At 45.9% G+C, this 115,343-nt stretch carries 110 protein-coding genes, 1 riboswitch and 1 other annotated feature (1 of these 112 running past the window's edge); of the genes, 76 read left to right on the forward strand and 34 right to left on the reverse strand.

Annotation, left to right across the window (positions count from 1 at the left end; all coding sequences use genetic code 11):
• Window positions 1-94 precede the first annotated feature (94 nt).
• The 5 genes from CXF70_RS06725 to CXF70_RS06745 all read right to left on the reverse strand — a co-directional run bounded on the left by CXF70_RS06725 (window position 95) and on the right by CXF70_RS06745 (window position 5,475).
• Window positions 95-490, reverse strand: coding sequence for a DUF2512 family protein (locus tag CXF70_RS06725; RefSeq protein ID WP_101802018.1), 396 nt, complete (start codon window positions 488-490; stop codon window positions 95-97).
• Between the two features lie 107 nt (window positions 491-597).
• Window positions 598-1,473 carry an SDR family oxidoreductase gene (locus CXF70_RS06730; RefSeq protein ID WP_084243979.1) on the reverse strand — a complete coding sequence of 292 codons (876 nt, stop codon included), beginning with the start codon at window positions 1,471-1,473 and terminating at the stop codon, window positions 598-600.
• Window positions 1,474-1,544: 71 nt separating this feature from the next.
• Window positions 1,545-4,133 (reverse strand): YfhO family protein, encoded by a 2,589-nt coding sequence (locus tag CXF70_RS06735; RefSeq protein WP_101802019.1) that lies wholly within the window; start codon window positions 4,131-4,133, stop codon window positions 1,545-1,547.
• 18 nt (window positions 4,134-4,151) lie between these two features.
• Window positions 4,152-4,547 carry a GtrA family protein gene (locus tag CXF70_RS06740; protein ID WP_101802107.1) on the reverse strand — a complete coding sequence of 132 codons (396 nt, stop codon included), beginning with the start codon at window positions 4,545-4,547 and terminating at the stop codon, window positions 4,152-4,154.
• Window positions 4,537-5,475, reverse strand: a complete 939-nt coding sequence (locus CXF70_RS06745; RefSeq protein ID WP_084243981.1) for a glycosyltransferase family 2 protein — start codon at window positions 5,473-5,475, stop codon at window positions 4,537-4,539. The genes CXF70_RS06740 and CXF70_RS06745 overlap by 11 nt, the downstream gene beginning before the upstream one ends.
• Window positions 5,476-5,837: 362 nt before the next feature.
• Here CXF70_RS06745 and CXF70_RS06750 point away from each other — a divergent pair, with 362 nt between their 5' ends.
• From CXF70_RS06750 to serA, 11 genes are all read left to right on the forward strand, one after another.
• Entirely contained in the window at window positions 5,838-6,452 is a 615-nt protein-coding gene (locus CXF70_RS06750; RefSeq protein WP_084243982.1) for a TerD family protein, read from the forward strand.
• A 13-nt stretch (window positions 6,453-6,465) separates the two neighbouring features.
• Window positions 6,466-7,044: a TerD family protein gene (locus CXF70_RS06755; protein ID WP_084243983.1), complete on the forward strand. Its 579-nt coding sequence runs from the start codon at window positions 6,466-6,468 to the stop codon at window positions 7,042-7,044.
• 273 nt (window positions 7,045-7,317) lie between these two features.
• Window positions 7,318-8,463 (forward strand): HpcH/HpaI aldolase/citrate lyase family protein, encoded by a 1,146-nt coding sequence (locus tag CXF70_RS06760; protein ID WP_101802020.1) that lies wholly within the window; start codon window positions 7,318-7,320, stop codon window positions 8,461-8,463.
• On the forward strand, window positions 8,396-9,745 hold the full coding sequence (locus CXF70_RS06765; protein WP_101802021.1) for a phosphoribosyltransferase family protein: 1,350 nt from the start codon (window positions 8,396-8,398) through the stop codon (window positions 9,743-9,745). Before CXF70_RS06760 ends, CXF70_RS06765 begins: the two co-directional genes overlap by 68 nt.
• A 13-nt stretch (window positions 9,746-9,758) precedes the next feature.
• Window positions 9,759-10,868 carry a cysteine protease StiP family protein gene (locus CXF70_RS06770; protein WP_101802022.1) on the forward strand — a complete coding sequence of 370 codons (1,110 nt, stop codon included), beginning with the start codon at window positions 9,759-9,761 and terminating at the stop codon, window positions 10,866-10,868.
• Window positions 10,865-11,680: a hypothetical protein gene (locus CXF70_RS06775; RefSeq protein ID WP_101802023.1), complete on the forward strand. Its 816-nt coding sequence runs from the start codon at window positions 10,865-10,867 to the stop codon at window positions 11,678-11,680. The genes CXF70_RS06770 and CXF70_RS06775 overlap by 4 nt, the downstream gene beginning before the upstream one ends.
• Before the next feature lie 15 nt (window positions 11,681-11,695).
• Window positions 11,696-13,309: a YceG family protein gene (locus tag CXF70_RS06780; RefSeq protein WP_101802024.1), complete on the forward strand. Its 1,614-nt coding sequence runs from the start codon at window positions 11,696-11,698 to the stop codon at window positions 13,307-13,309.
• Between the two features lie 19 nt (window positions 13,310-13,328).
• Window positions 13,329-14,405, forward strand: coding sequence for a toxic anion resistance protein (locus CXF70_RS06785; protein ID WP_101802025.1), 1,077 nt, complete (start codon window positions 13,329-13,331; stop codon window positions 14,403-14,405).
• Between the two features lie 199 nt (window positions 14,406-14,604).
• Window positions 14,605-15,183 (forward strand): TerD family protein, encoded by a 579-nt coding sequence (locus CXF70_RS06790; protein WP_084243990.1) that lies wholly within the window; start codon window positions 14,605-14,607, stop codon window positions 15,181-15,183.
• 168 nt (window positions 15,184-15,351) lie between these two features.
• Window positions 15,352-15,571 (forward strand) — a binding site (T-box leader).
• 84 nt (window positions 15,572-15,655) lie between these two features.
• Window positions 15,656-16,813 carry a pyridoxal-phosphate-dependent aminotransferase family protein gene (locus CXF70_RS06795; protein ID WP_101802026.1) on the forward strand — a complete coding sequence of 386 codons (1,158 nt, stop codon included), beginning with the start codon at window positions 15,656-15,658 and terminating at the stop codon, window positions 16,811-16,813.
• Entirely contained in the window at window positions 16,810-18,402 is a 1,593-nt protein-coding gene (serA, locus tag CXF70_RS06800) for a phosphoglycerate dehydrogenase (RefSeq protein WP_199172800.1), read from the forward strand. Before CXF70_RS06795 ends, serA begins: the two co-directional genes overlap by 4 nt.
• 19 nt (window positions 18,403-18,421) lie before the next feature.
• On the opposite strand, the gene CXF70_RS06805 is transcribed toward serA, so the two are convergent.
• Window positions 18,422-19,207 carry an HAD family hydrolase gene (locus CXF70_RS06805; RefSeq protein ID WP_101802027.1) on the reverse strand — a complete coding sequence of 262 codons (786 nt, stop codon included), beginning with the start codon at window positions 19,205-19,207 and terminating at the stop codon, window positions 18,422-18,424.
• A 126-nt stretch (window positions 19,208-19,333) separates the two neighbouring features.
• On the opposite strand from CXF70_RS06805, the gene CXF70_RS06810 reads away from it, so the two are divergent.
• From CXF70_RS06810 to CXF70_RS06885, 16 genes are all read left to right on the forward strand, one after another.
• Complete coding sequence (locus CXF70_RS06810) at window positions 19,334-20,437, forward strand: nitric oxide synthase oxygenase (protein WP_101802028.1); 1,104 nt, start codon at window positions 19,334-19,336, stop codon at window positions 20,435-20,437.
• Between the two features lie 14 nt (window positions 20,438-20,451).
• A complete protein-coding gene (locus CXF70_RS06815) occupies window positions 20,452-20,673 on the forward strand; it encodes a hypothetical protein (protein ID WP_101802029.1) in 222 nt (73 codons plus the stop codon).
• Between the two features lie 139 nt (window positions 20,674-20,812).
• Window positions 20,813-21,532, forward strand: coding sequence for a YebC/PmpR family DNA-binding transcriptional regulator (locus CXF70_RS06820; protein ID WP_084243995.1), 720 nt, complete (start codon window positions 20,813-20,815; stop codon window positions 21,530-21,532).
• Between the two features lie 373 nt (window positions 21,533-21,905).
• Entirely contained in the window at window positions 21,906-22,997 is a 1,092-nt protein-coding gene (locus CXF70_RS06825) for a CdaR family transcriptional regulator (protein WP_101802109.1), read from the forward strand.
• A 144-nt stretch (window positions 22,998-23,141) separates the two neighbouring features.
• On the forward strand, window positions 23,142-24,557 hold the full coding sequence (locus CXF70_RS06830) for an FAD-linked oxidase C-terminal domain-containing protein (RefSeq protein ID WP_084243997.1): 1,416 nt from the start codon (window positions 23,142-23,144) through the stop codon (window positions 24,555-24,557).
• Window positions 24,547-25,872 (forward strand): (Fe-S)-binding protein, encoded by a 1,326-nt coding sequence (locus CXF70_RS06835; protein WP_101802030.1) that lies wholly within the window; start codon window positions 24,547-24,549, stop codon window positions 25,870-25,872. Before CXF70_RS06830 ends, CXF70_RS06835 begins: the two co-directional genes overlap by 11 nt.
• A gap of 5 nt (window positions 25,873-25,877) precedes the next feature.
• Window positions 25,878-26,900 (forward strand): DctP family TRAP transporter solute-binding subunit, encoded by a 1,023-nt coding sequence (locus CXF70_RS06840; RefSeq protein ID WP_101802031.1) that lies wholly within the window; start codon window positions 25,878-25,880, stop codon window positions 26,898-26,900.
• Window positions 26,901-26,912: 12 nt separating this feature from the next.
• Window positions 26,913-27,401, forward strand: coding sequence for a TRAP transporter small permease (locus CXF70_RS06845; protein ID WP_101802032.1), 489 nt, complete (start codon window positions 26,913-26,915; stop codon window positions 27,399-27,401).
• Window positions 27,401-28,726: a TRAP transporter large permease gene (locus CXF70_RS06850; RefSeq protein WP_101802033.1), complete on the forward strand. Its 1,326-nt coding sequence runs from the start codon at window positions 27,401-27,403 to the stop codon at window positions 28,724-28,726. The genes CXF70_RS06845 and CXF70_RS06850 overlap by 1 nt, the downstream gene beginning before the upstream one ends.
• 12 nt (window positions 28,727-28,738) lie before the next feature.
• A complete protein-coding gene (locus CXF70_RS06855; protein WP_101802034.1) occupies window positions 28,739-29,488 on the forward strand; it encodes an SDR family NAD(P)-dependent oxidoreductase in 750 nt (249 codons plus the stop codon).
• Complete coding sequence (locus CXF70_RS06860; protein ID WP_101802035.1) at window positions 29,481-29,960, forward strand: PCC domain-containing protein; 480 nt, start codon at window positions 29,481-29,483, stop codon at window positions 29,958-29,960. The genes CXF70_RS06855 and CXF70_RS06860 overlap by 8 nt, the downstream gene beginning before the upstream one ends.
• Window positions 29,961-29,968: 8 nt before the next feature.
• Window positions 29,969-31,450, forward strand: a complete 1,482-nt coding sequence (locus CXF70_RS06865; protein ID WP_101802036.1) for a class I adenylate-forming enzyme family protein — start codon at window positions 29,969-29,971, stop codon at window positions 31,448-31,450.
• On the forward strand, window positions 31,447-32,580 hold the full coding sequence (locus CXF70_RS06870) for a thiolase C-terminal domain-containing protein (RefSeq protein ID WP_101802037.1): 1,134 nt from the start codon (window positions 31,447-31,449) through the stop codon (window positions 32,578-32,580). The genes CXF70_RS06865 and CXF70_RS06870 overlap by 4 nt, the downstream gene beginning before the upstream one ends.
• A gap of 3 nt (window positions 32,581-32,583) precedes the next feature.
• Window positions 32,584-32,886, forward strand: coding sequence for a Zn-ribbon domain-containing OB-fold protein (locus tag CXF70_RS06875; protein ID WP_084244006.1), 303 nt, complete (start codon window positions 32,584-32,586; stop codon window positions 32,884-32,886).
• A gap of 112 nt (window positions 32,887-32,998) precedes the next feature.
• Complete coding sequence (locus CXF70_RS06880; RefSeq protein ID WP_101802038.1) at window positions 32,999-33,268, forward strand: hypothetical protein; 270 nt, start codon at window positions 32,999-33,001, stop codon at window positions 33,266-33,268.
• A 30-nt stretch (window positions 33,269-33,298) separates the two neighbouring features.
• Complete coding sequence (locus CXF70_RS06885) at window positions 33,299-34,249, forward strand: dipeptidase (RefSeq protein ID WP_101802039.1); 951 nt, start codon at window positions 33,299-33,301, stop codon at window positions 34,247-34,249.
• A 75-nt stretch (window positions 34,250-34,324) separates the two neighbouring features.
• Here CXF70_RS06885 and CXF70_RS06890 read toward each other — a convergent pair whose 3' ends face one another.
• The 3 genes from CXF70_RS06890 to CXF70_RS06900 all read right to left on the reverse strand — a co-directional run bounded on the left by CXF70_RS06890 (window position 34,325) and on the right by CXF70_RS06900 (window position 37,412).
• Complete coding sequence (locus tag CXF70_RS06890) at window positions 34,325-35,167, reverse strand: YihY/virulence factor BrkB family protein (protein WP_101802040.1); 843 nt, start codon at window positions 35,165-35,167, stop codon at window positions 34,325-34,327.
• Window positions 35,168-35,391: 224 nt separating this feature from the next.
• Window positions 35,392-36,693: a hemolysin family protein gene (locus CXF70_RS06895; RefSeq protein ID WP_233208564.1), complete on the reverse strand. Its 1,302-nt coding sequence runs from the start codon at window positions 36,691-36,693 to the stop codon at window positions 35,392-35,394.
• Window positions 36,694-36,761: 68 nt separating this feature from the next.
• Window positions 36,762-37,412: a YfbR-like 5'-deoxynucleotidase gene (locus CXF70_RS06900; RefSeq protein WP_084244009.1), complete on the reverse strand. Its 651-nt coding sequence runs from the start codon at window positions 37,410-37,412 to the stop codon at window positions 36,762-36,764.
• 89 nt (window positions 37,413-37,501) lie between these two features.
• Here CXF70_RS06900 and CXF70_RS06905 point away from each other — a divergent pair, with 89 nt between their 5' ends.
• Complete coding sequence (locus tag CXF70_RS06905) at window positions 37,502-37,981, forward strand: metal-dependent hydrolase (protein WP_101802041.1); 480 nt, start codon at window positions 37,502-37,504, stop codon at window positions 37,979-37,981.
• A gap of 117 nt (window positions 37,982-38,098) precedes the next feature.
• Complete coding sequence (locus tag CXF70_RS06910; protein WP_084244011.1) at window positions 38,099-38,290, forward strand: hypothetical protein; 192 nt, start codon at window positions 38,099-38,101, stop codon at window positions 38,288-38,290.
• Window positions 38,291-38,330: 40 nt separating this feature from the next.
• On the opposite strand, the gene CXF70_RS06915 is transcribed toward CXF70_RS06910, so the two are convergent.
• Window positions 38,331-38,762: a hypothetical protein gene (locus CXF70_RS06915; protein WP_084244012.1), complete on the reverse strand. Its 432-nt coding sequence runs from the start codon at window positions 38,760-38,762 to the stop codon at window positions 38,331-38,333.
• Window positions 38,763-39,079: 317 nt separating this feature from the next.
• Between CXF70_RS06915 and CXF70_RS06920 the strand changes: the two genes are divergently transcribed.
• The 14 genes from CXF70_RS06920 to CXF70_RS06985 all read left to right on the forward strand — a co-directional run bounded on the left by CXF70_RS06920 (window position 39,080) and on the right by CXF70_RS06985 (window position 52,646).
• Window positions 39,080-39,757, forward strand: a complete 678-nt coding sequence (locus CXF70_RS06920) for an SOS response-associated peptidase (RefSeq protein WP_101802042.1) — start codon at window positions 39,080-39,082, stop codon at window positions 39,755-39,757.
• 86 nt (window positions 39,758-39,843) lie between these two features.
• A complete protein-coding gene (locus CXF70_RS06925) occupies window positions 39,844-40,299 on the forward strand; it encodes a GNAT family N-acetyltransferase (RefSeq protein WP_101802043.1) in 456 nt (151 codons plus the stop codon).
• Window positions 40,300-40,315: 16 nt separating this feature from the next.
• Entirely contained in the window at window positions 40,316-41,920 is a 1,605-nt protein-coding gene (locus CXF70_RS06930) for a gamma-glutamyltransferase family protein (RefSeq protein ID WP_101802044.1), read from the forward strand.
• 30 nt (window positions 41,921-41,950) lie between these two features.
• On the forward strand, window positions 41,951-42,502 hold the full coding sequence (locus CXF70_RS06935) for a chromate transporter (protein WP_255400068.1): 552 nt from the start codon (window positions 41,951-41,953) through the stop codon (window positions 42,500-42,502).
• Entirely contained in the window at window positions 42,499-43,032 is a 534-nt protein-coding gene (locus CXF70_RS06940) for a chromate transporter (protein ID WP_101802045.1), read from the forward strand. The genes CXF70_RS06935 and CXF70_RS06940 overlap by 4 nt, the downstream gene beginning before the upstream one ends.
• 311 nt (window positions 43,033-43,343) lie before the next feature.
• The gene (hslO, locus tag CXF70_RS06945; RefSeq protein WP_101802046.1) at window positions 43,344-44,222 is read left to right on the forward strand and encodes an Hsp33 family molecular chaperone HslO; all 879 of its coding nucleotides are present in this window, start codon (window positions 43,344-43,346) and stop codon (window positions 44,220-44,222) included.
• Between the two features lie 128 nt (window positions 44,223-44,350).
• The gene (locus CXF70_RS06950) at window positions 44,351-44,953 is read left to right on the forward strand and encodes an alpha/beta hydrolase (protein ID WP_101802047.1); all 603 of its coding nucleotides are present in this window, start codon (window positions 44,351-44,353) and stop codon (window positions 44,951-44,953) included.
• A 331-nt stretch (window positions 44,954-45,284) separates the two neighbouring features.
• Window positions 45,285-46,250, forward strand: coding sequence for a glutaminase A (gene glsA, locus CXF70_RS06955; protein WP_101802048.1), 966 nt, complete (start codon window positions 45,285-45,287; stop codon window positions 46,248-46,250).
• 208 nt (window positions 46,251-46,458) lie between these two features.
• Window positions 46,459-47,580, forward strand: coding sequence for a YsnF/AvaK domain-containing protein (locus tag CXF70_RS06960; RefSeq protein ID WP_101802049.1), 1,122 nt, complete (start codon window positions 46,459-46,461; stop codon window positions 47,578-47,580).
• 80 nt (window positions 47,581-47,660) lie between these two features.
• On the forward strand, window positions 47,661-48,152 hold the full coding sequence (locus CXF70_RS06965) for a hypothetical protein (RefSeq protein WP_101802050.1): 492 nt from the start codon (window positions 47,661-47,663) through the stop codon (window positions 48,150-48,152).
• Window positions 48,153-48,235: 83 nt separating this feature from the next.
• Window positions 48,236-48,436, forward strand: a complete 201-nt coding sequence (locus CXF70_RS06970; protein ID WP_084244022.1) for a YwbE family protein — start codon at window positions 48,236-48,238, stop codon at window positions 48,434-48,436.
• Between the two features lie 65 nt (window positions 48,437-48,501).
• Window positions 48,502-49,026 carry a YflT domain-containing protein gene (locus tag CXF70_RS06975; RefSeq protein ID WP_101802051.1) on the forward strand — a complete coding sequence of 175 codons (525 nt, stop codon included), beginning with the start codon at window positions 48,502-48,504 and terminating at the stop codon, window positions 49,024-49,026.
• A 174-nt stretch (window positions 49,027-49,200) separates the two neighbouring features.
• Window positions 49,201-51,330 (forward strand): ATP-dependent helicase, encoded by a 2,130-nt coding sequence (locus CXF70_RS06980; protein ID WP_101802052.1) that lies wholly within the window; start codon window positions 49,201-49,203, stop codon window positions 51,328-51,330.
• 47 nt (window positions 51,331-51,377) lie between these two features.
• Window positions 51,378-52,646 (forward strand): MDR family MFS transporter, encoded by a 1,269-nt coding sequence (locus tag CXF70_RS06985; RefSeq protein WP_199172802.1) that lies wholly within the window; start codon window positions 51,378-51,380, stop codon window positions 52,644-52,646.
• Window positions 52,647-52,730: 84 nt separating this feature from the next.
• Here CXF70_RS06985 and CXF70_RS06990 read toward each other — a convergent pair whose 3' ends face one another.
• Window positions 52,731-53,042, reverse strand: a complete 312-nt coding sequence (locus tag CXF70_RS06990; protein WP_084244025.1) for a DUF3243 domain-containing protein — start codon at window positions 53,040-53,042, stop codon at window positions 52,731-52,733.
• 162 nt (window positions 53,043-53,204) lie between these two features.
• On the opposite strand from CXF70_RS06990, the gene CXF70_RS06995 reads away from it, so the two are divergent.
• On the forward strand, window positions 53,205-54,077 hold the full coding sequence (locus CXF70_RS06995; protein ID WP_084244026.1) for a VLRF1 family aeRF1-type release factor: 873 nt from the start codon (window positions 53,205-53,207) through the stop codon (window positions 54,075-54,077).
• A 147-nt stretch (window positions 54,078-54,224) separates the two neighbouring features.
• Here the strand turns inward: CXF70_RS06995 and CXF70_RS07000 are convergent, their stop codons facing one another.
• The gene (locus tag CXF70_RS07000; protein ID WP_101802053.1) at window positions 54,225-54,905 is read right to left on the reverse strand and encodes a hypothetical protein; all 681 of its coding nucleotides are present in this window, start codon (window positions 54,903-54,905) and stop codon (window positions 54,225-54,227) included.
• 146 nt (window positions 54,906-55,051) lie between these two features.
• Between CXF70_RS07000 and CXF70_RS07005 the strand changes: the two genes are divergently transcribed.
• The gene (locus CXF70_RS07005; protein WP_101802054.1) at window positions 55,052-55,414 is read left to right on the forward strand and encodes a VOC family protein; all 363 of its coding nucleotides are present in this window, start codon (window positions 55,052-55,054) and stop codon (window positions 55,412-55,414) included.
• A 94-nt stretch (window positions 55,415-55,508) separates the two neighbouring features.
• Here CXF70_RS07005 and CXF70_RS07010 read toward each other — a convergent pair whose 3' ends face one another.
• Complete coding sequence (locus tag CXF70_RS07010) at window positions 55,509-56,153, reverse strand: hypothetical protein (protein WP_101802055.1); 645 nt, start codon at window positions 56,151-56,153, stop codon at window positions 55,509-55,511.
• A 1-nt stretch (window position 56,154) separates the two neighbouring features.
• On the reverse strand, window positions 56,155-56,979 hold the full coding sequence (locus CXF70_RS07015) for an ABC transporter ATP-binding protein (RefSeq protein WP_101802056.1): 825 nt from the start codon (window positions 56,977-56,979) through the stop codon (window positions 56,155-56,157).
• 194 nt (window positions 56,980-57,173) lie between these two features.
• On the opposite strand from CXF70_RS07015, the gene CXF70_RS07020 reads away from it, so the two are divergent.
• Together CXF70_RS07020 and CXF70_RS07025 are read left to right on the forward strand one after the other, a co-directional pair.
• Complete coding sequence (locus CXF70_RS07020) at window positions 57,174-58,157, forward strand: ABC transporter substrate-binding protein (RefSeq protein WP_101802057.1); 984 nt, start codon at window positions 57,174-57,176, stop codon at window positions 58,155-58,157.
• The gene (locus tag CXF70_RS07025; protein ID WP_101802058.1) at window positions 58,157-60,118 is read left to right on the forward strand and encodes an iron ABC transporter permease; all 1,962 of its coding nucleotides are present in this window, start codon (window positions 58,157-58,159) and stop codon (window positions 60,116-60,118) included. The genes CXF70_RS07020 and CXF70_RS07025 overlap by 1 nt, the downstream gene beginning before the upstream one ends.
• Before the next feature lie 211 nt (window positions 60,119-60,329).
• Here the strand turns inward: CXF70_RS07025 and hmpA are convergent, their stop codons facing one another.
• Window positions 60,330-61,505 carry an NO-inducible flavohemoprotein gene (gene hmpA / locus CXF70_RS07030; RefSeq protein ID WP_101802059.1) on the reverse strand — a complete coding sequence of 392 codons (1,176 nt, stop codon included), beginning with the start codon at window positions 61,503-61,505 and terminating at the stop codon, window positions 60,330-60,332.
• Window positions 61,506-61,744: 239 nt separating this feature from the next.
• On the opposite strand from hmpA, the gene CXF70_RS07035 reads away from it, so the two are divergent.
• Complete coding sequence (locus CXF70_RS07035; protein WP_084246755.1) at window positions 61,745-62,182, forward strand: RrF2 family transcriptional regulator; 438 nt, start codon at window positions 61,745-61,747, stop codon at window positions 62,180-62,182.
• A 35-nt stretch (window positions 62,183-62,217) separates the two neighbouring features.
• On the opposite strand, the gene CXF70_RS07040 is transcribed toward CXF70_RS07035, so the two are convergent.
• Window positions 62,218-62,640 carry a pyridoxamine 5'-phosphate oxidase family protein gene (locus CXF70_RS07040; protein WP_101802060.1) on the reverse strand — a complete coding sequence of 141 codons (423 nt, stop codon included), beginning with the start codon at window positions 62,638-62,640 and terminating at the stop codon, window positions 62,218-62,220.
• 119 nt (window positions 62,641-62,759) lie between these two features.
• Window positions 62,760-62,993: a hypothetical protein gene (locus CXF70_RS07045; protein WP_084244035.1), complete on the reverse strand. Its 234-nt coding sequence runs from the start codon at window positions 62,991-62,993 to the stop codon at window positions 62,760-62,762.
• 175 nt (window positions 62,994-63,168) lie between these two features.
• On the opposite strand from CXF70_RS07045, the gene CXF70_RS07050 reads away from it, so the two are divergent.
• Window positions 63,169-64,188, forward strand: a complete 1,020-nt coding sequence (locus tag CXF70_RS07050) for an STAS domain-containing protein (RefSeq protein WP_101802061.1) — start codon at window positions 63,169-63,171, stop codon at window positions 64,186-64,188.
• 216 nt (window positions 64,189-64,404) lie between these two features.
• On the opposite strand, the gene pepT is transcribed toward CXF70_RS07050, so the two are convergent.
• Both pepT and CXF70_RS07060 read right to left on the reverse strand, forming a co-directional pair.
• Window positions 64,405-65,622: a peptidase T gene (gene pepT, locus CXF70_RS07055; protein WP_101802062.1), complete on the reverse strand. Its 1,218-nt coding sequence runs from the start codon at window positions 65,620-65,622 to the stop codon at window positions 64,405-64,407.
• Between the two features lie 129 nt (window positions 65,623-65,751).
• Complete coding sequence (locus CXF70_RS07060; RefSeq protein ID WP_084244038.1) at window positions 65,752-66,393, reverse strand: glycerol-3-phosphate acyltransferase; 642 nt, start codon at window positions 66,391-66,393, stop codon at window positions 65,752-65,754.
• A 134-nt stretch (window positions 66,394-66,527) separates the two neighbouring features.
• Window positions 66,528-66,643, forward strand: a riboswitch (SAM riboswitch).
• A 106-nt stretch (window positions 66,644-66,749) separates the two neighbouring features.
• On the opposite strand from CXF70_RS07060, the gene CXF70_RS07065 reads away from it, so the two are divergent.
• A complete protein-coding gene (locus CXF70_RS07065; RefSeq protein WP_101802063.1) occupies window positions 66,750-68,039 on the forward strand; it encodes an O-acetylhomoserine aminocarboxypropyltransferase/cysteine synthase family protein in 1,290 nt (429 codons plus the stop codon).
• 11 nt (window positions 68,040-68,050) lie between these two features.
• Entirely contained in the window at window positions 68,051-69,064 is a 1,014-nt protein-coding gene (gene metX / locus CXF70_RS07070) for a homoserine O-acetyltransferase MetX (RefSeq protein ID WP_101802064.1), read from the forward strand.
• Window positions 69,065-69,481: 417 nt separating this feature from the next.
• On the opposite strand, the gene CXF70_RS07075 is transcribed toward metX, so the two are convergent.
• A complete protein-coding gene (locus CXF70_RS07075) occupies window positions 69,482-69,712 on the reverse strand; it encodes a helix-turn-helix domain-containing protein (RefSeq protein ID WP_084244041.1) in 231 nt (76 codons plus the stop codon).
• A 108-nt stretch (window positions 69,713-69,820) separates the two neighbouring features.
• On the opposite strand from CXF70_RS07075, the gene CXF70_RS07080 reads away from it, so the two are divergent.
• From CXF70_RS07080 to CXF70_RS07095, 4 genes are all read left to right on the forward strand, one after another.
• Window positions 69,821-70,705 (forward strand): EamA family transporter, encoded by an 885-nt coding sequence (locus CXF70_RS07080; protein ID WP_101802065.1) that lies wholly within the window; start codon window positions 69,821-69,823, stop codon window positions 70,703-70,705.
• A gap of 396 nt (window positions 70,706-71,101) precedes the next feature.
• Window positions 71,102-71,794, forward strand: coding sequence for a response regulator transcription factor (locus tag CXF70_RS07085; protein ID WP_101802066.1), 693 nt, complete (start codon window positions 71,102-71,104; stop codon window positions 71,792-71,794).
• 141 nt (window positions 71,795-71,935) lie between these two features.
• On the forward strand, window positions 71,936-74,089 hold the full coding sequence (locus CXF70_RS07090) for a HAMP domain-containing sensor histidine kinase (RefSeq protein ID WP_101802067.1): 2,154 nt from the start codon (window positions 71,936-71,938) through the stop codon (window positions 74,087-74,089).
• A gap of 135 nt (window positions 74,090-74,224) precedes the next feature.
• On the forward strand, window positions 74,225-75,964 hold the full coding sequence (locus CXF70_RS07095) for a mechanosensitive ion channel (protein ID WP_101802068.1): 1,740 nt from the start codon (window positions 74,225-74,227) through the stop codon (window positions 75,962-75,964).
• Window positions 75,965-76,014: 50 nt separating this feature from the next.
• Here CXF70_RS07095 and CXF70_RS07100 read toward each other — a convergent pair whose 3' ends face one another.
• From CXF70_RS07100 to CXF70_RS07120, 5 genes are all read right to left on the reverse strand, one after another.
• The gene (locus CXF70_RS07100; protein ID WP_084244046.1) at window positions 76,015-76,650 is read right to left on the reverse strand and encodes a response regulator transcription factor; all 636 of its coding nucleotides are present in this window, start codon (window positions 76,648-76,650) and stop codon (window positions 76,015-76,017) included.
• Window positions 76,628-77,671, reverse strand: a complete 1,044-nt coding sequence (locus CXF70_RS07105) for a sensor histidine kinase (protein WP_101802069.1) — start codon at window positions 77,669-77,671, stop codon at window positions 76,628-76,630. Before CXF70_RS07105 ends, CXF70_RS07100 begins: the two co-directional genes overlap by 23 nt.
• Window positions 77,668-78,366: a cell wall-active antibiotics response protein LiaF gene (gene liaF, locus CXF70_RS07110; protein WP_101802070.1), complete on the reverse strand. Its 699-nt coding sequence runs from the start codon at window positions 78,364-78,366 to the stop codon at window positions 77,668-77,670. Before liaF ends, CXF70_RS07105 begins: the two co-directional genes overlap by 4 nt.
• Before the next feature lie 64 nt (window positions 78,367-78,430).
• Window positions 78,431-79,069: a PspA/IM30 family protein gene (locus CXF70_RS07115; RefSeq protein ID WP_084244049.1), complete on the reverse strand. Its 639-nt coding sequence runs from the start codon at window positions 79,067-79,069 to the stop codon at window positions 78,431-78,433.
• Between the two features lie 12 nt (window positions 79,070-79,081).
• Entirely contained in the window at window positions 79,082-79,423 is a 342-nt protein-coding gene (locus tag CXF70_RS07120) for a lmo0954 family membrane protein (protein WP_101802071.1), read from the reverse strand.
• A gap of 168 nt (window positions 79,424-79,591) precedes the next feature.
• Here CXF70_RS07120 and CXF70_RS07125 point away from each other — a divergent pair, with 168 nt between their 5' ends.
• The 5 genes from CXF70_RS07125 to CXF70_RS07145 all read left to right on the forward strand — a co-directional run bounded on the left by CXF70_RS07125 (window position 79,592) and on the right by CXF70_RS07145 (window position 84,263).
• Window positions 79,592-80,671 (forward strand): metallophosphoesterase, encoded by a 1,080-nt coding sequence (locus CXF70_RS07125; protein WP_101802072.1) that lies wholly within the window; start codon window positions 79,592-79,594, stop codon window positions 80,669-80,671.
• A 17-nt stretch (window positions 80,672-80,688) separates the two neighbouring features.
• Entirely contained in the window at window positions 80,689-81,297 is a 609-nt protein-coding gene (locus CXF70_RS07130; RefSeq protein WP_101802073.1) for a DedA family protein, read from the forward strand.
• A gap of 74 nt (window positions 81,298-81,371) precedes the next feature.
• Complete coding sequence (locus tag CXF70_RS07135) at window positions 81,372-82,322, forward strand: 2-hydroxyacid dehydrogenase (RefSeq protein ID WP_101802074.1); 951 nt, start codon at window positions 81,372-81,374, stop codon at window positions 82,320-82,322.
• A 447-nt stretch (window positions 82,323-82,769) separates the two neighbouring features.
• The gene (gene trhO / locus CXF70_RS07140; protein WP_101802075.1) at window positions 82,770-83,732 is read left to right on the forward strand and encodes an oxygen-dependent tRNA uridine(34) hydroxylase TrhO; all 963 of its coding nucleotides are present in this window, start codon (window positions 82,770-82,772) and stop codon (window positions 83,730-83,732) included.
• Between the two features lie 297 nt (window positions 83,733-84,029).
• Window positions 84,030-84,263 (forward strand): general stress protein, encoded by a 234-nt coding sequence (locus tag CXF70_RS07145; RefSeq protein WP_158241161.1) that lies wholly within the window; start codon window positions 84,030-84,032, stop codon window positions 84,261-84,263.
• A 161-nt stretch (window positions 84,264-84,424) separates the two neighbouring features.
• On the opposite strand, the gene CXF70_RS07150 is transcribed toward CXF70_RS07145, so the two are convergent.
• Complete coding sequence (locus CXF70_RS07150) at window positions 84,425-85,318, reverse strand: MerR family transcriptional regulator (RefSeq protein WP_101802077.1); 894 nt, start codon at window positions 85,316-85,318, stop codon at window positions 84,425-84,427.
• Window positions 85,319-85,569: 251 nt separating this feature from the next.
• On the opposite strand from CXF70_RS07150, the gene CXF70_RS07155 reads away from it, so the two are divergent.
• Genes CXF70_RS07155 through CXF70_RS07165 form a run of 3 tightly spaced genes read left to right on the forward strand, consistent with a single transcriptional unit; the run spans window position 85,570 to window position 89,459 of the window.
• The gene (locus tag CXF70_RS07155) at window positions 85,570-87,051 is read left to right on the forward strand and encodes an aldehyde dehydrogenase family protein (protein WP_101802078.1); all 1,482 of its coding nucleotides are present in this window, start codon (window positions 85,570-85,572) and stop codon (window positions 87,049-87,051) included.
• A gap of 22 nt (window positions 87,052-87,073) precedes the next feature.
• Window positions 87,074-88,240 (forward strand): saccharopine dehydrogenase family protein, encoded by a 1,167-nt coding sequence (locus tag CXF70_RS07160; protein WP_101802079.1) that lies wholly within the window; start codon window positions 87,074-87,076, stop codon window positions 88,238-88,240.
• A gap of 25 nt (window positions 88,241-88,265) precedes the next feature.
• Complete coding sequence (locus CXF70_RS07165; protein WP_101802080.1) at window positions 88,266-89,459, forward strand: acyl-CoA dehydrogenase family protein; 1,194 nt, start codon at window positions 88,266-88,268, stop codon at window positions 89,457-89,459.
• Window positions 89,460-89,532: 73 nt separating this feature from the next.
• Here the strand turns inward: CXF70_RS07165 and CXF70_RS07170 are convergent, their stop codons facing one another.
• Window positions 89,533-90,444 carry a diacylglycerol/lipid kinase family protein gene (locus tag CXF70_RS07170; RefSeq protein ID WP_101802081.1) on the reverse strand — a complete coding sequence of 304 codons (912 nt, stop codon included), beginning with the start codon at window positions 90,442-90,444 and terminating at the stop codon, window positions 89,533-89,535.
• Window positions 90,445-90,550: 106 nt separating this feature from the next.
• Between CXF70_RS07170 and CXF70_RS07175 the strand changes: the two genes are divergently transcribed.
• The 5 genes from CXF70_RS07175 (at window position 90,551) to CXF70_RS07195 (ending at window position 96,533) form a co-directional block, all read left to right on the forward strand.
• Complete coding sequence (locus CXF70_RS07175) at window positions 90,551-91,732, forward strand: alanyl-tRNA editing protein (protein ID WP_101802082.1); 1,182 nt, start codon at window positions 90,551-90,553, stop codon at window positions 91,730-91,732.
• A 69-nt stretch (window positions 91,733-91,801) separates the two neighbouring features.
• A complete protein-coding gene (locus tag CXF70_RS07180) occupies window positions 91,802-93,949 on the forward strand; it encodes a beta-propeller domain-containing protein (protein WP_101802083.1) in 2,148 nt (715 codons plus the stop codon).
• A gap of 101 nt (window positions 93,950-94,050) precedes the next feature.
• On the forward strand, window positions 94,051-95,190 hold the full coding sequence (locus CXF70_RS07185) for a zinc-dependent alcohol dehydrogenase (RefSeq protein WP_084244064.1): 1,140 nt from the start codon (window positions 94,051-94,053) through the stop codon (window positions 95,188-95,190).
• Window positions 95,191-95,297: 107 nt separating this feature from the next.
• On the forward strand, window positions 95,298-96,053 hold the full coding sequence (locus CXF70_RS07190; RefSeq protein WP_084244066.1) for a threonine/serine exporter family protein: 756 nt from the start codon (window positions 95,298-95,300) through the stop codon (window positions 96,051-96,053).
• A gap of 12 nt (window positions 96,054-96,065) precedes the next feature.
• Window positions 96,066-96,533 carry a threonine/serine exporter family protein gene (locus tag CXF70_RS07195; protein ID WP_101802084.1) on the forward strand — a complete coding sequence of 156 codons (468 nt, stop codon included), beginning with the start codon at window positions 96,066-96,068 and terminating at the stop codon, window positions 96,531-96,533.
• A 30-nt stretch (window positions 96,534-96,563) separates the two neighbouring features.
• Here CXF70_RS07195 and CXF70_RS07200 read toward each other — a convergent pair whose 3' ends face one another.
• Both CXF70_RS07200 and CXF70_RS07205 read right to left on the reverse strand, forming a co-directional pair.
• Window positions 96,564-98,576, reverse strand: a complete 2,013-nt coding sequence (locus tag CXF70_RS07200) for a sensor domain-containing protein (protein ID WP_101802085.1) — start codon at window positions 98,574-98,576, stop codon at window positions 96,564-96,566.
• 190 nt (window positions 98,577-98,766) lie between these two features.
• Entirely contained in the window at window positions 98,767-101,106 is a 2,340-nt protein-coding gene (locus CXF70_RS07205) for an S-layer homology domain-containing protein (protein WP_158241162.1), read from the reverse strand.
• Between the two features lie 395 nt (window positions 101,107-101,501).
• Here CXF70_RS07205 and CXF70_RS07210 point away from each other — a divergent pair, with 395 nt between their 5' ends.
• From CXF70_RS07210 to CXF70_RS07220, 3 genes are all read left to right on the forward strand, one after another.
• Window positions 101,502-103,229 (forward strand): ABC transporter ATP-binding protein, encoded by a 1,728-nt coding sequence (locus CXF70_RS07210; RefSeq protein WP_084244074.1) that lies wholly within the window; start codon window positions 101,502-101,504, stop codon window positions 103,227-103,229.
• The gene (locus CXF70_RS07215) at window positions 103,222-105,048 is read left to right on the forward strand and encodes an ABC transporter ATP-binding protein (RefSeq protein WP_101802087.1); all 1,827 of its coding nucleotides are present in this window, start codon (window positions 103,222-103,224) and stop codon (window positions 105,046-105,048) included. Before CXF70_RS07210 ends, CXF70_RS07215 begins: the two co-directional genes overlap by 8 nt.
• A 104-nt stretch (window positions 105,049-105,152) precedes the next feature.
• Window positions 105,153-105,992: a GNAT family N-acetyltransferase gene (locus CXF70_RS07220; protein WP_101802088.1), complete on the forward strand. Its 840-nt coding sequence runs from the start codon at window positions 105,153-105,155 to the stop codon at window positions 105,990-105,992.
• A 34-nt stretch (window positions 105,993-106,026) separates the two neighbouring features.
• Here CXF70_RS07220 and CXF70_RS07225 read toward each other — a convergent pair whose 3' ends face one another.
• Window positions 106,027-106,533, reverse strand: coding sequence for a YusW family protein (locus CXF70_RS07225; RefSeq protein WP_233208565.1), 507 nt, complete (start codon window positions 106,531-106,533; stop codon window positions 106,027-106,029).
• Between the two features lie 148 nt (window positions 106,534-106,681).
• On the opposite strand from CXF70_RS07225, the gene kynA reads away from it, so the two are divergent.
• Together kynA and CXF70_RS07235 are read left to right on the forward strand one after the other, a co-directional pair.
• Window positions 106,682-107,536, forward strand: a complete 855-nt coding sequence (gene kynA / locus CXF70_RS07230) for a tryptophan 2,3-dioxygenase (RefSeq protein ID WP_084244080.1) — start codon at window positions 106,682-106,684, stop codon at window positions 107,534-107,536.
• Between the two features lie 10 nt (window positions 107,537-107,546).
• The gene (locus CXF70_RS07235; protein WP_101802089.1) at window positions 107,547-108,275 is read left to right on the forward strand and encodes a glycerophosphodiester phosphodiesterase; all 729 of its coding nucleotides are present in this window, start codon (window positions 107,547-107,549) and stop codon (window positions 108,273-108,275) included.
• Between the two features lie 214 nt (window positions 108,276-108,489).
• On the opposite strand, the gene CXF70_RS07240 is transcribed toward CXF70_RS07235, so the two are convergent.
• From CXF70_RS07240 to CXF70_RS07255, 4 genes are all read right to left on the reverse strand, one after another.
• Window positions 108,490-109,509 carry a DUF2804 domain-containing protein gene (locus CXF70_RS07240; RefSeq protein WP_101802090.1) on the reverse strand — a complete coding sequence of 340 codons (1,020 nt, stop codon included), beginning with the start codon at window positions 109,507-109,509 and terminating at the stop codon, window positions 108,490-108,492.
• Window positions 109,510-109,592: 83 nt separating this feature from the next.
• A complete protein-coding gene (locus CXF70_RS07245; RefSeq protein WP_101802091.1) occupies window positions 109,593-110,447 on the reverse strand; it encodes a DegV family protein in 855 nt (284 codons plus the stop codon).
• A 109-nt stretch (window positions 110,448-110,556) separates the two neighbouring features.
• Complete coding sequence (locus tag CXF70_RS07250) at window positions 110,557-111,123, reverse strand: glycerol-3-phosphate acyltransferase (protein ID WP_084244088.1); 567 nt, start codon at window positions 111,121-111,123, stop codon at window positions 110,557-110,559.
• A gap of 119 nt (window positions 111,124-111,242) precedes the next feature.
• A complete protein-coding gene (locus CXF70_RS07255; RefSeq protein WP_101802092.1) occupies window positions 111,243-112,619 on the reverse strand; it encodes a dipeptidase in 1,377 nt (458 codons plus the stop codon).
• A gap of 153 nt (window positions 112,620-112,772) precedes the next feature.
• Between CXF70_RS07255 and CXF70_RS07260 the strand changes: the two genes are divergently transcribed.
• The 3 genes from CXF70_RS07260 to CXF70_RS07270 all read left to right on the forward strand — a co-directional run.
• Window positions 112,773-114,014: a CNNM domain-containing protein gene (locus CXF70_RS07260; RefSeq protein WP_084244092.1), complete on the forward strand. Its 1,242-nt coding sequence runs from the start codon at window positions 112,773-112,775 to the stop codon at window positions 114,012-114,014.
• Between the two features lie 452 nt (window positions 114,015-114,466).
• Window positions 114,467-115,003, forward strand: coding sequence for an RNA polymerase sigma factor (locus CXF70_RS07265; protein WP_101802093.1), 537 nt, complete (start codon window positions 114,467-114,469; stop codon window positions 115,001-115,003).
• A 188-nt stretch (window positions 115,004-115,191) separates the two neighbouring features.
• Window positions 115,192-115,343, forward strand: the 5' end (the start) of a protein-coding gene (locus CXF70_RS07270; protein ID WP_233208566.1) for a phospholipase D family protein. The gene runs 1,300 nt beyond the window's last position; 152 of the gene's 1,452 nt are visible here — the first part of the coding sequence; its start codon is at window positions 115,192-115,194; the stop codon falls past the right edge of the window.

Here is a 115,343-nt window from a genome sequence, read left to right on the forward strand (position 1 = left end):
TCATAAGCCAACTCAGCTGCCGTGGCAAAGAACGCCACTCTGCTGATCCGTCTTATGCCTTTCAGAGCTTAACGGGCGCTGTCGCTTTTATTAGTCATGACTGTCTCGGCTCGTCATGCTCAGTAGTATGGGAAGTTTCCTTGTGCTCCCAAACACGTTTCGTCAAATAAATGTGGAAGAACCATTCGCCGGCTGCAATAAGCAAAGCAGAGAAAAGGGCGGCCATGATCAATGAAAAATCAGGATTCGCAATCAGCCATAATCCCAGCAGCCAAACTGCCAGAAAGACGATGACGAAATCTCCGCCAGTCGCGATCTTATTCGATGTTTTCGGGTAGATGATCAAGTCCCCTACAAATCCAACTGCTGTAATGATAAGGCTTATAATGAATATTTCATAAAGTTCAACGCCAAAAGCCAGGCCCAGAATAATAAAGAGAGCCGAGAAAATCATAGCGAACTTGATAAGCAGAGCCTCAATATACTTCATCTGATATACCTCCTGGAATATTTTTATAGTTATGCGCTGTATACCCAGTTTTTTTACAATAGAATCGCGAATAGACAAAAAAAGACCCTCAAAAGAGGGTTTTTTGGTTAGGAACTGATGAAGTCTCCACCGTTTACGTGGATGGTCTCTCCAGTTACGTAGGTGGAATCTTTAGATGCCAGATATACGTAAGCCGGTGCTAATTCTGCAGGCTGGCCGCGGCGCTCCATTGGTGTATCGCCTCCGTGTTCGCCGACTTTTTCGGCATCGAAAGTAGCCGGGATCAACGGTGTCCAAATCGGTCCTGGAGCGACAGAATTTACGCGGATGCCGTCATCGATAAGATTAGCGGAAAGGGATCTGGTAAACGCTGTAATGGCTCCTTTGGTCGCTGAGTAATCGATTAATGTCGGAGATCCGCGGTAAGCTGTCACTGATGAGGTGTTGATGATCGAATCTCCTTTTTGCATGTGCGGAATAGCCGCTTGCGTCAAAAAGAACATCGAAAAGATATTCGTCTCGAAAGTTTCGCGGAGCTGATCCTCTGAAATGTTCAGGAAATCATCTTGCGGAAACTGCTTCCCGGCATTGTTCACAAGAACATTCAATTGGCCGAACTCTCCGATGACATCAACGACCAGCTGATTGCAATTTTCGACTTTGCTGATGTCCGTCGCAAACTTCATGCATTTGACATCATAGGACTCAACAGCTTTAACCGTTTCATCAGCGTCATCGTGTTCATCAAGATATGCAATCGCAATGTTGGCGCCTTCTTTGGCGAATGCGACGGCAACTGCCCGTCCGATGCCGCTGTCGCCGCCAGTGATCAAAGCAGTCTTGCCTTTCAGCTTATCGGCGCCTTTATAATCCTTATCATCATAGATGGGCTCCGGGTCCATCTGTTTTTCAACTCCCGGCTGCTTGCCTTGTTCCTGCGGGTCAATTGCTTCATCAATTTTTTCGTATTTATCTTTAGCCATATTATCTCCTCCTGAAAGTGGATTCCATGACTTTCCTATTCCCGCTGCTCATTCAGCTAAACGCTCTGACGCTATTCAGAATCAGCATGTTTTTTTCTGAATAGCCAAAACATCGCAAAGAAGAGCGACAGAACACTCAGTATCAGTGAAGGGACGAAAAACGGCGGGCGATAAGTAAAGACGATGTGATTTTCGCCCGCTTCAATCGGAACACCGACAAATGCATAATTGGCTTTCAGTACCTCAACGTCAACTCCGTTCACCGTCGCACTCCATCCCTTTTCATAAGGGATCACGGCAGACAGATAATCGTCGTCTGCAATATTGTCGTAAAGGATTTCAACCCGGCTGCCGTCTATTTCAAGCTCCTTCAGCCCCGCAGTTTCATCTACTTCTCTTTCCAGAGTGTCATAATCTTCTTCGAATAATTGGATTTCCGTCAAAAAGTATCGCCCTTCCGGTACGCGGATCTCTACGCGCTCCTGATAAGGCACCCGGATGGTCAGATCATCCACATAAGTCTTGTATACCGATTGATTTGATTTGCGGGAAGTGACGTAGTCGTTGACTGTCAGATTGAAACCTTCATCTTCAGCAGTATTAACAAGGTTGAATGATACGTAGAGGTCTCCTTGACCTTCAGCAGGATCTTCCCAAACGAGATCGATGCCGCCGGTTTCACCTGTAACCTCCAGAATGCCGTCGTCATAGCTTGCCTCTTTTTCTTCGATGGTGAATTTTGATGTTATATCGCCTGTTACCTGGATCGGACTGCCTTCTTCTTCCGTATTCAGAACAATGCCGTTAAGCATAGCGTGTTCGCGTACCAAAGGCGGATGCATCGACAGTTTGTCTTCCGAATAGAATTCGGTTGCGCCCCGTGCAAAGGGCAGGACATTTCCGTTTTCGTATACCTTATAATTTTCGGATTCAAGCAGCTCTTTGAAACCATATGGAATATTGCTGTCATCAGCCGGTCGGATGATGTATTTCCCGCGCACAAGGCTGAAGAGGTTGGCGCGATTGCCAAGCGTCGCATAGCGGCTGACGCTCTCGCGCTGCATATCTATTTCCATGTCATACAAATAAAAATACAGCAGGTTTTTGTTCAATATACTCGAATAGGCACTCAAGCCTTGAAAATCCTGGACAATCGGCGTGTTATTCCGAACGCCCTGCATCCATTCGATGCGGTACATTTCATCATTCTCACGCTCATGGATCTGTTCGAGCAGGCCGCGAATTTCCGGATCGTCATAATCTTCACCGGTAATCAGTTCCTTACTCACCTGGTCGACGTTGCCCATCTCCATTATTTTTTCGGATTGGTAGAAATTCGCATAGGCGATCAGCCATGCTAATAAAACAGGTCCAACAATAATCAGCGTCCCGGATTTATTGAAACGGAACGCTGTCCAGACAGCGGCGATTGACAGCAGCAGACCGCCAAGAACAAGTCCCGTTTCCATCCATTCAAATTCCAGTGCAGGATCCAGTAACGCATAGATGAGATAGATAAAGCCGGCAAGCCCCGCTGCCAAATAGAAATTACGGCGTGAAATATCATTCAGCATTGTAAGTCCACTGGCAATCGCTCCGCCGGCTACGAACGAAATGAAGTATTCCCAGCGGTACTGCGGGGCGGAAAATCCGTTGAACACGCTGCTGACAAAAGGGCTTAAATGCATCACTATCCCTGCGATTCCCAGCAGCGCAAACAGGCGGAAGGTTTTATTGCCATAAAAACGGAACATGAATAAGAACAGCACAAAAAGCGCCGGCAAAATAATATAGCGGCTTGTATAAAGGATATTGTCGAAAGGGTCGAAAATCGGAATCTCCTGTTGGAAGGGCGGACGGTGATTATTCAAGTATGCATAAACCGCAGGAATGAATGCCACCGCGCCGATGCCGAACCCGATGATGCCGGCACCCATGAATGTCAGCAATTTCTTTTTCTTATTATTCTCAGCTGAACTTAATGGAATGAACAGCCGGAAAAGGATATAGATGGCGGACAGCAGGAAATTGATATAGGCAAAATAGAAATTATCAAAGAACGATATGGAAACCGCCATAAGAAACCAGCCCGGTTTTTGTTCCCTGAAGATTTTCTCGATTCCCAGTATAAGAAGGGGAAGCCACAAAAATGAATCAGCGAAAAATTCCCAGTATACGGTGTGCCGGAAAAACATCCCTGATATGCCGTAAACGGAAGCGCCGATCCACGCCGGCCAATACGGGATCTTCATGTACATGAAAACGCGTGATGTGATGAACAGCACAAATGTCATGCGGATTACACTGATGAAAACCGCCGCGTTTGCCCAGAATAACACGTCAGTTTCCTGGACGAGGCCTGCAATATCCAGCAGCCAGACAAAAGGAATGGTGATCAGAAAGACAATGGATGTGGAAAAATAATAGGCCAATTCGCTGAATGTGCCTGCGCCTAATCCAAAATCAAAGGAATAGAAAAATTCACCCTTTGTATATTGTTCATATAGAAGATGTTTGAATGGCATCATCTGTGACAGGCCATCGTTGATGCCGGTCATGTACTGCCCCTGAGTCCATTGATAAAGGAAGGCACCGTGGGCCAGGACGGCAAGCGCAAAGCTGATTGCCAGGAGAGACCAGTAAGGATGTTTTTTGAACATGGATTCACCGACTTTAATTTATTTCTGCCGCACCGGATCTTTCATGATTTTGCTGGAAACGATGAAAGTGATGGGCACTGTAAAAATCACCGCTGCAAAAGGGGCGATGTTGCTGTTCAACTTCAGGTACTCAACAAATATGAAAATAAGAACGGTTGATACTGTCATATTGACTACTTGCGTCAAGGGGAAAAACAAGTATTTCTTTAAAGTGGGCTTTACTCTATACGTTACGTAAGTGTTCAGAAAAAAAGAGATGTTCAGGCTGATTAGAAAACCGACTATATGTGCGAGCATGTATGGCAGTGAAAAAAGATTATGGAGAATCAGGTAGATGGAATAATAACTCAGCGTATTGATGACACCGACAAACAGGAAACGGGTGAATTCAGTATTCAGCGATTTAAGACTCATCGTATTCATCCACATTGCTGATATCCACCAGGAAGTTCGGTCGTCGTTTTGTTTCATTATAGATGCGTCCGATATATTCTCCGATTACGCCAAGGCTGATCAATTGGATGCCACCGAGCACCAGGATGGCGGTGATGGTAGTGAAATAGCCGGGAGCAATGATTCCTCTTTGAGAAATGCCATACAAAGTATATGCAATATAAACGAGGGAAAGAAAAAGGACGATGAAGCCTGTATAAAAGCAAATACGCAACGGCTTGGTGTTGAAAGAGATGATTCCGTCTATCCCGTAATTGAGCAGGCTGCCGAATGACCATTTGGAATCGCCGCCTTCGCGAAGAACGTTCTCATAGCAGATGGTCTTTTTGCTGAGCCCTATCCAGGAAAATAAACCTTTTGAAAAGCGGTTGTTTTCACTTAGCAGTAGAAGGGAATCAATCGCTTTTCTGCTCATTAAACGGAAATCCCCTTCGCCGTCCGCCAGATCGACATCGGTAATTGAATTGATCACTTTGTAATAGAGACTGGACAAAAATGTACGAACCTTCGGATCACCTGTCCTTGTCCGTTTCGCAACCACCTGATGGAACCCTTCCTCAAATCCCAGGAGCAATTCCGAGATAAGAGTCGGTGGGTGCTGCATGTCGCTGTCCATTAAAATAGCGGCGTCTCCTTTGACTCTTTTCAATCCGGCAAGGATCGCGGCTTCTTTACCGAAATTTCGGGTGAAAGAAATATATTTTACATTGTTCTGCTGTTCGGCAAGCTTGAGTATTTCTTTCAGGGTGCCGTCCCGGCTGCCGTCATTAACGAATAGAATTTCATATCTATATGGAACAGCTGTAAGTTCCTGGACTAGTTTTTCGTAGATGGGAGAGATGTTTTCTTCTTCGTTGTAGGCTGGAACTATAATAGAGATCAGCTTCATATCTGGACTCTCCTCCTAAATTTTATATGATAGTAGCTCCTTGCGATGTATACCCGATTTAGAGGTAAAGTATGTGCAAAAGAGCAGGGGATTTTATATTTATCCTGTCTTTTGAACTATAAAAGATGAAACTTTCCTTGAAGTGGGACGTATAACTATAATGATCGCGGAAATTGAAAACAGCACTTAATAATTCTGAAAATTCCGCTTAAACCGATTGACACGCAAAATGGAAGATGCTAGGTTTAAGCTTGGAGGCAGTTTGCCGCAAATGGGCGCTTCAACCCTTAGAATTGAAATTTTCCGCATATATCAATAGTATTAACAATAGAATACATAAAGATGAATGGAGAGTGTTAACAGTGGCTATTAATTTAGTAAAAGGTCAAAAGATCGATTTAACAAAAGGACGTTCATCTCTTTCAAGCATCATGGTCGGACTTGGATGGGATCCTGTAGAAACGAAAAAAAGCGGCGGGTTCTTGAGTTCTCTGCTTGGCGGTGGAGGCGGCGGTTCGGATATCGACTGTGACGCTTCAGTCATCATGCTTGATGAAAATGGAAAACTCAAAGGCAAGGAAAACCTTATTTATTTCGGAAACAAGCAAAGCCGCGACGGCAGTGTTGTGCATTCAGGCGATAATCTTACCGGTGAAGGCGAAGGCGATGATGAAACGATCAATATTGATCTTAAAAAAATCTCCCCGTCAATCCATCGCTTGATTTTCGTTGTGAACATTTATAATGCGAAACAGAAAAAACAGGATTTCGGCATGATTGAAAATGCTTTTATCCGTCTGGTCGATAACCAGACCAGAGAAGAATTGATCCATTATAATCTGACAGAAAATTATTCCGGCAAAACCTCACTGATTCCTGGTGAATTATATCGTCAGGGCAGCGAATGGAAATTCTCTGCTGTAGGCGAAGGAACGACCGATTCTGATATTGGCGCAATTGCCAATAAATATGCATAAGGAGTGATTTGGAATGGCAATTAACTTATCAAAAGGACAAAAAGTAGATTTGACTAAAAGCAATCCAGGCTTGTCGAAAGTAGTGGTAGGACTAGGCTGGGATACGAATAAATATGACGGCGGCAAAGATTTTGACCTCGATTCTTCGGTTTTCCTGTTGAATGCGGAAGGCAAAGCCTCATCAGAAGCTGATTTTATTTTCTATAATAATACAAAAGGTGCCGCTGGTGCAGTTGAGCACACAGGCGATAACCGCACAGGCGAAGGCGAAGGCGACGATGAACAAGTCAAAGTGGATCTTTCTGCTGTTCCTTCTGCCATCGAAAAAGTCACTTTTGCCATCACCATCCATGATGGTGAAGCAAGAGCCCAGAATTTTGGACAGGTAAGCAATTCCTATGTACGCATTCTCAATGAAGATACAAATGAGGAACTGATCCGTTATGATTTGGGAGAGGATTTCTCCATCGAAACTGCTATCGTCGTAGGTGAATTATACCGTCACGGCGGGGAGTGGAAGTTCAATGCAATCGGAAGCGGCTATCAAGGCGGCCTTGGGTCGCTGGTTAAGGACTTTGGACTCGACAGCTGATCTGGCAAGTTGAAAAAGCAAGGGGCTGGGCTCCTTGCTTTTTTTCTCAATTCTGATGGAAGTATGCAGTTGATTATAAGTAAGAACTTGTTTTCTGAGAGGTCTTGATAAGCAGAGATGCGGTGTCTAGACTCCAGCGCCCAGATTCTCGAGATCATAAGCCACTCTGGCTGTGCGGCTGAAAACACGCCGCTTCGCCAGAGCGTCTTATGCCTTTCGAATCTAAACGGGCGCTTACGCTTTTCTTTATAATTGTGCCGGGAGGATTTCATAATGAGACATTTTAATGCATTAGATGATTCTGAGTTACAGACGTTTTTTAAATACCCCCCGGCAGAATTTAATCGAGATACGGATCGGGAAAAACTTGGGCTGGCGTTGGGGGCAGCGCTCTACACACCAGGCTCAAGACCTGATTTCGCAGCTAAGATTATAGCCGGAAGTTATCGGCGGGACACATTTTCAGGATTGGCGACATTGATGATCTGCCTGGAAGACGCGGTGGCTGATACCGAATTGGAATCAGCGGAAGCGAATGTTGTTTCACAACTGAAAGAGCTTGAGCAAGCGTCCCAATCACATATTGAAGGCAGCCCGTTGCTGTTTTTGCGTATTCGAAATTCTGGCCAATTGGATAAATTAACAAAATTGGCGGGCAGTTCACTTGGCATGCTTACTGGCATTGTGCTTCCTAAAGTGCAGGCTGCGGATCTGGAACCTTTTTTCTCAGCTCTGGACCGCGCCAGCGAAAGTGCAGGCAGAAAATTGTATGCATTGCCTCTTCTTGAAACGGAAGAAGTGCTGTTCGCTGAAACGCGTGAACAGGCATTAATGGATATTTACAGCAAATTACGGCATGAAAAAGACCGTATTTTGACAATCAGGGTTGGAGCCACTGATTTCTCAAGCCTTTATGGTCTTCGGCGTCCGGTGGAACGCACAATTTACGATGTTCACTTGATCAGGGATTGCCTGATTTCAATACTCAATAAATTTACGAAAGCTGAAGACGGCTTTATTGTTTCGGGACCAGTTTATGAATATTTCACGGCAGAAACGGATGCATGGCTTTCTTCGAAACCGGAGAAAGTTCTTTGGGAAGAAGTGCAATTGGATGTTCTGAACGGATTTAAAGGGAAAACTTGCATTCATCCTTCTCAGATTGCGATTGTGAATGCGGGGCATATCATCTCACATGAAACATACGAAGACGCAATGCTCATTTTGGCGAAAAGCGATACTTTTAATGGAATCCTGCAAAGCCCGCAGCGCAATAAAATGAACGAAGTAAAACCGCACCTGAGCTGGGCGAAAAAAGTGGCTGCTCAAGCGGAAATATATGGGGTGCTGAATGAATACTACAAACCAATCGACGTCCTCAATCACATACGAGCAAAACAACTTGCAAACCAGGTATAAGTACTGGGATAAAATGGACATAGAAGTGTCCGCAACGGAAAGTTATGGGGATTTGCCAATGGAATCCCTATTTTCCGTGGCATTGCGGGTCAATAAAAAAAGGCAATTTCTATTTGTCAGCAAATTAATTGCAAAACATTTGGCGGTTCATCCATCAATAGCGCTGGGAACCGGCAGTCTTCTTGCTTCATTATTAATGGAGAAAGCAGGTTTGCAGCCAATTCCGCAGCACAAAAAAATCGTGGAAATGATTGAGTCAGGAAAAGCCTGTCTCGAAGCAAGCCATGAAACACTTGCATACCGAACGGCTTTGCCGGATAAAACTGTTTTCATTGGAATGGCGGAAACAGCCACTGGTCTGGGACATTCTGTTTTTCATCACTTTGATGAAGCCGCTTATATCCATACGACCAGGGAGGAAATTATCGGGGCATCTCCCGCTTTTGTGTTTGAAGAAGAACATTCACACGCCACTTCACACAAAGTTTATGCACCGGCGGGAATGCTGGAAGAAGCGGATACCATTATTCTGATCGATGATGAGATTTCGACAGGCAACACTTTAGTGAATTTAATCACCGCATTGGATTCCCAATTTCCAGGCAAGAAATACATATCCCTCTCTATTCTTGATTGGCGGAGCGAGGGCCAAAAGCGAAAGCTTGAGGACATGGCGGCAGCACGTAATCTGACTGTCGACGTCTTGTCGTTGCTTAAAGGGGAATTTGACCTGAAATATAGTGAATCACCTGGTGAAAAGGAGATTGCCGAACTGAAAGGTTCGGGTCAAAAGACTCCTGGCCGCTCGATGCAAGTTCAGGCGATTGAGCTGCAATCAGCTACAGGCCAGCGATATCTGCCATTTACCGGCCGCTTCGGATTATCGAGCAGCAGCCATTCAGAAATCGGAAGATGGGCTGAACAATTGGCAAAAACAGTACCTGCCAGCAAGAAACCGCTGGTGATTGGAATAGGGGAGAATATGTATTTGCCTCTTCGGTTCGCTTTAGCGCTTGGTGGAGATGCATCGGTTCAGACAACCACAAGAAGCCCTATTTTTGCTGCTGAAGAAGACGGTTACCCGATTAAAGAGAAAGTTCGCTTTAAGTTGCCGGATACCGACGATGTCAATCAATTCCTTTATAATATAAGCAGAATCGACGCTGATAGAATTTATCTGTTGGCTGAATCTGTTGCGGACGAAGCAAGCTGGCAGCCGCTGATTTCATATCTTGAAAAAAAAGCGCCAGTCGAGTGGCTCGTTCTGACAGACAAAAAATGAAAGAGGTGGCCTGATGATTACTGCTGGTTTAGTGAAAACAAGCTATCCCGAGAACGATATTACATTTTTACTGAAAGATGTCACGGATGATTTTGAGGAAAGCTCATTGGAAGAGCGCGAAAATGCAGTGCAGACAGGCGGCCATTATGCTGAGCGGCTTCCAGTCGAATACCGGCCATCCGAAGAGTATACAAAACTTTATCATCAATCTGTGCAGCAGACAAAAAAACAATTGAGCCATCTTGTCGGAGTTGTGGCAAGAAGGATCCAATTGAATGCCGGAACAGACGATATTGTGCTGGTTTCACTGGCGCGTGCTGGAAGTCCTATCGGCATCTTGATCAAACGATACGCGGAACATATGATGGGTATGAAATGGCCGCATTACAGCGTCTCGATTTTACGCGATAAGGGAATAGATGAAAAAGCCATCGGAACGATTCTGGAAAAGCATCCCGGCAGCCGTATTCAATTTATTGACGGGTGGACAGGGAAAGGCGCTATCCAGAAGGAATTGACGAAATCGCTCTCTTCGCTGAACCGCGAATACGGCACTGATCTGCAAGATGACATGGCTGTGCTCGCCGATCCTGGCGCCTGTGCCGTATTGTTCGGTACGAGAGAAGATTTTCTGATTCCAAGCGCATGCTTGAATTCTACAGTTTCAGGTCTGGTGAGCCGAACAATCCTGAACGACCGGTATATCGGTCCCGAGGATTATCACGGCGCGAAATTTTATGGCGAATTATTAAGTGAAGACCTTTCGAATGATTTTGTTGATCAGGTGACAAGCTGTTTTGCCGAAACCAGCAAAGCATCCGAAGAGGAAGCATACAGCACTCCTGTAACTGCGGAACGTACGTGGGAAGGCATGAAAGAAGTCGAAGAAATCGGTCGCAGCATGTACAGTGAAACGGATTACCATCTGGTAAAGCCTGGTGTTGGTGAAACTACGCGTGTTTTGCTCCGGAGAAATCCATGGAAAGTATTGGTCAGAGATATCGAGCATCCGGATGTAAAGCATATCCTGATTCTTGCCGAAGAAAAGGATGTTCCAGTGGAAGAAGTGCCTGATTTATTTTACCGTTCAATTGGCCTGATCAAATCGGGGAAAGAAATATGACATTATTATTCGCAAGCGATCTCGACCAGACACTGATTTACTCACGGAGATCCATGGGCAATGAAGTAAAGCCTGAAGAATTGATCGAAGTCGAACGCTTTGAAGGAAAGCCGCAATCTTTCATGACCGAACAAAGCCAGGCTGCTTTATGGGAGTTGGAAGAAAACACCATATTCGTTCCGGTTACGACCCGGACACGCGAACAATATGAACGGGTGACCGGAATTTATGAAGGCGATGAACCGCCGCAATTCGCGATCATCTCAAATGGCGCTGTCATTCTGGAAAACGGTGAACCCATCAAGGAATGGTCGACCGATATCCGGAAGCAATGTGTCAGCAAAAAGACGGTCATCGAAGAATTGATGCCGGTGATCCAGCAGCATTTTGATGAAGATTGGGTGCTGCGCGTGAGACGGGCAGAAGACTGGTTTGTCTACCTGATTGTGGACAGAGCACGTTTTCCGGAAGACAAACTATCCTATTATACAGAAATTTTTCATGAAATCGGATGGGGGATTTCGCTGCAGGGAAGAAAGCTCTATTTGATGCCTGAAAGTATAACGAAAGCTGCAGCGATGGAATATGTCAGAGATCGCATCAAAGCCGATTATGTGGTGGCTGCCGGAGATTCGCTGCTGGATCTGGATCTTCTGGAAAGCGCGGACACCGGTTTGCTCGCTGCTCACGGTGAGGCAGTGAAATCGGATGCCGACGTTTCCGGGCACATTATTGTAACTGAAGAGCAGGGAATAAAAGCAGGCGAGGAAATATTGGCGAAAGTCGCGGATATATCCATGCAGAGCAAATAGCAAGGGGGGAAACCCATGGTTCAATTGCATCCGGTCCGTGTAAGAACATGGGATCCGGAGAAGGTTGGCGAATGGCTGAATAAGCCTGTCGCCAATCATACAGAAACGAAAGTGGAAGATGAAGATATCACCTATCCGCAGCTTCTCGGTGAATTTATCGGTTTGCCGCTGGATGAAGATGATTATTTCGCGTCAATTTATGAAACGATGGAATCAGCCGGCGGGCGGCTGATTCGGCTGTCCGGTAAAATGAACAAACATATTGAGCAGGACCGATTGAAAGCGCTTCAGGATCTTTTTGAAATGAACCGGAAAGAAAATGGGTTATCCGCCAGCAGGATCGTGGCATTCCTGGACGGCAAGGGGTTGCTGCCCCGGCTGAAAGATGCTGGTTTAAACCGCCGCCTCCGAGTGGTCATGATCGATGTGCTGAAATCATTTCAGGAACAATCAGGCGGCAGCACTGTCCAGTCGTCATTCAGAAGAGTCGCGACCGATTTGGTGAAATGGACATTCAATCATATTGAGCCAGAGCTTATAAAACTGAATCTCGAAAAAGGGCTCCCTGGTTTTCTGTGGTACGGCGATGCAACAGAAAGTGAAAAGTGGTTTCTGAAACTGGCATCCGCGTTTGGCTTCCATGTCATAGTTTATGATCCGACAGGCGAGAAATGGTTCGGCAAAATGGCTGGTGAAGAAAATCTCCATAGCCACAGCTTTCAGGTCAACGCTGAATCTCCACCGCCTTTTCCGGAAGAAAAACCTAAGCGGGTCGGCACTGTGGCTTACCGGGCGACGCAGGAAGTGGATCGGCTGCTGCATCACGATGACTCAGGTCTTTACAAGCCATTTCAGTTTAAATCCTATGTAACACATTCTATCCGGCTGAAAACGACGATTGATGAGGCTTTCATGCTTGCGAAAGAACGCGCGATGGTCCGTCCTTCTTTTTCGGTGGAACGCGGCGTCGTCCATATTCCGGTTGTATTCGCTAAAGTCATGGGGATTGAGAAAGATCGAAAACGCTTCTGGGACAATATCCACAAATTGACGGAACGGGAAGACACGAAATTAGTGAGAAGCTTCCCGTTCATCGAAGAGCGCAAAGGGAATCAGCAGTTTCATTATCGCGCTGCGCTGGACAAAAACGGCAGATTGGATCCCGAAAAAATGAAAAAATCCAATTGGTGGCGCTACAGCAAGCTGCCGGATGGAGTCCAGACGGCGATTGGCGAAGCCATCGCAAGGCATGTAGAGAAACCGATATTACTGCCGCAGAATGGTGAATCGTTTGAAGATCTGCAATTGTATGCTTTTTCACAGTCCATGACACTTCCGGATCCCGTCATCCAATTGATCCAATTATTTGATTATCCGCAGTTTGTCCCGACACTTTTGTTTTATAATGAAGAGAAGGATGGCGAACTGAGCCGGGCTGATGCGAATGCCATAGCGCTGATCCACAGCTTCGGCCTTGATAATATCATCATCAATCCGCAGGGGCATCAGGATATCGAACGTTGGGTTGATACAGAATCATTTGATGTGCATTGGCTTGATGAGCGCAGTTTTAATGAGCCGTTCCAGGAACCTTCAGCAGTCAGGAAATTCCTCGGAAGGTTCTTATAATAACAAAGGAGGGTTAATGATGAATACGATGCCAGACCAGATTGAACAGCAGGAACTCGTCATGAAAGACGAAAACCAATTGAAAGTGCAATTGAAAAAAGATCCTCAAGTACTGCAATTGGCTTCAAAGATCGATCCGAAAAACCAGATTGAGCTATTGGAATTCGGACGCGAACCGGCAAATGAAATTTCAGCGTTTACAGGGAAAGTCCTGAATTCTGTCCAGGCGAACAGCATGGAGGAATCCAGTGAGCTGTTGAAGCAGCTGGGCAGAATCATGGATAAATTCGATAAAAAGGATTTTGTTGAGAAGAAAGGCTTCTTAAACAAAATCTTCAATAAAGGAAATAAGATGATCGAACAGCTCTTCAATAAATACCAGACGATGGGTACGGAAATCGATAAAGTTTATGTGGAAATCACCAAATACGAGTCGGAGATGAAAAAATCGACGACGACCTTGGAAAACCTGTACGATCAGAATTTCCAATATTTCATGGAATTGGAAAAATACATCGCAGCCGGAGATATTAAAGTCGAAGAACTGAAAGCGCAAGAACCGGAAGTCCGCAAGAAAGCGGAAACTGGGGACCAGATGGCATTGATGGAATTGAATTCATTGCAGAATGCCATCGAACTTCTGGAACAGCGCGTATATGATCTGGAAATGGCGAAGCAGGTTTCCTATCAGGCGGCTCCGCAAATCCGTATGCTGCAGCGTGGCAACACGAAATTGATCGGGAAAATCAATTCAGCTTTCGTTACCACGATTCCGATTTTCAAAACCGGTCTGATCAACGCAATCGCGGCAAAACGCCAGAATTTGGTCGCTGAATCGATGAGCGAACTGGACCGACGCACAAACGAGATGCTATTGAACAATGCAAATGATATTTCCCGGCAGTCGGTTGATATCGCTCGCATGTCCGGCCAGCCGAGCATCAAGATTGAAACCATCGAGCAGACATGGGAGACTATTATGCAAGGCATGAACGATACGCGGGCCATTGAAGACGAAAACCGCAAGATGCGGGAAGAAGGGCGCCTGCGCATCGAAGAATTGCAGAAGAAATATGAGGATACACAACGAAAGTAAGAAAAGCGGAAGCGCCCGTTCAGCTCCGACAGGTATAAGACGGAACAGCGGAGCGGTGTTCTTTGCCGCATAGCTGGTCTGGCTTATGTCCCGAGGGGCTGGGCGCTGGAGTCTGGACAAGGAAACGCTTCTTTCGAAGCCATCTCAAGCTAAAAAGTTGTGCTTTCTTATAAAATAAAGTTATCGGAGGAGATTATTAATGTCATCAATCAACCTGTCAAAAGGCCAAAAAATCGACTTAACAAAAACAAATCCGGGACTCACAAAAGTGACAGTAGGCCTCGGCTGGGATACGAACAAGTATAGCGGCGGCGGTGATTTCGACCTTGACGCGTCCATTTTCCTTGTAGGCGAAAACGGCAAATCCCGCGGACCGGAAGATTTCGTTTTCTATAACAACCTGGTTGGCGGAAACGGTTCTGTTACCCATACAGGCGACAACCTGACTGGTGAAGGTGAAGGGGACGATGAGCAAGTGATCGTCGACTTGCCGAATGTGCCTGCTGAAATCCATAAAGTTGTTTTCACGGTTACAATCCATGAAGCGGATAGCCGCGGCCAGAATTTTGGCCAGGTATCCAATGCTTTCATCCGTGTCATGAACGAAAGCAATAACGAAGAAATTCTGCGTTATGACCTTGGCGAAGATTTTTCCATCGAAACAGCGCTTGTGGTCGGTGAATTATACCGCCACGGAGGCGAATGGAAATTCAACGCAATCGGCAGCGGCTATCAGGGCGGACTTGCTGCACTCGTCAGCGATTTCGGTTTGGCATAAACAGAATCAGGACCGTTCCTCTTTTGAGGAGCGGTCTTTTTTAAATTTTTTATTTCAATGGAGGACCAGTCCCTAAAAGGATGAAAACGCTTCCTTAGATTTCTGAATAGTAAGATTTCGTTGACAATCATTTTCTATGTGTATATGATGGATGAAATTCCAATACAGAAAATTATTTAGATGGAGACAAGGTCTGGGTATGGAAATCTGCAGAGAGCTGATGGATGGTGAAAATCAGCGTTTTCCTCCCGGATCAGCACTCCTGAATAGATGGGCCGAATCACAGTAGGCCTTTCCGTTTCGTGCGCGTTAAGCATTTGGACCAATGAGGCTGTGCATCAGCAGCGAATTAGGGTGGTACCGCGAATAAAGGCTTTTCGCCCCTTGCATCTTTATGTGAGGAGTGAAGGGCCTTTTTTTCGTTCATTCCCGAAATTGAAATTCAAAAATGAAAAGGGAAGAGGGAGATTTTATGTTGACTGATCAGCAGATTTTGCGGATACCGGGTCCGAGCCCGATACCGCCAAGTGTCAGCCGTGCAATGGCGCAGCCGATGATTGGCCACAGAGGACAGAGTACGTCCGATATGCTGTCTGTCATCCGTCCGAAACTGAAGCGTGTTTTTGGCACAGAGCAGGAGGTTCTGATTTTAACTGCCAGCGGAACGGCAGGACTGGAGGCAGCCGTGGTCAATGCAGTCGCACCGCATGATGAAGTGCTGGTCATTGTGAGCGGTGCTTTCGGGGAGCGCTTCGCGGATATCTGTAAGACCTATAATATTCAAACACATCTTATTGAAACAGAATGGGGCAAAGCGGCGACTGTTTCCGATATCACCGAAGCATTTGAGGCACATCCGAATATCAGGGCTGTATTCATGACTTATTGTGAAACTTCTACAGGTGTCCTGAATCCGGTAAAGGAGTTGGCTGCTGAAATTCGGAGCAGATCTGAAGCGTTGATCATTGTGGACGGCGTTTCCTGCATTGGAGGTGTGGAAACCAGAATGGATGAGTGGGGACTTGATATTGTCGTTAGCGGTTCCCAAAAGGCTTTCATGCTGCCGGCGGGTCTTGCGTTTATTGCAGTAAGTGACCGTGCATGGAATAAAATCGAAAGGAATCCTCAGCCACGGTTTTACCTGGATTTGAAAAAGCACCAGGATAATCTGATAAAAGATACAACCCCATTTACGCCGGCGCTGTCACTTCTCTTTGGTCTGCAAAAAGCGCTGGAGCTGATGGAAGAGGAGGGGCTCGTAAATGTTTATGCAAGACATGACCGGCTGATGAAGATGACGAGGTCCGCTTTCAAAGCCCTCGGCGTTCCGCTTTTGACAGAGGACAAAGATGCTTCTCCCACTGTAACGGCCGTTAAGCCGGCAGACTTTGACGCTGAAGTGCTGCGGAAAGTGTTAAAAGGAGAGTTTGCCATGGAAGTGGCAGGCGGTCAGAAGATACTTGCAAATAAAATATTCCGCATCGGACATATGGGCTATTGTTCACCGGCAGATATGCTGCAGGCGATAGCCGCGATTGAAATCGCCATTGCCAAAGCAGGAGGAGAAATTCAGCTTGGGAGCGGTGTCAGGGCAGCGCAGCAGGAATATCTGAAAGGGGCGAATGGATGATGAAGGAATACAGAATTTTGGTAAGTGATCTATTGAGTGAAGAAGGGATTTTTCCTCTCCGCGATGCAGAAGGGTTAAGCGTGGTTTTCGATACTGAGCTAACGCCGCAGGAACTTGCAGAAAAAATTGGCGGTTTTGATGCCTTGCTTGTGCGCAGTAAAACGCAAGTGACACGGGAACTGATTGAAAAAGCTGAGCGGCTGAAAATTATCGGACGCGCAGGAGTCGGTGTAGACAATATCGATTTGGAAGCGGCCACTGAAAAAGGGATCATCGTGGTGAACGCACCGGATGGCAATACGAATTCCGCTGCGGAACATACCATTGCGATGCTGATGTCGATGGCGCGTAAGATTCCACAAGCTTTTACAGCGCTGCGCAACCGGGAATGGGATCGGAAATCGTTTGTGGGGGTGGAGCTGAAAGGGAAGACTTTGGGTGTCGTAGGATTGGGCCGGATTGGAATGGAGGTTGCGGTGCGGGCAAAAGGCCAAAGGATGAACATCATCGCTTATGATCCTTTTTTGACGCAAGAGCGGGCTGAAGAACTGGGCATCGGTTTCGGGACAGTGGAAGAAGTCCTGAAGGCATCGGATTTTATAACGGTGCATACACCGTTGTTGAAGGAAACACGCCATCTGATAAATGCGGAAGCTTTCAAGTTGATGAAACCCGGCGTGCAGATCATCAATTGCGCGCGAGGCGGCATCATCGATGAAATTGCCTTGTACGATGCGATCAAGTCCGGCAAAGTAGCAGGAGCGGCGCTCGATGTATTTGAACAGGAACCGATGGTCGATTTCCGGCTGCTTGACTTGCCGGAGGTCGTTGCGACTCCGCATCTTGGCGCCAGCACTTTTGAAGCGCAGGAAAACGTGGCAATTGATGTCAGCCATGATGTAGTCAGTTATTTCAGCACGGGGACGGTAAGGAATTCAGTTAACCTGCCGTCGGTGCCAAGGGAAATCATGAAGAAAATTGAACCTTATTTTGATCTTTCTGAGCGGTTAGGCGCTTTTTTGACAGATCTTTCGGACAGCACGGCTACAGAGGTGAATATCAGTTATTCGGGTGAATTGGCCGATTTCGAAGTCGGTCCCTTGACACGCAACGTCCTGAAAGGACTGCTCAAGCGCCATTTGGGTAATCGGGTGAACGATGTCAACGCCATGTTTCTTGCCCATCAAAAAGGCATTACCGTAAATGAAAACAAGTCTGCCTCATCCAAAGGTTTCACCAATCTTATTTCTGTAGAAGTTTTGACGGCAACAGGCAGACGGAAAACGGCCGGGGCTTTATTGAATGGCCAAGGCCCACGTATCGTCAAAGTTGATGATTATATTGTAGATGTCGTTCCTGATGGGCATCTGCTATTTATCCGCCATCACGACCGGCCGGGCGTCATCGGCCGCGTAGGAACGCTTCTTGGGCAGGAAGGTGTCAATATTGCGACGATGCAGGTGGGACGTTCAGCGGAAGGCGGAGCCGCCATTATGATGCTGTCGATAGATAAGCCGGCTGAAGAAAAAAGTCTCCGCCAATTGGAGGAATTGGCAGAGATCGACAAGGTGAAAGCGGTGGACTTATAGTAGTTGCTTCTTCGCTGATTTAAAGTTTTTCCAGTAACGGCATCAATTCCTGCAAATTCCGTATCTCAAAATCAGGGGAAATGGAATTATGCGCTGTTTTTTGCTCGCGGTTTACCCAAACTGACTTGATGCCGGCTCGATTAGCGCCGAGAATATCGGTCAGCAAGTTGTCACCGACCATCAAAGTTTCTGCTTTATGAGAGCCGGTTTTGGTTAAGGCATATTCAAAAATAGATACATCCGGCTTGCCGACACCGAAGGCACCGGAAACGATGATCGTATTGAAATAAGGGGCGATTTCCGGAGATATGTCCAGTTTAGTCTGCTGGAGACTTGGTGAACCGTTTGTCAGGAGCACGAGTTGATAGCGGCCTTTCAAATGATTGAGGATTTGGAATGTCTCCTCATAAATAAAAGGATTTCTGCGCCGCATCGCAGGAAAATATTCACTCAGTTGTTCTGCCAGTAGATCATTCTCGATACCCGACTTTTTGAGCGCGTTTGTCCAGGCTGTTCGCCGATATGCCGGCATAAGTCTTTTCATGTTTTGGAACTGTTCACCTGCATCGTCGAATTCACCCCATAATCCTTCGAAAGGATTGATGCCAATCGACTTGGTGAATTCATAAACTTCTGTTTCAGCGTATGCAGCAGCAGCTTCAGAGCGGATAGCCTTTTCAAGTTCGCCGGCTTTTACTCCGCATTCTTTTTCAGCGTACAAACAAGTCATCTGCAATGCAGTTTCCACACTTTTCTTGTCCCATAATAATGTATCATCCAAATCGAATATGATGGTTTTAATCAAACATCTCAACTCCTGAAAGGCTTTTTTCAAGTGTACTGCACCTTCAGGGGAAATCATAGAGTCGACACAATTGCTCCGGCTGAAGTATTTGGAAGATGCTATCATGTTGGAAGAGGAGTGAAGATCATGAAAATTGCCATGGCCATTCGACCTTTAATCGAAGAAGCGGGTTATTTTATTCAAACTTGCTACAATGAATTGGGAAAAAATGAATCAGAAATTCACAAGCGGATGAACAGTATCATAGAAGAAGTGGATGAAACAGGCACCTATACACATACATTTGAGGAACTGGAACACGGAGCACGGATGGCGTGGCGCAATAATAACCGGTGCATCGGCCGCCTGTTCTGGAATACGTTGACCGTTTTTGACGCGAGGCATCTTGAGACAGCGGAAGATGCATTCAATGCTTTAGTTGACCATATTGAGTACGCAACCAACGATGGAAAAATCCGCCCGGCTTTAACCGTATTCCCTGCGCAGCAAAATAACACAGACAAACTGCGACTCTGGAATCACCAGCTTCTGCGCTATGCGGGCTATGAAAAAGATGGAACCATAGTCGGTGACTCGTCCTCTGTGGAGTTTACGAAGCAATGTATGGAATTGGGCTGGAAAGGGCAAGAGACGGCTTTTGACATTCTGCCTATCGTCATTGAAGAAATAGAGGGAAGTGTAAAATACTTCAAAATCCCGGAGCACGCAGTGATGGAAGTGGAAATAAAGCACCCGGAAATTAATGGTTTTGCCGAACTTGAAGCCAAATGGTATGGCGTGCCGATCATATCGGATATGAAGATGGAGATAGGTGGCGTCCATTATACGATGGCTCCATTCAACGGATGGTATATGGGCACTGAAATCGGCGCACGCAATCTGGCTGATGAAGATCGTTATGATCTCTTGCCGGCAATCGCTGAGAAGATGGAGTTGGATACCAAATTAAACCGCTCACTTTGGAAGGATAAAGCTCTTGTCGAATTGAATATAGCAGTATTGGAATCATTTGCGGAGGCTGGCGTTACCATCGTCGACCACCATACAGCAGCCAAGCAGTTCAAGAATTTCGAGAAGAAGGAAGAAACAGCCGGACGCAAGGTCACCGGAAATTGGGCATGGCTCATTTCGCCGATGTCGCCGGCTACAACGCACATCTTCCATAAGCCTTATAAAAATGACATCATCAAACCCAACTTCTTTTATCAAAAAGCACCTTATCATTCCTGAAAGGGGCAACACTAATGAAAGAATTCAAAATCACTTATTTTTTCGATGAAGAACATTATATTCGCCGGTTTATTTTTGTGGAGTCCCAGGAAAAGGCGGAAGCGCTTGTGCAAAGTGAGCGGGACCAATATATTTCATTCACCGACAGTAGAGGAATTTATCATGAACTGGATACGGGGAAAGTGCGGGTCACGCAAGTCTCGGAATATCATCGTATAGACAAGGCGAAATCCTGAGAAGCTCCGTGATCATTGGCGGCGCTTTTTCTTTTTGCGGCTTTCCTGCTGTATAGCTCGAATAAATGGCGGGTTTTATTATATAATAGAAGGAGTGAACGTTCTTCACATTCAAAGCTGAAAGAAAGTGGGAAACAGTATGGGACGCAAGTGGAATAATATCAAAGAGAAAAAAGCATCAAAAGACGCAAACACAAGCCGCATCTATGCGAAATTCGGACGGGAGATTTATGTGGCCGCCAAACAGGGCGAGCCGGATCCGGAATCGAACCAGGCGCTGAAAGTCGTATTGGAGCGGGCAAAAACATACAGTGTGCCAAAAGCGATCATTGACCGGGCGATTGAAAAAGCCAAAGGCGGATCGGAAGAAAGTTATGACGAACTTCGCTACGAGGGATTCGGGCCGAATGGTTCCATGGTAATTGTGGACACATTGACGAATAACGTGAACCGTACAGCTTCTGATGTACGCGCAGCGTTCGGTAAAAACGGCGGCAATATGGGTGTCAGCGGTTCTGTCGCTTATATGTTCGATCCGACGGCGGTTATCGGAATCGAAGACCAGAAGACGGCGGATGAAGTGCTTGAAATGATGATGGAAGCGGATATTGATGTCCGCGATGTCATTGAAGAAGAAGATGCGGTGATTGTGTATGCCGAGCCGGATCAATTCCATTTGGTGCAGGAAGCTTTCAAAGAAGCGGGCATCACTGATTTCACTGTTGCTGAGCTTACGATGATGGCGCAGAATGATGTGGAGCTGCCGGAAGACGCGCAGGCGCAGTTTGAAAAAATGATTGATGCCATCGAGGATTTGGAAGATGTCCAACAGGTTTACCATAATGTCGATTTAGGATAACGAGTGTAAGAAAAGCGACGGCACCCGTTCAGCTCTGACAAGCATAAGACGGATCAGCGAAGTGGCTTTGGCCGCGCAGCTGATTTGGCTTATGACTCGAAGAGCTGGGTCGCCGGAGTCTGGACAAGAGAAAAGCGACGGCACCCGTTCAGCTCTGACAAGCATAAGACGGATCAGCGAAGTGGCTTTGGCCGCGCAGCTGATTTGGCTTATGACTCGAAGAGCTGGGTCGCCGGAGTCTGGACAGGAAAAACAGCCCTTTTTTACTGGAGGGCTGTTTTTTTTTATCCGCAATGCAAGTTCTTCGTGTAATATGGATTCAAGATTTATTTATACAGAAAGCCAAGGGGAATTTCAAAAAGGGGATGGAAAGATGTTCGATTTTCAGGTATTGGGTGCCAAGATTGTCGATGAATTATCAAACCTCATCGACAAAAAAGTATTGGTTACCGACAAAAACGGGTTTGTGATCGCCAGTACGGACCCGGTGCGCCTCAATACGTTCCATGAAGGGGCGACGCTTGCGATGAAAAATCAGCAGCCGCTCCATATGACCAAAGAAATGTGTGAGAACTTAGCCGGTGTTCGGCCCGGGATTGTCATGCCCATCATCATTTCAGATTTGCCGATAGGTGTATTGGGCGTTACGGGAAAGCCTTCTGAAGTTGAAAAGTACGCAAAATTGGTTAAAAAAGTCGCTGAGCTGTTTATCACAGACTTGATCTCCAGACAGGAAAAAGAGCGGGGAATCCGGGAAATCGAGTTTTTCTTTTTTGATCTGGTCACTTCGGACAGCTCTTTTGAGAGTCTTCAGGGCCGGGCGAAGATGTTGAACATCGATACTTCGCTGTATCAGCGAATAGCTATGATGCAGACCAATCGGCAATACGAAATCGAAGATGTGGAAAATCTGTTGCGAATCCAGACGATCCACCCGGAGTTGAAGATCATTCGATGGGGACTGGAGCGTTTAATATTCCTTCTGCCGAATATTTCAAAGCGGGAATTGATCAACGGCTTAGAGAAACTGGCAAAAAAAATCGCAGGTCCAGCAAATTCAACTTTGCCTGTAGGCATTGGAAAAGCCGGTGATTTTAATCAGCTCAAAGAATCTTTCAGGCAATCGGAAATGGCTCATGCGGTGTCCGCAAGGCAAGGGCAGATTGTGTTCGAAGAAGATCTTAAACTGGAGCTTCTTTATTATTCGATTCCGAAAGAGGTGCAGGAAGAATTCATCAGCCGTACAATCGCTCCTTTGCTGGATGAACCGGAGCTTCTTCACAATCTGGAAATATTCCTCCAGAAAAAATCCTCAGTCCAGGCAGTAGCGGATGAACTGCATATACATAAGAACACATTGCTTTACAGGCTCAATAAAATAGAAAAAATCCTGTCCATCAGCTTTGCTGATAATAACGATTTGGCGACGATCTACACAGCGCTTCGCCTCTACCGGAAAATCTGACCTTTGAGAAATCAGGGGTCTTTGTTTATTTGTCCAAAATTATTGTCCGAATTTTATATAAATTTGTATAGATACTACATAGATTGATAACTTGTAAGAATATTATAATAACATGTAAGCGTTATCAATTAGGTGGTGATCAAAATGACAGTACACAGCAAAGACCTTTTTGTTTCGATAGTTGGAAAAGAAAATGTTAAAGATACGCAGGCTCAGCTGCTTGCTTATTCATACGATGCAACAGCCAATTTCCAGGCAAAGCCGGATTTGGTTGTTTCACCAAGAAGCACAGAAGAAATTGCAGAAATTGTTAAAATTTGTGCAAGAGAACAAATCCCCATCGTTTCGAGGGGATCAGGAACCAATTTGGCAGCTGGCACAGTGCCAAGCAAAGGCGGTCTGATCGTCCTGTTCAATAATATGGATAAGATTCTCGAAGTGGATAAGGAGAATCTGACGATTACAGTGCAGCCGGGTGTCATCACTCAGGATATCTGTAATTTTGTAGAAAGCAACGGCTTGTTTTATCCTCCAGATCCAAGTTCGATGAAAATTTCGACAATCGGAGGCAATGTCAGTGAAAATTCCGGCGGTCTTCGAGGACTGAAATATGGAGTGACGAAAGATTACGTAAAAGCGATGACAGTCGTTTTGCCGGACGGCGAAACGCTGAAACTTGGCGGCAAGCTCGCGAAGGATGTCGCCGGATATGATCTGATGTCCTTGTTTGTCGGAGCAGAAGGGACACTTGGCATCATAACTGAAATTACGCTGAAACTGATTCCTTTGCCTATCTCCAAAAAAACAGGGATTGCCTATTTTAATTCACTTGAGGCGGCAGCAGAGACCGTATCGGCAATCATTGCCGATAAAATCATCCCTGTAACACTCGAGTTTATGGATAAAGGCACGATCGGGGCTGTAGAGGATTTTATGAAAATCGGATTGCCGCTTGATGCAGAAGCGATGCTGTTGATGGAACAGGACGGCAACGAGGAACAGGTTGAGCGGGATATTCAGCAGATGATCCGGATTGCGGAACTCAACGGCGCAACTTCAACGGCGCTTGCTTCCTCGAACGAAGAAGCAGAAGTTTTGAAAACCGGGAGACGCGCTGCATTGTCGGCACTAGCGCGGAAACGCCCCACTACCATTTTGGAAGATGCGACGGTACCGCGATCGGAAATTGCAAATATGGTTAAAGCGATACAGCAGATATCTGAAAAATACGATGTCCAGATCAGCACATTCGGCCATGCCGGAGACGGCAATCTTCACCCGACTTGTCTGACGGATGTCAGGGATGAGGACGAAATGCTCCGGGTGGAACAAGCGCTTGCTGAAATTTTCCATATTGCCATCGAACTCGGGGGAACAATTACAGGAGAACATGGTGTAGGAGAAATGAAAGCCCCTTACCTCGAATGGAAATTGGGCGAAAGCGGCATCCGGGTCATGAAAGCGATCAAGCAGTCGATGGATCCGCAGAACATCATGAATCCGGGCAAAATGTTTGCGAAGGAAACCAAGATGAGGCTGGTGATCAACAATGGTCAGTGAATTGCAGCAACGCATGCAGGACTCATTCGTTGAACACGTAGACGAAGAACTTTTGATGGATTGCATGCGCTGCGGCTTTTGCCTTCCAGCCTGTCCTACTTATCTGGCTACCAATCAGGACGAATCGCACTCCCCGCGTGGCCGGATTGCGTTGATGAAAGCAATTCGCGACGGAGATGTCGTCTGGGATGGTTCAGTCGAAGAATCATTCGATATGTGCCTCGGCTGCAGGGCATGCGAACCAGCCTGTCCTGCAGGTGTCCAATACGGTGTCCTGATTGAAGAAACGAGAGTGGCTGTCCAGCAGGCGAAGCCGATCAGCGTAACAGAAAAAGCAATCCGCAAAACAACTTTCGATGGGGTATTCGCCGATCAGAAGAAAATGGCTGCAGGAGTAAAGCTGGTCCAGTTTTATCAAAAATCCGGGCTGCAGAAAGCTACAAGAAAAATCGGGTTCCTGAATCTGTTTCCGCCCTTTATGAAGCAAATGGAAGCTGCGCTGCCAACTATCGAAACCAAGAAAAAGCGGGAACCGGTGTTGAAACCAAGCAGCTTGAAAGTTGCATTTTTCTCAGGATGTCTCATGGATACGCTGTTTCAGGAAACTAACCGCAAAACAATCGAAATGCTCGAATGGCTTGGTGCGGATATCGTACTTCCGAAAGAGCAGCAATGCTGCGGTGCTTTGCATGGCCATAGCGGTGAAATGGAAAAAGGGATGCGGAACGCTAAAGCGAACCTTAAAGCATTCGATTCCGATGACTTTGATTATATCGTCAATAATGCCGGCGGCTGTGGTGCTTTTCTTTCAGAATACGGAAAGCATCTGGAGAAGGATCCGCAATTTGCTGAGAAAGCAGCGGAATTTTCCCGCAAGACGATTGATATTTCTTCTTTATTTGTGAAATTGGGTTTGAATGCCAAATTGAAGCAAATGGGCGGGGCAGAAGAATCGCTTGTAACCTATCAGGATTCCTGCCACCTCCGCAATGTCAATGGTGTGTTTTTAGAGCCAAGGTCGCTCCTTCAGGATGCGCCGGGCTTTGAATATAAAGAGTTGATCGATGCTGGATGTTGCTGCGGGTCAGCAGGCATCTATAACATTCTCCAACCAGAAATGGCCAAACGGATTCTTGATGCCAAGATGAGAGGGGTGAAGGAAATGCAGCCGGCAATCGTGGTTACGTCCAACCCGGGCTGCCTGATGCAAATGCAGATGGGGATTCAGAATGAGGGACTTGAAAAAGAAATGAAAGCAGTTCATATCGTGGATTTCCTCTACGATGCGATCCACCAAAATCAAACACAGGGGTGAAGAAAATGTTGAAGAAAAAATTCGGTTTTGCAGCAATTGGCATGTCGGCAGCATTAGTCTTGGGAGCTTGTAGTTCAGATACGGGATCGGAAGCGAACGCTGATGAAGCGAAAGAATATGATCTGAAAATGTCCGTAACGGTTTCAGATTCTTCGACTTGGTACGAAGCTGCTGAAAAATTGCGTGACGATCTGGCAGAAGAAAGTGACGGCCGCATCAATATTGAACTTTATGCGAATGAGCAATTATCCGGCGGCGATTCCGGGAAAGCGGTTGAAGGATTGGCGAAAGGTTCGATCGACCTGACGTTCAACTCGACTATTATTTACTCGATCCTTGATGACCGCTTTGGTGTGGCAAGTGCACCATTCCTGTTTGCAGGTACCGATGAAGTGGATCCTGTGTTTACTGGCGAAGGCGGAGATATGCTGAAAGATATCCTGGCTGAAAAAGGCGTCCATGCTCTTGGCTACGGACAAAATGGTTTCCGCCAGCTGACGAACAGTGTCCGTGAAGTAAAAACGCCTGAAGATTTGAAAGGTATGAAAATCCGTATTCCAGGAATCACAATGTACACAGATCTTTACCGTGAACTGGGGACAGACCCGCAGACGATGACATTCTCTGAAGTGTTTACAGCACTGCAGCAAGGTACAATCGACGGTCAGGAAAATCCGATCGATGTTATCTATTCTTCAAAATTGGCTGAAGTTCAGGATTACATCACAATGTGGAACTATTCATATGATCCGCTTGTGCTGGGAATGAATAAAAAATTATACGATTCAATGAGCGATGCGGACAAAGAGCTGTTTGACCGTCTGGGCAAAGAGGCAGCTGAGTATCAAGTGGAAATCGCGCGTGAGAAAGAAGCTTCACAAATTGAAGAGCTGGAAGCTGCCGGAATGCAATTCTACTACCCGACAGAAGAAGAACTGGCTCTATTTGCAGAAGCAGTACAGCCGGTATACGCAAAATATGAAGATATCTGGGGTGCTGATCTGTTAAAAGCTTTCAAGGGTGAGTAAGGAGGGGCAACGATGAAAGTATTGAATCATTTGGAGGAAATCATACTGTTTATCACGTTTCTTGTCATGACTATCATCGCTTTCGCGAATGTAGTGACACGGAACGTGGCGAATGCGTCCCTTTCCTTTACAGAGGAAATCACTATTAACCTGTTCGTATTGTTAACATTTGTCGGTACAGCTGTAGGTGTGCGCCGTTACGCGCACCTCGGCTTTACTTTATTATTCGATAAAATGAACCTGCTGTTCAAGCGGATTCTGATCGTTTTTTCAACTTTGATGGGACTGTTTTTATTTGGGATCCTATTCTGGTACGGCATTCAGATGGTGATGTTCCAGATGGATATGGGGCAGAAAACTCCAGCTCTTGGATGGCCGCAATGGGTCATGTCGTCGGCGTTGCCGATTGGTGCGTTCCTGTGCGTTGTCCGGACTGTGCAAGTATTTATAGAAGAAATGAAAATGATCGGCAAAGCCACTGTGGAAGGAGATGAAGCCTGATGATGGCATTAATGTTATTTGGATTATTTTTCCTCCTGGTGTTTCTGCGGGTGCCGATCGCTATTTCCCTCGGTGTATCTTCAATAGCTGTCCTGGTTTACAGCAGTGGGATATTCGGCCTTGAAATGGTAACCGATATCATGTATACAAGTGTCGCGAAATTCACCCTTCTGGCGATTCCTTTCTTCATCCTGGCTGGGGTCATTATGGAGCATGTCGGGATTTCCAAAAGGCTTATCGATTTTGCCCAGACATTAGTAGGGCACAGGAAAAGCGGAATCATTTTTGTCACAGTCATCGTAGCTATATTTTTTGCGGCAATTTCAGGATCAGGCCCAGCCACTGTAGCGGCAATCGGAGGGATCCTGATACCGGCGATGGTCAAGAACGGTTATAAAAAAGAGACAGCTGGAGCGCTTGTGGCAAGTTCCGGTGCTATAGGCATCGTTATACCGCCTAGTATCGCGTTCATCGTGTTTGCTGTAGTGGCAGGCGATCAGATTCCGGTGACGATCAACCGGCTTTTCATGGCTGGTGTGGTTCCAGGAATTCTCATGGGTCTTGCATTTGTCGTAGCAGCGATGATTGTTCGATATACACAGGAGAAAAAAGGCGCTTTTATCATTCCAGGAGGTTTGGATACGAGAAAAGCGACCGGCAAAGAACGGTGGCATGCTTTCCTGAGAGCGCTGCCGGGCTTGATGATTCCGGTCATAATTCTGGGCGGTATCTACGGAGGATTCTTTACACCGACTGAAGCCGCAGTGGTAGCCGTGGTTTACGGTTTGCTGGTGGGCATGTTCATGAACCGTGACAATACATTTAAAAAAATCTACAGGATTTTTATCGAAGCAGCTCTGCAGACAGCAGTGGTTATGATCATTGTCAGCGCTGCATCGGTATTCGCTTACATAATTACAACCGAGCAGATTGCCCGTGACATTTCAGACGGCATTATGGGTATGACAACCAATCCAATCATTATCCTTTTACTCGTGAATGTTCTGCTGCTGATTGCTGGAGCTTTTATCGATGCAATCTCAGCCTATTATATATTTGTTCCGATTCTGCTCCCAATCATGCTGTTCCTCGAAGTCGATCCAACCGTCTTCGGTGTCTTCATGACTGTCAACTTGGCAATTGGGTTATTTACACCGCCTGTCGGACTGAATCTTTATGTAGCAGCAGGCATTTCGAAAACGAATATAGTTGAAATTTCCAAAGGCGTACTGCCGTTTGTGGTTGCTGCAATCATCGTATTGATGATGGTGACATACATTCCGGCATTATCGACATTCCTGCCGGATCTATTAAATATCAAATAAGGGGCTGAAAATATGAGATTGAAAAACGAAGTAGCAATCATTACAGGAGCAGCAAGCGGAATTGGACAGGCAGTGGCTGTCCAGTTTGCCGAAGAAGGCGCTAAAGTCGTACTGGTCGATTTGAATTCCTGTGAAAAGACGATTGGTCTTTTGAATGGAGCAAAATACCTTGAATGTCTCGGTGACATCCGCGACCCGGAATTTGTCAAAGCGACTGTCAACAGAACTGTCGAAAAATATGGAGAAGTCCACATTCTTGTGAATAATGCAGGAACCTGCAGCCGTTTGGATTTGGAAGACATGACTTTGGAAATGTGGGATCGGGACTTGGATACGAATCTGAAAGCGACGTTCCTGTTTTCACAAGCTGTTGTTTATCCTCATATGAAAGAAGCAGGTTATGGTCGGATTGTTAATATCAGTTCGGTGTCAGGCATCAACGGCGGAGTAACTTCCGGTGGAAATGAAAAGAACGGTCGCTCCGGTCCTGCATATGCGGCTTCTAAAGGGGGCGTCATAGCATTGACAAGGTGGGTGGCGAAAGAGTTGGGCCAATACGGCATCACCTGTAATTCAGTAGCACCTGGTGCAACGCTTACTGCAATTACGGCAGGCGTCGAATACGATACCAGCAACCAGGTCATCGGCCGAATGGGCGAAGCGAATGATATCGCGAACGCTGTGCTTTATTTTTCTACAAAAGAAGCAGGCTATACAACTTCCCAAGTATTAAAAGTTGATGGAGGCGTCAGCATTGGATAAGAATCGGATTCAGGCGGTATACGATGAAACTTCGCACCGGATTGTGGGACGCTTAATGAAAGATGTGGACTTGTTTGAAGGCATAAAAGAAGTTTGTGCACATTTTGATGTTGCTGCCGCCAACTTCCAATGTCTGGGTTCACTGAAATATGCGACATATGTACAGATTGAACGCGGCGATACAGAAGGCGCGGTCAGGTATTCAGATAAGAAGGTTTCAGATTCGGCGGTTGAATTGCTGTCAGGCACCGGGTTCGTCGGTTATGATGAATCCGGCGAGTTGGATATCCATTTTCATGGAATGCTCATCGATTGCGATCAGCAAATAGACGGAGGTCATTTCATCTCTGGTGAAAATCCTGTGGCTGTAACGATTGAATTTATTTTATTCCCGTTAAAAGGGGTGCATTTAAAGCGTGGCATCGATCCTCATTGGTCATTGCCGGCTTTCCAGTTTACAGAAAAGGAGTGAAGCATTGAATGGAGACTTTAGGACAATTAGCGGTCAAATCAGCCAACGCTTATCCCGAAAAAACTGCCGTTAAAGATGGGGACAGGTATTTTGACTATAAAGAATTCATCGCCCGGGCAAGAGCTTTGACAGCTTATTTTCATGATTTGAATTTCAAAAAAGGCGATCGGATTGGTATCCTTATGTCCAACCGTCTGGAACACATTGAACTGGATGTGGCGGTCGCATTGGCGGGACTGATTAAAGTGCCGTTGAACTACCGGCTGCATCCGAAAGAACATCAGTACATGATAGAAGATGCTGGGCTCCGTCTTATTATTGGCGAACAGGGCCTGATTGATGCCGTGAATCCGGATTTGCAGATTTTGTACATCGGTGAAGATTATGAAGCTGTGATAGAAAAACATCATGGCCAGTCCTTCAGCGAAAATGTTGAGGAAGATGATCTTTTCGCCATCATGTATACGTCGGGAACAACCGGCAATCCGAAAGGCGTAATGCTGTCCCACCGAAATATCATCGCAGGTGCATTGTCGCTGGCGCAGGTATGTGAAGTGGATTATGAAGATATCATCGGCCATGCTGCCCCTTTGACGCATGGATCGAACTTCCTGAGCCATGTTGCCTGGCTGTATGGGCTGACGCAGGTCGTCTACAGCAAATTTGAACCGGAGGAATTTCTCGATCACCTTGAGAAAGACAAAGTGTCGGTGATGTTCCTGGTGCCGACTATGGTGAATTTGATGATTCAGCATCCGAACTTTGATGCATCCAAACTTGCCACCGTCAAATCGATCAACATGGCAGGATCAGCGATTGCTGCTTCAAAATTGCAGCAGGCACTCGATAAAGCGGGCGATATTTTCATCCAGACTTACGGTCAAGTAGAAGCTCCGATGTGCATCACGATGATGCCAAGAAATGAAATCCGGAATCGCCTAGATTCATGCGGACGCATTGGCACATTCGTTGACGTGAAAATCGTTGATGGAGACGGCCAGCAGGTTGCAGACGGTGAAGTAGGAGAGATCATTGCCAAAGGTTCGCTCGTCATGAAAGGTTACTGGAATAATGAAAAAGCGACTGCCGATACGCTGAAAGATGGCTGGCTTTACACAGGAGATCTTGGGTGGCGCGATGCCAAAGGGTTTGTCCATATTGTCGATCGGAAGAAAGACGTTATTATTTCTGGCGGTGTCAATATCTATCCGCGTGAAGTGGAAGAAGTGCTAAATCTTCATAAAGGTGTCAAAGAAACATGTGTCATTGGTGTCCCTGATGATAAATGGGGAGAATGCGTAGTGGCGTATGTGGTGCCGAATGGTACAGAAGAAGTCACAGTGGAGCAATTGATCGGCCTTTGCAAAGATAATCTGGCGAGCTTCAAAAAACCGAAAGAAGTTTTCATCGTGGACGAATTGCCTAAAAGTTCGTATGGTAAAATATTGAAACGTGAAATGAAACAAAAGCATGTGGAGGTGATCAAATGACCGGTGCATATGTGCACGGAATTGGTATGACGAAATTCGGGAAATTGGAATCTTCTTTAAAGGAATTATTGCTGGAGGCTTGTACAGAAGCGTTAAATGATGCAGGGCGTCCAAAAATTGATGCTGTCTATGTCGGGAATTTTATGGGTGGCAGTATTTCCAATCAGGAAATTCTTGGTGCCATTGTTGCAAACGATCTCGGTCTCGGCTACATCCCATCGACAAAAGTCGAAGGCGCTTGTGCTTCGGGTGGAATCGCTTTGCGCCAAGGGCTGCTTGGCATCATGAGCGGTGAATATGACACAGTGCTGGTGGCTGGTGCCGAAAAGATGAAACATGCGGAAACGGCCGACGTTACGCAAGCGATCAACGCTGCGATGGATACGACCACGACCGAAAAGCATGCCGGTTTGACATTCCCAGGTTTCTTCGGAGTGCTGTCCAATCGCTATTTCCATGAAACGGATGCGACAAAAGAGCATCTTGCCCGGGTTGCGCTAAAGAATCGGCAAAACGGCGTCAACAATCCGTTGGCGCAATTTCCGAAGCCGACGACGCTGGAAGAAATTATGGCGGCACGTATGATTACGGATCCGCTTGGCCTGTTTGACTGTTCACCGATGACGGACGGAGCGGCGGCTATTGTAATCTCCAGAAAGAAATCCCCGATTCATGTGCGTGCGAGTTCACAAGTATCCGGACCGACAAAAATGCAGGATGCTGTCAATCTGCTGTCCATTCCTGCAATCGGTGAATCTGGCAGGCTTGCTTACGAAAAAGCGGGTTTGGGTCCGGAAGACATTGACGTCGTGGAAATCCATGACTGCTTCTCGATGACTGAAATCATTGCAATCGAGGAATTGGGCTTCTATAAACCATTGGAAGGCTGGAAAGCTGTTGAAGAAGGCAGAACCCAAGTCAATGGGGAAAAGCCCGTGAATACAAGCGGCGGGTTATTGTCACGCGGCCATCCGATCGGTGCTACCGGAATCGCGCAAGTTTACCAATTGGTGCGACAGCTTCGCGGCAACGCGGCCAACCAGGTGGACGGCATGCCACGCATCGCGCTGGCCCAAAATTTAGGGGGCACCGGTTCTTACTCGACTGTCCATATATTAGAAAGGGTGTAAGCGATGAAAATCTACTCATGCTGCGGCAACGATTCAATTGCAAAAAAGTACAATTGCGCGGTTTGCGGCAAATCGGAATTTGAAGAAAAAGAAGTCAGCGATGACGGAACCGTATACAGCTTCACCAAAATTCACATTGCCCCAGCTGAATTTGCCCATATCGCTCCTTATAACGTCGTACTTGTCGATTTGGATGAAGCGAACGCCAAAGTGACATCCCGTATGGAAGAAGATGTGGCTATCGGCGATAAAGTTACGCTTGACCGGATTGAAGACGGCGCATATATCTATAAAAAAGCTTCATGAATTCACTGACCGACAGCCGGCCCGTCATTTAGACGAGGCCGGCTGTTCCAATCAAGAAACGATTCCGATAATTTGCTATACTGTCCCTAACAGATGAAACGGAGGCGTGACGATGAGAGATACATGGGAAATCAAACATTCTTCACATCGTATTCGGATTGAAAGTACTTGGGACCAAAAGAAATTATGGGTGGATGGTGTTCTCCAGGATGATCAGCCAGGATTTGCGCTCAGCTCCCGCTTGTTCGGTAAACTGCGTGATGACAACGGGGAATTTCAGGAAATAAAGGTTTCATTGGGGTTGAGCTGCTTTTATACGAAATGCCGGATCTTTATAGGGGACAGCCTCGTCTATTCAACGGAAATTGCATGGGAAGGATGAGTTTTTCTAAAAAAGAGAGGAGATGGTGAAGTGACAATCATAGATATGCACTGCGATGCTTTGTTTAAAATGCAAGTGGCGAAGAGAGATTCACTTTACCGCAAGCCGCTTTTGAATTTCACGAATGCTGAAGAGCTGGATACCAATTTTCACCGGCTGCAGTCAGGTGGCGTTAAAGTCCAGTTTTTCGCGATTTTTCTTCATCCTGAATTGCCTTCGGATGAAAAATGGCAGCATGCCCTTGAGCAGGTTGACCTTTTCCATTCCGAAATAATCGGCATGAACCCCCAGATGCGCCATATTGCCAGGTGGCAGGACATCAACGAGCTTAAAGAGGATGAAATCGGTGCAGTGCTGACGCTTGAAGGAGCGGAGCCAATCGGAAATGATCTTGTAAAACTGCGACATCTTTACCGCTTGGGTGTGCTGTCTGTCGGGCTGACTTGGAACACCGCAAATCTTTGTGCAGATGGTGCAGGTGAACCAAGAGGAGCGGGCTTGACCCTGTTTGGAAAAAATGTGGTGCGCGCAAACAACGAACAGCGGATTCTGACAGATGTGTCGCACCTGTCGGAAAAAGCTTTCTGGGATGTAATGGAGCTTGCCGAGTTCCCGATAGCCAGTCATTCGAACGCAAGAGCTTTATGCAATCATGCAAGGAATTTGACTGATGAACAGGCGATGGAGATGTTCAAAAGAAAGGCGATGGTAAATGTCGTTTTTTATCCTCCTTTCATTAATGAAAACCAGGAGCGGGCGACAATTCCCGATTTAATCCGCCATATCGATCATTTTTGCTCATTGGGGGGCTTGGAACACATTGGATTCGGCTCTGATTTCGACGGCATCAAACTCTTTACGGACGGTTTGAAAAACGCCGGCGATTATCCGGTGCTGATCAATGAATTGCAAAAGCATTACTCGGAAACAGAAGTGGAAGGTTTTGCTTATCGGAACTTCATAGCGCATTTGCCGGATTAATTCGGGAGTAAATATGCAAAAAAAAAAACGCTCTGCTGTAAGCACATGCTTACGGCGGAGCGTTTAAGCTTGGTATCAATGAACTTTGGCAGGTTCATTCTTTACGTTTTTATGGCGATGGATGATGGCGTTGATTTCAGCGCCGATCACCAGGATCAGACCAGTCAGGAAGAACCACAGGATCAAGACGATCAAACCGCCGAGACTGCCATATGTGGCGCTGTAACTGCCGAAATTAGCTACATAGAATGAAAATGCGAGAGATACAAGCTGCCATAGAATGGTAGCTATCAAAGCACCGATGATTACTTCTTTGAATGGGAAGTGTTTATTAGGTGCTATTTTATACATAATCGCCAAAACGATACTCATTACCGCAATGGAAATCACCCAACGGAGTACCTGGAATATGATTTCCGTCTGTGATGGCAAGTTCATGAATGAACTGATCATGTCAATGATTGCTCCGCCAAAAATCGGAAGTACCAGCGCTATGATTACGGCAACCAGCATGAACAGCGTCAAAAGGATGGCAATGCCTTTCTGTGCAAAAAATGATCTTGTTTCTTCAACGTCGTATGCTTCATTGGTTGCTTTGATGAAAGCACTGACTGCATTTGACGCAGACCATAACGTACCCAGGATACCGAATGTTAACAGACCACCGGATGGTGTCGTGACGACACTTACAATCTGTTCTTCAAATGTCGAAGCCACTTCGCCCGGAAGGATCGTACCCATGAAGTCCATGACGCGTTGCGGTTCGATTTGCAGATACGGCAGAATTGCCAGCAGCAGGATCAATAAGGGCACGATAGCCAGTAAATAATAATAAGCCTGTGCTGCTGCAAGAATCGTGGCATTGTCTTCTTTAAATTTTGCCCCGAATTCTTTGCCGTAGGATTTAGCTTTTCCCATATCTTCAACCTCCATTTTTTTGGTTTCTTACCTTTTGTATGCCCGCTGGAACTGCAGCTTAATCCTAAAGAAGCATAATTAAGGGAATTGAGGAAGAAAAACGATGCTCTGTTTCATCATTTTAGAGTTTGCTGACCAAGCGAAATCGGAAGAATAATTTCCTTCATACAAAAAAGCAGTGAACGGAAATACGATATTTCCGTTCACTGCTTTATTCATTTTTATTAATTTTCCAGAATATCCAATGAGACCTTCAATATATGATGATTTTCCATATTTACAATAGACCAGCGGAAGCCATTCGTTTCAAATGTACTGCCTGTCTCAGCTTCAATCAATTGATGCTGTACCCAGCCTGCAATCGTATCAATATCCTCACTGTCATCGAACTCGATGCCGAAGCGTTCCTCAAGGTCTTTCAACAGTACCCTGCCGTTCAATAAATAGCGGTTTTCGTTTTCTTTAATGATATCCGCTTCCTCGTCCTCATCGAACTCGTCCCGGATCTCCCCGACGATTTCTTCCAAAATATCCTCCATTGTGATCAACCCGGAAGTTCCGCCATATTCGTCGATGACAAGAGCGATATGGGTGCGGTCTTTCTGCATTTTCACTAAGGCTGTCTGAAGAGGAGTCGTTTCATGGAAATACGGTAAGCTATGGATAAGCTCCGCCATTTCAACGGATCCATTAACTGCGTAATTTGTCAGAACTTCCTTGGCGTTGATGAAACCGATCAAGTCATCTTTATCCCCATCACGTGCAATCGGATACCGCGTAAAACGATGTTCACGTATTTCCGCCAGTAATTCTTCCGAACTCAGAGAATCGGAAAAAGCGATCATTTGGGTGCGCGGCACCATCACATCTTTTGCGCTGCGTTCGTCAAAAGCAAAGATATTCTGCATATAAGAAAGCTCTGTCTGGTTGATTTCGCCGCTCTGAAAACTTTGAGCCATGATGATCTTTAATTCTTCTTCGGAATGCCCTTGCTCTGCCTGGGCTGGCTGTATACCGAAAATACGCAGCAGCAGCCGTGAAGCCCCTGTCATCACGAAAATGAATGGAGCCATTATTTTTCCGAACACATAAAGGATAGGTGCAAGTGCAAGGGTCATTCGCTCAGCTGAATGCAATGCAAGAGACTTCGGCGTCATTTCACCGATGACGACATGAAGAAATGTCACCAAAGAGAAAGCCAGGATAAATGAAATGACCAAAGCGGATGAAGAAGCCAAACCTATATCCCTGAATAAGGGGAGGATCAGCTGTTCGACAGCCGGTTTGCCCAGCCAGCCGAGTCCAAGCGCAGTCATCGTAATTCCGAGCTGGCACGCAGACAGGTAGTAGTCGAGATCATCCAGAATTTTTTTGGCGATTCCCGCTCTCTTATTGCCTTCATCGATCAATTGGTCGATGCGCGACATGCGGACTTTTACGATCGCAAACTCTGCTCCAACAAATACGGCGGTAAATAAAATTAATAAAACGAATAACGCTGAATTCACTAAAAGTATGGGGTCCAATAAATTCCCTTAACTAAGGGATTCACCTCCGGGTTAATTTGTACTGTATACAATTTACCATAAGGCGATTATGAAATATATGGTGAATGCTTGTGGCGCTCAAGTACCTGCAGTGTTATCGATTTGACATCCATCACGCTGTCTTCGTTGATCACATCTTCAAGGAGGATGTTTTTGAAATAGCTGACGCTGGCTTCCAGTGGAATATTAAGCAGTTTCGTCAATGCAATGCGGTACATTTTAGCGAATTCGGGGTCGGCATTGCCGCGCTTCATTTCGTTGAAGGATTCATAGAATTGATCCAGCTTGTCTGCGAGTTCAAGCAGCCGGCCTTCAATTGTTCCGTCTTTGCCTTCTTTCATTCGGTCAAAAAATACCTGCTGAAATTCTTCCGGAATTTCGCGGGTGATGAATTTTTCCATCATCCCTTCTTCGACCTGTGCAATCATTTCCTTCAATTCGGGTGATGAATGTTTCACTGGCGTTTTGATGTCGCCGATAAAGACTTCAGCGAAATCGTGGTTGATGGTTTTTTCATATAGAGATTTCCAATCGATTTCGCGTCCTGCGCGTTCTTCGATCGTGGCGAAAAACATGGCGTACTGACTGACCTTCCAAGAATGCGCCGCGACATTATGTTCTTCGAATTTAAATCTGCCGGGAGCCCGGATGATACGTTCCAAATCGTTTAATGAGTTAAAAAATGTGTGGATTCCCATAACTAAAACTCCTTTTTCTATAATTCTATATCTTCACCATACCCTATTTTCAGTATAATAAAAGAGTATAGAAGAGAAGGGGAATCAGCATGACAGGGAAAACACACATCATGGGCGGCATCGCAGCAAGTCTTGCATTTGCACAAATCACAAATTATGAACCGGTGCTCCTTCTTGGCGCTGGAGCGGTAGGGGCCGTTATACCGGATATCTGTCATGGAGGCAGTAAAATTGGCCGTGCTTTTCCGGCTGTTTCTAAAATCATCAACATATGTTTCGGTCACCGGACATTCACTCACAGCCTTATTTTTCTAATACTGGCGGCGTTATTGTTTAATGCCTTTTTGCCGAATGAAGCAATCTCAGCCGGTCTCTTGGCGGGAATGGCGAGCCATCTTTTATTGGATATGGCCACCAAAAAAGGCATCAAGTTATTTTTCCCTTTTAAAATCACGGTTCGGCTTCCATTGACCACCAAAACCGGAAGCACAGTGGAATATGTGGTTTTTGCAGCTTTGTCCCTGCTGTCGGTCTATTTTGGAATGGCAGCTTTTGGCTTCTACTATTGAAAAATCACCACTATTTTTTCGATCGGACCAATTCTTGATTCTCGGGTGAATATCGTGTTTTCTTAGAAGTAAATAGGGAAAGAAATAAGTAAGACAATCTTCTAAGGAGGAATCAGCATGAGCAAGCAGGAATTTTCCGATCGTGAACAGGAGAACAGGAGCACGCGAAGAGGCGGACAGAACCACGGCAGTTTTGGCGGCAAAGATGCTGAAAAGCGTGACGGCGAAGAACTGCGGAGAGAAGGGGCCCACAGCAATACCGGCATAGGTGATGAAAGAGAGCCCATCCGTGAAAATGAAGAAGAATAAAAATAAAGACAGTCCCCGGTTAAAATCGGAGACTGTCTTTTTACATTTTATTGAAGTAGGAAACAATCTGTTTCTTGGAAGGTTCCTGCAAACGGTAACGTAATTCTTTGTTTTGCGTATTGACAATATGGTAAGCCGGATTTTCGGCTACAGTGAATTTCCAATGCGGTTTAGTATTTTTCTTGGTGATTTTCAGCTCAGGAGGCATCATTTTATCAATGAAGCTTTCAAGCTTGGCCATGAGAAAGGTATCCATATAACGGACAATCAAAAATCCTTGTTGTTTTTCCGGATCATATTTCGCCAACGTAAAATCGCTGACATCAAATCCTTTTTCGTATCGTTGGACCGACGGTGATAATACAAATGTATCCTCATTTGTAAATACAGCCGAATTGCCCTGTTGCTTCAGCCCGAGTTCTTCTACCAAAAAATCTTTATTGACCAGACTCATTTCTCGTGCAGTAGCCATGTTATTCCTCCTTACAGAAATCAATGTATACTTATTATAACACTCTTTCCTTAGGAAAGGGTTTAGAACCCCCTATATTGGATCATTCAAGAAAAAATCCGCATAACTTTAACAGTTTATGTAAAATAGTCGAAATTTTCTTAATGTATATGTGATTACATGATAAAATTATGCTGATATCTTTCCTGTTGGGTAAGGAAGTATTGCTGCATTCCAGTAGCATAACTATTTGTTGATGAAGGCTGAAGTTTTTTAAAAAGCGACATCTGTCAATTTGTCAGAAAGCAAGATACAATGATGGCGAAAGGGTGAGAACCATGTGCGGAAGATTTGCGCTATACGCAGACTATAAGGTCATACTGGAACGTTTTGGTATCGAACAGGCTTCCTTTGACGAAAATGAATATGAGCCGAGCTATAACATTGCACCTTCCCAACTGATTGCCGCTGTTGTCAGCGACGGAAATAAAAACCGCTTGGGCAAACTGAAATGGGGGCTTATTCCACCATGGGCAAAAGATGCAAAAATAGGATATAAGATGATTAATGCGCGAGCGGAAACTGCAGCGGAAAAGCCGAGTTTCCGCAATGCTTTCAAAAAGAAACGATGCCTTATCATTGCCGACTCCTTCTATGAATGGAGAAAAGATGAAGAAGGCAAGACGCCGATGCTGATCAAGATGAAATCAGAGGAACCTTTTGCATTCGCCGGCCTTTGGGAATCCTGGGAATCTCCGGAAGGGGAGCCGATCCACAGCTGCTCCATTTTAACCACCAAACCGAATGGAGTGATGGCATCAATCCATGATCGCATGCCGGTCATATTATCCAAGGAAGCGGAAAAAATCTGGCTGGATCCGAATGTGCAGGATATTGAAATGTTGGAGAGCGTGCTGAAACCTTATGAAGATGGGGAAATGGAAGCTTACCAGGTGTCGGAAGAAGTGAATTCACCTAAGAATAATAAAGCGGATCTCATCCGTAAAATAAGCTGAATCCTTTGAACTGAAAGAGAGAGGCATAGAAATGTGCCATCTCTCAATTTTTTTGAATTATGCTACTATTTAAGAGGTGACATTAAATGATTCGTAAAGTAAATCACCACAATGAATACACAGCCAAGGCAATACAGAGGATCCAGCGTCCCGCTTACCTGGTGGAAGCGGAATTGATGGGTTTCGAAGGCATCCCGCAATTGAAGGAATCTACAATTGAAATTCAAAATAGCGGCGAAACCTTTTTGGGGTATATGGAACAGGAAGTTCTACTAGGGTTCATTTCTTATAAAAAAGAAAACAATATAGTAGATATACACCGGTTGGTAGTCAACCCTGAGCATTTTCGAAAAGGGATTGGAAGAAAGCTTTTAGCGTATTTAATGGAAGAGTTTGAAGGAATGGAATTCATCGTCAGCACCGGGAAAATGAATAAGCCGGCCAAAAATCTTTATACCAGTTTCGGCTTTGTTGAAACAGAGGATTTTGAAGTTGCACCTGGCATTTTCTGTACAACTCTAAAAAAAGAAATTCAAACGTAGAACTGGAGGAATAATTGTGGATTATTTGAATCATCCGTTTGCATCCAAAAGACATACAGTATTTTCGAAAAAAGGGATGGTGGCAACTTCACAGCCACTTGCAGCCCAAGCCGGTTTGGAAATCATGCAAAAAGGCGGCAACGCGATTGACGCGGCTATTGCAGCGGCAGCGGCATTGACGGTTGTAGAGCCGACTTCGAATGGTATCGGGGGGGACGCTTTTGCGCTGGTATGGGTGAAGGATAAGCTTCACGGGCTGAATAGTTCTGGTCCTGCGCCTGAAAGCATTTCAGCACAAGCGGTAAAAGCACTTGGACATGATAAAATGCCAGTGCATGGTGTTGTGCCGATTACAGTTCCGGGAGTCCCGGCAGCTTGGGCGGAATTAGCACGGAAATTCGGCAAACTGCCGCTTGCGGAAACATTGAAACCGGCCATCCGTTACGCAGAAGATGGTTATCCGCTGACACCGATTCTCGGGAAGTATTGGAAAGCTGCTTATACGAGTTTCAAGAAAAACTTCACTTCGGAAGAATATCAGGCATGGTTCGATACGTTTGCGCCTGGCGGTAAGATTCCTGCTGCCGGTGAGATGTGGTCGTCGCCGGGCCATGCGTCTACGTTAAAAGATATAGGCGAAACTGATGCGCGTTCTTTTTATGAAGGAGCGATTGCTGAAAAAATCGATACATATATGAAACAGCATGGCGGCTTTTTGACGAAAGAGGATCTCGCAGCCTATCAGCCTGAATGGGTTGAACCGATTTCCGCACATTACAAAGGCTACGATGTTTGGGAGATTCCACCGAATGGACAAGGCATGGTGGCATTGATGGCTTTGAATATCTTTAAAAAAATGAAGGAGCCAAAATGGCAATCAGCCCAGACGATGCATGAACAAATAGAATCAATGAAATTGGCGTTTACTGATGGCAAAGCATTCATCACTGAACCTGAAGCTATGCCGGTCAGCGCAGAACATCTTTTATCCGAAGAATATGCGGAAACACGAAGTGCATCAATTGGTGAAACGGCATCAGATCCTGAACCATACGAATTGCCGAAAGGCGGCACGGTATATCTGGCTGCGGCGGATGAAGAAGGCAATATGATTTCGTATATCCAAAGTAATTATATGGGCTTCGGTTCCGGCATCGTGATCCCGGGGACAGGCATCGGCATGCAAAATCGAGGCGCAGATTTTTCATTGGATGAAAGCCATCCGAATGTTTTGAAGGGCGGCAAAAAGACGTTCCACACAATTATTCCCGGTTTCCTGACAAAAGACGGCAAAGCGGTCGGACCTTTCGGTGTCATGGGCGGATATATGCAGCCACAGGGCCATTTCCAGGTCGTGACGAACACCATCGATTACTTGTTGAATCCGCAGGCTGCACTCGATGCGCCGCGCTGGCAATGGATGGAAGGCAGAATTGTTTTGGTTGAACCGGAATTTCCGAATTATTTGGCTCAGGCTCTAGCCAGAAAAGGGCATACGATTCAAGTGGCGACAGATGGCGGCAGTTTCGGACGCGGCCAGATTATCTGGCGCAATCCGGAAACGGGTGTTTTAGCTGGAGGAACGGAATCACGGACAGACGGTGCCATTGCAGTTTGGTAGAAGTAATATAAAGAAAGGAGGGTCTTGTTTGTGAGTAAGAATGCCGATCTGTTCGCTGCTTTTTTTCGTGTAGGTATGTTGGGTTTCGGCGGGGGCCCTTCGGCGATTCCACTATTCGAACAGGAAGCTGTAAAAAAATATAAATGGATGACGAGTGACGAATTCGGAGATACGCTCGCTTTGGCAAATACGATGCCTGGGCCGCTGGCTACAAAAATGGCGGGATACATCGGCTACCGTGTAAACGGAATTTGGGGCTGTCTGGTATCTTTGTTTGCTTCTGTTGTGCCGACAGTGATCCTCATGATTGTCCTTTTGGGCGTATTACAGCAATACAAAGACGTAGCATGGGTTGATGGTATGTCAGAAGCTGTTGTGCCGGTGGTGGGTGTAATGCTTGCTATACTGACACTGGATTTTCTGAAGAAATCAAAAGATTCCCTCGGCTGGCTGCGAGCCGTTATCTATACGGCCGCTTCGATTATTCTGATGGAAGTGCTCGGAATCCATCCGGCCATTCTGATTATCATAATCCTCGTACTCGTTTTTCTTCCATTGAATAAGGCAGGTGAGCCGAAATGATTTATTGGCAAATCTTTCTGGCCTTCTTTATTCCTGGGATTTTAGGATACGGGGGCGGCCCTGCTTCGATTCCATTGGTGGAGAAAGAAGTGGTGGACCGCTATGGCTGGATGACTACCCAGGAATTTGGTGAAGTATTGGCACTGGGCAATGCGCTTCCGGGACCGGTGGCTACGAAAATGGCCGGTTACATCGGATACACGGAAGGCGGCATTCTTGGGTCGGCAGTCGCGCTTTTCGCTTCGGTCGCGCCTTCATTGATTTTGATGATTGCTTTGATGGTGAGCCTTTTGAAATACAAGGATTCACCAAAAGTTAAGAACATCACCAAGATGATAAGGCCTGTTCTAGCAGTGCTGCTTGGCGCAATGGCACTTCAATTCTTCAAGACTTCCTATGATACCTCCGGGAGCATCCAAACAATTGTGCTGGTGATCATCAGCTATTGGCTGCTGGAGGTGCGGAAAATGCATCCGGCTTATGTAATTCTGATGGCGCTGGCATACGGCGCCCTGACAGGTTTGTTTTAAACTATGGCCATCCGCGATCTGCGGATGGTTTTTTGCATGCGCTTTTTTATTGGCCAGACTCCGGCGACCCAGCTCTTCGGGTCATAAGCCAGCCCAGCTGCCGTGGCAAAGAGCGCCACTCTGCTGGTCAGTCTTATGCCTTTCAGAGCTTAACGGGTGCCGTCGCTTTTCTTCTAAGCAGATTTATTTACTTTTATTTGCAGAGGTTTTAATCTATATGAAGCAAAACTTTATGGATGTATTGGTTCATGAATCAATATAGTGTCCTGTGCAGTTAGTCAGCAGGATACTTTAGATGAGAGGGAGAAAAAATGGGAGATTATCTTATTAAAGCTCTGGCCTTTGATGGCCAGGTTCGCGCATATGCAGCAAAAACAACAGATACGGTAGGCGAGGCGCAGCGTCGCCATTATACTTGGCCAACCGCTTCAGCCGCACTTGGCCGTTCGATGACAGCGAGTGTCATGATGGGCGCCATGATGAAAGGCGAAGAAAAATTGACGATCAGCATCAACGGCGGCGGTCCTATCGGAAATATTCTGGTGGATGCCAACGCCAAAGGCGAAGTAAGAGGCTACGTATCGAAGCCTCAAACGCATTTCGATTTAAATGAAATCGGTAAACTCGATGTAAGACGGGCAGTTGGCACAGATGGAACTTTAACCGTTTCCAAAGATATTGGCCTGCTACAGCCTTTTAACGGACAGGTGCCAATCGTATCAGGTGAAATCGGTGAAGACTTTACGCATTACATTGTCACATCCGAACAGATTCCTTCATCGGTTGGTGTCGGGGTTATCGTCAATCCGGACAATACCATCCTGGCTTCAGGGGGGTTCATTATCCAATTGATGCCGGGAACTCCGGAAGAAATTATCGTGAAGATAGAAGAACGGCTTTCTGCGATTCCGACGATTTCTAAAATGATCAGTGAAGGCATGACGCCGGAAGACATCCTTCATGAAGTTCTTGGCAAAGAAAACGTAAAAATTCTCGATGAAATGCCGGTCACCTTTACGTGTCAGTGTTCACGTGAACGCATAACGAATGCCATCACTAGCCTTGGTTCTGAAGAAATTACCGATATGATCGAGACAGACGGCGAGGCAGAAGCTGAATGCCATTTCTGCAATGAAAAATATCATTTCTCCAAAGAAAATCTGGAGAATCTTTTGGAACAAGCTAAATAATGATTAGGACCGCTTGCTGAAACAGCAAGCGGTTTTATTTAAGTTTAATATCTTGAATTCGAGATAAGTTTCATTTACCCTTAAGGTGGGAACTTATTAAAAGACGAAATCGTACGGGAGGTTATTTTATGAAACACATTTTTAAAGCTGGGAAAGATCCAAAGAGACCGGTATTACTATTGCTGCACGGAACAGGAGGCACGGAAAACGACCTGTTGCCGCTTGCTGCACATATTGACCCGGAAGCATCTGTCTTAAGTGTCCGGGGAAATGTCTCGGAAAATGGCATGCCAAGATTTTTCAAACGCCTGTCTGAAGGCGTATTCGACATGGAGGATCTGAAGCTCCGCACAGAAGAACTGTATCAATTTATCGCGGATTTAGCTGAACAATACGGTTTTGACCGCACGAACGTTACTGCAGTGGGCTACTCGAACGGAGCGAACATCGCTGCGAATCTACTGTTCACTTATGATGATGCATTAAGAGCAGCCATTCTCCATCATCCGATGGTGCCCAATAGAGAGACGGAATTGCCTGAATTGAACAGAACGCCGGTCTTCATCGCGGCTGGCACAAACGATCCGATCTGTCCGGCGCAGGAATCGGAAGATCTTGAGAAACTGTTGCAGGATGCAGGCGCAAATGTAGAGCTTCACTGGGAAAACCAGGGCCATCAGCTGACGATGCCTGAAGTCGAAGCAGCCAAAGTTTGGTACAGCAAAATTTAGGGAAACTATCCCCCTGCAGGGTGCAGGGGGATTTTATTGTCCAGACTTCAGCGGCCCAGCTCTTCGGGTCATAAGCCAGTCCAATGTCTAGTCTCCAGTGCCTAGCTCTTCGGGATATAAGTCAAACCAGCTGCGTGGTAAAGAGCGCCACTTCGCTGGTTCGCCTTACTCCTGTCAGAGCTGAACAGGCACTTACGCTTTTCGAGACTGCGCGCGGCCAAGGCCACTTCGTTGGACTGTCTTATGCCTTTCAGAGCTTAACGGGCGCTTACGCTTTTCTTTAGCATTCCAGCCCATTTTCAGGCACAATAGAAAATAGAGGAGGGATCGTGTGCAAACTAATCCAAGAATACAGCAGCAGCTCCAAAAGTGGGTTGAAGAAAACAGAGGGCACGTGATACTTGGTACGACTGCCCAGTATATTCCGGAACTCGGCAAAGCCGATCCAAGCAAACTGGGTATTTGCATGCTCGATGAAGAAGGAAACTATTATTGCGCAGGGGACACTGACATAGAGTTTACGCTGCAAAGTATTTCAAAGGCTTTGACGTTTATCGCTTTAAGCTGCTATTACGGTCTGGACTTTGTATTGGAACGGGTCGACGTTGAACCGACAGGGGAAGCATTCAACTCAATCATCCCTTTTGAAATCCATCGTCCGAATAAACCTTTCAACCCCTTCATCAATGCAGGAGCCATCACCATCTCCGCTTTGCTGCCAGGCCAGAACAGTCAGAAGAAATATGAATATCTGCTGCACTTTCTTGAAGAGCTGGTCGGCCATCCACTTGATATGGATCGGGAAGTTTACGATTCCGAATGGAAAGCTTCTCACCGCAACCGCGCGTTGGCCTATTATCTGAAAGAAGCGAAGTTCCTGGAAATCGAAGTGGAAGAGGCGCTGGATATATATATCCGCCAATGCTCCATCAAAGTCTCCACGAAAGACCTCGCCTTGATCGGGCTGATCATTGCTTATGACGGCTACAATCCAATCACCAAAGTTAAGCATTTCTCCGATGAAATTGCACAAGTGGCCAAAGTTCTAATGGTGACTTGCGGGATGTACAATTCTTCAGGCAATTTTGCCGCGCATGTCGGCATACCGGCTAAAAGTGGTGTATCCGGTGGCATCATGGCTGCTGTTCCGCCTAAATTGCATTCCCAGACCTATGAATTTCGCGCTGGTGCCGGAATCGGCGTATATGGGCCGGCAATCGATGTTCAAGGAAACAGTGCAGCGGGCACAATGATGCTGCGACAAATCTCGAAAGAATGGGACTTGAGTATATTTTAGATGAAATCCACGTGTTTGTAAGAGACACGTGGATTTTTTATTTGCACAAAAAAAGAATGGATTAACGATTTTCAGGTTAATTTTCAATTATTACAAATAAGTCAAAAGTATTATTGAAGTCTGGAGAGGTTTCAGGATGAGAATGGCGGGTAAATTTACAAGTAGATACATCTTATCTGCAGAAACATAAAAATTGGAGGAATAGAAAATGACCAACAATAAATTTATGGGTACTTTCGACACAGAATCAGAAGTTCTTCAGAAAATTGAAGAGCTGAAAGCAACAGGATCGAGAGAAGAAGATATGTATGTAATGGCACGTGACAAAGACCAGATTTCAATGGTCCGAGGCCGCACCGACGTCGACTACAAATCGTCTGAAGGAAACTGGATGGACAAATTCATGGGATTCCTGTCTGGAGACGATTCCACCCGCGAAGCATTTTCAGGAATGGGTCTGGACAAAGACGAGTCAGACCGTTACTACAACGAAGTGCAAAACGGTAAAATACTCTTGTTCGTAGACCGTGAATTCGGTGCCAACTATGAAGGCAAAGCGCCTTACGATAATCAAGCATACGGCAGAACAGGAACTGGTACAGAATCAGATATAACAGATTCAAGATCACCAGGATATGTTGAATCCGGCACAGTAGCCCGTGACGGATTGACAGTGGATACAAATGATGAAAATGATGTTTATTATAATAGTAAAAGAGAAAATGCTCTTGGCGAAGGCGAGTCGATGGACCGTTCAATCAGAGACGACGAAACTGCTGGAGTAGGACACGACAGTGGTACAGGTTTTGGCCTCGGTTCCCCTACAACAGGCACGAATTATTCAGATACTGGCCGTGATCGTGATTATGACCGCGACCGCTTGGATAATGATTCAACTTTAGGCCGTGACCATACGGAAGAAGAAAAACTCCGTTTGCACGAAGAGCGCCTGCATGTTGATAAAGAACAGGTGAAAACCGGCGAAGTGAATGTCGGTAAACATGTTGTTGAAGAAGAGCGTTCAGTGGATGTGCCGGTTGAACGCGAAGAAGTCTATGTGGAGCGCCGCCCGGTTGACGAAAAATCAACAGATGCGCATGACAAAGGCTTTAATGACAATGAAAGCATCAATATCCCAGTATCAGAGGAACGCGTCAATGTGTCGAAAAACGATGTAGTCAGCGAAGAAATCGTTGTCGGCAAGCGTAAAGTCGAAGATACTGAAACTGTCCGCGACACGGTTCGCCGTGAAGAGGCGGACATTGATGAAGATGTTAATCTGACGGATGAAGAAAGAAGACGCGACCGCGATAACCGTGACCGCTTCTAATATTCAGCACCCACAAAAAAAGACGGAGATTCTCCGTCTTTTTCTTTTAGTTTTGAAACGGCGGAATGGAGGAATTAGAAATGGCTGAAAAAAACAATAATGATGCGCAGGAAAAAGGGTTTAATTCGACAGCTGCCTACGGAGATCCAAAAGAAAATACGCAACATAAGCCGAATGGACCGGGCGGAAGAACAGAAAAAGACAGTCCTTTCCATATGGATGCGGATGGCAACTTGAGTACAGGCGACGGAGAAACTGACAACAGAATTGTTAACGAGCAAAGACCCGAAGAGCTGGGTGCAGCCAACCGGAATGCAACTGATGCAGATGAGGCCGGACGGAAAACAGTGAATGTGCGGAAATCGGAATCAGTCATGGACGACCTTTCAAGCATTGATGTTTCTGATGAAGGCCTTCCGGCAAACGATCAGGCGGAATCGGATGTCCCGCCAGCAGACCCGGCAATAAACGATGTGCCGGATGCTGACCGGAGCATGTCCGACTCTACCGAACATCTGTCTCAAAACGCTGCAGACCGTACGCGCCGCAGTGATGACAATGGACGGAAATAAAAATTCAGAAGGCGGGAAATTCCCGCCTTTTTTAATTTTCCCCATTTAAGAGTATGATAGAGATAAGAAAGGCGTGATTATTTATGGATGGTAAGAAAAGAAGCGATATCAAACCTGGGATGACGGTAAATGTAATCCTTAAACAAGACCAGCGGAGCGGCAAGAAAACCAGCGGAGTTGTCAAAGATCTTTTGACCAATTCAGCGACACATCCCCATGGCATCAAAGTCCGACTTGAAGATGGCCAGGTCGGTCGTGTCTGTGAAATATTGGAGACAAATTAACAGAGTGTTTGCCGGTTTTCGGCTCTGGGTAAAAAAGAGTAGCCCTATAGAGTGGAGTGGAAAAGATGGATCATCATTTCATCGAGAGCTACGAAGATGAGCGGGAAGTTCTCCGCAAAATCGATGAGCTGAAACAGCAGGGATGCAGCGAATCTGATATGTATGTGGTGGCGCGGTCAAATGAACAGTTAACGATGATCCGCCTGCGTACCAATGTCGAATACCATGCAGCAGAAACAAAGGGCATGGGACGTCTTGGTATATTTATCAGAGGAGGCGCTGTGCCGCCAGTATTCACTGAGATGTCTGATGAAGTAAAACAATCAGTTTTTTTTTATCAGGAACTTCTTGATGGAAAACTCTTGCTTTATTATAAAAAAATTAACGAAATGTCCTCTGATGAAGATCAAGAAATTCCAGCTTCATATAACAAGCTTGGAGGAATGGAAATGTCCTCTTTGCAGCGGGAGATATATGGTGATGAGGAACAGATCACACTCGACAGCACGCAGTATGAATATTTTGACCCCGGTACGGCAGAACCGTTACAAAAACCACAGGAGCCAAAAGGCAAAAAGAAAACGAAGTGAGCGGCAAAATGCCATTTCTTAAAGTGTTGCTGGACGCCGGATAAAAAATCCTTCTTTATAAGTAACAGGCGAAGAAAAGCTTTATTTTCTTCGCCTGTTTTTGTGCTTCAGCAAAGAGGACAGCATGTTTTTATGATAGAATAGCAGTATTGAAAAAATTCGGAGGCACACAACATGACTGATTTCTTTGAACGGAAAAAGCAGCAGCTTGGCGTAGAATTGAATAAGATTCAACGGAAAGCGGTGGAGCGGACAGAGGGTCCGCTCCTTCTCCTTGCCTGTCCGGGATCAGGAAAGACGACAACGATGATCATGCGCACAGGCTATCTGATTGAAGAGAAAAATATCGCGCCTCATCGGATCAAAGCGATTACATTCAGTAAAGCATCCGCAGATGATATGCGGGAGAGGTTCAAGCGCTTTTTTCCGGAACTTGCACCAGTGGATTTTTCAACCATCCATAGCCTGGCTTTTCGGATAACCAGGGAATATCTGGCGGATTCCAGCTATATGATGATTGAAGGCAATGAAACAAATGGCCTCCATAAGAAACGCTTGCTGAAGGAAATGTATCAAACGGAAAATGATGAACCAGCGACAGAAGATCAATTGGAAGAGCTTATGTCTTTCATCAGTTTTGTTAAGAACAAGATGCTTCCAAGAGAACGGTGGTCGGCTTTAAAGGAACCTTTTACCGGTGCAGTGGAAATTCTGAAAACCTACGAAGCGTTCAAGGAAAACCATGATACGCGCCTTGTTGACTTTGACGATATGCTGACATTGGCCAACGAAGCGCTGGAAAAAGACGCAGCGATTTTGTCTAAATACCAAAAAAAATGGGATTACGTCATGACTGATGAAAGCCAGGATACTTCGCTGGTCCAGCATTCGATTGTTGAAAAGCTGGTCGCGCGGCATCAGAATCTCTGTGTCGTCGCAGATGACGACCAGTCAATTTACACATGGCGCGCCGCGGAACCGACGTACCTATTGAAATTCAAGGATGTATACCCAGATGCCTATATCATGAAAATGGAGCGGAATTATCGCTCATCCGGCACTATAGTCAATGCATCAAACCAATTCATCAAAGCCAATAAAAAGCGCCATGACAAAAACATGTTCACCAAACAGGAGGAAGGGCCGCCAATTCTGGTGAAACGGCTGTCTTCTGAGGAAGATCAGCTGAAATATCTGATGAAGCAGCTCACTCAACTGGACCAATACGGCGATGTGGCGATTCTTTACCGCAATAATTCATCTTCTACTCTCTTGATGAGTGAACTTGACCGTCTGGGCATCCCTTTTTATATGAAAGATGCGGACAATCGCTTTTTCTCCCACTGGATTGTGGAAGATATGCTCAATTTCATGCGTTTCAGCCTGAAACCGGAACGCGTCGATATCTATTCAAAGATCGCTTCGAAGACTAACGCCTACTGGTCCGGCAGCCAATTGCGCTTTTTAAGCCGAATGAAACCGGGAAGCACGCATGCACTGGATGAAATTCCAAGAAGCGTCACGATGAAAGATTATCAGCTGAAAATAGTAGCTGAACAAAAAAAGTGGTTTGAAGCCATGCGTACGATGAAACCGCTGAAAGTCATTCGCACGATACGGGCAGATCTCGGCTATGACCAGATGCTTTCGAGCCGGGCCGAAAAATTCGGTATGCGGCTGAATTACCTTTCCCAGATCCTTGTCACACTCGAACAGATTGCCGAGCCGCTTACATCGATGGTGGAATTCGCGAAGCGATTGAAGGAATTGGAGGCGGTCACCCAGCAGGCAAAAGTTGAGAAAACCGATGAAATGCTGACGTTATCGACATTCCACAGTGCCAAAGGCCTCGAGTTTGAACGGGTCTATATGATTGATCTGGTGGAAGGGGTCATCCCGACAGAAGAAGATGCGGAAAAGCCGGATACACTGGAAGAAGCCCGCCGTCTTTTTTACGTCGGCATGACACGCGCTAAAAAACAGCTGGAATTAATCAGCTATGGCAGCGAATCTCGTTTTATTGATGAAGTGAATGACATTATTCTGCCCGAAAAAACGGTCCGGGCGCCTAAACGGGCAATCGCGGCCACTCCGGTGAAAGTGAAAGTTCCCGATAATCCGAATGCTGTCGGCGACCAGGAAACCCTGATCGAGGGGGCGACAGTGCGCCATCGTGTGTTTGGCGTCGGTGAAATAGTGGAGCGTGACCACGAACGCATATCAATCCAATTTGCAAAAGAAAGAAAGGACCTGATGATCGATATTTGTCTCAGCTATAAACTGTTGGAGTTGATAAACGGATAATACTGGCACATCGGGGCGTTCAAAATACAGGACGCAGGGAAATGAAGATGAAAATCAAAGATTGGAACAGAAGTTTAAAAGTGCGCCTGGTAGGCGAGTTTTTCATGAATACAAGTTATTGGATGGTTTTTCCATTCCTTGCAATCTATTTTGCGGAGGAGTTCGGAAAAGGGATGGCAGGTTTGCTGCTTGTGGTTTCCCAGGTTTTTTCGGTAGCGGCGAATCTGGTCGGGGGTTATCTTGCCGACCGTTACGGCAGAAGACGCATGTTGATCATCGCATCAATTGGGCAGGGCTTTGCATTCCTGCTTTTTGCTCTCGCAAATTCACCTTGGCTGGAATCACCGGAAATCGGTTTTATCGCTTTCACAATTGCTGGAATGGGCGGATCCTTGTACTGGCCGGCCAGCCAGGCGATGATTGCTGACGTCATTCCGGAAAAATACCGGAGCGATGTCTTTGCGATTTTCTATACCACATTGAATATTGCTGTCGTTGTCGGACCGTTGATCGGTGCAGTGCTGTTCTTTTCCTACCGTTTTGAATTATTGCTGGTCGTTGCGGTTATCTCATTGCTGCTCGGGTTGGTTCTCCGTTTGTTTACAGACGAGACCTTATCACAAAAGATGCTGGATAAATGGGCGACAGAAGAAGCGACCGGCTGGGTTGGAGCAGTGTCCAAACAATTCAAAGAATACGGCATTATTTTCAAAGACCGTGTATTTCTGCTGTTTGTCATCGCTGGGGTATTGGGGGCACAGACCTTCATGCAGCTTGATTTGCTGATTCCGGTCTACCTTAAGGAAACAATCGACAGCCAGACCATTGCGTCATTTTTCAGTATGGATTGGAAAGTAACGGGAGAAACATCCTTTGGTATCCTGTTGGCTGAAAACGGATTACTGGTTGCTTTGCTTACAGTTTTCATCACGCGATGGATGACCCGGTATCCGGAGAAATGGGTGTTTTTCACCTCCGCAATATTATATGGTGTGGCGATGTTCTTATTCCCGGTCACTTCAATTTTCTGGGTTTTTGTCATTGCCATGGGGATTTTCACTCTTGCGGAGTTGATGGTTGTCGGCATCCAGCAAAGCTTCATCTCGAAACTGGCGCCGGAAGATATGCGCGGCCAGTATTTTGCCGCGGCCAGTATGCGCTATACAATAGGACGGATGATCGCACCTGTCGCGATTCCAATGACAGCCTGGTTCGGCTTCAGCTGGACTTTCGGAATCTTAGGCATCGTTGCGATGCTGAGCGGCGGCGTATATCTGCTGATGTTCCGGGCATTTGAAAAACGGGTTGCTGTATAGTTGTAATAATAAAATCAAAAAGTTGATTTCAATATAAAAAGGGCATCGGATAAATTTCCGATGCCCTTTTTCATGAGAAGGGGATTACCCTTCTTTTTGCACCATGCGCAATAGCATATGAGCTAACATGTGCTGCTCTTCTTTATTGCCGACTTTCCAAAGTTCCTGAAGAAGATGCTCTTCACGGTTTTTAGGTTCTTCATTCTTCGCAAGATAACCTGCAACTTTCTCAGTGATCTGAGCAAGACGTTCTTCGCTCAAGCCCATTTTTTCACCGATTTCAACTTTATCGTTTAGATATTGTTTGAATTGGTTGAAATTCGCCAGGATGTCTTCTTTCTTTTCATCATCAAAATTCTTCAGTTTTTCATCAACTTTTTTGTTTACGTTTTCCATTCTATAACACTCTCCTTTTAATTTTTGGTGCTAGTAAGTGTTTACCACGTGGATAAAAAGATAAACTTTCGGATAATTTTAAATTTAAAAAAAGGTCAGTTTAAAACAGAAGTGTTCGGGTATTCAGGTAAGAAGTAAGGAAATAGGGAGGATGATGAATGCATGACATTATACGATGAAATCCAGGAGTTGAAAAACTTCAAATGTGAAGACCGCTGTGTTTTAAGTGTTTACTTGAATACGAACCCTGCAGATTTGAACGCGCAAAATGGAGCATGGCGAATTCATCTGAAAAATGGCCTTAAACGAATCGAAGAATATCTGGAAGCCTCAAACAACGAAAACGAAATTAAAAACTACAAGTCGTTGAAGAAGAAAGTGGAAAGAGAAATAAATGATAACCAGGATGACCTCCAAAAGGGTGTCGTTATTTTTGCATCTCCGCATAAAGACCTCTGGTCGGTCCATTATGTGCAGGTCCCGGTGAAAACGAATTTCCATTGGGAGACGGAACCTGTGTTGGATCAGCTCAGATATATGTATAAAGCATATCCTTATGCCGGCGTTGTGTTGCCAAGCCTCAAAGGCATCCGGATTTTGGATACGTCCATGGGAATCATCAATGAGGAAATTTTTTATGAATTTGATTCCGGGTTGGAAGTATGGACGGAGCAGAAAGGCGTCCGGAGCTCAAGCCGTGTCCAAGGACGTGCTGCAGGTCAAGGGGCAGGTTCAGTCGGAGGCGGAGCTGCCGGCGGCAATAGTCCTGTAATTGGCGGTAGCGGCGGAGGAAGCCCGGTAGATGAACTGGATCATCGCCTGAAAGAGAATCTCGAACGTTTCTATAAAGATATGGGAAGTAAAATCGAGAAGCTGAAAAAAGAACGCAATTGGGAAGGCGTCCATGTCGTCGGCGACCCTGAACATGCCAAGTCGTTCGCGAAATCATTATCAAAAAAACCGGAGAGCTGTGTCTACAAAAATCTGATAAACAGCTCCCCAGGCAATATCCTGCACGAAGTATTCGAAAAATAAACGAAAAGCCTCAGCGGATGCTGAGGCTTTTTTGTAGATTCCAGAAGAATCGCTGATAAAACAACAAAAATCGCTGATAAACAGAAAAAAATCGCCGATAAACCATCAAAAATCGCCGATAAATCCTCAAAACAAAAAATGCATCTGCTAATTTGATTGAGGACAGAACGTACACGTGTCAAAATGCGAGAGTTCCTTGTAAAGGCAGCATGTTTTCCTTAATGGCCGCGACACCGCTTGTCCAAGTGAAGTATCTCCGAGCAGCCGGTCCCAATGGGATTTTCTCATAGGCGACCAGTTTGCTGCGTCCATCAGCCAATCCAAATCCGCTGCCGTCCGTCTCGGATCGCGCTGCTCCAAATTGGCGTAAAACCAGATGAGCGAGCCCAAGATATTGTCCCACAAGATAAGGGGGGATATTTTTATATGGCTGCGGAATTCGTCGATCACCTGTGCTGTTTGTTCATGCAATATGTAGTGGAAGGCGGAAAATCTTTCATTCGCGTCAATTGTTTTAAAATGTACAGAAGAGACATGGGTTTCAAGTAAATTAAAGCCATAATTATGTACACGATTAAAAACCAGATCCTTACCGGCACATTTGAAATAGCCGTTCTGGTAAGTCAGCAAGTGGAATTGTGCAGACACGAATAGAGCGTATTGCCTGAAAAAGTAGGAAACAGCGACACCACTGTTATCCGAACCGCTCCAGCGCTTCAACTCTTCAATGCTGGTTTCGGTATTGCGCGAAAGAGGATTCGCCGGAGGCCTATCAACCGCAACCGACTGGGATGCCAGCGTTATTTTTAACTGATCGGGAAATTGCATGCAGCCGCACTCCTTTTTTCTTTTCATGCTACTGAAAAATGCGAGTAAATGCAAAGTGATAAGGGGAAGTTATAAAGGTCGACAGTAAACAGCTCATTTCTTTTCAGATGCTAATTAGGTAATCTAATGAAGAAAGGGGTGGGGGAATGGAATTTTCTATTGGAAAAATCGATCATATTCAAGTAGCGGCGCCAAAAGGGGGCGAAGCGGAAGCAATCGCTTTTTACAGCGGGGTACTGGGCATGAAGGAAATTGAAAAGCCGGAACCGCTGAAAGAAAGAGGGGGAGTCTGGTTTGGATTCGATGAATTTCAATTGCACGTCGGCATCGAAGAACCGTTTAATCCAGCCAAAAAAGCACATCCTGCTTTTAAGGTTTCCGGTTACGATAGTTTTCGGAGCCATTTGGAAGAGAAGAATATCACTGTCACCGTTGATGACAGCATCCCGGGCGTCGAGCGATTTTTTGCGGCAGACCCATTTGGCAACCGGCTTGAATTCCTGAAATAATTTCTATGGGTGTTCAAAGCTTTACTGTGATTATTCGACAGACTGCAAGCAGCAAGCCAACCAAAAACGCTCCGCGGCAAGCGCCGCGAAGCGTTTATTTTTGCAGGGGGCAATATGGGCATTTATCGGTTTCCGGCAACTCTTTATACAAGCAGCAAGTGATTCGCTTATACTCCGATTTCGCTTCTTCAAAGCTGCGGCCGCCTAAAAACTGCCGGAAAAAAGATCTCTTCATTTCCGGCTGCCACAACTCATCTGTCATCAAAGCGGCAACGTCATCTTCCGCTTGTTTGCTGTCGAGCATTCCATACATCCAGATTATATAACCCCATAAATTTTCCCAAAGGATTATTTTGGAAACATGGCCAGCTTTGCTGAATGAACCGACCACCGGAAATGCAAATGTCTTCAATACGGCTTCCAGATCGTCTTCACGTCGTTCACGGATAAAGTGTTCATCGACTGTAAAACTGATATTGCCTTCCGTATTTTCCAGATGGATTTCATCAAGGGGACCATCCCAGATTTTACCGTGTGCCAATAAATAGAACTGCGCTGTAATGAAAAAACCGAAGCGCCTCATGAAGATAGACGCAGCTACTGCTTCACTTGGTGCTCCGGTTGTGTGAACGATTTCTTTCATAAGCTCTGGATGACGGTCTGTCGATGCTTCACTCATATTCATAAAGCCATGGGCGCCGTTTCGGACTTTTACCTGAAAAAGCTCCAGTTCTTCCATATTAAGATCCCAGCGCTTCACGAATTTCAGGGACGATGCAGCGGCCTCTGCCGAATGGCACGCAATGTGGTGTTCCGAAAAGCGGGTCTTTTGAAACCTGGCATTCCATTCCGAAAACGGAGCGGACAAGATCACAGCTGATGACATTTTCAGGCGTTCCTTGACCAAACACTTCGCCGTCTTTGATGGCAATGATGTTGTGGGCATAGCGGGACGCAAGATTCAAATCATGCAGCACCATGATGATTGTGCGGCCATGAATTTCATTTAATTCGAATAGAAGATCCAAAATCTCAATTTGATGGGTCATATCCAAAAATGTGGTTGGCTCATCAAGGAGTATGACGTCAGTGTCCTGTGCAAGAGTCATTGCAATCCATGCGCGCTGGCGCTGGCCACCGGATAGTTCATCCACCGGTTTGTCGCGGAATTCGTCGACACGGGTAGCTTTCATCGCAGCTTCCACTTTCTCTGTGTCTTCTTCCGTCCAGCGTTTCAACCATGATTGGTGTGGATAACGGCCTTGCTTGACCAAATCGTGTACTGTCAATCCTTCCGGTGAAACCGGCGATTGGGGAAGGATTCCCATTTTCTTCGCGACTTCCCGGGATGACATCTTATGAACTTCCTTGCCTTCGAGCAGAATTGAACCTTCCTGCGGTTTCAGCAAACGGGCGATCGAGCGCAAAAGCGTCGATTTCCCACAGCCATTGCTTCCCACAAAAACAGAAATTTCACCGCGGGGTATAGAGAGGTTCAAGTTCTCAAATAGAAGTTTATCGTTGTATCCGATTGATAGGTCATTGGTTTTGACAGCCATAGTCATCTTTCAATTCCTCCACATCTTTAGCCATAAATCTAACTGATAGGTTTTCTCAATATCCTAACTATATCATAAATTAATGATAAGTGAGAATGATTTTCATTATTTATGTGAACTTTTCCTTTACAAATGTGACAAGAAGTCCTAAAATAAGGACGTATTGAGAATCGTTATCAAATAACCATGGAGGTTACAACATGAAAAAATGGACATTATTTTTACTTGCAGCACTTATGCTTGTCTTGGCGGCTTGTTCGTCAGGGGAAGAAGATACATCAACTGAAACTGAAACAGAAGACGGGGGAGACCCGGTTACGATACAAGGCACTAATGGAGAAGTGACGCTGGACGAACCTGCTAAGAAAGTTGTGGTTCTGGAATGGACCTACGCTGAAGATTTATTGGCGGTAGGTGTACAGCCTGCAGGAATGGCTGACATTGAGTCATATGGTGATTATGTAAATATCGAACCTCAATTGGATGATACAGTCATCGATGTAGGCGGCCGCCAGGAACCGAACCTGGAAGCTATTGCAGAAATTGATCCTGATTTGATCATCGGAGTCGACTTCCGCCATACTGCGATGCTTGAAGAATTGGAACGCATTGCACCTACTGTCATCTTCAATCCGTATCCGGAAGATGAAAGCATCGATCTGTATCAGGAAATGGAAACTACGTTCCTTGAAATTGCCAAAGCTGTAGACAAAACAGAAGAGGCTGACCAGGTCCTTGCGGATCTTGAAGAAAAATATGAAGAAAGCGCAGCTGAAATCGAAGCAGCCGATCTTGAAACAAAGGATGTCATTTTGACACTTGCTTATTCAGGTCCGCAGGCGCCGGAGATTCGTGTATTCACACCAAACTCCATGGCTTCAATCATTCTTGAGCGCATCGGTTTGAATAATGTCCATGAACCCGAACAGTTCGAAGTTTTCGGTTCGAGCACTTTTAATGTGGAAGGATTGGTTCAGTATGAAGATGCCAATTACCTTTACACTGTTCCGGATGAAGATAATATCTACGAAAACCAGCTTGCCGGCAACGCAGTTTGGGAAAACCTGAATTTCGTCCAGGAAGGCCGCACATATGATTTAGGGCCGGACACTTGGTTATACGGCGGTCCATTATCCGCTGAAACATTGATGAACCAAATTACAGATGTGATGGTGAATAATTAATGCAAGGCAAACTGAAAGCGAAGTCCTTTGTCTCTTTGACAGGGGGCTTTTTCCTGCTTTTCGCGTTATCTGTCATCCATTTGACTCAGGGGCAGGCGGATTATTCCATAACGGATTTGCTGTCAGGTGTCTGGACTGAAGGACGGATCCAGGATATTGTCGTCAGTCTCCGATTGCCGAGGCTGGCAATCGGCATTTTGGCGGGCGGGGCGCTGGCTGTGTCCGGAGCAGTGCTGCAGACGCTGACGAATAATCCGCTTGCATCTCCCGGAACTCTCGGCATCAACGCCGGAGCATTCTTTTTCGTTGTGCTCAGCACGATTTTCTTTCCGGGCTTCATCGGCGGTTTTCCATTTGCTACAGCTTTAGTGGGTGCCGTCGTATCTTCGTTACTGGTCATCGGGCTTGCCGGCAAGCAGATGGATCCAGTGCGAGTGGCATTGACCGGTATGATCATTTCATTGCTCTTCGCGTCCATGACCGGCACGATGCAATTGCTTTTTGAAAATGAAACCAATGGACTCTTCTTATGGGGTTCCGGCACCTTGGTGCAATTGAACTGGGGAGGCGTGCAATTTGCAGCGCCTGTCATACTGGTTACATTTGCTGCTGTTCTGCTGCTCGCCAAGCCGATGGATATTTTGTCACTGGGTGAAGATATTGCTTCCTCACTCGGCCAAAATGTCCGCCTGGTAAAATTGGCAGCATGGGGAACAGCCATCGTTTTAGCGGCCACAACTGTAAGTGTTGTCGGACCCATCGGATTTATCGGGTTGATGGCTCCGCATATTGTCCGTATGATGGGCATCCGCGGGCATCTTCAGATATTGATCCACTCATTTTTGTGGGGCAGTGTCATGCTTATCGGAGCGGATGTTCTTGGACGCCTGATCCAGCCGGGGCAGGAAGTGCCCGCCGGTGCCATGACGGCACTGATCGGCGGACCGTGGTTATTGTATCTGGCATGGAAAACGGCCAGGTCCATGAAACGCGGTGAACGCCAGATGGGCGGCACCACCAAACCGGTCCGTTTGAAAATGCTGGTCCCGATTCTTTTGGCGGCGATCATCATCGTCACCACTTTAGCATTAAGCTTCAACGGCAGTGCCTGGAACTTCGACTGGCTTTCACCGGTCGTCTGGGAATTCCGGGTGCCGCGTGTATTGACAGCCTTTATCGTCGGCGTCATGCTGGCAATCACGGGTGTGATTCTGCAAGGGGTGCTCAGAAACCCGCTGGCTGATGCAAGCGTACTCGGCGTAACATCAATGGGTGGAGCAGGTGCGATGCTCCTGTTGGTCGTATTTCCGGCAATTCCACCGGCGTTCCTGCCGCTCGGTGCGACACTCGGTGCTTCGCTTGCGCTTGGCATCATATTGCTGACAGCCTGGAAAAATAATTTCCAGCCGATGCTGGTCGCTTTGATGGGAATCGCCATTTCGGCATTCGGTTCCGCAGCAACTCAAATTCTTGTTGTCAAAGCGAAGCTTGCGGTTGCAAGCGCGTTAGTCTGGCTGTCCGGCAGCACATACGCCAAGGGCTGGGATGATGTTCAATTTGCGCTGATCCTGTTTGCATTGTTCATCTGGCCGGCTGTCTACATCACGCGCAGCCTTGATACATTGACCTTCGGGGATGATGTAGCGGCAGGCCTCGGCTTGAATATCCGTTCAACCCGCGTCTGGGCACTTGTTGTGGGTGTAGCAATATCCACCGCCGCAGTTTCGATTGTCGGAACGATCGGCTTTATCGGACTGGTGGCACCGCATATTGCGCGGCGGCTTGTCGGTTTCCGCCATTTGCCGCTCATGCTGTCTTCCGGTCTGATTGGCGGCTTGCTGCTTGTGACAGCCGATTTTATCGGCCGCACCTTGATTGCGCCAAATGACATTCCGAGTGGATTGATTGTCGCTTTGATCGGGACGCCTTATCTCTTGTATTTATTGAAAAAAATGAAATAGCAAAAAGGCCTGCCGGTTTGGCAGGCCTTTTATTATGGAATCGAAAGTATAACTTTTGAGATTCAAATGATTCTTAAAAAGAGTGTTGCACTGTCCAGACTCCAGCGCCCAGATTCTCGGGTCATAAGCCGCTTTGGCTGTGCGGCAAAGAACGCCGCTTCGCCAAATCGTCTTATGCCTTTCAAATCTAAACGGGCGCTTGCGCTTTTCTCTATTGCAGAGCCACTGCAGGTCCAAAGAATTCGAAGTGGATCTGTTCATCGGTCATGCCAAGGGAGCGCAATTCGTTGATCATGCTTTCCATGAACGGAACAGGTCCGCAGACATACACTTCTCCTGTCACATCGACCATTTCTTCGAGAACTTCACGAGTGATGAATCCTTGCGGCTGATCAGAGTACAATGTTTTGTATTTTGCGTTGTCCATTGTATCCACATATTTTTGGATATCTTTATCGAACGCATGGAAACTTTCATTGCGGGCCGCGTGCAGGAAGGCTGTCGGCCGGTCAGGTGTCACTGTTGCGACCGTTTCAAACATACTCATCATCGGTGTGATGCCGACTCCGCCGCTGACAAATGCCACTGGCGATTTTTTCGATGCATCCAGAACGAATTCCCCTGCCGGCGCGCTGACTTCGATGACATCTCCGACATTCACTTCGTCGTGCAGGTAAACGGATACCCGTCCGTTCGGATCGTTGTCACTTTCGCGTTTAACGGAAATGCGGAATTCATCGGATTTTGCTGCCTGAGAAAGGCTGTATTGGCGGTTGAATAAATGTTGTTCACCCGGAATAGTCAAACGGACTGAAATGTATTGCCCTGGTTCATAAGTTGGAACGTTCGAACCGTCAGCAGGTTTCAAGTAGAAAGAAGTGATATTGTCGCTTTCTTTTTCTTTTCTCGCTACAGTGAAGTTTTTAAAGAACTTCCAGCCATTTTCCTGGTTTTCCATTTTTTCATACATGCCTTGTTCTACACCGATGAACGCATCGGCGATTACACCGTATGCTTCAGCCCACGCATTGATGATTTCATCTGTTGCAGCGTCTCCCAAAACTTCTTTGATCGCTTTCAGCAGGTATTCACCGACAATCGGATAATGTTCTGGTTTGATGCCCAGGCTGACGTGTTTATGTGCAATTTGAACGACTGCCGGAAGAATCGCTTCCAAGTTATCGATATGCACCGCAGCCGCATAGACGGTATTTGCCAAAGCGGCTTGCTGGCGGCCTTGTTTCTGGTTGGCGTGGTTGAATATATTCAGCAGTTCCGGATGTGCTTCAAACATATTTTTGTAGAATACAGTTGTAATGGCGGTTCCGTGTTCTTCCAATACAGGGACAGTGGATTTGATGATTGCTTTTGTTTCTGTTGATAACATTTCAATCTCTCCTTTTGTTTTCTATAGTTTGACTATAAACCCATTCCACCTTTAAAGATATATTAAAAATACTTCTTTAATATTTTGGACACATTTGCTTTCACAGAAAAGACACATGAATAAAGCTGCTTTATTCTGCAGGCAGCTTCCTGTGTGAGTTTATTGCTTTTTGTCAGAATCAATTTCTTTCTTGTGACCTTTCCAATCGTTATAATAGATGTGCAGGGAAGGTGAAGATGATGAGGTTAACAATGTATACCGATTTCTCATTGCGTGTATTGATTTACCTTGGTGCCAAAGATCAGGATAAATTGACAACGATACAGGAAATTTCGGACGCTTATAATATATCGAAGAACCATTTGATGAAAGTGACTTTTGAACTTGGAAAAGCCGGCTTCATTCAAACCGTGAGAGGACGGGGCGGAGGCATACGTTTGGCGGATCTTCCTGAAAACATCAATGTAGGAACAGTCGTAAGGAAAATGGAAGACGACTTCCACCTTGTTGAATGTTTTGACAGAGAGCATAACCGTTGTCCGATTGCTCCAGTTTGTGGTCTGCGCGGTGTCTTGGGCAAAGCGCTTCATGCATATTTGGCCGTACTCGACGAATATACACTGGAAGATCTTCTTTTCAACAGGGAAGGCCTGCGGGAAATTTTGCAGCCCATATAAAAAAGCGGCTCATGAATTTGAGCCGCTTTTACTTATTAGAGTTCAATATTTTGTGGTTCTTGCCCTTTTTTATTCATGAGACGCATGCGCGTCGGTTTAATGGCGATGAATAATAAATTCGGGTCATCGGGACCGCTGAACCAGCCGGACAGATGCTCATTCCATAATTCTTCCAAAAGCTGTTGGTCATCATGTTCAGACATCTCGCCCTCAATTTCAAGGAACGTGTCGCCTACACCATCACCTTCATATCCGAGTAAAACATGGGCGTGTGGATTTTTTTCGAGTTCATCGACCTTCTGCGTTTTTTTGCTGGTTACCGTATACAAAGTGAATTCCTCATTAAAGAAAGTCATGTAACGGGAATGGGGCTTGTTTTCGTTGATGGTTGCAAGCACCCCTACGTAATTTTCATCTAAAATCTTTAAAGCGGCTTCTTTCAACTCTTGCTGATTCATGAAATCACTCCTTTTAAATTTCTTATTCCTTTTTAAACTTCGGGTAAACATAGAGAAGATCCGTTAGTGCAACGGATCTTCTGCTTTTTGCTGTATTTGGCTTTTCAGGGAATGAAGGATTAAGATCCTGAAAATTTATCTTCGCTGGAAGAATCGCTTTTCGTTTCACGCGGATTTTTTTCTTCCTGCTGTTCCTGTTTAAGATCTTCCAAAGGAATGGTGTCAACATTCATTTCTTCTTCATGCATTTCGGATAGTGATTCTTTATCAGTTTTCGATTGTTCCGGATTGTCCATCGGAGCGCCCGTTCTTTCTTTGCGGTCATCTTCAGTAAAATGTTTTTTATCTGACATAATGGAACACCTCTTTCAGTTGGTCTTAACAATGTATTCCTGTTATTAAAACATTTAAAACATTGAGCAACTGTTTCAGAAAGTTTATAATCATTGGTCCCGGCACTAAGTGCTTTGGACTAAAGATGTTTAATTATATGGTAAAATAGAATCATTGGACGAGAGGAGTTTTTATATGGATACACAAGCTTCCATCAATGTGGGGGGACTGAGTTTTGAATGGGATCTCGAAAAAGGCAAATTCTTATTCGAAGGTCAGGATTCTGTCCTTTTTTGGACTTCCACAGCGATGAAAATGTTTTTTGATACGATAGAAGAAATAGCGGGGGAAGATGCAGCGGAAGTCGTAATGGAAACGACCGGATATCGTCAGGGAATAGTAGTGGGCGATTATTTTTCCGAAATGCAGAATGTGGAAATCGCAGAAGCGGCAGCATTGATTACCAATACATATGCCTCAGCGGGTTGGGGAGTAGCGGAGACGCGAAAGCTGAAAATCGAACAGAAGACAGTGGAGGTCCACTTGAAAGACAGCTGGGAGCATGCCATTAATATCGCCCAGCATAAAAAGGTCGGCGGAAGATTCCTTCCAGCCCATTACGCCGGAATTTTCACCAAGCTTTTTGGTGAAAATATATGGTATGACGTAGAGCATTTTCAATTGGAAGGTTTCAATGAAACGGTCATCCGCTATTTTCCTTCCGATGAAACCATAGAAGAAAACATTCACAGATTGGCACGTTCTAAAGAAGCGAAGCAAATCCGGCATCTGCAAAATCTGGTGGATGAAAAGACAGCTGAATTGACCATGCTGGTCAAAGAATTATCTTCACCGATCATTCCGGTGCTGGATGGCATTGTAGTGGTGCCGCTGCTTGGAACATATGATGAGGAACGGGCAGAGGAGCTGTTGATCAAAACATTGCAGAACCTGCCGACGCATAAAGCGAAGTATCTGGTTCTTGATCTGACCGGCCTGAACAATAATTTTACGCAGCAAGCTGCCGCGCTGATCGAAAAGCTCGGAGCCACAGCCGGACTCATCGGAACAGAAACGATCCTGGTGGGGATTTCACCCAAAATGAGCATGGTGATTTCTGAAAGTGGAATTGAAATTTCTAAATTCGATTGCTTCCAGACCCTGCAGCACGGCATTCATTTCGCATTGGCACAGAACGGAAGAAGCATAATATAGGAAAAGCGGAAACGGCCGTTCAGCTCGGACAAGCGTAAGACGATCTGGCGAAGCGGCATGTTCACAGCCGCATAGCCAGAGTGGCTTACGACTCGAGGAGCTGGCCGTTGAAGTCTGGACAGAAATTAGCTCCTTTTGAAGCCTGCTCAGATATTGGAAGTATAATTTCTTAACCCATAAGAAAAGCGCCCTAAAGTTCAGGGCGCTTTTTCTTGTTTATTTTTGTGTTTTAATGATTTCAACGATTAATTTAGTGGCCTTTTCCATATTCTCAGCGGATATGAATTCGTATTTGCCATGATAATTTTCTCCGCCAGTAAAAATATTCGGCGTCGGCATTCCCATATAGGAAAGCTGGGAGCCATCAGTGCCGCCGCGGACAGGTACGATGTTTGGCTCAATACCAAGTGTTTTCATGGCATTTTCAGCAGCGTCTACAATATGCATGACCGGCTCGATTTTTTCTCTCATATTGTAATACTGGTCTTCCAATTCCAGTGTCAGTGCTTCTGCGCCATATTGTTCCTGCAATTTTTCGGCTGTCTGCTGCATGTGCGATTTTTTCGCTTCGAATTTTCCTTTATCGAAGTCTCGGATGATATAACTCAATACCGCTTGTTCCACGTCACCTTTAAAGCTGTTCAAATGAATGAATCCTTCGTAGCTTTCCGTCTTTTCAGGAACTTCATTTTCAGGCATGGCATTCTGGAATTGGATGGCGATGGTGGAAGCATTGACCATCTTGTCCTTTGCAGACCCTGGGTGGACACTTTTTCCTTGGACAGTCAGTTTTCCTGCTGCGGCATTAAAGCTTTCGTATTGAAGTTCACCCAGCGGACCGCCGTCCATCGTATAGGCGTATTTGGCGCCGAAGCGTTCAACATCAAACTTATGGGGGCCGCGTCCGATTTCCTCATCCGGTGTAAAAGCGACGCGGATTTTGCCGTGTTCGATTTCAGGATGCTGGACGAGATACTCCATCGCTGTCATTATTTCAGCGACACCGGCTTTATTGTCAGCGCCGAGAAGAGTCGTGCCGTCTGTCGTAATCAGTGTATGGCCGACATAATTCTGCAGATCCGGAAAATCTTTGACTGTCATCGCAACTGAATCACTGAGTGGAATATCTTTTCCATCATAATTATCGATGCGCTGCGGATTGACGTTTTTGCCTGTAAAGTCAGTAGCCGTATCGACGTGGGCAAGAAAGCCGATTACCGGAAGCTCTTTATCTGAAGTGGCTGGAAGCGTGCCGAAAAGATAGCCGTGATCGTCCATTGAGACTTCTTCCAGGCCGATTTCATTCATTTCCTTTTCCAATTCATGCAGCAGATCCCACTGCCCGGGAGTGGATGGTGTTTCATGGTTTTCAAAATTGGATTGCGTATCTATTTTTGCATAGCGGATCAATCGTTCGATCAAGGTTTCAATCATGTATAAAGACCTCCTGGAGTATGTACTGGCTCTATTTTACCACGAATGAAAAGAATAGAGGAAATCTGAAAAAGCTGCCGGCCCCAATTCGGGATCGGCAGCAATTTTCTTTTGTCCAATCTCCAGAGCTTAACGGGCGCTTGCGCTTTTCTTCCGCAATACAGCTGAGACCTTGTTTTCGGTGCCGTCTTTTATGCGGCGGATATTTTCGAGATGCTTCAAAAACGCCATCGCAATCAAGGCAAGTGCTATAACATATGGCCAAAAGCCGTCTGCCGGCCAGAAGGCGATCAGAAGAAAAACGGCATATAAAGCAAGTACGCCAATGACCAGGTAATTGGTCGCTAGGGCGATCACTATAAGCAGAGCGAGACCGAGCAGTCCAAGTTGCCAGTCGAGTGCGATCATGACCCCGATAACAGCGGCGGTGCCTTTGCCGCCATTGAACTTCATATAGAAGGGGAAGTTATGGCCAAGCACTACCCCGGCCGCGATAAAGAATAAAATCGCCCATACTGTCTCAGCAGGCAGACTGCTGTTTCCCAAAAACAACCGCATCGCGAGAACTGCCGCAAATCCTTTGAAAATATCAAGAAATGCGACCAGTGCCCCGTACTTCCAGCCAAGAACGATTGCCGCATTGGATGCGCCGGAGTTTTTGACGCCTGCTGACTTGATGTTGGTGCCGGATAATAATTGCGCGACAAGGGAGCCGTGAAGGCAACCGATCAAATAACCTGCTATAAGTGCGGAAAAAATCCAGAGAGTCATAATTTACCCCTGCCTTTCTTAAATAGTAAACGTATGAACGGAGATAAAGTTTCAAAATTATCCGACAAGCTCCTTGACAAAATATCGTATCATTATTTATACTTCTCAACAAGATGGAAAACTGAATCTGAATACTCTTATCAAGAGTGGCGGAGGGACTAGGCCCTGCGATGCCCGGCAACCACCAAGCAACCCAGCTTGGAAAGGTGCTAATTCCTACAGACTGGAACGACAGTCTGGCAGATGAGAGGAGGAAACTCCGTGTATAACGGCCCTCTTCTAATTAGAAGGGGGCCTTTTTCTATTCCCTCATCTACATTAAGATCCATCTACTAAAATTAATGGAGGAATGAAAAATGACAAAATTCAAAGCAGAAACAAACTTACTTCACGGAGGCCAGCAGCCGGATCCGGTGACAGGCTCAAGGGCGGTTCCCATCCATAAAACGACATCATATGTATTCCGTGACACTGAACATGCGCAGAATCTGTTCGGATTGAAAGAGGCAGGAAATATTTACTCACGCATCATGAATCCGACGGTGGATGTATTTGAACAGCGTGTTGCGCTTCTTGAAGGCGGGACAGCGGCAGTTGCCCTGTCTTCGGGAATGGCGGCTATCGCGTTTTCAATCCTGAATATCGCGGAAGCGGGGGATGAAGTTGTTGCCGACAGCAATCTTTATGGGGGCACGTATAACTTATTCGCCAACACGCTGCCGCGTTACGGCATCACTGTCAAATTCATCGACGGCGCTGACCCTGAAAATTTCCGTTCGGCTGTAACCGACCGGACGAAAGCTTTCTTCGGCGAAACAATCGGCAATCCGAGCCTGAATGTATTCGATGTGGAGAAGGTTGCAGCAATTGCGCATGAATTCAATATTCCTTTATTGATTGATAATACATTCGCGTCTCCATACGGCAGCAATCCGATCGCGTTTGGAGCGGATGTTGTCATCCATTCAGCAACCAAATGGATTGGCGGCCACGGCACAACGATCGGCGGTATCGCGGTGGATGGCGGCAAGTTCAATTGGAATCATGAAAGATTTCCGAATTACACAGAGCCTGACGACAGCTACCACGGCATCCGCTATGGAATAGACTCGGAAGGCGCGTCATTTGCAACCAAATTGCGCGTTCAATTATTGCGTGATTTTGGCCCATCGCTCAGCCCGGACAGTGCCCACGCATTTTTACAGGGGCTGGAAACATTGCATTTGCGTCTGCCGAAACACAGCAGCAACGCGGGAATCATCGCTGACTACCTTAAAAATCACCCGCAGGTCGAATGGGTGAATTATATCGGCTTCGAAGATCATCCGTCTCACGGCTTAGCGAAAAAATATTTGAAAGATACATTCGGTTCCATCGTGAACTTCGGCATCAAGGGCGGCAGGGAAGCAGGCCGGAAAGTGATCGATGGTGTCGGTTTATGGTCTCATGTGGCGAATGTCGGGGATGCCAAATCACTGATCATCCATCCAGCTTCCACAACGCATCAGCAATTAAGCGCGGAAGGATTGGAGCAGTCGGGCGTCACTGAGGAACTGATCCGCTTGTCGGTCGGCCTGGAAAATCCTGAAGATTTGATTGCTGATCTGGAACAGGCTATTAAAGCGGCGGCAGTCCAGGAAGTATAGGAGGAGAAACAATGGGGAAAGTATCCATCGGAAGCTTGGTTTTGGAATCCGGTCAAGTGCTGGAAAGAGTTGAATTGGCATATGAGCGATGCGGAAATCCTTCCGGCCCGGTCATCCTGGTTTGCCATGCATTGACCGGAGACCAGCATGCGGTCGGCAGTGAAGAAAATCCCGGGTGGTGGAGTGGCTTGGCCGGTCCTGGCAAAGCTTTGGATAGCGCCGAATTCCAGATAATCACTTTCAATGTGCTGGGTGGCTGCAATGGATCCACAGGTCCACTCTCCTTGAATCCGGTTACCGGCAAAACGTATCGATCAGATTTCCCGTTGCTGACCATAAAGGATATGGTGCATGCCGAATATCTGGCATTAAAAAAATTGGGCATCGCCAAACTGAAAGCTGTAATCGGTGGTTCGCTCGGCGGCATGAAAGCACTCCAATGGGGTGCGCTTTATCCGTACTTCACGGAATCCATCATTCCGCTCGCTGTGACCCCGTCTTTCAGCGGGTATGCATTAGCGTTCAACCACTTGGCAATCCAGGCTATCGAGAATGACCCCGTATTCCGAAACGGCTATTACGAAGGTTCCTCTGATTTTAAAGGATTTCATTTGGCAAGAACTGTCGGCATGATCAGTTACAGGAGCGGGAAACTGTTCAATGACCGTTTCGGACGCTCCGCAAATGAAAAAAAATTTGAAGTCGAAGCTTATTTGGATTATCAGGGACAGAAGCTGGCGCGGCGGTTCGACGCCAATAGCTACCTGATTTTGCTGAAAGCCATGAATAGCCATGATGTGGAGCAACAAAGAATAAGCGTACCGATATTTTCTGTTTCGTATACTAATGATTTGCTTTATCCCGCAGATCTTATGATTCCTTGGCTGGAAGAGCAGGAAGAGGCCAAGTGGAAAATTGTTGATACTGATTTCGGGCATGATGGATTTTTAACGGAGTTCGGGAAGTGGAGCGGAGCTGTACGGGAATTTTTACACGAAGATCAGCGGGTAAGAGCCGCACGATAATAAATGGAACAAGAAAAGCATCCCGTTTTTGGGATGCTTTTCTTCAGGCTGTCAAGAAACATCATCTGCTTCAATTATTTTGTTGCATATCTTTTAATATCTCGAAGCTAGTGCAGGAGCACCTCTTTGCCGTTCGCTGCTTGCTGCTGCATATTATATTTGTAAAAGCATGTGAATATTTTTTCTGGAAAACCAAACTGATAAGATTACTCTTTGTAGAAAGCTCCTCTGAGATATGGAGCAAAACAGCGAGACTCCCAAGGGAAAAGAAACGGAGTTGGTTTCCAACTCCGTTTCGAGCGAAGTGCTGAGATCCACTCGGGCGAAGGGGACCGAGACCGAGTTAGCTCAGCGCAAGCCCCTAGGAAAGCGAAGCTGTTTTGAGCAATATCGGTTACTTATCTTTATCTTGTCTGCTCAATCTTCATCCTTAATATCCACATCATCCGGAATTGGTGTCGCTTTCCATTCCTCAAGCTGCTGCTTGGCGAGTTCCAGCTGTTGAAAATGTGTTTCGAACTGAGAGGTGTTGACCATGTATTGTTCTCCATCGTGCACTGCTTTGATACGTCCTTCGAGTATATAGCGGTTAATTTGCTCTTGCGGCATGGACAAATAAGCAGCAGTTTCCGGGACTGTCATATACATTCGATCGCCTCCTCTTTTTCTTTTATTATAATCCCTGAAGAGCAGTATCTCAAACGATTGAAATAATGGTATGGTATTTGATATAACTGGGAATTCGAGGTGCAAAACATGAATGCAACACCATACATAATGGTGCTGCTTGCTGCGATGCTCTGGGGCACGACCGGCACAGCACAAAATTTTATAGCAGGGGAAGCGCATCCGCTGACAATCGGTGCATTCCGGTTGATGATTGGCGGTTTTTCACTGCTTCTTTTTACATTAATAACGAAAAGTTTCATTGTTCGCAACGTTTCATGGCCGGCTGTCCTTGTTTCAGCAGCCAGTATGGCTTTATTTCAACCGTTATTCTTTTCGTCTGTTCAATTGACCGGCATCGCAATCGGTACTGTCGTGGCAATCGGAAGTGCGCCGGTGCTGGCAGGATTGATTGAATGGCTTTTTTTGAAAAGGCGTCCTGATCGCGTTTGGACTACGGCGACGATGCTGTCGATCATCGGCTGTATTTTGCTGTTCGCCAATAAAGGCGCTGCGGAAGTTGATGCGCTGGGTGTAGCAATGGCTCTTGGTGCTGGACTTGCGTTTGCGTTGTATGCCATTGCCAGCAAGAACGTCCTGGAATCGATGGAGGCGGTGCCGGCAGTGGCGCTCATTTTTTCAGTTGCCGCTGTATTCCTGATTCCTTCATTATTCTTTTTTGACATTTCCTATATATTGATTCCAGGAGATGCTGGAATCATCTGTTATCTTGGTTTTGCCACTACAAGTCTTGCCTATATATTATTTTCAAAAGGATTGAAGAAAATACCATCATCATCAGCCGTCACCCTATCTTTGGCAGAACCGCTTACTGCTTCGATACTCGGTGTGCTGGTGGTGGGTGAAGTCCTGAGCTGGCTTTCGTGGACAGGTGTTGTTCTGCTGCTTGGAGGTATTTTGGTTCTGACGATGGGAAAGAAAAGAAAAGCTGAAGACAATTATGAGTTTTCTTAATGAATGACAAATTATCACTGATTAGTTTTAAGGGGCTTAAAAGGAGTTTTTCTGTGTCTAGACTCCAACTGCCCAGCTCTTCGGGTCATAAGCCAGCCCAGCTGCCGTGGCAAGGAACGCCACTCTGCTGTTCTGTCTTATGCCTTTCAGAGCTTAACGGGCGTTGTCGCTTTTCTACTGTCCAGACTCGAGCGGCCCGGCATAGAGCGCTAAATAATTTATCGGTCTTCAATGCTGCTCCTGCATCGCTGCGCTGCTTCGTCGCAAAGAGGTGGTCCAAAAAGGTTTTGGCCACCTCTTGCTTGCGCTTTTCTTAAGAATTTCTTCACTTTTATCCTAATATACGCTTAAGATTTTACCTTTATGATGAATATAGTGAGAAAAGAGGGAGATTGTATGAGTCAATTTACTGTATTAGTGACTGATGATGATCAGGATATTCGGGACGGCATTGAAATTTACTTAAAAAACGAGGGATACCGGGTGCTGAAAGCCGAAAATGGGCAACAGGCGATCGAGCTATTGGAATCCAATGAAGTGCATGTCATTATTCTCGATATTATGATGCCGCGGCTGGATGGGATTTCGGCTACATTTAAAATAAGGGAACAGCGTAATATCCCGATCATCATGCTCAGCGCTAAAGCGGAGGATTCGGATAAGATACATGGCTTATCAGTGGGAGCGGACGATTATGTAACCAAACCTTTTCATCCGATGGAATTGGTGGCAAGGGTCAAATCTCAACTCAGACGTTACGTGAGCCTCGGTACTTACCAGGATAAGTCACAGCGTATTGAAATCGATGGCCTTGTCTTGGATTCGGATGCGAAAGAAGTATTGCTCCACGGAGATACGGTGAAATTGACGCCGATTGAATTCAAAATCACTGAACTGTTGATGGTGAATGCGGGCCGTGTGTTTTCAATCCGCGATATTTATGAAAGAGTATGGAATGAACCGGCTTACAACGCGGAAAACATTGTTGCTGTCCACATACGGAAAATCCGCGAAAAAATTGAGACTGATCCAAAAAATCCAAGATATCTGAAGGTGGTGTGGGGCATTGGCTACAAAATTGAGAAATGATCTTTGGTCGATTATTGCAGTGACAATTGCTTTGTTTACACTTCTTTATTGTTTATCGTTCTTTATGGAAACCGTTTTATATAGTCCTGCGACAGAATTATTGGCATCACTTCGAACGGTGTCCAAAGGGGAAATTTAAAGATGAAAAAGTGGCTTTGGCTTACGACAATATCAATTGTCTTGATCAGTGTTTTCAGCGTAATGGAGCTGGGTCCGAAATATTTTGGCAAATCGTACCTGGAAACTGCTGACTTTAAGGAAGAATACAGATACTTTGTGAATCGATTGATTGTTACAGAACTGGATCCGCCAGAAGCGGAAACCGAATTTCCGGTTACAATGGAAGAAATTGAAGAGTATCGGACCAGATACGGCACATTAGCTGAGCAGATCCAAAGCATACAGGATCAATACAACCCGGATATAGAATATGCCCGGGAAAATGACAACGACAGTCTCGTGGAAATATTGTCGGAAGAACGCGACAGCAAAATACAGGCGATCCGTGATAATTTCGCAGATGATGATACCGTCAGGGAAAAGATTCTTGAAGATAAACAGCGTGCTGCGAAAGTTGCAGTAAATGGCATCATGAACGAACAAGGCAGCTTCAATGCACAGTCTCCCTATTATGTTTACGATTTGACGAACATCGAGACAGGGGAGAATTTCAAAAAGGGCGATTTAAGCAACCGGGCGTTTTTCGAAAAGAAATATTCGAATGCCGCACCGCTTCAATTCAATGGTGAAGAGCTGTTTTATTCCAATTACAATAACACTGAAATGATGATTCCAGTTTCAAATGCTGAATTTAAAGGAGTCGTACAGATTGACCGGTCCCTTTTGGCTGCAAGCGATCGGGGTGCTGCCATTGTAGGGCATGAATACATCAAAAACACATTATATCTATTAGGGGCTTTAGCGATTGCAGGCATCGTCCTGCTCTTTACAAAGCTGAAATTCGAGCAAGCCGCATTTTTAAAAATGCCTTTATACAGGAAGTGGACAGAATGGCCGCTTGAAGTGAAGTTGGGACTTTTCGCTGTCACCATATTATTTGCATTGCCATACGGTGTAGCAACTTCTCTCGGAATAATGGAATACACATTCTACGATGGGCTTACTTCATTCGTCTGGAATACGTTGAAGAATTTTGTATTGAACACAATTGTGCTGGCATTGCTCATCCTTCAGGGAATCTGGCTCTACACTTATTACAATAAATCGGATAAGTTGGTTGCCGACTTCAAAAGAAGCTATATACAGCGTTCGCTGCAGATGTCGCGTTACGCATTTTTGAAAAAATCGATCGGTGTCCAAATGCTGATTTTATTGGTTGTCATATTCTTCTGGGGGGCCGGGACAATGCTGTTGTTCATATTCCCGGCAGTGGTGCTCGTATGGGTGCCGGCGACACTTTTCATCGGGCTGCCGGTATTGCTGTTTATGATGAAGCGATTCGGCTATTTGAATGTTCTGATGGACAGTACGAAAGCGATTGCCGATGGGAGTTTGAATGAACAGATTCCTGTGAAAGGGAAATCTCCTCTTGCTCATCACGCCATCCAGTTGAACCGGCTGAAGGAAGGCGTCCGCCAGTCTGTATCGGAACAAGCGAAAAGTGAGCGGCTGAAAACAGAATTGATCACGAATGTCAGCCATGACCTGCGGACTCCGCTGACTTCGATCATCACTTATACAGACCTGATGAAGTCGCCGGAGCTTTCAGCGGAAGACCGGCTGATGTATGCCGATATTCTGGACAGGAAATCACAGCGCTTGAAAACATTGATCGAAGATCTTTTTGAAGTCTCCAAGATGGCCAGCGGAAATATGGAATTGCATCGCCAGCGTGTCGATTTTACGCAGCTGACGACTCAGGCATTTGCCGAACATGCGGAAGACATCTCTTCATCTGGCCTCGATTTCCGGATTTCAACACCCGAGCAACCCGTTTATATTATGGCGGATGGCCAAAAATGGTGGCGCGTGCTGGACAATTTAATCTTGAACGCCATCAAGTATGCGCTGCCGGGAACACGGGTGTTTGCCACTCTGAAAGAAAGGGATGGCCAGGCGGAATTCATCATGAAAAACGTCACCCGTTTCGAGTTGGGTGAGAACACAGATGAGTTATTTGAACGTTTCAAACGGGGAGATGTGGCAAGGCAGACAGAAGGTTCAGGTCTTGGACTGGCTATCGCACAATCCATTGTCGACTTGCACGGAGGCGCCATGAAAATCGAAGTGGACGGGGACTTGTTCAAAGTCACTGTGTCACTGAACAGTTTATAAAAATTGGGAAGGCTGTGTCCGAATGGACATGGCCTTTTTTGGGTTTCTTCTATTATTTATAAATGCCAGGTTTTGAAAAAGAGGAGCTAGGGGATAGAAGTTATGAACACAATAATTTTGAATGGAGGTCGACATATGGACACTAGAGGTTATTTCAATAATTTCATGAACGCGCTTCCTGAAATTCTCTTGGCGATTCTTGTACTTATTATCGGTTTTATTGTAGCCAAGATGGTGGAGAAAGCGGTTTACAAATTATTGGACAAAACTAAGCTTGATGAAAAAGCAGGGATGTCACAGCAGAAATACAGCCTGTCGAAAATCATCAGCAAAATTGTATTTGTACTGATTCTGCTTTTCACAGTGGCATTATTCTTCAATATCCTGAATCTTGGAGCCATTGGAGCACCATTCCTGGGCATCTTCGATAATTTATCTGGTGCGTTCCTCAGCATTCTAAAGGCCGCCTTGATTCTTTTATTGGCTTGGGTGCTGGCTACAGTTGTAAAACGCCTAATTTTAGTGGCAGGCAGAAAATTCGATTTTGGAAAAGTCACCAAAAAGACCGGTGCATCCAAAAAAGATACAGTCAAATGGACAGAGACGGCAGCGAATATCGCATTCTATCTGATCCTGCTGTTGTTTTTACCGGCAGTACTGAGTGCGTTGAATATCGACGGTCTTAGCGAACCGTTTTCGAACATGCTTGCAAGTGTCCTGAATTTCATACCGAAATTGATTGCAGCGGCAATCATCTTCGCCATCGGCTGGATCGCGGCAACCATCGTTAAAAAGATCCTTTCAAAATTCCTGGAGTCGATCGGGACGGATCGCTTAGCGTCAAAACTGAAAATTTCACAATTCTTCAGTGGCACAAGCGTATCGAATGTCATCGGCATCATCGCCTTTATCCTGATCATGCTGCCAGTAACGATAGCTGCCCTTGAAGTGCTTGCGCTTCGTGGAATTTCCGGTCCTGCAATCGCGATGCTGAATGATATTCTGACCATGATCCCGAATATTATCGTTGCGATCCTGCTGATTCTTGCCGGAATAATCATTGGCCGCTGGGTCAAAGATTTTGTGGTCCAATTGATGAAAAACCTTGGAGTGGATTCTCTTACTGAAAAAATGGGCATGAATAAAACCGCGGATCCGGACACAGATCCTTCTGCTTATTCACTGGCCAAAATTATCGGTGTAGTGGCACAGGTATTAATCATCCTTTTGTTCACAGTCGAAGCTTTGCAATTATTGAACCTGGAGTTCATGGTATCGCTGGCAACAGGAATCTTCGCATACATTCCTGCTGTTATTGCGGCATTGGTCATTCTGGCAATCGGCTTCTGGCTGGCGAACCTGGCTGAAGATTTTATCGGAAGTGTATTCAAAAAATCTTCCGGCGGCCCTCATGTCCTTCGCTATGTCGCCAAATATGCCATCCTGGCATTCGCTTTCTTCATGGCGCTTGACCAGTTGGGAATTGCGGCTTCCATCATCAATTCGGCGTTTATCCTGATACTTGGCGGAGCAGCCCTAGCATTCGGTCTGGCTTTCGGACTTGGCGGCAAAGAACATGCTTCACGTTATTTGGATCGAATGGAAAACAGCCTGAAAGAGACTGAAGTCGACAAAGAGAAATGGGAAGAGAAAAAAAGGGAACAGGAAGCCAAGAAAGTTGGATTGGCTAAAGAAGCAAAAGCGGCAGTCGACCCGATTGTAGAAAAAACTTCACCTGATGAGAGACATCCATTTGAAGGATCAAAAGATACAAAAGGTCCGACAACTGATTTCCCGAAGAATTTCAATCAAGACGCACATGATAGCTGGAACGGACGCAACCGGAACATGGACGATCCGTTCAACGATAAATAAGCACAAAAAGAAAAGGCGGCCGCGGCCGCCTTTTTTGTTTTCACTTTTTGTTAATCTTTCGGAGCGACCAGTTTATGCTGGAAGGCATAGATGACCGCCTGGGTCCGGTCATGGACTTCCAACTTCGCCAGCAGATTGCTGACATGGGATTTTACTGTCTTTAATGCTATGTAAAGCTCATCGGCAATTTCCTGGTTCGTATAGCCGTGGGCAAGCAGCAGAAGAATCTCCATTTCCCGTTCGGTCAGATCTTCATGAAGCACACGTTCATGGCGCATCTGCTTCATCATTTTACTCATCACTTCCGGCTCGAGGACCGGGGTGCCATTCATTGTTTCGCGGATGGAGTCCGCGATCCGTGAAGCTTTAGAGGTTTTCAGAATATAGCTGACTGCGCCAGCTTTTAGCGCAGGATACACTTTGTCATCATCCAGGAAACTGGTGACGATCATGATTTTCGCTTCCGGCCATTCACGGATGATCGCATCTGTTGCCTCAGCGCCATTCATGACCGGCATGACCATATCCATCAGGATTACATCCGGGCGTAATTCGAGTGCCATTTCAACAGCTTCTTCGCCGTTTGCCGCTTCACCGGCGACTTCCATATCTTCCTGTGCCTGCAGATAAGCGGATACACCGATCCGGACCATTTCGTGGTCATCAACTAACAGAATTCGTATCATCCGGAATCTTCCTTTCAATAGGTACTTTCACTTCGACAATGGTTCCCTCGGAAGGAACTGAAACAATTTTGCTTGTAGCCCCGATTTCAATGGCACGTTCTTCAATGTGCTTTAACCCATAGGAAGTCGACTTTGATTGTTCGCTTTCAAAACCGACGCCGTTGTCCTGTATGCGTAAAATGGCGAAATTATCCCGTTCGATAAATAGAATGTGGACTTCGCTGGCTTTTGAATGGCGCAATGTATTGGACAGTGTTTCCTGGGCGATGCGGAACAGGTGGTCTTCGGCACCTTTTTGCAAAGGCACTTCTTCGAGTTTATGTTCAATTGTAAAATAGACTTTTTCCTTCAATTCGGACACCAACTCAAATAAACCTTGCCGCAAACTTTTATCGTGCAAAGCCGCCGGCCGCAGATGAAGCAATAAAGCCCGCATTTCGAGCTGCGCCTGCTGGACCATTTTTTCGGTTTGCAGCAAGCTATTAGAGACTTCTTTGCCTTCAGTCATGGAAGATAACAGCATGGAAGCTGCAAACAATTGCTGGGATACGGAATCATGCAGCTCCCGTGCCAGCCGCTGCCGTTCCATGACTAAGCGTTCCTGTATAAGCTGATCTTGAGTTTCAGCCCGTTCGTTGGCAATGCGTGTCAGGCTTTTTCGTTGGGATTCCAATAATTTTTGGAGTTTTAATATCGAAACGGAAAGTTGGGACGGCAACGTTTTCATTTGCGCAGCCTCTATGACGCTTTGATCTTCGTTGCGGAGCAGAGCCTGGAAAATCTCTTCGATGTCCCGGACTTTCGCGCGCGATAAAGACTCAGTCCACCAGGAAATTCCGGCAGACAGCGCCACCATCAAGACGAACAGCCAGACACCGAAGGGAAGGCCGGCTACAAAATCTTCCCACAGGACGGACCAGGTATTTACAGCAGGCAGGCCTAAAAGAGCCAATAAAATACTGAAGATGACAGCGGCGAACAAAGCCATGAAAAATAGGCTGCGAGGCAGGATCTGTCTCATCGGCGAATCACCTCGACATCCCCCATCCAGGTGGTGACGGAAACGATCAATTCCGTTTTTACATCATCGACGTGTTCGTAGCCGTCTTTGGTGTGGACAGAACCGTACCAGATCCGCTGCTTTTCGCCGTTGAAAAAGCGGGCATCCCCAAAAACAGTCGAATAGTAGACGCGAACAGGAACTTCGTACGGAACAATCAGGCGAACCCGGCCGAATCCCTGGCGAATCGATATCAGGGACGTTTGCTTTGGTAAAACGGTTTGCGTTGCATCAATCAATAGATCACCGATAAATCCTTGGACATGGATGTCTTTCCATTCGTAAGATTCAATTGGAGTTGCTTGTGCTGATAAGAATTTATTCTGGATCAGCCCTTTATCAACCGGACCTCGCATCGGCACTTCCTGCTGCCATTCCTCGCCTTTCCATAACCGGATCAAAAGATACACAGCCGCAGCCAGAATGAACAGGCGAAGGCTCCACATGGAAAGAATTGAAATTCCGATCAGGATAAAGCCTGTCCAGAAATAGGATTGCCGGTATTTGGGGCTGTTCTTATTGCCATAATAGATGAGTCCGATGCCAAGAAGAACCAAAAACACGCTGCCGTTGCCGAAAAAAGCAGCTTCCACGAATATGAGAAATAATGCGCTCAAGGCAAAAAATGCCTGTCTGTTGGTTGAGAAATAATTCATCGCGTTTTTGCCTCCTTCTTTGCAGCAGAAAAGTAAGAGGGAAATCCATCCCTCTTACTCTAGCTTACACAATTTCCTTGGATTTCGCGCTGTTTTTTTCCAGCGCTTCAAGACGGCGTTCCATTGTCGAACGCTCGTGGCGTTCTTCTACTTTATTGCCGAGGGATTTGATATAGCTGGCCATGTCATCAAACGAGCCGATCCGTTCAGCCACCAGTTCAGGGCTCAGGATTTTATCCATCTGATAATGTGCGCGGGTGGCGTTTTCCTTACCCATCAATTGCAGCTGGCGCACTTTCATATCTTTTACTTTATGTTTCATTTCTTCATAACGCTGCTCGAGTGCAACACTTTCAGCTGCATTTTCGTCAAGCGTCTTACGCAGTTCATCTACGCGTGAACTGTAAGCGGCGACTTCCTGTTCAGCGAATTGGGACAAGTCGCTTTCGCCTGCGGATTGAGCAAGTTCAGCTTGAGCCTGGCGCTTTTCAAGGAAGATTTGTGCTTCCTGCAATTCTTTTTCCAGCTTGGCGTGCAAGCTGGTTTGGCGTTCCAGCCATTTCCCTGCGGTCTCCGTCTCTTTCTCCGCTTCCTGAATATATTTATTCAGTAAACTGATCGGATTTTTTTCCTCTTTCTTATCGAGTAACGCATCCATGTCCGTCGCCACCGCGAATTTTAAACGCTGCCATAATGTTGTCATGTAATTTCCTCCTTATTTGTTCAGCTTTTGCCATTCTTTTTCAAAGTTGGTGAAAGGATCATTTTTAACTGACGGTGAACCCTCTTCTTCGTTCCATTTTCTGTAGATATACCAAAGCACTGCAATGGCCAATACACCGATGATTGCAGGTACATTGGAAATTGCGGATACCGCGCCAACTGCTGCAACAAAGCCCCACCAGATTTTAGCGGCTGTCGACATGCTTCTCAGGTAATAATGTACACCGATATAGATGATGACTCCTGAAAAAGCGAGGCCGATGATTGGCCCCAGATTCGAAAGGGCGATAATTCCGGCGATGATGCCGATGACTGTCATCCAAAACTTGTTCAAGTTATTTCCTCCTCTCAATTTGTAACTTAATCATATCAACGTTCAGAAAACCGCAACACGGTCTGTCACTGCATCTTTTACTCAGACTTGAGGCTTAGTCGCTTCCCGGTAGTTTACAGATGAGAAACGAAGGTATAATGAAATGTAAACAGGAAAGAGGTGAGGGTTTTGAAACAGATAGCTGCCGGACTTTTGGCCCTGCTGATCTACTGCGCTCTTGCAGGATACATAGGATGGGCCGTTTTTATATGGCTGACCAGTTTTTCATTGGTCATCAATGCATGGTTTTTCCTGTTATTTTGGGTCTTATTATCATTCAGTTATTTTATCGGCTTGCTGGGCCACAAATGGCTGGGTTTCACGATTGCTGGTTCATATTGGCTGGCTTTTTTCCAGTATGCGCTGCTGATCGTGCCGCTGGCTAATCTGGCAGTGATTGCCATCAGCCACCCACAGGATGTTCAATTTACAGGTACTGTGGCCGCTGCTCTCTTTCTGCTGATTTTTCTTTTCGGCACTTTTTTTGCCTACAGTCCAGTTGTCCGGAAACAAGAATTCACTGTAAAGGGCAGTGGGGAGGATTTGGATATCGTCATTGCTTCCGATTTCCATCTTGGTGTTCTATCAGGCAAACGGCACCTGAAGCGCTTTGTGGATTTAAGCAATAAACTCGAACCGGACCTGGTATTGCTTGCAGGGGATCTGGTGGATGACGATCCGATCTGGTATGCAAGATATGGCATGTCGGAAGTGATGCGCAGGCTGGAGTCGAAATATGGTGTCTTCGGAGTATTGGGCAACCACGAATATTATGGAAAGAAAATCCCGTTGCTTGTCCGTGTCATGGAAGAATCCGGCGTTTCGATATTAAGGGATGAGACGGTTGAGATTGCGGGTTCATTCAATCTGACCGGACGGGAGGAACGGACCAACGGCAAAAGGGATCTGCTCGAAAACTTAAAGCCTGCAAGCGGACTCCCATGGATCGTCATGGACCATACGCCGTCGGATTTGAAAACGCCGGTCGAGCTCGGTGTTGATTTTCATATTTCGGGCCATACGCATAAAGGGCAGATGTGGCCAAATCATTTGATTACAAAAAGAGTATTCGAACTGGATTATGGGTACCGTTTAAAAGAGGCCACTCATTTTCTGGTTTCTTCAGGCTTCGGCTTTTGGGGACCGCCAATCCGCATCGGGAGCCGATCGGAGCTGTGGTTCGTGAGGATGAAATTCGAAAATAAATGAATGGAAGTGTGGTTTAGATGGAAGCATGGATTACTTCTATAATGGAAGACTATGGATACATGGGGATATTTTTTCTGATTCTAATGGAAAATGTTTTCCCACCGATTCCTTCTGAAATTGTACTGACTGTCGGCGGATTTATGACAACCACTGCTGGATTGAGCGTGACAGGAGTCATCGCCGCATCCACTGCCGGCTCAGTTGCTGGAGCTGTAATCCTTTATTACATCGGAAGATGGCTGAGTGTGGAGCGCCTGGAAGGGCTAGTCGAAAAATATGGCAAATGGCTGCGTTTTAAAAAGGCAGATCTTCATAAAGCGGATGCCTGGTTTGACCGTTACGGCGTGTGGGCGGTTTTCTTCGGCAGACTGGTTCCTGTCGTCCGGAGCCTCATATCGGTTCCTGCTGGAATGTCAGGCATGAAAGTAAAGATGTTTCTATTATTTACAATTGCCGGAACGCTGATATGGAATACTATTCTTGTCGTTTTAGGCGCCGCGGTAGGAGAAAATCGTGAAGTGATCATGCGCCAGTTGGAACTCTACTCGAATGCGGTTTATATTTTATTGGCTGTGGGAGCGGTTGTCGGCATATGGATTTTCATCCGGAAAAGGCGTAAGGACTAGGAAGAACCACTTGAAATTGAAGCTGCTTACATAAATTGCTATAATAATTAGACAATTAGATTGGAGGATGTTTTATGAAGCCGATTGTTTATATCACCCGGAAATTGCCTGAGGAGGCGATAAAAGGTCTTGAAAATTCATACGAAGTACGGATGTGGCAGGAAGAGGAAAAACCGGTGCCGCGTGAAGTCCTCATGGAAGAAGCGAAGAAAGCATCTGCATTGTGGACGATGCTATCCGATCAGATAGACAGGGAATTGATAGAAGCGGCGACGGATTTAAAAATAATTGCCAATCTTGCGGTGGGGTATAACAATATTGATTTGGATGCGGCGAGGGAACGGGGAATTGCTGTGACAAATACACCGGAAGTGCTGACGGAGACGACGGCGGATCTGGCATTCGGTTTGCTGCTGGCGACTGCCAGAAGGCTGATCGAAGCGGAAAAAACAGTTCGTTCAGGTGAGTGGCAGTCATGGACGCCGATGGGGATGACTGGACAGGACGTCTACGGCGCAACACTTGGAATCATCGGCATGGGCCGCATAGGTGAAGGAGTCTGCAGACGAGCTGGCGGTTTTGATATGAAAGTGATGTACCATAACCGTACCCGCAGAAGCCTTGAAGATGTAGAGTATGCTGAACTGGATGAGCTGCTTTCCAAATCCGATTTTGTTATGATCCTTACACCTTTGACGGAAGAAACCAAAGGGATGATCGGCAAACGGGAATTGGATCTGATGAAGGATACAGCTTGCCTGATCAATGTTGCAAGAGGCGGTATCGTAGACGAAGACGCTTTATACGACGCACTCAAAGAACGAAAAATATGGGCTGCTGGATTGGATGTCTTCGAACAGGAGCCGCTTCCCCTCGACAATAAGCTGCTGGAACTCGATAATTTGACAGTGCTTCCCCATATCGGCAGCGCCGGCATCCGGACTAGGCACCAGATGATGGGGTTGAATGCCGAAGCGATAGCGGCATGTCTGGCAGGGCAATCAATAAAGAACAGGGTTTGTTGATGGACAAGTAATTTATTGTGTATCTGAAATAATGTATAAACAGCCGTTTCTGCGGCTGTTTTATTTTTATATAAAATTTATTAAAAACCCTTAATAGTCGATATTTCACAAAACAGCTGCGAAGACTCGAACGAAGCAACGCAGCGATGCAGGAGCACGGGTTTTCACGCTTGCTCACCAAGGCGTCTTCGCTGTTTTGCTCCGTATCTTTAGAGAATTCTCTCAGCAAAGGCGCGGCTCAGGACTGAGCGGAGCAATAAGACGAGTGGGCTCCTCGGCTTATTGTGGGAGCTTTGTCCATAGCGCCGAAGCGGCTTAACTATACAGATTCTTTACTTTTGCCTATATAGAAGAAAGTTGAAATTCACTGTGTTTTATTGTAAAATGGTTGAGGTTTTGAAGTCTTGATGGCTGAAGAAGCAAATTGAAGAATAGGGGGTATGATTCATGCAAAATCATACACACAACGTTTTACTTTATTACCTATATACACCGATTGAAGATCCAGCGGCATTTGCTGCTGAACATTTGGCTGCCTGCAAGGAGCTCGAATTGAAAGGACGCATCCTGGTGTCGGAAGAAGGCATCAACGGCACATGTTCAGGCACAATCGAGCAAACGGAAGCTTATATGGAAATGATGAAAAATGATGAACGTTTTTCAGAGATCGTCTTTAAAATCGACGAAGCTGATGGACATGCATTCAAAAAAATGCACGTGCGCGCGAAAAAAGAAATCGTTCACTTGGGACTTGAAGAAGATATCAATCCGAACGAATTGACTGGCACTTACCTGGAACCGACTGAATTCTATAAACGCATGCAGGATCAGGACACAATCGTCCTTGATGCCCGCAATGATTACGAATACGACCTTGGCCATTTCCGCGGTGCTATCCGTCCGGAGATTGAGAACTTCCGCGACCTGCCGGAATGGGTCAGAGATAATAAAGAAATGTTCGAAGGCAAGAAAATCCTGACGTATTGCACAGGCGGAATCCGCTGTGAAAAATTCTCCGGCTGGCTGAAAAGGGAAGGCTTTGAAGATGTGGCGCAGCTTCATGGCGGCATCGCTACCTACGGCAAAGACCCTGAAGTAAAAGGACAGCTTTGGGACGGTCAGATGTACGTTTTTGATGAGCGCATCGCAGTGCCTGTCAATCAGGTGGAGCATACAGTAGTCGGCAAAGATCATTTTACTGGCGAGCCATGTGAGCGCTATGTAAACTGTGCAAATCCTGAATGCAACAAGAAAATCCTCAGCTCCGAAGAAAACGAACATAAATATATGCGTTCTTGCAGTGATGAATGCCGTGAACACCCGCGCAACCGTTATGCATTTGAACATGGTTTGACAGGTTCAGAAGTTCAGGCAAGGCTTGACGCTTTAAAAGAAACATCTGAAGTTTAATGGCAGATGCTTATAACGGCAGGACAGAGTGACCAATGAAATGAAGCAAGGAAAAAACACCCCAAAGTCGTGTGGAACAGCAACGACTTTGGGGTGTTTTTCTGTTGAGGTACATAAAATGATTCAAGTTTTAGCTTTTTGGTTGTCCGGGTAAATAATAGTAAGTCGATAAATAGGAGGTTGATCAGTATGAAATCGAAAAACCGAGAATTTGAAGTGGTTTATACGGAACAGGAACTTGAAGAAAAAGTGGAAGAAATGAAATCGTGAGGTTATGACAAAAACGATATCCATGTTTTGGCGAATAATGCGGATATCCTCAATTCTGATGAAACACAGGAAGGAGTCCACACTCACGAAACGGAAACGATCACCGATAAATTCAAATCAGTTTTCACGGGCGAAGATGCAGTGCGCGAAGAGTTGAATGCATTGGATTTAAGCCAAACAGAAATTGATGAATTTCATGATATTCTCGATGATGACGGCATTGTGCTATATACAGACCATCGAAATGACACTCGAATATAGGAGAAAAAAGTACCGGACACCATTGTGACCGGTACTTTTATACTTCAGATTCTTTTTCTGCACAATTGAAACAGAAAAGTTCCCCTTCAATATACACTCCATCCAGGAAACCATCACGGCAATAAATTTCCTTCCCGCAATTCGAACAAATTCCAATAAGTTCAAGCATCGGCCAGATCATCCGCATATATGTACATCGCTTCACGCAGGTACTTGGATAAGCCAGCTCCGTGACGGTCGATATTCTTGGCGAAGCGGCTGTCGTTTGCATAAAGATCAGCAAGACCGCGGAACATTTTCGGTGAACAATTATAGAAACGGTCCAACAGCGTATAATATGCCTGCATTTCGACTTGGACTTCAGGTGACTCCGGCGGCAAATGCATCAAATTGGAGACAGCGTTGTAAATCCGATCGCCTTCACGGTTGATTTCTTCGAGATCCTCTTCTTCTTTTTCCGGCTTTGCATTTGCGGTTGCAACTGCAGTCTCTGACTCATCCGTTGCAGTTTCTTGTGCCGGTTCCGGTTCGGTGAAATTAACATCTTCCAGAATTTCATCCTGGCCTGCAAAATCTTCTTCCACCTTTAGAGTTTCCATAGTTTCTGCTGCAACAGTTTCAACTTCTGCAGTTTCAACTTCAGCCGGCGGATCAAGATATAATTTGATGTTGTCGTCTGTTTTCTTGATGCTGAAGGGGGAAAAGCGCTGTTCATTGGTCAATTCCTGCACTCCTGCATATTCCAGCTGAGTGAGCTCAGCATTTTCTATCAATTTTTCGATTCGCTGTTTTTTCTGGCGTAATAATTCCGCATGTTGTGTCAAGGCAAAAGTGGCATCGAAACCTTCGGCTACCAACTCCTGGATTTTTTTAAGAGAAAATCCTAATTCTTTGAAAAATAAGATGTGTTGGAGCAGTTTCAAATCATCGTCATTATAATAACGGTATCGGTTGGATCCAATATTCGATGGTTTCAACAAACCGATGCTGTCGTAATGATGGAGAGTGCGGACACTGACTCCTGCTATTGTAGCTACTTCCTGTACTTTGTACATAATTAATCACCTCTTCCATTTGATTAGACTATGACGTTCCGTAAGTGTCAATACATTTTGGGCTTTGCAGAATAAAATGATACTTTATGCATGGAAATAAAACTGGATTCATGAGAAAAATTAAACTGGGAATTAAAATTTAGAAAATTCAAGATTTTTTTCAATCCACCTGTGAATTTATAGCTTAATGTGAAATAATGGATTTGTAAGCGCTTTCTTTTATGCGGACCATTTATAAAGGAGGAATGAAAATGAAGTTGACTAATTATGTGGACGGCAAATGGCAGGATGCTAAAAATCTTCAATTCGCAGCCGTATTGAATCCGGCGACAGGCAAAGAACTGGCGCAAGTTCAACTGTCTGGTGCATCAGATGTCGATAGAGCTGCAAAGGCAGCCAAAGCGGCTCAAAAAACATGGGCGAAAGTTCCGGCGCCAAAGCGGGCGTCGTATTTATATGAAATTGGCCGGATTATGAAAGAGCGCAAAGAACATCTGGCGCAAGTTCTGACAAAAGAAATGGGTAAAGTGATTGAAGAAGGCCGAGGTGAAGTGCAGGAAGGAATCGATATGGCTTTTTATATGGCAGGCGAGGGACGGAGATTATTTGGCGAAACAACGCCTTCCGAGCTGTCGGATAAATTTGCAATGAGTGTCCGTGCACCAATTGGAGTTGTCGGCTTGATAACGCCATGGAATTTTCCAGTGGCAATCGCTACATGGAAGTCTTTCCCGGCTATTGTGGCAGGAAATACTTTTTTATGGAAACCGGCAACAGAGACACCGATGATGGCTTATGAAATGAGCAAGATATTTGCTGAAGCTGGTCTTCCGGACGGAGTCGCCAATATCGTTTTCGGCACAGGGTCGGAAGTGGGTACCGCTATGATCGAGCATCCAGATATAAGAGTCATTTCATTTACCGGTTCGACCGAAACAGGAAGAAAAGTGGCTGAACTCGGGGGGCGGAACCTGAAGAAAGTTTCATTGGAAATGGGTGGCAAGAATGCAGTGATTGTCATGGAAGACGCCGATTTGGACCTGGCGGTTGAAGGCATATTATGGAGCGCTTTTGGAACAGCGGGCCAGCGTTGCACCGCTTGCAGCCGCGTTATTGTGCATAGGGAAGCGAAAGAAGAATTGCAGGACAGGCTTCTGGAGAAAATGAAAAGCCTGACGATTGGCGATGGTACGGATGAAAGCATCAAAGTGGGGCCAGTGATCAATAAAAAAGCACTTGAAAAAATCCATTCGTATATTGAAATTGGGAAACAGGAAGGCGCGGTGCTTCTTGCAGGGGGAGAGATCCTGACTGGCGGCCATTACGATAAAGGAAACTATTACGCACCGACATTGTTTACAAATGTGGCAGCTTCCATGCGCATAGCTCAGGAAGAAATCTTCGGCCCTGTCATTTCCATTATTGAAGTGGACTCTTTTGAAGCGGCCATCGAAGTGAATAACGGTGTCATTTATGGACTGTCGAGTTCGATTTATACGCAGGACGTGAATCGGGCATTTAAAGCGCAACGTGATTTGGATACGGGCATTGTCTATATAAATGCAGGTACGACCGGAGCAGAAATCCATTTGCCATTCGGCGGTACGAAAGGGACTGGCAATGGCCACCGTGATTCAGGTGTGGCGGCGCTCGATGTCTTTACTGAATGGAAATCTGTCTACGTGGATTTCAGCGGTAAATTGCAACGGGCACAAATAGATAACGAAATTTAAACAGGAAAGGGGCAGACCCAAGATGAAAGTAGCTGTGTTAGGTGCGGGGCTCATGGGCAAGCAGGCTGCAGGCGATCTTATCCAAAATGAAGAAGTGGAAAAAGTTTATCTGGCGGACGTCGACACTGGTAAAGCGGAAATTTTCAAGGAGACACTGAACAATGACAAGCTGGAAGTGCTCCATCTGGATGCGAATGACGATCAATCGTTGATATCGGTTATTTCCCGAGCGGATGTTGTAATCAATGCCCTTTTTTACACGTTCAATGTCAAGGTAGCGGAAATTGCGGTTGAATGCGGCGTTCACGCTGTTGACCTGGGTGGACATATCGGGGGCGCTACCGATGCCGTTTTGAACCTTCATGAAAAAGCTCTTGAAAAAGGCGTGACACTTATTCCGGATCTTGGCGTGGCTCCAGGTATGATCAACATCATCACCGGCTATGGGGCAGGCAAACTGGACCGGGTCAGTGATATCAAAATATTGGTAGGCGGCATACCTGTCCATCCGGAACCGCCGCTTCAGTATAATCACGTTTTTTCATTGGATGGGGTTTTTGACCATTACACAGATCCTTCGCATGTCCTGCGGGAAGGAAAATTATTGGAAGTTCCTTCGCTTTCTGAAATCGAACATGTCGAATTTGAAGAATTCGGCGAGCTGGAAGCTTTCCATACTTCTGGCGGAACATCAACAATGACAGAAACGTTCAGTGATATCGACAACTTGGAATATAAGACTCTTCGTTATAAAGGTCACGCGGAAAAATTTCAATTGCTTGTCGACCTCGGATTCACAGATCGCGAGAAAACGGTCACAGTAGACGGGCGGAAAGTTAAAATACGTGATGTTCTGAGGGAAGTTCTAACCCCGATTACCGAACTAGGAGAGAAAGAAGATGCAGTCGTGCTCAGGATAACGGTATCCGGTACAAAAGATGATGAGGGGATAACCTGCACCTATAACATGGTAACAAAAAAAGATCGCCAGTCAGGAGTGACAGCGATGGCCCGGGCGACTGCTTTTACCATTTCCGCAGTTGCACAGATGATTGGCACAGGCTTAATCGATAAGCGTGGTTCATATCCACCGGAACTTATTGTTCCGGGCGATGAATACATCAAGGAGATGGCAAAGCGCGGAGTTGAAATCAAAGAGACAGTGCAGCGGACAGCATTTCAGCAATAATAAAAAAGCATCTGGAGGTTTTCATATGGACTTCAGCTTTACAGAAGAACAAACATTATTAAGAAAGACTGTCAGGCAATTCGTGGACAACGAAATCCTTCCTCATATAGGAGAATGGGACAGTAAAGGCGGCTTTGATCCGATCATTTGGAAACGACTGGCAGAGCTCGGGCTGATGGGCGTTTGTATTCCTGAAGAATATGGGGGAAGCGGGATGGATTATAACTCCCTTGCAATTGTCTGTGAAGAATTGGAAAGAGGTGACACGACTTTTCGGACGGCTGTCTCCGTTCATATCGGATTGAATTCGCTGACGATCCTTCAATGGGGGACAGAAGAACAGAAAAGGAAATTTTTAATTCCGCAGGCTAAAGGCGAAAAAATCGGAGCTTTCGGACTGACCGAACCTGGAGCTGGTTCAGATGTAGCTGCAATTTCAAGTACTGCTGTCCGGGACGGTGAAGATTATATCTTGAACGGACAAAAGACCTGGATATCATTATGTGATTCGGCTGATCATTTCATCGTTTTCGCTTATACGGATAAAGCCAAAAAACATCAAGGCATAAGCGCTTTTATTGTTGAGCGTGACCGTGAAGGATTTTCCTCCAAAGCCATCAAGGGCAAATATGGGATTCGCGCAGGAAATACAGGTGAATTATTTTTTGAAGATGTTCGCATACCAGCCGGCAATAGGTTGGGCGAAGAAGGAGAAGGCTTCAAGATAGCGATGGCTTCTCTGGATAACGGCCGTTTTACAGTAGCGGCAGGAGCATGCGGCTTGATCAGCGCGTGTATGGAGGAAAGTGTAAAATACTGCCGCACACGTTCGACATTCGGAAAATTGATAGGTGAACACCAACTGGTGCAGCAGATGCTGGCGCGCATGGAAGCGGGGTATCAAATGAGCCGCTTATTGGTATACCGGGCAGGCGAGCTGAAGAATCAAGGCGTCAGGAACACAAGGGAGACATCCCTCGCAAAATGGCAGGCTTGTGATTTCGCTAACAAAGCAGGCGACGACGCAGTCCAAATCCACGGGGCTTACGGCTATTCGGATGAATATCCAGTCGCTCGCTTTTTGCGGAATTCAAAAGCGCCGGTGATTTATGAAGGCACCCGTGAAATTCATACGATCATGCAGGCGGAATATGTATTAGGTATGAGAGAAGATAAAGATTTGAACAAAATGCTGCCGAAATGGCCATTTGAAAATTGACGAGTATTGCTAAAGCATAATAATAGAAAGAGGCCGCAAAGAAAAGAACTTCTTTGCGGCCTCTTTTTTTCGTTCACCCCTCCATTTCAAGAGGGGTAGGGACGAACATTTTCAGTTTTTGGGGGAGGATTTCAATATCAGCCGGAGTTTTCAAATAGATCTCCCCATCCGTGTCGATGTCCAATGGCTCGTCTGTTTCAATGCCTACACGTGTCCCTTGGTAATGACGGATATGGGCCAGTTCTTCGATAGGGACATCAGGTTTGGACAATGAAAACCATTCCAAAATAGCGGCAATCGAAGAGGTTTGAATGATAAAGACATCGAGAAGCCCATCGGAAGGGTCGATTGAATCCATTGGAAAAGAATGGGTCCCTATCGATTTTCCGTTCATGACAAGTGCGAGTACGCCATTCTCTTCATGCTTTACGCCGTCAACACTCAAATGGATGGGAAATGGTTCGGTTTGCCGCATGGACTGCAGCCCGCTCATGAAATAACTCAACTTGCCGTAACGTTCCTTGAACTGGATATCAATATTTGTTGAAGCATCTGTGATAATCCCGATACCCGCGAAATTCAGGAAAGAATGGCCGTTGATACTCGCTGCATCAATTCCTTTTATCACTCCGCCAGCCAATTCTTCTGCAGCCAGGGTCAAGTCCATCGGGATATCAAGAGTTCGCGCGAAATCGTTGCATGTACCGCTCGGAATAATGCCCAGCGGCGGAGGTGCGGACACATCGGACAGCGCCTGCACAGCGTCGTGGATTGTGCCGTCTCCACCGGCGACAAACAGCGCGTCTGCGTCAGCAGCCAATGTTCTGCACGCAGCTCTCAATTCTTCGGGGCTGTTCGTCTGGATAAGTTCCAGTTTTTCAGAAACAGCCGCTATAGCAGGCGCGGTCATCGAGATGACGGAGTCTGCCGTGGACGCCCCTGCCTGTCCGTTATACAATAAAACTGAATGCTTAAATTTCGGCACGGTAAATCCTCCTTAAACTACTCTTATTAAATACATTTCCACTGGAAGCTTATCAATAAACAATACAGAATGATACTTAAGAAAAAATAATCTGGGAGTTGATGGAATGACGGACAGGATTTATTACCAGGACGCCGCTATACAGACGGCAACGGCTAAAGTTATAGCCAATGGCACCGATGAAAAAGGGAATTATGCAACGCTCGACCGCAGCTGCTTTTATCCTGAGGGTGGGGGACAGCCAGCCGATACAGGAATGATCGGTCAGACAGAAGTGACGGATGTGCAGATAATCAATGGAGAGATACGGCATTATACTGCCGACAAATTGAATAATGGCGAATATGAATTAATAATCGACTGGGAGCGCCGCTTTGATCATATGCAGCAGCATACAGGCCAGCATCTGCTGAGCGCCGTATTCGAGGATGAACTGGGCATGGCGACGAAAAGCTTCCATTTGGGGGCGGAAAAAGTTTCGATTGACCTGGATGTCCCGAAAATAAGCAAAGAACAAGTACGTAGTATTGAGCAGAAAGTGAATTCACTGATTTATAGGCAGATCCCTGTAGAAACAGAGTGGGTGACACAAGAACAGGCATCAAAAATGAAACTGCGCAAAAAGCCGGCAGTCGAAGGGGATATCCGGCTTGTAAAAATAGCGGACATCGATCTCAATGCCTGCGGAGGCACGCATTTACATAACATTGCTGAATTGGGTCTGCTGAAAATTATCCGCACCGAAAAAGCGAAAGGAGGCACGCGCGTTTACTTTCTAGCCGGAAAACGCGCAATGGCACATTTTGATTTGCTGCAATCAATAGCCGATCAATTGACAAATAGTTTGAACGCGCCGGCGGCTGAATTGCCGGAAGCGGCTGAAGCTGTTCTGAATGACAGGAAAACCAAGGAAAAACAATTGAGAACCATCTCGCTTGAATATTTAAAACTTGAAGCGGAAAACTTTAAACCGGATGGAAACCAGCTGATCATGGATTTCAGTGAACGGCCCTTCAAAGACGTTCTGCAATTGGCGAAACTGACAGCAGAAAATAACCCTTCTCTTTACTTGTTCTTCTTTATTTCGGAAGAAGGAAATGAACGCTTTGTCTGCGCCAAAGGCGAAAATGCACCAGGCGATATGAAGTGTGTTCTCGGAAAAATTATCGAAGACGCGGGCGGCAAAGTGGGCGGAACTGAGAGTCTGGCACAAGGCGGCATAAAGCGGGATGGCGGTCTGGAGGCCTATTCCGGGAAGTTTCGGAACTTAATCAGAGAAATTATATAAATTCTGTAACTTTTCTGTAATATGTCTGTCTAATAAAGTAAAAGCAGACAGAAAGGACGTGGATGATACATGAAGAAAAGAAGTTTATGGCTCATTGCGGCTGCACTTATAGCCGCTATAGGAATCGGTTTTGCTTTCATGATTGATAAAGTGTCGATAAGCGCCTCATCCATTGCATTGGCAGAACAAGGGTGGAGAGCCAACTTTTCTTCCCCGCTCCATTCTGATGCTATTGAAAAAGGGCATATTTATCTGACGGACGCAGAAGAAGAGCCGGTTGATGTCGAAATGACACTTCTGGAAAACGGAAAGACCCTTGAAATACCAGAAATTTCAACAGGGCAATACATCCTGCATGTGAAAAAATCAGCGATAAAAGGTAAGTTCCTGAAAAGCCTTGCCAGCAGTCAAGTGGAATTTTCGGTTCAGGAAGAAATTACCGCGTTGTCCAATGAAGAAGAACTGAAAGCATATTTTAAACAATTGCTCGAACTGCAGAAAAACAATGAGCGATATGGTGCTTTCGGTGAAGGTTCCGGAATGGCGACTGAAGAATCGGCTGCCAGTGATTCAGCCGGATCAGGCGAAAGCGGCAATCACTCTTCCACCAATAACCAGGTGGAAGGGGTTGATGAAGCGGATCTCGTAAAAACGGATGGCTCATATATTTATTCGATCAGCGATTCAAGAGTGCTGATAACGGATGCGCGGAATCCCGATGATTTGACGGAAGGCGCGGAATTATTGCTGGAGCCGGAAATGTATCCACAGCAATTATTCCTGTCAGAAGACATTTTGGTGGTGATGGGCAGCCAGTACGGCGCGGCGCCGATGGAAGGGAAAGTCGACGCGGAAATAGCTCCACATATATCCTTGACCAGCATTATTTTTTATGACATCAGCGATCCGGCTTCACCGCGGATGCTGCGGAAAGTTGGAACGGAAGGAAATTTGAACGGTGCGAGACTCACAGACGGTATCCTCTATTACGTAACGAATAATTATCCGGATATTTGGATGATGGAGGAAGAGGATGATGTTGAACTTCGCCCGATGATTTTCGATTCGAAAAATGGAAATAAATTTTCCGCTTTGCCGTACGACCGGATCTCTATTCTGCCGGGTACCATGGAAGGCAGTTACAGCATAGTTTCTGCCATCGACCTGTCTGATCCGGAAGAAAATGAAGTATCGACAGAAGGCTTTCTCGGCGGCAGTGAGCAGCTCTATATGACGAAGGAAAACCTTTATTTGACAGCGTCAGCTTATGTGCCGATGGATGAAGAGGAAACGGACGACAATATGTCTATGGACATTTGGATTCCGCAATTGGCGAACACCGAAATCTTTAAATTTGCATTGGAGAAAACGGATATCACTTTCCTTGCTTCCACTGAAGTGAAAGGATCTTTGCTGAATCAATTTTCGATGGACGAATACAACGGTTTTTTCAGAATTGTAACTACTGAAGGGGTGGCATGGGATGAAGCCTCGCCTTCAAAAAACCATCTCTTCATCATGGATGGCGGTATGGAACAGGTGGGATCAGTCGAAGACCTGGCGAAAGGCGAAAGGATCTATTCAGCCCGCTTCATGGGAGATAAAGCTTATATGGTGACTTTCAAGGAGACAGATCCTTTATTTGTCATCGATGTAGCGGTGCCATCTTCGCCTCAGGTGTTGGGAGAGTTGAAAATACCCGGTTTCTCCAATTACCTGCATCCATTGGGTGAAGACCACCTTATCGGTTTTGGTTCCGATACGAAAGTGGAATCCTCCAAAGAAGGAGAAGCGCGGGTGGTTACAGGAGGCATGAAAATCTCTTTATTCGATGTCAGCGATTTCAGCAACCCGGTGGAAAAAGATACGGAAGTGATTGGCGGGCAGGGAACCAGTTCCGCCCTGCAATACGATCATAAAGCATTGTTCACCCATCAGGAGAAAAGTCTCTTCGGCTTCCCGGTTTCCCTCTATAGCGAAACCAACGGGGACTACATTGAATTCGAGGGCGAAGGGGCGATGATCTATACCATCACTCCAGAAGGCATCGAACAGACGGCGGATCTCGTGAAGGAAAGTTCAGCCCAATACGAAGATTGGAACAGCAGCATCCAGCGGATCATTTATATTGAAGATTCACTATTCACAATCGCCAACAGCGAAATAAAAAGCTATGACTTGAACACATTTGAAATCAGGGACACTATCGAATATTGAATACAGAAAAAACGTGCCAGGAAATTTTCACCGGCACGTTTTTTTATTGCCAGAAAAGGGAAGGGAAATAGTATTCTGAAAATTCACTGGAGGGATAGCAGATGAAGGGTGTAACTTTTCAAGGTGCGAAAGATATTCAGGTGAAAAATGTCAAAGATCCGGAGATCCAGAAAAAAGATGATATCATCATTAAAGTCACTTCCACGGCGATTTGTGGATCCGACTTGCATATTTATCAGGGTGCATTGCCGACTCATAAGGATTATGTCATCGGCCATGAGCCGATGGGGATAGTGGAGGAAGTCGGTTCTGAAGTCACTAAAGTGAAAAAAGGGGACCGTGTCGTCATTCCTTTTAACGTGAGCTGTGGGCAATGTTTCTACTGTAACCATGAAATGGAAAGCCAATGTGACAACTCGAACAGCAATCCTCACTTTGATACCGGCGGATACTTCGGCTTTACAGAACGCTATGGCAATTATCCAGGCGGCCAGGCAGAATACTTACGTGTGCCTTATGCCAACTTCATGCCGTTTGTCATTCCGGAATCATCGGAGCTTGAAGATGAGTCAGTATTATTCCTGTCTGATGTTCTTCCTACTGCCTATTGGAGTGTGGAGAATTCTGGGGTTAAACCAGGCGACACCGTTGTCGTTCTGGGTTGTGGACCAGTAGGGCTGATGGCGCAGAAATTCGCCTGGATGAAAGGTGCTTCACGCGTCATTGCAGTTGATGAATTGCCATACCGTATGGAAAAGGCTAAAAGAATAAACAACGTTGAGATTGTCGATTTCAGCCAGCACGACAATACAGGCGCATTCATACATGACCTTACACAAGGCGGAGCGCGAGTCGTCATCGATTGTGTTGGTATGGATGGCAAGAAATCTCCAATGGAAGCGGCGCAGCAGAAACTGAAACTGCAGGGCGGTACTTTAAGTGCCATTGATATTGCAAAAGATGCCGTCAGCAAATTCGGTACGATTCAACTGACTGGCGTATACGGGTTAACTTATAACATGTTCCCGCTTGGCAATATTTTCGAACGGAATGTAACGATGAAAATGGGACAGGCGCCGGTAGTCCACCTGATGCCGAGGATTTTTGAAATGATCAACAGCGGAGAAATCGATCCGCGAGAAATCATTTCCCATGTGATGCCGATGGAACAGGCCAGCGACGCCTACCAGATTTTCAACGATCATACAGATGAGTGCACGAAAGTTGTGCTTAAGCCTTAAACGGATGAATAGAATGGACTTAAAACGTTCCGCATATGCGGAGCGTTTTATTTTTGGTCCATGTGCTGTATCATTAGGTCAAGTGTAGAGGGAAAGGGGGGACTCCTGTGAATCAGGCAGGTGAGACCAGAAGGGAATTAGCGCTTGATTGTTTCCTTTTGGCGGGAAAAATCATGATGGAAAGCGGAGCGGAGACGTATCGGATAGAAGATACGATGATCCGTATGGCGGTTTCACAGAAAATGATGGATTCACATTGTTTTGTAACGCCGACAGGCATCATGTTCTCTCCAAGCAACGAGCTGGCCACCAGATTCGTCCGCATCAACAGCAGACGGACGGATTTGGAGAGGGTGGCATTGGTGAACGCGGTTTCCAGGAGACTGGTATCCGGGGAGCTGACGCTTCAACAGGCGTATGATGAAATGCTGATCATTGATCAAACGGATTATATGTTTCCGTTACAGATACAGGTGTTGGCTGCTGCTGTAGCCAGTGGCTGTTTCCTTATTCTGCTTGGCGGAGGCTGGGAGGATTTGCCCTTCGCTTTCATAATCGGGGGTACAGCGTTCTATATAGTTGAAATGATTCTGATACAAACAAGGGTCAAATTTTTCGCGGAATTTGTCGGGGCACTGGCAATCGGTTCGCTGGCATCACTGGTCATTTATGCAGGGCTGGGACAGGATTTGGATACCATCATCATCGGTTCCGTTATGCCGCTGGTACCGGGCTTATTAATAACCAACGCTGTAAGGGATCTGATGGCGGGGCATTTTGTGTCAGGCTTGTCCAAAGGCGCGGAAGCTTTTCTCACCGCTTTTGCCATCGGTGCTGGAATTGCGCTCGTACTTTCATTTTAAAGGGGGGATTGGATGAACTGGCCACTTGAAGCCTTTCTGAGTTTTTTGGCTGCAGGCGCATTCGGCGTCGTTTTCAATACTCCACGCAGGACACTTGTCAGTTGTGGACTGGTCGGCATGAGCGGCTGGCTGATCTACCGGATGTATTACCTTGTATTTGATGATTCGGTGCAGGCGACTTTTGCAGGCGCGTTTGTAGTGGCATTAGTCGCTCATATTCTTGCCAAGAAGTTTAAAATGCCTATGATCGTTTTCAGTATCGCGGGAATTATTCCTTTGGTGCCGGGGAGCAGGGCTTATAATTCGATGCGCAGCATCGTGGAAAATAATTATCTGGAGGCCATCTCCTTCGCTGCGGATGCTCTTATGATTTCAGGGGCAATTGCGATGGGGCTGGTATTTGCGGAAGTGCTGATGCAGCTTGTCTTCAATTATCAGGCGAAAAGAATGCAAAAGAAAATCGGTATGACACGGAATTAAGTTCCGCGGCATACCGATTTTTTATTTTTCTTAAGCATTTTTCAACCAAGTTTCCAATTCGTTTGCTGTCATCGGATGACCAGTGATATAACCTTGAATGCTGTCACAATCCATAACTCTCAAAAGTTCCAGCTGTTCTTTGGTTTCAACACCTTCAGCAACCACCTGCAAATCGAGTGACTTGCCGAACTGGATCATTCCGTTTATAAGCTTTTGCATTTTTTCCTGCTGTGTAATCGATTGGATTATGTCTTTATCAATCTTCAGACTGGAAATTGGCAGAAGCAGCATATAGCGGAACGAAGCGTAGCCGGTACCGAAATCATCCAGTGAGAATGAAATCCCTTTTTGATGCAATTGCTTCATCTGGCGTACAATCGAGTGTTCCGCTTCAGCTTCCAAAGCGAACTTCTCGGTGATTTCGATGGTCAGCCTGTTGGCATCACAGCCATTGATGGTCAAGTGTTCCATGAACAAGCGCGCCATATCTTTATCGCGGAACTCGCGGATGGAGGAGTTGATGCTGACATTCATCGGAATATCACGGGATCCCCAGTCCTTTAATTGTCTGCAGACAGTTTCGATAACGAACTTACCGATCTCATGTATCATGCCATTTTCCTCGGCAATCGGAATGAGTTCATCGGGAGATACAATTCCGGCTTCGGTATCCTGCCAGCGGACCAACGCTTCCACACCTTCAACGTCTCCGGTTTTAAGATTGATCTGCGGCTGGTAAAGCACCTCCAGATTCTTTTTGTCGAGCGCGTGGATCAGGCGGCGTTCGATAAGCGCTTTACGGTTCAAACGTTCATGGTCATCTGCTGTCAATGCTGAGATCGCACTGCCGCCGCGTTCTTTTATTTTTTTGATTGTAGCGTTAGAGGCCTTCATAAGATGCACGAAAGTTTGCTGATCTTCAGGATAACGTGTAACCGCTCCGCTGACTGTCAAGGGAATAGCGGTTCCTTGAATGTAAATCGGATGCTGCTGCAAATAAGCAAGGAACCCTTCGATGAACCAATGGCTCAACGGAGTCACCAATGCGAACTCGTGCAGACCTGTCCGTGTAATCAGGGAATCCGAAAAGTACATCCGCAGTCTTTTCGTGAATTCAATCAGCAATTCTTTTTCTGTGTCGCTATTGGAAACGTCCCGCAATGTATAGAAATGGTCGATATCGAAAAATACAAAAGAAAAATGCTTTCGTTCTTCGATGAATTCATTGACCACCTGCTCAAGGCGATGGCGATTCTCTAGACCGGTGACCGAATCGATAAACGCGATTTGTTCCAGGTAACGCTGCGTTTCTTTAGCTTCTGTAATATCTTTCTCCAGGAATATGTAGTAAGTTTCAGCACCTGTAAGTATCATAGGGATGGCAGTTAAATCCACCCAGTAGAAGTCCCCGTCTTTCTTCACTTTCTTGGCTTCGCCGTTCCAGACTTCACCCTTTTTCAAGGTTTCCATCAATTCCTCGATCAACTGGTGATCTTCTTCTGTGTCCCCGAACATTTGCCAGATAGGCTTGCCGAGTATACGTTTTGGCGTCCATCTGCTTAACTTCAGGAAATGCGGATTGGCATAGGTGATCAGGAATTCTTCATCGAAATAAAGCATCATGAAGGATTCGTCCAAGCCGTCCCGTAAGCTTTCCAATTCCCTTGCGGGGGAGTCGGCTTGCTGTGCTTCATCCATTTCAAATATAGTCAGTATAAATTTTTCTTTTTCGGATTTAAAGACTTTCGTTACAACCGTCGTATATGTCAGTGTCCCATTGCCCAGTTGGACTTCAACATCTTCAAGGCGAATCGGATCTTTACTGTTTATCATCTTTTCCCATGAACACTTATAAAGAGCAGCTTTTTCGGGATTCATATAAGGGTTGATCTGGCCTTTGACTGAATCCGATTCAATTTGAAAAACTCTTTCTGCATGGCGGCTGCACCAAACGGTTTGGCCGTTTTCGTCCATAATTATTATGGGAAAAGGGATATGGTTGAAAACGAGATTATCAGCCAGCAATTCTTGCAATTCACTCATTCCATAACGCTCCTTCTCCTAAGTCTACTCCCATTATAGGGGAGAAAAGACGTATCGTCATCCTTTTCAAAACATTCATGTTTTATTTTAGGGAATTAGTGAATTTATTACTATGAAAAAATGAAAATAAATAAAAAATCAGCAGCTCCACCGAGGTTTTTCGGCGAGCTGCTGATTTGTCTGAAGAATGTCAGTTATTCTCTTTGTACTTCAAAGCCCGGTACATGAATGTGGCGAACTCTGCTCTGTCCACTTCTTTTTCGAGACTGAACTTATTGTTGCCTGTACCTTCAGTAATGCCTGCTGCGAAAAGCGGTCCGATATATTCTGCCGCCCAGTGGTTTGAAGGCACATCAGTGAATGGATGTGTACCGCCTTCATCAAGGTCAAATGCCACCACAAGCACTTTCGCCATTTCAGCGCGTGTCATTTTTCCATAAGGACGGAATTTGTTCTGGTATCCTTCGACAATGCCGGCTTGTTGGACAGCCATGATTTCATCGTAGTAGCGTAATGTTGTCGGTACATCTGTGAATGGTGTCGGAGCAACGACTTTGTTCAAATCAATTGCCCGGGTGAACATCAAAGCGACGTGCTGTCTTTCAATGCTGTTGCCAGGCTGGAAAGTGCCGTTTTCGTGGCCTGTGATGATGCCGCGCGCAACCATTGCTTCAATCTCTTCAAGAGCCCATTCATAGTTGGTGCCTACAATATCAGGGAAGGTAGGCTCAATTGGCTCTTCCGGATCAGGGTCGCCTGGTTCTTCCGGCTCTTCCGGATCTGGCAGTGCAGCGTCATTTGTCGTGAATTTATAGATTTCGGATGTTCGCTTCTGGTCTGACGTATTTGTGATGTTGATATACCAGAAGTATTGAGTTAATGGCTCCAACTCATTCCACTCAACAGACGCTTTGTTTCCGGAAGGTATGTTGCTGACAGAGCCGATCACGTCATCGGTAAAGACGTTTACAGCTACATAATCAGTTGCGATCTGCCGGACTGCCGGTACTTCGACAGCTTCTGTCGGTTCAAGTTTATAACCTTCGGTAAAGTCATCGCTGTCGCCTTCAAAATAATTATAATCGTTGTAATAAGGAGAAAACGTGTCAAAGTCCACCGTGTCCGTTGCCGGGTCGAAAGTCAATAAGCGCATATAGCCTTCCGCACCGTCTTTGCCTTGATAATTCGACAGCACTTCCAATACCTCGCGGGTTGTGCCGTCCGGATCGGTAACTGTTCGGATTTCACGGTCAGCACCGAAGTAATGTCCGCCAAGAACCATTTTTACGTTAGGGCTTTTTCTTACTACATTTGCAAAGATGTAATCCCCGTCTTTAGATCTGAATCCGCCTGGTGACAAATAGTTGTGCACGACCAAAATGGCGTTTTTATCCGAGTGTTTTGCCAGCATCTGGTTGGTCCATTGAATCGTTTCATCTTCCTGCACTTTTCCATAGCCCAGATAAAGGATGATGAAATCGTGTGCACCGAAGGAGAAGAGGTCATAATGGTTCCGGTTATTATCCATCTGCTCACCGTACCATGGACGGTCTTCGTAACGGTCCTTGCCTGCATACGCCCAGAAGTTCGTATAGTCAATTTCCATCGTATCCTGGTTCACTACGTCGCGGTTTCCAGCCATAACGCCGTATGGAATATTCGCTTCATCCATTCTTCTCAAATTTTCATCTGCGACTGCCCATTGATCGAGGTCTGTTGAAAGATTGACGAGGTCACCTGAATTGATGACATAGCCGAATCTGCCTTTATTGTATTCATCGATCATCCAGTTTGTCATCGAAGTCCAGACTTCGGGCTTATCGGCTGCATAGAATTGAGTGTCCGTAAACCAGGCCATTGTAAATTTACTGTTGTCGACTACAGCTTCCGGAGCTGGCGCGGCGTCATGCACCATCGCTTGCATTTTTCCGTTCTGGAAAAACTTGCTGTCTGCAACAACTTTTGAAAAAACGATATTTCCGCCTTGATTGGCTGTTTCTTCTTCAAGCACAACCCATTTGGAAGCCGTGTAATCCCAGGCTGACAGGATGAGTTTGCCTTTGGCTAATGTTTTCCCTTGCCAATTCAATTCGATTTCATTGCCTGATTCCAAATGTTTGGAAACATCAACTTCAAACCGGTGGAAAGGATAGGCTCCTTCGGCATCGGTGACTGCAAACTTGCCGTCAGCAAAGGCGGCATTTGCTTTATGGGAATCAGTGAATGCTGAACCGCCGAGTGGAGAGGTTAAAGGATCGGAGTCAGAGACCCCATAAAAACTATTTATGGCATTGCTGCTGGCATAGTCATATGTAAAACCTTCCATAAAATCGACGGTTTTCAAAGACGCACCATTCGGATCTTTAATGACAGCTTCAAGTACTGCGTTACGGTCAACATTTGTTGCGTTGTCCGCAGGGACTACATTTGTGACTTCTCCTTGGCCAACATTGGTGGCAGCGAAAGACAGGGACGGCAAAGTGGACGCAACCAGCACAGTGGCCAGCGAAACTGAAAGAATCTTCTTCATACTCATCCTCCTAAAGATGTTTGGTGGAATAACGGACAACGCACCGTGGCATGCGACAAAAGGTACAGCTGAAAAGAAAGATTAAAAAAATGTGAGATAATGTAAATCTTTTTAAACATATTAACATATAAAATTTCAAAATAAAGTATTTTATCTGAATAAATTGAATATTTAATAACTTATTTTTGTGGTTAAATTTTTTAACCTGAATTTAACCTGCCATTGGTTTAATAGTGTTTTTCTTTTTATGAAACCGTAAAATACTTGCTGAAAAGGCCTGAAATCCTATCAAGTTTCCACTTGGCCGATTGAAAAAACTACCCGTTATCAAAATATTATGTAATAATAGTCAACATAAAAGATTCGAGTTTCGAAATGTTCAGGAGGCAATTCCGTTGAAAACTGTATTTTCTTACGCTAAACCATATACATTTTATATAGTCATCGCATTAATTCTCATGTTGCTTGAACTGGCTGTGGAGTTGATGCAGCCACTAGTGATCGCAGGCATCATCGATGATGGGATTGTAGCCGGCGACAGGGATGTGATTATTCAACTCGGCATTTTACTGATGGTGCTGTCCCTCATTGCGTTTGCTTCAGGCGTTGCCAATTCCTATTTCGCGGCTCACGTCTCGCAGAGCTTCTCATTTGATCTGAGACGCTCGGTATACGGCCGCATCCAATCCTTCTCACTTGCGATGTTCAATAAATTCCCCGCCTCAGGGCTGATTACCCGATTGACGAGTGATGTCACCCTTGTCCAGCAGATACTGTTCATGAGTCTGCGCATTATGCTGCGCGCTCCATTGTTGGTCATCGGCAGTATGATCATGGCTTTTGTGGTCAATCCTAAACTGGCGATATATCTGGTGATCGTGTTTCCGGTGCTGTTGGCTTTCCTCTATATAATGGTGAAAAAAGGGGTCATTTATTTTAGCTTCGTCCAGCAAAGGCTCGATCGCGTCAATCGGATGGTGCAGGAGAACCTGCAGGCAGTACGGTTGATTAAAGCTTATTTAAGAGGGAAATACGAAGCCAACCGATTTTCGGAAGTGGCGGGTTCGCTGAAGACCGATACGGTCAAAGCGTTCCGGATCATGGAAATCATTTTGCCCATCCTGCTGTTCGGCATGAACTTATCGCTGCTCGCCGTCTTGTGGTTCGGAGCTTTTGAAATCAGGAGCGGCGATGCACAGATTGGTGAATTAGTGGCCATCGTCAATTATGCGATGCGTATGACTGGCGCATTCTCGATGTTCTCATTTATCATCATGGCTTTTGCCCGGTCGAAAGCTTCTTCTGAACGCATCGAAGAAATTTTGCTGGCTGACGACGTGCGTGAAAAAGATGCGGAAGGCGAGGAGAAATTGCTGCGCCGTGGCGATATTGTATTTGAAAACGTATCTTTCACTTACCCTGGAACTTCGATTCCTGTATTAAAGAATCTTTCATTCCACATCAAACCCAATGAGAAATTAGCTATCATGGGTGCCACTGGTTCCGGGAAATCTTCATTGCTGCAATTGATTCCCCGTTTTTATGACGTTAGTGGTGGCCGGGTGCTGATTCATGGAAGAGATGTAAGAGAATGGTCGCTCAGTGCACTGAGAAAATCGATTGGCGTTGTGCCACAGCAATCCTTATTATTTACAGGCACCATTTCGGATAATCTTTCCTGGGGCAAAGAGCAGGCGCATCAGGAAGAGCTGTCGGATGCCGCTGTCAAAGCACAAATCCATGACACGGTGGAGCGTTTCCCGAAAGGCTATTTCACGCGTGTCGGGCAAAAAGGCGTCAACCTTTCCGGAGGCCAGAAGCAGCGTTTATCGATAGCGCGAGCGTTGGTGCGCAAACCATCGATTCTGATATTGGATGACAGTACAAGTGCATTGGATGTGAAAACGGAAGCCGCTTTATGGCAGGAATTGGAGCAGGAAAAAGCGACGATGCTTGTGGTGACGCAAAAAATTCGTACAGCTATGCGCGCTGACCATATCCTCCTATTGGAGGAAGGGGAGATTTCCGCCTATGGTACACATGAAGAGTTACTCGGAGAATCGGAGCTTTACAGAAAGATAGCCTTATCGCAACAGGAAGAGGAGGTGGATGAATATGTTTAATGCCATTCGTCGCCCTTTCGGGTATGAACCGCTGATTAAGAAAGAGGATCTGAAAAAAGATGCCGATAAAAAAACCGAGCGTGCCGATAATTGGAAATCCACGCTCACGCGCATCTGGAAGCTGGTGGATGAACAGAGGTTCCTCTTGATCGTTGTGCTTGCCCTTGTGTTTGTCAGTTCCGCATTGGCGCTTTTAGGACCTTATCTTGTCGGACGGGTCTTGATCGACCAATATATCATTCCGGAGCAATTTAGCGGGATGGGCGTAGTTATTGCATGGCTTGTGCTGATTTATGCAGGCCATTCCGTTTCGCTGTATCTGCAGAATTTCTGGATGGTCGGAATCGCCCAGCAGGTAATTTACCGCATGCGAACAGGCTTATTCAGCCACTTTCAGAAATTGCCTGTATCTTTCTTTGATAAACGTCAGCACGGGGAATTGATGAGCCGTATGACGAATGACGTCGAGAACGTTTCGACCACATTGAATACATCATTCATCCAAGTGTTTTCGAGTATTTTGACGTTGACAGGAACAGCAGTGGTCATGTTCTTACTGAGCCCGTTGCTGACTTTATTGACGTTCATCATTATTCCGCTCATGTATGTTTCTGTGCAGTGGATCACCAAACGTACAGGGCGGCTGTATAAAGAACAGCAGCGAGCGGTCGGTGATTTAAATGGGATGATCGAAGAAACCATTTCCGGCCAAAAAATCGTTAAAGCATTTTCACAGGAGCCCCGGGTGATGGAGGAATTTCTTGTGAAAAGTGAACGGCTGCGGCGTGCCGGTTTCTGGGCATGGACATATGCCGGTTTCATACCGAAAGTGATGAACTTTTTGAATAATGGCAGTTTCGCCATAGTGGCGGGGGTCGGGGGGATTCTGGCGCTGAACGGCTCAGTTTCGATCGGAGTTATCGTGATTTTCACAGAGTATTCCCGTCAGTTCACCAGACCGCTGAACGATCTTGCCAACCAGTTTAATACAGTGCTGTCAGCGATTGCTGGGGCGGAACGGGTTTTCGCCATCATGGATGAGACGGAAGAAAAAGATGATCTGGTGAAAAATGTGGACAAAGAGTTTGCGGGGGAAGTTGAATTTGATGATGTTTCCTTTAAATATGAAGGTGCGGAAGAAGAATGGACCATTCGAAATGTCAGCTTTTCCGTCGGTATTGGAAAAACTGCTGCTTTAGTAGGTGCCACCGGTGCAGGCAAAACGACAATTATGCAATTGCTGGCCAGATTCTACGACGCCAATGAAGGTGAAATTAGGATAGACGGCACGCCGATTTCATCGATGCCGCGGGAAACACTGCGAAAACAGATCGCTTTTGTGCTGCAGGATCCATTCCTGTTCGAAACGTCTGTCTACGACAATATCCGTTACGGCAAACTGGATGCCACTGAAGAAGAGGTCATCGAGGCTGCGAAGAAAGCCAATGCCCACGACTTTATCCGGAAATTGCCGAACGGTTACGACACAGTTCTCGAAGGCGACGGTTCCATGATTTCGCAGGGGCAGAAGCAATTGCTCTCAATTGCACGCGCGTTGATTGCAGATCCGGTCATCCTGCTTCTCGACGAAGCCACGAGCAGCATCGATACTGTAACCGAATTGAAAATCCAGGAAGCGCTTGAACGGCTGATGGCTGGCAGAACCAGCTTTGTCATTGCCCATCGTTTGAATACTGTCCGCCAGGCTGATCTGGTTTTTGTTATGGAACTGGGGAAACTGGTGGAAGCTGGGACACAGGAAGAATTGCTTGAAAAAGATGGCTTATATGCCACGATGCTGGCTGACGCAAAATTATAAAAGAAGTCCCGAAGGAAAAGATTTTTCCTCCGGGATTTTTTTCTCCATAAACCATGCTGTTGCCAGGTATGATACGATAAATAAAAAAGACGGGTGGTGCAGGGATGGAATTGTCTCTTTCGATTGCGTCATTTCCTCTCGATTCCGAAACGATTCATGATATGCATGGGTTATTGGAAATGACGGAGGTGGATTACAGCAAGCCATTGTTTGACTCCAGCTGGCATTTGGACGATATCTCGGGTTTTGCGGTGCTTGCTTATACAGAAGAAAATGAGTTGCTTGGTTTTGCAGTGGCTGTGGATCTGATCGGTTTGGATTCATACGAATGGTCCGCATTTGTGCATCCCGAATTCAGAAGAATGACCATCGGCTCTGCGCTCGAAGGCGGAATTGCATACGGGCTGGAACAGCGCCAGGCCATAGAGGGACTGGCTGCTTTCATTGAAGATGAAGTTGCAAAGAAGTTTTTGGCAAGCCTGGGATATCAACCTGACTTCAAGGAGATAGAATTGGAAGCTGAACCGCTGGAAGTGTTGGATTTACCGGAAAACCTGGCAGTCGTTCCTTATGATGGAGAAGTTGAGAAGCTTGAAAAGCTGATGGCCGCTGCATTTGATGAAGAGGTTCTTCCTGTCGTCCACTATAATATAGAAAGAACGGACAGAGAAGTATTCATCATGAAACGCGAAGAAGAGCTGGTGGCGAGCGCATCACTGTTTGAAGAAGAAGGCGGACTGTGGATTACCGCTTTTGCAGTTGATCCTTCAGAACAAGGAAAAGGCTATGGCAAGGCATTCTTATTATGGTGCCGGCATTATGCATCATTACAGGAGAAACATCGTACGGTTCTGGAAGTTGAAACTGACAACGATGCGCTGGCTGTCTACCGAAAATCAGGATTTCATCCGGTGCATACAGTCGAATATTGGAATAAACCCTAAAAAAGCCATCCGATGCTGGATGGCCCATCTGTCATCAATTTCCTGATGCCTGGTATTCTTTTTCGGTTCCTTCGGGGTAGGTCACTTCGACTTCAATGGATTCAAAATCAGATTCAATATTGAAAACTTCTGTGACTTTGCTGATAACTTCATCTTCTGGCATGTCTTCGGTCAGTTTAAGTTCAGCCAGCATAGGTTCGATTTTATCGAAGGCATCATTGCCCTCCAGCACTTCATTGGAGAGTTTGTCTTCATATTCAGCTTCCACCAGATCTTTGATTTCTTCATAGGAAACAGTCAGAGCATCATCCTGGTCAGGGTAATCGACATCCAATTCAAAATCAGTGAAGCCGAACACTTCACCGCCGACATTTTCCTCGGCAAGGCCGCCTTCAGGGTTGGCGCCTTCAACTCCGTCATTTGTTTGGGAAGCTTCATCTGTGACCGGTTCTGTCACTTGCTCGTCATTGCCGCAAGCGCCCAATACAAGGCTGGAGGAGAAAAGGATACCTGCCGCAATCGTGAATTTTCTATTGATCATTACGCTCATCCTTTCATTGTCCATTTAGTTATAGCATTCCCGATTTTCAAGGACATAAGCTTTCATTTCAACAACGGGTGATTTTACAGCAGCGGAGTTAACGCAAAAGCCGAGAAGAGGAAAAGCAGAGCATAAAGGGGTTATTTTCATGGACAAATACAATAATGGCCAAAATATTGCAGCCGCTTCCGAGAACAATATCCGGACAGATTTCAAGGAAAGTATGACGTATGGGGACTATTTGCATTTGGATCAGCTTTTGACCGCGCAGGACGGAGTCAGCGGCCATCATGATGAAACTCTGTTCATCATCATCCATCAAGTATCGGAATTGTGGATGAAATTAATACTGCATGAATTGCGCGCGGCAATCCGCAATATTGATGCGGATGATTTGCAGCCTGCGTTTAAGCAGATGGCGCGCGTCTCGAAAATCCAGTCGCAAATTATTAACGGATGGGACGTATTGGCGACAATGACACCGGCTGAGTATATGGAATTCCGCGATGATCTTGGCAATGCGAGTGGTTTCCAATCCTACCAATATCGGATGATCGAATTTGCACTGGGCTATAAGACAAAGCATGTCCTGAAAATCTATGAGAAAGACCCAGCACTTCTGAAAGAGCTCACCGCAGCTTTTGAAGCGCCTGGGCTCTATGATGCCGCCATACAGAAATTGGCGCGGAGCGGTTTCCACATTGATAAAGAAGTGCTGGAACGTGACATGACAACGGTTTATGAACCGCATGACAGTGTGCGTGAAGCCTGGAAAACGGTTTATCGTGACGTGGATACGCATTGGGAATTGTATCAATTGGCGGAAAAACTGGTGGATATAGAGGACTGGCTGCAACAATGGCGCTTCCGTCACATGAAGACGGTTGAACGCATCATCGGTTTCAGGCAAGGGACTGGCGGCTCGTCCGGTGTCCATTACTTGAAAAAAGTGCTGGACCAATATTTTTTCCCGGAACTATGGGATATCAGAACAGAAATTTAGGAGGGGCCATATGAGAATCTACGCACATAGGGGATGTTCAGGAACTTATCCTGAAAATACACTGGCGGCTTTCAAAGCGGCTGCGGAATTGCCGATTACCGGGGTGGAAATTGACGTCCACCTCACAAAAGACAGAGAAATCGTTGTGATCCATGATGAAAAAGTCAACCGGACAACAGACGGGAAAGGGTATATAAAGGATATGACCCTGAGCGAAGTGAGAAAGCTTGACGCCGGATCCTGGTTTTCAGAAGAATTTGCCGGCGAAAAAATTCCCACACTCGATGAAGTATTCGATGTATTCGAGAAAACCAATCACCGGTTGAATATTGAACTGAAAACGGATGTCTTTCCTTACGAAGGCCTGGTGGACAAAGTACTTGAAGCGGCAGAAAAGCGCGGATTCCTGCACCGGGTCCTGATTTCATCATTTAATCATGAAGACATTCAGACAGTCAGCCGTAAAAAGTCTGTTGAATCCGCTATCCTTACTTTGGATGTCTATGTTGATGTCTACGATTACGCTCGGGTAGTAGGAACTGACCGCATCCACATGTCCCTGCCTGGAGCATTTCGGCGCATGGCCACCGATGCCTTGCGAAAAGGTGCGATAGTCTACGTTTATACAGTCAATAAATTGGAGTATGCGCAGCAATTGCAGCAGATCGGCATTCACGGCATCTTTACCGATTTCCCGGAAAAGATGCTGGCGGAACTGGATAGTCCTGTAAATCAGTAGAATTCAAAAAAGAGACGCCGGCATCCCGCCGGCGTCTTTTTTCTATTGTCCAGACTCCGGCGACCCAGCTCTTCGAGTCATAAGCCTGCTCAGTGTCTAGTCTTCAGTGCCTAGCTCTTCGGGATATAAGTCAACCATGCTGCGTGGCAAAAAGCGCCACTACGCATGTTCGCCTTATACCTGTCAGAGCTGAACAGGCACTTCCGCTTTTCTATTACCATTTTGCATAATGCTCTTCGATGGAGCCGAGCAATTGGCTGATCTTTAATTTTTTGCCATCCTCATAGCGCACATAGCCGTTATAATAGCCGAAAAGCTGATGCACTTCGGATTTCACCAATTTCATATCACTCTTGGAAACGCGTTCGAAGAATGGTGTGAACTCCAATTTCACATCATCGGAAAACTTTGTGGCTATCTTCCATGGAGCCTTATAATCCTTGTCATCATAATGGAATAATACATCTTCGTGGATTTTATTCATTTTGCCGTTTACGAAAAAAGCATTTTCTGTCATGCCGGTTCCGTCTGTCCATTTTCCACCGAAATTCAATCCGATGGTTTTGCCGAGCGAGCGCTGGGAAGCCATCGCCCAATTCCATGAAGATTCCCGCGGCCAGACACCTCGTCCAGTATCGAGAACAGCAAAACTTTCAACCGGTTCAAAATTATATTGACGATTACCGACTTTCACGGTGCCGGTTGCCGGCAGGCATAGATGCTTGCCAGTGAATTGGAATGTCTGCCGGTTCCAGGGAATCACCACATTCAAAGACTCATGATTGTTGGGCGAGCTGATGTTCAGATCGGCATTCAGCGCTTCGCCATCAAAATCATCGATTTGAACAGTGATGCGCGTTGAATTCCGGGAGTATAGAAACTCGATCGACATGTCAGGATGCTGAAACTTGCAAGTATCAAGAGAATGATCCGGAATGACTCGTTTTCTTGAAAATGGCAAGACGACTGTTTTTTCATAAAAGCGCTGGGTTTCATAATTCAGGAAATAAACAAAGCAGACTGTCGCGTAATCCAAATGGCTGATGGTTGCGGAAAACATAATCTCTTCACCAAAAACACACCAGTAATTCCACTTTTTTTTGCGCATGAAGTTGCCTTTAAGGTTGCTGATGATCAAGGGTTTACGCGCAAATCCGATCGCTTCGGGATTTAGCTGGCCTTTTGCATCACATAGTTCTACGGTTGTAAAAATCTCTCGTTCAACATGCTGCATATATACCACCTCGCCGTCATTCTGCTTCTATTGTAGCAGAAGAAACAAGGTATATCTTCTCTGGACCCTGTGAAGCGGTTCTATTATTGGGGACTTTTTCTCCACATTAACGCGAGAGTGCCTTCTCCTGCATGGACTGCCAGTGATGAGCTTAAATCCCCGATGATGATCTGGGCTTCGGGTATGACTTTCAAAACTTCACGCTTTAAATTCTCGGCTTCTTCGTGTGTATTGCCGTGCATGATCTGGAAAGTATCGACGCCCAATTCCTGGTTATCTTTAACCGCATGGTCAATCAGGTATTTCACAGCTTTCTTATGGGAACGTACTTTATCAATCGGTTTTAATTCGCCTTCAGGACTGATCTGGACGATCGGCTTCACTTGCAGAAGGCTTCCGATATAGTACTGGGCTCCGCTCATGCGGCCGCCTTTATACAGTTGGGTGAGATTGCCGATCAGGATATAATTGCGGAAATTCACCGTTTCTTTCTCAAGCTTCTGCGCAATCTGTTCAGCGTCGAGACCTTCTTTTTCAAGTTCCAAGCCACGTTCAATCAAACCTGAGAGGCCATAGGACAGAGCAAGGGAATCGACCGCGTAGACCTTGAAACCAGACATATCCGCGCCGGCAGTCGAAGAAGCGATAGTGCCGCTCAATTTAGCGGAAGCGTGTACGGCAATGGCGCAGTCATATTCTTCTTTCAATTTGTCGTAAAGCTCGGCGAACTTGCCTGCAGACGGCTGTGAAGTCTTTGGGAATTCTGGAGCCGCTTTAATGCGCTCATATAGCTGAGCTTGTGTAAGGTCCTCTCCGTCAATAAATTCCTCCGAGCCGAAGTGGATATTCAACGGCACAATATAGACGTCTGGATGCGCTTTCATTTCTTCAGTTACGTAACCTGTAGTATCCATTATCCATGCAATCGGTTTTTTCATGATTCAACATCCCATCTTTTAATTTTTTGAATAATAAAACTATAACATGAATAGTTTTTCGCGGATAGAGCGCGGGTGTACGAAATTGTTCGTGGTCATCAAACCTGCATCAGGACTTAACAAAGCGTTTTGCATAGGACTCTTCTATATCGTATCTGTGCTTATAGACAATAATGATTATAGCCAGTATCAATGGCCAGACAATGGGAATGACCTGGAGAACTGCAGCCAGTACGATGAAAGCTGTAAACGCGCTCAGCATGCATAAAGTGGCGCTTTTAAAGAAGGGATAAAAGGCGATGAACATGACGAACATCGCGAGAAAAAGTTCAGGCGTCAAAAAGAACGTCACACCGATAAAAACAGCAATTCCTTTTCCGCCGCTTCCGCGCAGCCAAAAAGGGAACAGGTGCCCGAGTACGGTAAAAAAGCCGGCGACAGCGACTGCCCATAACGGAAAGTTAAAGTGGAAACCGGCAAAAACAACCAGTGCCCCTTTGCCTGCATCACCGAGGAATGTCAGCAGGAAAGCGCTCTTGCCGATGACAGCACCGGCATTGCGCGCACCGAGGTTACCGCTGCGTTCTTTTCTGAGGTCGACGCCTTTCCATTTGCCGACGAGCCAGGCAGTCATCAATGTACCGATCAGATAGGACAATAAAAAATAAAGTAACATTCAATGGCCTCCGTTAAATTGGTCTATTGTCTATAAGTAAAGCAGTTTTTCAACAGGAAGGAAACTGCCCGATGAAAAAACCTTCCTGCCATCAGCCGGCGGGAAGGTTGGAATTGTTTCTATTTTAATGCAGAAGCTTCGAAAAGGTAATCGCAGATGACGCGCAGCCCTTTGTCGAAATTTTCGAGATGGAAGTGTTCGTTCGGTGCATGGAAATTCTCTGACGCGAGGCCGAATCCCATCAGGACAACAGGTCGTTCAAGTATTTCATCGAAAGCTGCGACAATCGGAATCGAACCGCCCATGCGGGTGAACGCAGTCGGTACACCATAGATTTTTTCATATGAACGGCCGGCAGCCTGTATAGCCGGATGATCAAATGGTGTCAGGAACGGTTTGCCTTTATCGAACTCTGAAATTTCGACAGACACTCCAGCCGGTTTATGCGACTCGACGTGCGCTTTCAGTTTAGCGACTATATCATCCGGGTCCTGGTTAGGAACGAGGCGGCAAGTGATTTTGCTGCTCGCTTCCGCTGGAAGAACAGTTTTGATGCCTTCTCCGGAAAAGCCGCCTGTAATGCCGTTGATTTCAAGTGTCGGGCGGATCCATGTGCGTTCGACAAATGAATATTCTTTTTCACCGAAATCTTCTGTGATGCCAAGTTCTTTCTTTTCATTTTCCAGATCAAACTCGAGTGATGCGAATTCTGCGCGTTCCTTATCGGAAACAGGCAGAACGTCATCATAGAATCCTTCCACTTGGATGACGCCTTCTTTGTCACGGAAGCTTTCAAGGATTTCAACAATGGCATGCAGCGGATTTTGTACAGCGCCGCCGTACAGACCGGAATGCAGATCGCCTTTCGGACCTTTCACATCGATCTGGATGCCTGCAAGACCTCGCAAGCCGTAGCACACTGCCGGACGACCGGGCCCCTGCATGCCTGTATCGGAAATGACGATCAAATCAGCTTCAAGCGCTTCTTTATTTTTCTCCACATAAGCGGGGAGGCTCGGACTGCCGATTTCCTCTTCGCCTTCGATGATGAATTTCATGTTGACCGGAAGTTCACCATTCAACTGCAATAAAGCTTCAGCCGCTTTGATGTGCATGAAAGTCTGGCCTTTATCATCACTTGCGCCGCGGGCGTATAATTTATTGTCGCGCACTTGCGGCTCGAAAGGCGGGGATTCCCACAAGTGAAGAGGGTCCACAGGCTGGACATCGTAATGGCCATAAACCAGTACTGTCGGTTTGCCTTCTGCGTGAAGCCAATCGGCATACACCAGTGGGTGCCCCCCGGTTTCATCGATTTTCACATTCTCAAGACCGGCTTTTTCAAAAGCTTTGACCAGCCATTCGGCCGCAGTCAGCATGTCCTTCTTATGTTCTGATAGCGAACTGACGGACGGAATGCGGAGAAATGATTCCAATTCTTCCAAATGATCTCCGCGCCGTTCCTGGAAATAACGTTCTATTTGCTGTGCATCCATTCTGAAAACCCCTTTTCCATAAGTTTTTTACAATGGGAAAAGTATACCATAAGAAAGTTGAACTTTTCGACAGGAGGAAAATCGCTGTGATATAATTGTTGGTACGGAAATAGCTCGTAAAATTTTGTGTTTTAGACACTGGAGGAAACAATTTTGTTTATAGCGTTAGTATTATTTTTAATGATGTCGTTCTTCTTATCGGGAAGCGAAACGGCATTGACTGCGGTTAATAGGATGAAGGTCCATCTTCGCGCTGAGCAGGGGGATGTAAAGTCACAGCACCTGCAAAAGTTGATCGCGAAGCCGGACCGGATGATCACTACTATATTAATCGGAAATAATATTGCCAATATCATGCTGCCGACCCTCGTCACCATGATTGCAATCGACAGAGGGTGGGAAGTCGGACTTGCTACAGCAATCCTGACAATCGTATTGATCATATTCGGTGAAGTGCTGCCCAAAACCATTGCAGCCACTTTCGCTGATAAAATCGCTTATGTCGTTGCGCCAGTCATCCGTGTGCTGGTTGTGTTATTGAAGCCGCTCACATGGCTGCTTGCGCAGTTCACCAATATCTTCATCCGCATCATCTCCAAAGGCAGCGTCAAGGAAGCGACAATGACCAAGGAAGAATTGCGGACAATGGTCGATATTGCGTCGACGGAAGGGACTTTTGAAGAAGACGAATCTGAACGGATCAAGGGAGTTCTCGATTTCCCGCATAAGGACGTTTCTGATGTCATGTCCACGCACAGGACTGATATCGTCGGAATCGCCATAGATTCAACTTACGAAGAAGTCCGTGATTTAATCCTGGATTCTTCTTACACCCGCTATCCAGTCTATGAAGAAAGCATGGATAACGTGGTTGGCCTCTTTTATTCGAAGAAATTGATCGAATGGTCAATGAACCCGAATCTCACCTTACAGGAATTGATGGACGATAATCCATTGTTCGTTGTGCAGTCAGTAAGCGTCGAAAAAGTCTTTAAAATGATGATGGCCAAGAAGAAACACATGGCTGTTATTTTGGATGAATACGGCGGTACTCTTGGGATCGTTACACATGAAGACATCATTGAAGAAATGATCGGACAGGATATCGAGGATGAAACTGACGTGGAAGACGATGAACTGGTCTTTGAAATGACTGAAAATACATTGTCATGCCATGGCCGGCTTGAAATAGAAGACGTGAACGAAATGTTCGAAGTGGAAGTTCCGAACGACCACGATACCATTGCCGGATTTGTCATGCAGCAGCTTGGCCATGTCCCGGATGAAGGCGAGCAGTTTACTTATGAAAACCTCCATGTGGAAGTAAACGAAATGGACCGCAACCGCATTGTGCGCTTGACGATCACAAAAAAAGATGAAGAAGTATTCGCGTAGAACCTGCCCTTTTGGCGGGTTTTTTTTATTTCATTGGTTTTAGAATATAAATCACATCAATTGTTTCAATAAAAGTTGTATTAATAAGTCTTAATAAGCGATATTCCGCAAAACAACTTGGTTTCTAAAACCCTTGCTCCTGCATCGCTGCGCTGCTTCGTCGCAAAGAGTTGCCCCCGCAAGCTTCGGTCAACTCTTCGCTGTTTTGCTCCATATCTCTAGAGAATTCTCTCAGCGCCGGCGCGCCTATGGACTGAGCGGAGTAATAAGACGAGTGCTCTTCTCGGCTTATTGCGGGAGCTTTGTCCTAAGCGCCGAAGCGATATGTGAAATATATAAAACTAATCTCTTTATTACACAAATGTAAGCCAAATGAAAGCGGAAGCGATAGAGTGAAAGGTTCTTTTCCGGCACAATAAGGTCAACAAGAAAAACGGACGGAGGAACCAAACATGGAAAGTTTGTATACAGAATATAATCGTTATATATATCATTTATGCTTAAAACTGACGCGCAATAAGGTGGAAGCGGAAGATCTTATGCAGGAAGTTTGGCTGAAAGTGGTTCGGTATGAGGCTTCGATCAAGGAAGTGGATCATGTCAAAGCCTGGTTGACGACAATCTGTATGAACACTTTCCGTGACCGCTACCGTAAGAATGTACGTCGCAGCAAACATGTCCAGCAGCAGCCGGAGGGACTCGATATTTCATTGCTTGACTTGATTCCGTCAGACAATGCGGGCGCCCCTGAGTTATTGGAGCAGCAGGATGTATCCGTATTGCTGCAGCATAAAATCTCACAGCTGGATTCGATTTACCGGACGACGATTGTTTATTTCTATGTGCATCAATTATCTTTGATCGAGATTGCGGATGCGATGAAAGTGTCGATCGGCACAGTCAAATCACGTCTTTTCCGAGGCAAGCAGAGACTTAAGGATTTATTGCTTGAAGACGTCCAGACGCGCGAGTATGTATTGCCTGCTTAACTCGGGAACTATTTGTATCTTCTATATTAATAAAAACAATCAAGGTGTGCCGGACTTACGGCGCATCTTTTTTATTGGAAAACGGTTATGGAATGTGCAATGAAAAAGAAACTATTTATTATGGAAAAAATTTAAAGAAATTTTTCTTCATCTAAAGTAAGATTAGGAAAGATGAGGGGGATTTTAGAATGAGAAGAAGAGTGGCCGGTTGGAGCAAGCGAAAAAGGATTATTATGGGAATTATTGGTGTGCTGGCGCTCATGTATATCGCTGTTATTGTTTGGCATACCATAAAACCTCTGCCTCAAGGGCTGGATTATGCGGGAGACCTTCACCAAGT

The organism is Planomicrobium sp. MB-3u-38, assembly GCF_002836425.1.
GTDB lineage: Bacteria > Bacillota > Bacilli > Bacillales_A > Planococcaceae > Planococcus > Planococcus okeanokoites.

Excerpts from the sequence above, each read along its gene's own strand:
- CXF70_RS07155 (WP_101802078.1), top strand. The coding sequence starts at position 85,570 with ATGAAGTTGACTAATTATGTGGACGGCAAATGGCAGGATGCTAAAAAT.
- metX (WP_101802064.1), top strand. The coding sequence starts at position 68,051 with ATGGGGAAAGTATCCATCGGAAGCTTGGTTTTGGAATCCGGTCAAGTG.
- CXF70_RS07255 (WP_101802092.1), bottom strand. The coding sequence starts at position 112,619 with ATGGATGCACAGCAAATAGAACGTTATTTCCAGGAACGGCGCGGAGAT.
- CXF70_RS06985 (WP_199172802.1), top strand. The coding sequence starts at position 51,378 with ATGAAAATCAAAGATTGGAACAGAAGTTTAAAAGTGCGCCTGGTAGGC.
- CXF70_RS07165 (WP_101802080.1), top strand. The coding sequence starts at position 88,266 with ATGGACTTCAGCTTTACAGAAGAACAAACATTATTAAGAAAGACTGTC.
- CXF70_RS07180 (WP_101802083.1), top strand. The coding sequence starts at position 91,802 with ATGAAGAAAAGAAGTTTATGGCTCATTGCGGCTGCACTTATAGCCGCT.
- CXF70_RS06960 (WP_101802049.1), top strand. The coding sequence starts at position 46,459 with ATGACCAACAATAAATTTATGGGTACTTTCGACACAGAATCAGAAGTT.
- CXF70_RS06835 (WP_101802030.1), top strand. The coding sequence starts at position 24,547 with ATGGTCAGTGAATTGCAGCAACGCATGCAGGACTCATTCGTTGAACAC.
- CXF70_RS07115 (WP_084244049.1), bottom strand. The coding sequence starts at position 79,069 with ATGACAACATTATGGCAGCGTTTAAAATTCGCGGTGGCGACGGACATG.
- CXF70_RS06730 (WP_084243979.1), bottom strand. The coding sequence starts at position 1,473 with ATGGCTAAAGATAAATACGAAAAAATTGATGAAGCAATTGACCCGCAG.
- CXF70_RS07175 (WP_101802082.1), top strand. The coding sequence starts at position 90,551 with ATGACGGACAGGATTTATTACCAGGACGCCGCTATACAGACGGCAACG.
- CXF70_RS07060 (WP_084244038.1), bottom strand. The coding sequence starts at position 66,393 with ATGACTCTCTGGATTTTTTCCGCACTTATAGCAGGTTATTTGATCGGT.
- CXF70_RS07065 (WP_101802063.1), top strand. The coding sequence starts at position 66,750 with ATGACAAAATTCAAAGCAGAAACAAACTTACTTCACGGAGGCCAGCAG.
- CXF70_RS07080 (WP_101802065.1), top strand. The coding sequence starts at position 69,821 with ATGAATGCAACACCATACATAATGGTGCTGCTTGCTGCGATGCTCTGG.
- CXF70_RS06770 (WP_101802022.1), top strand. The coding sequence starts at position 9,759 with ATGATTACTGCTGGTTTAGTGAAAACAAGCTATCCCGAGAACGATATT.
- CXF70_RS06760 (WP_101802020.1), top strand. The coding sequence starts at position 7,318 with ATGAGACATTTTAATGCATTAGATGATTCTGAGTTACAGACGTTTTTT.
- CXF70_RS06840 (WP_101802031.1), top strand. The coding sequence starts at position 25,878 with ATGTTGAAGAAAAAATTCGGTTTTGCAGCAATTGGCATGTCGGCAGCA.
- CXF70_RS07160 (WP_101802079.1), top strand. The coding sequence starts at position 87,074 with ATGAAAGTAGCTGTGTTAGGTGCGGGGCTCATGGGCAAGCAGGCTGCA.
- CXF70_RS06880 (WP_101802038.1), top strand. The coding sequence starts at position 32,999 with ATGAGAGATACATGGGAAATCAAACATTCTTCACATCGTATTCGGATT.
- CXF70_RS06970 (WP_084244022.1), top strand. The coding sequence starts at position 48,236 with ATGGATGGTAAGAAAAGAAGCGATATCAAACCTGGGATGACGGTAAAT.
- CXF70_RS06855 (WP_101802034.1), top strand. The coding sequence starts at position 28,739 with ATGAGATTGAAAAACGAAGTAGCAATCATTACAGGAGCAGCAAGCGGA.
- CXF70_RS06890 (WP_101802040.1), bottom strand. The coding sequence starts at position 35,167 with ATGGGAAAAGCTAAATCCTACGGCAAAGAATTCGGGGCAAAATTTAAA.
- CXF70_RS06810 (WP_101802028.1), top strand. The coding sequence starts at position 19,334 with ATGAAAATTGCCATGGCCATTCGACCTTTAATCGAAGAAGCGGGTTAT.
- CXF70_RS07220 (WP_101802088.1), top strand. The coding sequence starts at position 105,153 with ATGGAATTGTCTCTTTCGATTGCGTCATTTCCTCTCGATTCCGAAACG.
- CXF70_RS07020 (WP_101802057.1), top strand. The coding sequence starts at position 57,174 with ATGAAAAAATGGACATTATTTTTACTTGCAGCACTTATGCTTGTCTTG.
- CXF70_RS06940 (WP_101802045.1), top strand. The coding sequence starts at position 42,499 with ATGATTTATTGGCAAATCTTTCTGGCCTTCTTTATTCCTGGGATTTTA.
- pepT (WP_101802062.1), bottom strand. The coding sequence starts at position 65,622 with ATGATTGAAACCTTGATCGAACGATTGATCCGCTATGCAAAAATAGAT.
- CXF70_RS07195 (WP_101802084.1), top strand. The coding sequence starts at position 96,066 with ATGAACTGGCCACTTGAAGCCTTTCTGAGTTTTTTGGCTGCAGGCGCA.
- CXF70_RS07265 (WP_101802093.1), top strand. The coding sequence starts at position 114,467 with ATGGAAAGTTTGTATACAGAATATAATCGTTATATATATCATTTATGC.
- CXF70_RS07090 (WP_101802067.1), top strand. The coding sequence starts at position 71,936 with ATGAAAAAGTGGCTTTGGCTTACGACAATATCAATTGTCTTGATCAGT.
- trhO (WP_101802075.1), top strand. The coding sequence starts at position 82,770 with ATGCAAAATCATACACACAACGTTTTACTTTATTACCTATATACACCG.
- CXF70_RS07000 (WP_101802053.1), bottom strand. The coding sequence starts at position 54,905 with ATGCAATTTCCCGATCAGTTAAAAATAACGCTGGCATCCCAGTCGGTT.
- hslO (WP_101802046.1), top strand. The coding sequence starts at position 43,344 with ATGGGAGATTATCTTATTAAAGCTCTGGCCTTTGATGGCCAGGTTCGC.
- CXF70_RS06765 (WP_101802021.1), top strand. The coding sequence starts at position 8,396 with ATGAATACTACAAACCAATCGACGTCCTCAATCACATACGAGCAAAAC.
- CXF70_RS07185 (WP_084244064.1), top strand. The coding sequence starts at position 94,051 with ATGAAGGGTGTAACTTTTCAAGGTGCGAAAGATATTCAGGTGAAAAAT.
- CXF70_RS06925 (WP_101802043.1), top strand. The coding sequence starts at position 39,844 with ATGATTCGTAAAGTAAATCACCACAATGAATACACAGCCAAGGCAATA.
- CXF70_RS07010 (WP_101802055.1), bottom strand. The coding sequence starts at position 56,153 with ATGGAAGAACTGGAGCTTTTTCAGGTAAAAGTCCGAAACGGCGCCCAT.
- CXF70_RS07045 (WP_084244035.1), bottom strand. The coding sequence starts at position 62,993 with ATGTCAGATAAAAAACATTTTACTGAAGATGACCGCAAAGAAAGAACG.
- CXF70_RS07135 (WP_101802074.1), top strand. The coding sequence starts at position 81,372 with ATGAAGCCGATTGTTTATATCACCCGGAAATTGCCTGAGGAGGCGATA.
- CXF70_RS07040 (WP_101802060.1), bottom strand. The coding sequence starts at position 62,640 with ATGAATCAGCAAGAGTTGAAAGAAGCCGCTTTAAAGATTTTAGATGAA.
- CXF70_RS06905 (WP_101802041.1), top strand. The coding sequence starts at position 37,502 with ATGACAGGGAAAACACACATCATGGGCGGCATCGCAGCAAGTCTTGCA.
- CXF70_RS06965 (WP_101802050.1), top strand. The coding sequence starts at position 47,661 with ATGGCTGAAAAAAACAATAATGATGCGCAGGAAAAAGGGTTTAATTCG.
- CXF70_RS06990 (WP_084244025.1), bottom strand. The coding sequence starts at position 53,042 with ATGGAAAACGTAAACAAAAAAGTTGATGAAAAACTGAAGAATTTTGAT.
- CXF70_RS07150 (WP_101802077.1), bottom strand. The coding sequence starts at position 85,318 with ATGTACAAAGTACAGGAAGTAGCTACAATAGCAGGAGTCAGTGTCCGC.
- CXF70_RS06785 (WP_101802025.1), top strand. The coding sequence starts at position 13,329 with ATGAATACGATGCCAGACCAGATTGAACAGCAGGAACTCGTCATGAAA.
- CXF70_RS07235 (WP_101802089.1), top strand. The coding sequence starts at position 107,547 with ATGAGAATCTACGCACATAGGGGATGTTCAGGAACTTATCCTGAAAAT.
- CXF70_RS07100 (WP_084244046.1), bottom strand. The coding sequence starts at position 76,650 with ATGATACGAATTCTGTTAGTTGATGACCACGAAATGGTCCGGATCGGT.
- CXF70_RS06815 (WP_101802029.1), top strand. The coding sequence starts at position 20,452 with ATGAAAGAATTCAAAATCACTTATTTTTTCGATGAAGAACATTATATT.
- CXF70_RS07240 (WP_101802090.1), bottom strand. The coding sequence starts at position 109,509 with ATGCAGCATGTTGAACGAGAGATTTTTACAACCGTAGAACTATGTGAT.
- liaF (WP_101802070.1), bottom strand. The coding sequence starts at position 78,366 with ATGAATTATTTCTCAACCAACAGACAGGCATTTTTTGCCTTGAGCGCA.
- CXF70_RS06780 (WP_101802024.1), top strand. The coding sequence starts at position 11,696 with ATGGTTCAATTGCATCCGGTCCGTGTAAGAACATGGGATCCGGAGAAG.
- CXF70_RS06980 (WP_101802052.1), top strand. The coding sequence starts at position 49,201 with ATGACTGATTTCTTTGAACGGAAAAAGCAGCAGCTTGGCGTAGAATTG.
- CXF70_RS06735 (WP_101802019.1), bottom strand. The coding sequence starts at position 4,133 with ATGTTCAAAAAACATCCTTACTGGTCTCTCCTGGCAATCAGCTTTGCG.
- CXF70_RS06825 (WP_101802109.1), top strand. The coding sequence starts at position 21,906 with ATGTTCGATTTTCAGGTATTGGGTGCCAAGATTGTCGATGAATTATCA.
- CXF70_RS07095 (WP_101802068.1), top strand. The coding sequence starts at position 74,225 with ATGGACACTAGAGGTTATTTCAATAATTTCATGAACGCGCTTCCTGAA.
- CXF70_RS07035 (WP_084246755.1), top strand. The coding sequence starts at position 61,745 with ATGAGGTTAACAATGTATACCGATTTCTCATTGCGTGTATTGATTTAC.
- CXF70_RS06995 (WP_084244026.1), top strand. The coding sequence starts at position 53,205 with ATGACATTATACGATGAAATCCAGGAGTTGAAAAACTTCAAATGTGAA.
- CXF70_RS07050 (WP_101802061.1), top strand. The coding sequence starts at position 63,169 with ATGGATACACAAGCTTCCATCAATGTGGGGGGACTGAGTTTTGAATGG.
- CXF70_RS07085 (WP_101802066.1), top strand. The coding sequence starts at position 71,102 with ATGAGTCAATTTACTGTATTAGTGACTGATGATGATCAGGATATTCGG.
- CXF70_RS07075 (WP_084244041.1), bottom strand. The coding sequence starts at position 69,712 with ATGTATATGACAGTCCCGGAAACTGCTGCTTATTTGTCCATGCCGCAA.
- CXF70_RS06875 (WP_084244006.1), top strand. The coding sequence starts at position 32,584 with ATGAAAATCTACTCATGCTGCGGCAACGATTCAATTGCAAAAAAGTAC.
- CXF70_RS07105 (WP_101802069.1), bottom strand. The coding sequence starts at position 77,671 with ATGAGACAGATCCTGCCTCGCAGCCTATTTTTCATGGCTTTGTTCGCC.
- CXF70_RS07200 (WP_101802085.1), bottom strand. The coding sequence starts at position 98,576 with ATGAGTGAATTGCAAGAATTGCTGGCTGATAATCTCGTTTTCAACCAT.
- CXF70_RS06845 (WP_101802032.1), top strand. The coding sequence starts at position 26,913 with ATGAAAGTATTGAATCATTTGGAGGAAATCATACTGTTTATCACGTTT.
- CXF70_RS06790 (WP_084243990.1), top strand. The coding sequence starts at position 14,605 with ATGTCATCAATCAACCTGTCAAAAGGCCAAAAAATCGACTTAACAAAA.
- CXF70_RS06850 (WP_101802033.1), top strand. The coding sequence starts at position 27,401 with ATGATGGCATTAATGTTATTTGGATTATTTTTCCTCCTGGTGTTTCTG.
- CXF70_RS06975 (WP_101802051.1), top strand. The coding sequence starts at position 48,502 with ATGGATCATCATTTCATCGAGAGCTACGAAGATGAGCGGGAAGTTCTC.
- CXF70_RS06950 (WP_101802047.1), top strand. The coding sequence starts at position 44,351 with ATGAAACACATTTTTAAAGCTGGGAAAGATCCAAAGAGACCGGTATTA.
- CXF70_RS07215 (WP_101802087.1), top strand. The coding sequence starts at position 103,222 with ATGTTTAATGCCATTCGTCGCCCTTTCGGGTATGAACCGCTGATTAAG.
- hmpA (WP_101802059.1), bottom strand. The coding sequence starts at position 61,505 with ATGTTATCAACAGAAACAAAAGCAATCATCAAATCCACTGTCCCTGTA.
- CXF70_RS07015 (WP_101802056.1), bottom strand. The coding sequence starts at position 56,979 with ATGACTATGGCTGTCAAAACCAATGACCTATCAATCGGATACAACGAT.
- CXF70_RS06725 (WP_101802018.1), bottom strand. The coding sequence starts at position 490 with ATGAAGTATATTGAGGCTCTGCTTATCAAGTTCGCTATGATTTTCTCG.
- CXF70_RS06755 (WP_084243983.1), top strand. The coding sequence starts at position 6,466 with ATGGCAATTAACTTATCAAAAGGACAAAAAGTAGATTTGACTAAAAGC.
- CXF70_RS07245 (WP_101802091.1), bottom strand. The coding sequence starts at position 110,447 with ATGAAAAAACCGATTGCATGGATAATGGATACTACAGGTTACGTAACT.
- CXF70_RS07250 (WP_084244088.1), bottom strand. The coding sequence starts at position 111,123 with ATGTTACTTTATTTTTTATTGTCCTATCTGATCGGTACATTGATGACT.
- serA (WP_199172800.1), top strand. The coding sequence starts at position 16,810 with ATGATGAAGGAATACAGAATTTTGGTAAGTGATCTATTGAGTGAAGAA.
- CXF70_RS07225 (WP_233208565.1), bottom strand. The coding sequence starts at position 106,533 with ATGATCAATAGAAAATTCACGATTGCGGCAGGTATCCTTTTCTCCTCC.
- CXF70_RS07205 (WP_158241162.1), bottom strand. The coding sequence starts at position 101,106 with ATGAAGAAGATTCTTTCAGTTTCGCTGGCCACTGTGCTGGTTGCGTCC.
- CXF70_RS07025 (WP_101802058.1), top strand. The coding sequence starts at position 58,157 with ATGCAAGGCAAACTGAAAGCGAAGTCCTTTGTCTCTTTGACAGGGGGC.
- CXF70_RS06870 (WP_101802037.1), top strand. The coding sequence starts at position 31,447 with ATGACCGGTGCATATGTGCACGGAATTGGTATGACGAAATTCGGGAAA.
- CXF70_RS06830 (WP_084243997.1), top strand. The coding sequence starts at position 23,142 with ATGACAGTACACAGCAAAGACCTTTTTGTTTCGATAGTTGGAAAAGAA.
- CXF70_RS06915 (WP_084244012.1), bottom strand. The coding sequence starts at position 38,762 with ATGGCTACTGCACGAGAAATGAGTCTGGTCAATAAAGATTTTTTGGTA.
- CXF70_RS06920 (WP_101802042.1), top strand. The coding sequence starts at position 39,080 with ATGTGCGGAAGATTTGCGCTATACGCAGACTATAAGGTCATACTGGAA.
- CXF70_RS06745 (WP_084243981.1), bottom strand. The coding sequence starts at position 5,475 with ATGAAGCTGATCTCTATTATAGTTCCAGCCTACAACGAAGAAGAAAAC.
- CXF70_RS06740 (WP_101802107.1), bottom strand. The coding sequence starts at position 4,547 with ATGAGTCTTAAATCGCTGAATACTGAATTCACCCGTTTCCTGTTTGTC.
- CXF70_RS06795 (WP_101802026.1), top strand. The coding sequence starts at position 15,656 with ATGTTGACTGATCAGCAGATTTTGCGGATACCGGGTCCGAGCCCGATA.
- CXF70_RS06820 (WP_084243995.1), top strand. The coding sequence starts at position 20,813 with ATGGGACGCAAGTGGAATAATATCAAAGAGAAAAAAGCATCAAAAGAC.
- CXF70_RS06775 (WP_101802023.1), top strand. The coding sequence starts at position 10,865 with ATGACATTATTATTCGCAAGCGATCTCGACCAGACACTGATTTACTCA.
- kynA (WP_084244080.1), top strand. The coding sequence starts at position 106,682 with ATGGACAAATACAATAATGGCCAAAATATTGCAGCCGCTTCCGAGAAC.
- CXF70_RS06865 (WP_101802036.1), top strand. The coding sequence starts at position 29,969 with ATGGAGACTTTAGGACAATTAGCGGTCAAATCAGCCAACGCTTATCCC.
- CXF70_RS06910 (WP_084244011.1), top strand. The coding sequence starts at position 38,099 with ATGAGCAAGCAGGAATTTTCCGATCGTGAACAGGAGAACAGGAGCACG.
- CXF70_RS07130 (WP_101802073.1), top strand. The coding sequence starts at position 80,689 with ATGGAAGCATGGATTACTTCTATAATGGAAGACTATGGATACATGGGG.
- CXF70_RS06900 (WP_084244009.1), bottom strand. The coding sequence starts at position 37,412 with ATGGGAATCCACACATTTTTTAACTCATTAAACGATTTGGAACGTATC.
- CXF70_RS07005 (WP_101802054.1), top strand. The coding sequence starts at position 55,052 with ATGGAATTTTCTATTGGAAAAATCGATCATATTCAAGTAGCGGCGCCA.